91 protein-coding genes, 2 tRNA genes, 1 pseudogene and 1 riboswitch are annotated in these 114,781 nt (G+C 72.0%); of the genes and pseudogenes, 30 read left to right on the top strand and 64 right to left on the bottom strand.

The features are described from left to right. On the top strand, window positions 1-619 hold a 619-nt coding region (locus tag VFW79_RS02495), incomplete at its 5' end, for a beta-ketoacyl-[acyl-carrier-protein] synthase family protein (protein WP_329675731.1). 56 nt (window positions 620-675) lie between these two features. Here the strand turns inward: VFW79_RS02495 and VFW79_RS02490 are convergent. Together VFW79_RS02490 and def are read right to left on the bottom strand one after the other, a co-directional pair. Continuing rightward, a complete protein-coding gene (locus tag VFW79_RS02490) occupies window positions 676-1,176 on the bottom strand; it encodes a DUF3145 domain-containing protein (RefSeq protein WP_329675730.1) in 501 nt (166 codons plus the stop codon). A 153-nt stretch (window positions 1,177-1,329) separates the two neighbouring features. Then, window positions 1,330-1,815, bottom strand: coding sequence for a peptide deformylase (gene def / locus VFW79_RS02485; protein WP_329675729.1), 486 nt, complete (start codon window positions 1,813-1,815; stop codon window positions 1,330-1,332). Window positions 1,816-1,973: 158 nt separating this feature from the next. On the opposite strand from def, the gene VFW79_RS02480 reads away from it, so the two are divergent. The 3 genes from VFW79_RS02480 to VFW79_RS02470 all read left to right on the top strand — a co-directional run bounded on the left by VFW79_RS02480 (window position 1,974) and on the right by VFW79_RS02470 (window position 5,573). After that, window positions 1,974-2,735 (top strand): ATP-binding cassette domain-containing protein, encoded by a 762-nt coding sequence (locus VFW79_RS02480; RefSeq protein WP_329675728.1) that lies wholly within the window; start codon window positions 1,974-1,976, stop codon window positions 2,733-2,735. A gap of 72 nt (window positions 2,736-2,807) precedes the next feature. Further along, entirely contained in the window at window positions 2,808-4,943 is a 2,136-nt protein-coding gene (locus VFW79_RS02475; RefSeq protein ID WP_329675727.1) for a YhgE/Pip domain-containing protein, read from the top strand. 12 nt (window positions 4,944-4,955) lie between these two features. After that, a complete protein-coding gene (locus tag VFW79_RS02470) occupies window positions 4,956-5,573 on the top strand; it encodes a TetR/AcrR family transcriptional regulator (RefSeq protein WP_329675726.1) in 618 nt (205 codons plus the stop codon). A gap of 88 nt (window positions 5,574-5,661) precedes the next feature. Here the strand turns inward: VFW79_RS02470 and VFW79_RS02465 are convergent, their stop codons facing one another. After that, complete coding sequence (locus VFW79_RS02465; protein ID WP_329675725.1) at window positions 5,662-5,892, bottom strand: BldC family transcriptional regulator; 231 nt, start codon at window positions 5,890-5,892, stop codon at window positions 5,662-5,664. A 19-nt stretch (window positions 5,893-5,911) separates the two neighbouring features. After that, window positions 5,912-5,986, bottom strand: a riboswitch (cyclic di-GMP riboswitch). A 189-nt stretch (window positions 5,987-6,175) separates the two neighbouring features. Here VFW79_RS02465 and VFW79_RS02460 point away from each other — a divergent pair. Then, on the top strand, window positions 6,176-6,388 hold the full coding sequence (locus VFW79_RS02460) for a hypothetical protein (RefSeq protein ID WP_329675724.1): 213 nt from the start codon (window positions 6,176-6,178) through the stop codon (window positions 6,386-6,388). A 40-nt stretch (window positions 6,389-6,428) separates the two neighbouring features. Here VFW79_RS02460 and VFW79_RS02455 read toward each other — a convergent pair whose 3' ends face one another. Further along, window positions 6,429-6,917 carry an excalibur calcium-binding domain-containing protein gene (locus VFW79_RS02455; protein WP_329675723.1) on the bottom strand — a complete coding sequence of 163 codons (489 nt, stop codon included), beginning with the start codon at window positions 6,915-6,917 and terminating at the stop codon, window positions 6,429-6,431. A 188-nt stretch (window positions 6,918-7,105) separates the two neighbouring features. Then, window positions 7,106-7,179: transfer RNA gene (locus VFW79_RS02450), tRNA-Ile, on the bottom strand. Window positions 7,180-7,260: 81 nt separating this feature from the next. Between VFW79_RS02450 and VFW79_RS02445 the strand changes: the two genes are divergently transcribed. The 4 genes from VFW79_RS02445 to VFW79_RS02430 all read left to right on the top strand — a co-directional run bounded on the left by VFW79_RS02445 (window position 7,261) and on the right by VFW79_RS02430 (window position 9,408). Further along, window positions 7,261-7,773, top strand: a complete 513-nt coding sequence (locus tag VFW79_RS02445; RefSeq protein ID WP_329675722.1) for a hypothetical protein — start codon at window positions 7,261-7,263, stop codon at window positions 7,771-7,773. A gap of 48 nt (window positions 7,774-7,821) precedes the next feature. Beyond that, window positions 7,822-7,897 (top strand) — tRNA-Asn (locus tag VFW79_RS02440). Window positions 7,898-8,311: 414 nt separating this feature from the next. Beyond that, window positions 8,312-8,653 carry an S-adenosylmethionine decarboxylase gene (locus VFW79_RS02435; protein ID WP_329675721.1) on the top strand — a complete coding sequence of 114 codons (342 nt, stop codon included), beginning with the start codon at window positions 8,312-8,314 and terminating at the stop codon, window positions 8,651-8,653. Further along, on the top strand, window positions 8,653-9,408 hold the full coding sequence (locus VFW79_RS02430; protein ID WP_329675720.1) for a hypothetical protein: 756 nt from the start codon (window positions 8,653-8,655) through the stop codon (window positions 9,406-9,408). Before VFW79_RS02435 ends, VFW79_RS02430 begins: the two co-directional genes overlap by 1 nt. A gap of 17 nt (window positions 9,409-9,425) precedes the next feature. Here VFW79_RS02430 and VFW79_RS02425 read toward each other — a convergent pair whose 3' ends face one another. The 6 genes from VFW79_RS02425 to VFW79_RS02400 all read right to left on the bottom strand — a co-directional run bounded on the left by VFW79_RS02425 (window position 9,426) and on the right by VFW79_RS02400 (window position 17,792). Continuing rightward, window positions 9,426-11,711: a putative bifunctional diguanylate cyclase/phosphodiesterase gene (locus tag VFW79_RS02425; protein ID WP_329675719.1), complete on the bottom strand. Its 2,286-nt coding sequence runs from the start codon at window positions 11,709-11,711 to the stop codon at window positions 9,426-9,428. Between the two features lie 488 nt (window positions 11,712-12,199). Beyond that, window positions 12,200-13,687, bottom strand: a complete 1,488-nt coding sequence (gene gtfA / locus VFW79_RS02420; protein WP_329675718.1) for a sucrose phosphorylase — start codon at window positions 13,685-13,687, stop codon at window positions 12,200-12,202. Beyond that, window positions 13,684-14,709: an alpha/beta hydrolase gene (locus VFW79_RS02415; protein ID WP_329675717.1), complete on the bottom strand. Its 1,026-nt coding sequence runs from the start codon at window positions 14,707-14,709 to the stop codon at window positions 13,684-13,686. Before VFW79_RS02415 ends, gtfA begins: the two co-directional genes overlap by 4 nt. Continuing rightward, window positions 14,706-15,530, bottom strand: coding sequence for a carbohydrate ABC transporter permease (locus VFW79_RS02410; RefSeq protein WP_329675716.1), 825 nt, complete (start codon window positions 15,528-15,530; stop codon window positions 14,706-14,708). Before VFW79_RS02410 ends, VFW79_RS02415 begins: the two co-directional genes overlap by 4 nt. Then, a complete protein-coding gene (locus tag VFW79_RS02405; RefSeq protein ID WP_329675715.1) occupies window positions 15,527-16,489 on the bottom strand; it encodes a sugar ABC transporter permease in 963 nt (320 codons plus the stop codon). Before VFW79_RS02405 ends, VFW79_RS02410 begins: the two co-directional genes overlap by 4 nt. A gap of 1 nt (window position 16,490) precedes the next feature. After that, entirely contained in the window at window positions 16,491-17,792 is a 1,302-nt protein-coding gene (locus VFW79_RS02400; protein ID WP_329675714.1) for an ABC transporter substrate-binding protein, read from the bottom strand. Between the two features lie 323 nt (window positions 17,793-18,115). On the opposite strand from VFW79_RS02400, the gene VFW79_RS02395 reads away from it, so the two are divergent. Next, window positions 18,116-19,126 carry a LacI family DNA-binding transcriptional regulator gene (locus tag VFW79_RS02395; protein ID WP_414647842.1) on the top strand — a complete coding sequence of 337 codons (1,011 nt, stop codon included), beginning with the start codon at window positions 18,116-18,118 and terminating at the stop codon, window positions 19,124-19,126. Between the two features lie 40 nt (window positions 19,127-19,166). Next, the gene (locus VFW79_RS02390) at window positions 19,167-19,742 is read left to right on the top strand and encodes a GNAT family protein (protein ID WP_329675712.1); all 576 of its coding nucleotides are present in this window, start codon (window positions 19,167-19,169) and stop codon (window positions 19,740-19,742) included. Between the two features lie 439 nt (window positions 19,743-20,181). On the opposite strand, the gene VFW79_RS02385 is transcribed toward VFW79_RS02390, so the two are convergent. The 5 genes from VFW79_RS02385 to VFW79_RS02365 form a co-directional block, all read right to left on the bottom strand. After that, on the bottom strand, window positions 20,182-21,771 hold the full coding sequence (locus VFW79_RS02385) for a multicopper oxidase family protein (RefSeq protein ID WP_329675711.1): 1,590 nt from the start codon (window positions 21,769-21,771) through the stop codon (window positions 20,182-20,184). 288 nt (window positions 21,772-22,059) lie between these two features. Next, window positions 22,060-24,522: a heavy metal translocating P-type ATPase gene (locus VFW79_RS02380; RefSeq protein ID WP_329675710.1), complete on the bottom strand. Its 2,463-nt coding sequence runs from the start codon at window positions 24,520-24,522 to the stop codon at window positions 22,060-22,062. An 80-nt stretch (window positions 24,523-24,602) separates the two neighbouring features. Further along, entirely contained in the window at window positions 24,603-25,229 is a 627-nt protein-coding gene (locus VFW79_RS02375) for a peroxiredoxin family protein (protein WP_329675709.1), read from the bottom strand. Beyond that, on the bottom strand, window positions 25,226-26,212 hold the full coding sequence (locus tag VFW79_RS02370) for a cytochrome c biogenesis CcdA family protein (RefSeq protein WP_329675708.1): 987 nt from the start codon (window positions 26,210-26,212) through the stop codon (window positions 25,226-25,228). The genes VFW79_RS02375 and VFW79_RS02370 overlap by 4 nt, the downstream gene beginning before the upstream one ends. 3 nt (window positions 26,213-26,215) lie before the next feature. After that, complete coding sequence (locus tag VFW79_RS02365) at window positions 26,216-26,569, bottom strand: glutaredoxin (protein ID WP_329675707.1); 354 nt, start codon at window positions 26,567-26,569, stop codon at window positions 26,216-26,218. A gap of 176 nt (window positions 26,570-26,745) precedes the next feature. Between VFW79_RS02365 and VFW79_RS02360 the strand changes: the two genes are divergently transcribed. The 3 genes from VFW79_RS02360 (at window position 26,746) to VFW79_RS02350 (ending at window position 29,589) form a co-directional block, all read left to right on the top strand. Continuing rightward, on the top strand, window positions 26,746-27,495 hold the full coding sequence (locus VFW79_RS02360) for a response regulator (RefSeq protein ID WP_414647841.1): 750 nt from the start codon (window positions 26,746-26,748) through the stop codon (window positions 27,493-27,495). After that, the gene (locus VFW79_RS02355) at window positions 27,495-28,625 is read left to right on the top strand and encodes a sensor histidine kinase (protein ID WP_329675705.1); all 1,131 of its coding nucleotides are present in this window, start codon (window positions 27,495-27,497) and stop codon (window positions 28,623-28,625) included. Before VFW79_RS02360 ends, VFW79_RS02355 begins: the two co-directional genes overlap by 1 nt. A 151-nt stretch (window positions 28,626-28,776) precedes the next feature. After that, window positions 28,777-29,589 carry a transglutaminase family protein gene (locus tag VFW79_RS02350; protein ID WP_329675704.1) on the top strand — a complete coding sequence of 271 codons (813 nt, stop codon included), beginning with the start codon at window positions 28,777-28,779 and terminating at the stop codon, window positions 29,587-29,589. Window positions 29,590-29,615: 26 nt separating this feature from the next. Here the strand turns inward: VFW79_RS02350 and dnaG are convergent, their stop codons facing one another. The 6 genes from dnaG to VFW79_RS02320 form a co-directional block, all read right to left on the bottom strand. After that, window positions 29,616-31,601, bottom strand: a complete 1,986-nt coding sequence (gene dnaG, locus VFW79_RS02345) for a DNA primase (RefSeq protein WP_329675703.1) — start codon at window positions 31,599-31,601, stop codon at window positions 29,616-29,618. Between the two features lie 73 nt (window positions 31,602-31,674). Further along, window positions 31,675-32,949, bottom strand: a complete 1,275-nt coding sequence (locus VFW79_RS02340; protein WP_414647840.1) for a deoxyguanosinetriphosphate triphosphohydrolase — start codon at window positions 32,947-32,949, stop codon at window positions 31,675-31,677. A gap of 23 nt (window positions 32,950-32,972) precedes the next feature. Further along, entirely contained in the window at window positions 32,973-34,844 is a 1,872-nt protein-coding gene (locus tag VFW79_RS02335) for a glycoside hydrolase family 13 protein (RefSeq protein WP_329675702.1), read from the bottom strand. Next, window positions 34,841-35,722, bottom strand: coding sequence for a sugar ABC transporter permease (locus tag VFW79_RS02330; RefSeq protein ID WP_329675701.1), 882 nt, complete (start codon window positions 35,720-35,722; stop codon window positions 34,841-34,843). The genes VFW79_RS02335 and VFW79_RS02330 overlap by 4 nt, the downstream gene beginning before the upstream one ends. 1 nt (window position 35,723) lies before the next feature. Further along, window positions 35,724-37,337: an ABC transporter permease subunit gene (locus VFW79_RS02325; protein WP_329675700.1), complete on the bottom strand. Its 1,614-nt coding sequence runs from the start codon at window positions 37,335-37,337 to the stop codon at window positions 35,724-35,726. A gap of 114 nt (window positions 37,338-37,451) precedes the next feature. Continuing rightward, complete coding sequence (locus VFW79_RS02320; protein WP_329675699.1) at window positions 37,452-38,696, bottom strand: maltose ABC transporter substrate-binding protein; 1,245 nt, start codon at window positions 38,694-38,696, stop codon at window positions 37,452-37,454. Window positions 38,697-38,900: 204 nt separating this feature from the next. On the opposite strand from VFW79_RS02320, the gene VFW79_RS02315 reads away from it, so the two are divergent. Beyond that, a complete protein-coding gene (locus VFW79_RS02315; RefSeq protein ID WP_414647839.1) occupies window positions 38,901-39,917 on the top strand; it encodes a LacI family DNA-binding transcriptional regulator in 1,017 nt (338 codons plus the stop codon). 118 nt (window positions 39,918-40,035) lie between these two features. Next, window positions 40,036-41,784, top strand: coding sequence for an alpha-amylase family glycosyl hydrolase (locus VFW79_RS02310; RefSeq protein ID WP_329675697.1), 1,749 nt, complete (start codon window positions 40,036-40,038; stop codon window positions 41,782-41,784). 59 nt (window positions 41,785-41,843) lie between these two features. Here the strand turns inward: VFW79_RS02310 and VFW79_RS02305 are convergent, their stop codons facing one another. From VFW79_RS02305 to VFW79_RS02295, 3 genes and pseudogenes are all read right to left on the bottom strand, one after another. Then, a complete protein-coding gene (locus VFW79_RS02305; protein WP_329675696.1) occupies window positions 41,844-43,379 on the bottom strand; it encodes an alpha-amylase family protein in 1,536 nt (511 codons plus the stop codon). Between the two features lie 76 nt (window positions 43,380-43,455). Beyond that, complete coding sequence (gene dusB, locus VFW79_RS02300; RefSeq protein WP_329675734.1) at window positions 43,456-44,625, bottom strand: tRNA dihydrouridine synthase DusB; 1,170 nt, start codon at window positions 44,623-44,625, stop codon at window positions 43,456-43,458. A gap of 72 nt (window positions 44,626-44,697) precedes the next feature. After that, window positions 44,698-44,847: pseudogene (locus VFW79_RS02295) on the bottom strand (response regulator transcription factor); the annotation flags it as partial. A gap of 102 nt (window positions 44,848-44,949) precedes the next feature. Between VFW79_RS02295 and VFW79_RS02290 the strand changes: the two are divergent. Then, on the top strand, window positions 44,950-46,191 hold the full coding sequence (locus VFW79_RS02290; protein ID WP_329675695.1) for a YibE/F family protein: 1,242 nt from the start codon (window positions 44,950-44,952) through the stop codon (window positions 46,189-46,191). A 102-nt stretch (window positions 46,192-46,293) separates the two neighbouring features. Here the strand turns inward: VFW79_RS02290 and VFW79_RS02285 are convergent, their stop codons facing one another. After that, on the bottom strand, window positions 46,294-47,688 hold the full coding sequence (locus tag VFW79_RS02285; protein ID WP_329675694.1) for a glycine--tRNA ligase: 1,395 nt from the start codon (window positions 47,686-47,688) through the stop codon (window positions 46,294-46,296). 125 nt (window positions 47,689-47,813) lie between these two features. On the opposite strand from VFW79_RS02285, the gene VFW79_RS02280 reads away from it, so the two are divergent. From VFW79_RS02280 to VFW79_RS02270, 3 genes are read left to right on the top strand one after another with little or no spacing between them, the layout of a single operon-like run. Then, window positions 47,814-48,704 carry a metal ABC transporter substrate-binding protein gene (locus VFW79_RS02280; RefSeq protein ID WP_329675693.1) on the top strand — a complete coding sequence of 297 codons (891 nt, stop codon included), beginning with the start codon at window positions 47,814-47,816 and terminating at the stop codon, window positions 48,702-48,704. Then, on the top strand, window positions 48,701-49,477 hold the full coding sequence (locus tag VFW79_RS02275) for a metal ABC transporter ATP-binding protein (RefSeq protein ID WP_329675692.1): 777 nt from the start codon (window positions 48,701-48,703) through the stop codon (window positions 49,475-49,477). Before VFW79_RS02280 ends, VFW79_RS02275 begins: the two co-directional genes overlap by 4 nt. A gap of 23 nt (window positions 49,478-49,500) precedes the next feature. Continuing rightward, window positions 49,501-50,394 carry a metal ABC transporter permease gene (locus VFW79_RS02270; RefSeq protein WP_329675733.1) on the top strand — a complete coding sequence of 298 codons (894 nt, stop codon included), beginning with the start codon at window positions 49,501-49,503 and terminating at the stop codon, window positions 50,392-50,394. 9 nt (window positions 50,395-50,403) lie between these two features. Here VFW79_RS02270 and VFW79_RS02265 read toward each other — a convergent pair whose 3' ends face one another. The 17 genes from VFW79_RS02265 to VFW79_RS02185 form a co-directional block, all read right to left on the bottom strand. Beyond that, window positions 50,404-51,225, bottom strand: coding sequence for an isoprenyl transferase (locus VFW79_RS02265; RefSeq protein ID WP_329675691.1), 822 nt, complete (start codon window positions 51,223-51,225; stop codon window positions 50,404-50,406). After that, entirely contained in the window at window positions 51,225-51,956 is a 732-nt protein-coding gene (recO, locus tag VFW79_RS02260) for a DNA repair protein RecO (protein WP_329675690.1), read from the bottom strand. The genes VFW79_RS02265 and recO overlap by 1 nt, the downstream gene beginning before the upstream one ends. A gap of 81 nt (window positions 51,957-52,037) precedes the next feature. Then, window positions 52,038-53,783 (bottom strand): 2-isopropylmalate synthase, encoded by a 1,746-nt coding sequence (leuA, locus tag VFW79_RS02255; protein ID WP_329675689.1) that lies wholly within the window; start codon window positions 53,781-53,783, stop codon window positions 52,038-52,040. 224 nt (window positions 53,784-54,007) lie between these two features. Further along, a complete protein-coding gene (locus VFW79_RS02250; protein WP_329675688.1) occupies window positions 54,008-55,447 on the bottom strand; it encodes a PQQ-binding-like beta-propeller repeat protein in 1,440 nt (479 codons plus the stop codon). Between the two features lie 9 nt (window positions 55,448-55,456). After that, window positions 55,457-56,746 carry an RDD family protein gene (locus VFW79_RS02245; RefSeq protein WP_329675687.1) on the bottom strand — a complete coding sequence of 430 codons (1,290 nt, stop codon included), beginning with the start codon at window positions 56,744-56,746 and terminating at the stop codon, window positions 55,457-55,459. Next, entirely contained in the window at window positions 56,743-59,175 is a 2,433-nt protein-coding gene (locus VFW79_RS02240) for a transglutaminase-like domain-containing protein (protein ID WP_329675686.1), read from the bottom strand. The genes VFW79_RS02245 and VFW79_RS02240 overlap by 4 nt, the downstream gene beginning before the upstream one ends. Further along, entirely contained in the window at window positions 59,175-60,323 is a 1,149-nt protein-coding gene (locus VFW79_RS02235) for a DUF58 domain-containing protein (protein ID WP_329675685.1), read from the bottom strand. Before VFW79_RS02235 ends, VFW79_RS02240 begins: the two co-directional genes overlap by 1 nt. A 2-nt stretch (window positions 60,324-60,325) precedes the next feature. Next, the gene (locus VFW79_RS02230; protein ID WP_329675684.1) at window positions 60,326-61,282 is read right to left on the bottom strand and encodes a MoxR family ATPase; all 957 of its coding nucleotides are present in this window, start codon (window positions 61,280-61,282) and stop codon (window positions 60,326-60,328) included. Between the two features lie 101 nt (window positions 61,283-61,383). After that, window positions 61,384-67,536: an Ig-like domain-containing protein gene (locus VFW79_RS02225; protein ID WP_329675683.1), complete on the bottom strand. Its 6,153-nt coding sequence runs from the start codon at window positions 67,534-67,536 to the stop codon at window positions 61,384-61,386. Then, window positions 67,533-69,134 (bottom strand): serine/threonine-protein kinase, encoded by a 1,602-nt coding sequence (locus VFW79_RS02220; protein ID WP_329675682.1) that lies wholly within the window; start codon window positions 69,132-69,134, stop codon window positions 67,533-67,535. The genes VFW79_RS02225 and VFW79_RS02220 overlap by 4 nt, the downstream gene beginning before the upstream one ends. Continuing rightward, on the bottom strand, window positions 69,131-70,378 hold the full coding sequence (locus VFW79_RS02215) for an FHA domain-containing protein (protein WP_329675681.1): 1,248 nt from the start codon (window positions 70,376-70,378) through the stop codon (window positions 69,131-69,133). The genes VFW79_RS02220 and VFW79_RS02215 overlap by 4 nt, the downstream gene beginning before the upstream one ends. Next, complete coding sequence (locus VFW79_RS02210; RefSeq protein WP_329675680.1) at window positions 70,375-71,175, bottom strand: PP2C family protein-serine/threonine phosphatase; 801 nt, start codon at window positions 71,173-71,175, stop codon at window positions 70,375-70,377. The genes VFW79_RS02215 and VFW79_RS02210 overlap by 4 nt, the downstream gene beginning before the upstream one ends. Before the next feature lie 154 nt (window positions 71,176-71,329). Then, window positions 71,330-72,859 (bottom strand): alpha/beta hydrolase family protein, encoded by a 1,530-nt coding sequence (locus tag VFW79_RS02205; RefSeq protein ID WP_329675679.1) that lies wholly within the window; start codon window positions 72,857-72,859, stop codon window positions 71,330-71,332. Between the two features lie 18 nt (window positions 72,860-72,877). Continuing rightward, the gene (gene era / locus VFW79_RS02200; protein WP_329675678.1) at window positions 72,878-73,789 is read right to left on the bottom strand and encodes a GTPase Era; all 912 of its coding nucleotides are present in this window, start codon (window positions 73,787-73,789) and stop codon (window positions 72,878-72,880) included. Next, complete coding sequence (locus VFW79_RS02195; RefSeq protein WP_329675677.1) at window positions 73,786-75,090, bottom strand: hemolysin family protein; 1,305 nt, start codon at window positions 75,088-75,090, stop codon at window positions 73,786-73,788. The genes era and VFW79_RS02195 overlap by 4 nt, the downstream gene beginning before the upstream one ends. Further along, on the bottom strand, window positions 75,087-75,539 hold the full coding sequence (gene ybeY / locus VFW79_RS02190; RefSeq protein WP_329675676.1) for an rRNA maturation RNase YbeY: 453 nt from the start codon (window positions 75,537-75,539) through the stop codon (window positions 75,087-75,089). Before ybeY ends, VFW79_RS02195 begins: the two co-directional genes overlap by 4 nt. Beyond that, complete coding sequence (locus tag VFW79_RS02185; RefSeq protein ID WP_329675675.1) at window positions 75,536-76,537, bottom strand: PhoH family protein; 1,002 nt, start codon at window positions 76,535-76,537, stop codon at window positions 75,536-75,538. Before VFW79_RS02185 ends, ybeY begins: the two co-directional genes overlap by 4 nt. Before the next feature lie 201 nt (window positions 76,538-76,738). On the opposite strand from VFW79_RS02185, the gene VFW79_RS02180 reads away from it, so the two are divergent. After that, window positions 76,739-77,290: a Gmad2 immunoglobulin-like domain-containing protein gene (locus tag VFW79_RS02180; protein WP_329675674.1), complete on the top strand. Its 552-nt coding sequence runs from the start codon at window positions 76,739-76,741 to the stop codon at window positions 77,288-77,290. A 16-nt stretch (window positions 77,291-77,306) separates the two neighbouring features. Here the strand turns inward: VFW79_RS02180 and VFW79_RS02175 are convergent, their stop codons facing one another. Genes VFW79_RS02175 through hrcA form a run of 3 tightly spaced genes read right to left on the bottom strand, consistent with a single transcriptional unit; the run spans window position 77,307 to window position 80,332 of the window. Further along, window positions 77,307-78,131, bottom strand: a complete 825-nt coding sequence (locus VFW79_RS02175) for a 16S rRNA (uracil(1498)-N(3))-methyltransferase (protein WP_329675673.1) — start codon at window positions 78,129-78,131, stop codon at window positions 77,307-77,309. Window positions 78,132-78,135: 4 nt separating this feature from the next. Continuing rightward, complete coding sequence (gene dnaJ, locus VFW79_RS02170; RefSeq protein ID WP_329675672.1) at window positions 78,136-79,260, bottom strand: molecular chaperone DnaJ; 1,125 nt, start codon at window positions 79,258-79,260, stop codon at window positions 78,136-78,138. Between the two features lie 49 nt (window positions 79,261-79,309). After that, the gene (gene hrcA / locus VFW79_RS02165) at window positions 79,310-80,332 is read right to left on the bottom strand and encodes a heat-inducible transcriptional repressor HrcA (RefSeq protein WP_329675671.1); all 1,023 of its coding nucleotides are present in this window, start codon (window positions 80,330-80,332) and stop codon (window positions 79,310-79,312) included. Window positions 80,333-80,565: 233 nt separating this feature from the next. Between hrcA and VFW79_RS02160 the strand changes: the two genes are divergently transcribed. The 3 genes from VFW79_RS02160 to VFW79_RS02150 all read left to right on the top strand — a co-directional run bounded on the left by VFW79_RS02160 (window position 80,566) and on the right by VFW79_RS02150 (window position 82,521). After that, the gene (locus tag VFW79_RS02160) at window positions 80,566-81,450 is read left to right on the top strand and encodes a DUF3097 domain-containing protein (protein WP_329675670.1); all 885 of its coding nucleotides are present in this window, start codon (window positions 80,566-80,568) and stop codon (window positions 81,448-81,450) included. Between the two features lie 112 nt (window positions 81,451-81,562). After that, entirely contained in the window at window positions 81,563-81,949 is a 387-nt protein-coding gene (locus VFW79_RS02155; protein WP_329675669.1) for a DUF4870 domain-containing protein, read from the top strand. Continuing rightward, complete coding sequence (locus VFW79_RS02150) at window positions 81,946-82,521, top strand: DUF4870 domain-containing protein (protein ID WP_329675668.1); 576 nt, start codon at window positions 81,946-81,948, stop codon at window positions 82,519-82,521. The genes VFW79_RS02155 and VFW79_RS02150 overlap by 4 nt, the downstream gene beginning before the upstream one ends. 93 nt (window positions 82,522-82,614) lie before the next feature. Here VFW79_RS02150 and hemW read toward each other — a convergent pair whose 3' ends face one another. Then, complete coding sequence (gene hemW / locus VFW79_RS02145; RefSeq protein WP_329675667.1) at window positions 82,615-83,853, bottom strand: radical SAM family heme chaperone HemW; 1,239 nt, start codon at window positions 83,851-83,853, stop codon at window positions 82,615-82,617. A 9-nt stretch (window positions 83,854-83,862) separates the two neighbouring features. Further along, entirely contained in the window at window positions 83,863-85,728 is a 1,866-nt protein-coding gene (gene lepA, locus VFW79_RS02140) for a translation elongation factor 4 (RefSeq protein WP_329675666.1), read from the bottom strand. Window positions 85,729-86,039: 311 nt separating this feature from the next. Between lepA and VFW79_RS02135 the strand changes: the two genes are divergently transcribed. After that, a complete protein-coding gene (locus VFW79_RS02135; RefSeq protein ID WP_329675665.1) occupies window positions 86,040-88,178 on the top strand; it encodes a putative bifunctional diguanylate cyclase/phosphodiesterase in 2,139 nt (712 codons plus the stop codon). Between the two features lie 60 nt (window positions 88,179-88,238). Here the strand turns inward: VFW79_RS02135 and VFW79_RS02130 are convergent, their stop codons facing one another. Genes VFW79_RS02130 through VFW79_RS02120 form a run of 3 tightly spaced genes read right to left on the bottom strand, consistent with a single transcriptional unit; the run spans window position 88,239 to window position 91,608 of the window. Beyond that, a complete protein-coding gene (locus VFW79_RS02130; protein ID WP_329675664.1) occupies window positions 88,239-89,078 on the bottom strand; it encodes a transglutaminase family protein in 840 nt (279 codons plus the stop codon). Next, on the bottom strand, window positions 89,075-90,004 hold the full coding sequence (locus VFW79_RS02125; RefSeq protein ID WP_329675663.1) for an alpha-E domain-containing protein: 930 nt from the start codon (window positions 90,002-90,004) through the stop codon (window positions 89,075-89,077). Before VFW79_RS02125 ends, VFW79_RS02130 begins: the two co-directional genes overlap by 4 nt. After that, entirely contained in the window at window positions 89,998-91,608 is a 1,611-nt protein-coding gene (locus VFW79_RS02120) for a circularly permuted type 2 ATP-grasp protein (RefSeq protein WP_329675662.1), read from the bottom strand. The genes VFW79_RS02125 and VFW79_RS02120 overlap by 7 nt, the downstream gene beginning before the upstream one ends. A 128-nt stretch (window positions 91,609-91,736) precedes the next feature. Between VFW79_RS02120 and VFW79_RS02115 the strand changes: the two genes are divergently transcribed. Both VFW79_RS02115 and rpsT read left to right on the top strand, forming a co-directional pair. Then, a complete protein-coding gene (locus VFW79_RS02115; RefSeq protein ID WP_329675661.1) occupies window positions 91,737-92,297 on the top strand; it encodes a type II toxin-antitoxin system PemK/MazF family toxin in 561 nt (186 codons plus the stop codon). A gap of 239 nt (window positions 92,298-92,536) precedes the next feature. Next, window positions 92,537-92,797 carry a 30S ribosomal protein S20 gene (rpsT, locus tag VFW79_RS02110; RefSeq protein WP_109132103.1) on the top strand — a complete coding sequence of 87 codons (261 nt, stop codon included), beginning with the start codon at window positions 92,537-92,539 and terminating at the stop codon, window positions 92,795-92,797. Window positions 92,798-92,929: 132 nt separating this feature from the next. Here rpsT and VFW79_RS02105 read toward each other — a convergent pair whose 3' ends face one another. After that, complete coding sequence (locus tag VFW79_RS02105) at window positions 92,930-94,261, bottom strand: helix-turn-helix domain-containing protein (RefSeq protein WP_329675660.1); 1,332 nt, start codon at window positions 94,259-94,261, stop codon at window positions 92,930-92,932. 163 nt (window positions 94,262-94,424) lie between these two features. Continuing rightward, a complete protein-coding gene (locus VFW79_RS02100; protein ID WP_329675659.1) occupies window positions 94,425-94,562 on the bottom strand; it encodes a hypothetical protein in 138 nt (45 codons plus the stop codon). Between the two features lie 207 nt (window positions 94,563-94,769). Here VFW79_RS02100 and VFW79_RS02095 point away from each other — a divergent pair, with 207 nt between their 5' ends. Further along, window positions 94,770-95,504, top strand: coding sequence for an EAL domain-containing protein (locus tag VFW79_RS02095; protein WP_329675658.1), 735 nt, complete (start codon window positions 94,770-94,772; stop codon window positions 95,502-95,504). After that, a complete protein-coding gene (locus VFW79_RS02090; protein WP_329675657.1) occupies window positions 95,501-96,283 on the top strand; it encodes an EAL and HDOD domain-containing protein in 783 nt (260 codons plus the stop codon). Before VFW79_RS02095 ends, VFW79_RS02090 begins: the two co-directional genes overlap by 4 nt. Here the strand turns inward: VFW79_RS02090 and holA are convergent. From holA to VFW79_RS02060, 6 genes are all read right to left on the bottom strand, one after another. Beyond that, window positions 96,266-97,198, bottom strand: a complete 933-nt coding sequence (gene holA / locus VFW79_RS02085) for a DNA polymerase III subunit delta (protein ID WP_329675656.1) — start codon at window positions 97,196-97,198, stop codon at window positions 96,266-96,268. The two genes, VFW79_RS02090 and holA, sit on opposite strands and share 18 nt — an antisense overlap. After that, on the bottom strand, window positions 97,128-99,068 hold the full coding sequence (locus VFW79_RS02080; protein WP_329675655.1) for a ComEC/Rec2 family competence protein: 1,941 nt from the start codon (window positions 99,066-99,068) through the stop codon (window positions 97,128-97,130). The genes holA and VFW79_RS02080 overlap by 71 nt, the downstream gene beginning before the upstream one ends. 2 nt (window positions 99,069-99,070) lie before the next feature. Continuing rightward, window positions 99,071-100,099 carry a helix-hairpin-helix domain-containing protein gene (locus VFW79_RS02075; protein ID WP_329675654.1) on the bottom strand — a complete coding sequence of 343 codons (1,029 nt, stop codon included), beginning with the start codon at window positions 100,097-100,099 and terminating at the stop codon, window positions 99,071-99,073. A 99-nt stretch (window positions 100,100-100,198) separates the two neighbouring features. After that, window positions 100,199-101,233 carry a DegV family protein gene (locus tag VFW79_RS02070; protein ID WP_329675732.1) on the bottom strand — a complete coding sequence of 345 codons (1,035 nt, stop codon included), beginning with the start codon at window positions 101,231-101,233 and terminating at the stop codon, window positions 100,199-100,201. Next, window positions 101,230-104,202: a leucine--tRNA ligase gene (gene leuS, locus VFW79_RS02065; protein ID WP_329675653.1), complete on the bottom strand. Its 2,973-nt coding sequence runs from the start codon at window positions 104,200-104,202 to the stop codon at window positions 101,230-101,232. Before leuS ends, VFW79_RS02070 begins: the two co-directional genes overlap by 4 nt. A gap of 70 nt (window positions 104,203-104,272) precedes the next feature. Next, window positions 104,273-105,385 (bottom strand): fatty acid desaturase family protein, encoded by a 1,113-nt coding sequence (locus VFW79_RS02060; RefSeq protein WP_329675652.1) that lies wholly within the window; start codon window positions 105,383-105,385, stop codon window positions 104,273-104,275. A 281-nt stretch (window positions 105,386-105,666) separates the two neighbouring features. Here VFW79_RS02060 and VFW79_RS02055 point away from each other — a divergent pair, with 281 nt between their 5' ends. Further along, window positions 105,667-107,571, top strand: coding sequence for a helicase HerA-like domain-containing protein (locus VFW79_RS02055; protein ID WP_329675651.1), 1,905 nt, complete (start codon window positions 105,667-105,669; stop codon window positions 107,569-107,571). A 120-nt stretch (window positions 107,572-107,691) separates the two neighbouring features. Here VFW79_RS02055 and VFW79_RS02050 read toward each other — a convergent pair whose 3' ends face one another. The 5 genes from VFW79_RS02050 to VFW79_RS02030 form a co-directional block, all read right to left on the bottom strand. Then, entirely contained in the window at window positions 107,692-108,969 is a 1,278-nt protein-coding gene (locus VFW79_RS02050) for an MFS transporter (RefSeq protein WP_329675650.1), read from the bottom strand. A 107-nt stretch (window positions 108,970-109,076) separates the two neighbouring features. After that, the gene (locus tag VFW79_RS02045; RefSeq protein ID WP_329675649.1) at window positions 109,077-110,753 is read right to left on the bottom strand and encodes a metallophosphoesterase family protein; all 1,677 of its coding nucleotides are present in this window, start codon (window positions 110,751-110,753) and stop codon (window positions 109,077-109,079) included. A gap of 108 nt (window positions 110,754-110,861) precedes the next feature. Next, window positions 110,862-111,653, bottom strand: a complete 792-nt coding sequence (locus VFW79_RS02040; protein WP_329675648.1) for an LLM class F420-dependent oxidoreductase — start codon at window positions 111,651-111,653, stop codon at window positions 110,862-110,864. A 68-nt stretch (window positions 111,654-111,721) separates the two neighbouring features. Next, window positions 111,722-112,642, bottom strand: a complete 921-nt coding sequence (locus tag VFW79_RS02035) for a Gmad2 immunoglobulin-like domain-containing protein (protein WP_329675647.1) — start codon at window positions 112,640-112,642, stop codon at window positions 111,722-111,724. A gap of 98 nt (window positions 112,643-112,740) precedes the next feature. After that, window positions 112,741-114,594, bottom strand: coding sequence for a hypothetical protein (locus tag VFW79_RS02030; protein WP_329675646.1), 1,854 nt, complete (start codon window positions 114,592-114,594; stop codon window positions 112,741-112,743). Between the last annotated feature and the right edge of the window lie 187 nt (window positions 114,595-114,781).

The raw sequence follows: 114,781 nt of genomic DNA, 5'->3' as shown, positions 1-114,781 counted from the left end.
GTCGACGCGCAACGACGACCCGGCGCGCGCGTCGCGGCCCTACGACGTGCACCGGGACGGCTTCGTCCTCGGCGAGGGTGCCGGGATCGTGGTCCTCGAGTCCGCCGAGCACGCGGCTGCACGTGGCGCCCACGTGTACGCACGGCTGGCCGGTGTCGGGCTCAGCTCCGACGGCTACCACATCACGTCCCCCGACCCTGCCGGCCGCGGTCAGGTGGCGGCGATGCGCTCGGCCCTGACCGATGCCCGGCTGACGGCCTCGGACATCGTGCACGTCAACGCGCACGCGACCTCCACGGTCGTCGGCGACCTGATCGAGGCACGTGCGGTGCGCGAGGTGCTCGGGGCGGCCGCTGACCAGGTCGTGCTGTCGGCCACCAAGTCGATGACCGGCCACCTCCTCGGGGGCGCGGGTGCGCTCGAGACGATCTTCACGGTGCTCGCACTCGCCGACCGGTCGGCGCCGCCCACCATCAACGTGACCGATCCCGACCCGGAGCTCGTGCTGGACCTCGTGCGGGACACACCCCGCGCGCTGCGCACCGGTCCGATCGCGGCGATCAACAACTCGTTCGGGTTCGGGGGCCACAACGTGGCCCTGGTCGTCGCCAGCGCATGACGTGCCGGGTCGGCTGACCCCGACGGGTCAGCCGACGCGCCGTTCGCCGAGCTGGTTCAGCCGACGCGGTGCAGCCACCGGACCGGTGCGCCCGCGCCCGCGTACCGGAACGACTCGAGCTCGTCGTCCCAGGCCTGACCGAGGGCGAGGTCGAGTTCCGTCCTCAGCCGCGCCGGGTCGGCCGCGTGCTCGAGGGCAGCGCGGATACGGTCCTCGGGCACGACGATGTTGCCGTGCACGTCCGTCTGGGCGTGGAAGATGCCGAGCTCAGGAGTGTGGCTCCAACGCGAACCGTCGGTCCCGTGGCTGGCTTCCTCGGTGACCTCGTAGCGCAGGTGGGTCCAGCCGCGCAGCGACGATGCGAGGCGCGCACCTGTCCCCTGAGCGCCCTGCCACGAGTACTCCGCGCGGTACATGCCAGGCGCGGCCGGCTGCGCCGTCCAGTCCAGGGACACGCGCGCGCCCAGCACGTTGCCTGCCGCCCACTCGAGGTGGGGGCACAGCGCACGAGGCGCTGAGTGCACGAAAAGTACACCGCGGGTGATTGCACCAGCCATGTCGCCCTCCTTGACGGTTCGAGGTTCGTCTTCCCCAACGACCTCAGTCCGACTACGGGAGGATCACACGGTGTCGCGGCGTGCTGGGGACAGCATGCCCGACATCACACCCTCAGCGCCAGCGCCGACGCGCGCGCCTGGCTGATCAGGGCTTCAGAGCTGCTCACGGATCGCGCGCATGGCCTTCTTGCGAACCGAGCGCTCGAGGCGGTCGAGGTACAGGTGACCGTCCAGGTGGTCGACCTCGTGCTGCAGGCAGCGGGCCATGAGCTCGGTGCCCTCGACGACGACCTCCTTGCCGTCGAGGTCCTCACCGACCACTCGCGCGTACCAGGCGCGACGCGTGGGGTACCACAGGCCGGGGACCGACAGGCAGCCCTCGTCACCGTCCTGGTAGTCCTCGGAGAGCTCGACGATCGTCGGGTTGAGCACGTAGCCGACCTCGTCGTCGATGTTCCACGAGAAGGCCCGGAGCCCGACGCCGATCTGGTTCGCGGCGAGACCCGCGCGGCCGTCGTGGTCGACCGTCTCGATCAGGTCGGCGACGAGGGCGCGCACACGGTCGTCGATGGACGTGATCGGGTCGCACGGTGTCCGCAGGACCGGGTCGCCGACCGTACGGATCTCTCTCATCGCCATGGGCGGATTCTTTCATGCGCCGCGCCGCTGCGTTCCGAGGGCCACGCCGAGGCCCGCGGACGCGTGTGAGCGACGGAACACCCGTGCGGTTGGGGTTCAGCATCTCCGAGTCGTAGTCTTTGTACTGACCGGTCAGTTCAGCGACTATCGGAGGACTTGTGTCGCACCTCATCCCCACCCCGCACGTCGAGACGACGGACGAGCCGCAGGGACCCCCCGCGCGGGCGGCCGCTGTGAGCGCCCGCGGGCTCACGCTGCACACGCGTCGGGGCGCCGTCTACGGACCCGTCGACCTCGACGTCCCTGCCGGGGCGCTCGTCGTCGTGCAGGGACCCCAGGGCGGTGGTCGGTCGAGCCTCCTGCTGACGATCGCCGGCCGCATGGTGCCCGACCGCGGATCGATCCTCACCGTGCTGGGAGAGCCGCTGCCGCGCTGTCGTGGGGCCGTCCAGGCCCGCGCCGCCGTCGCCGGCTTCGCGGGCGTCGACGACCTCGACGAGTCGGTCACCGTCGCCGACACCGTCCGCGAGCGCCTCGCGTGGTTGTCGCCGTGGTACCGCCGGGTCGCCCGCGTCGACCAGCGCACCTTCGCCGCGCTTGCCGAGCCGGTCTTCGGCGAGCGACCCCTGCCGCGCGTCGACAGCCTCGTGTGGGACCTCGACGAGGTGGACGCGATGCTCCTGCGCCTCACGCTCGCGATGGCGCAGCACCCCGACCTGATCGTGGTCGACGACGTCGACCAGGTGCACGACTCCGTCCGGCGACAGACCGTCTGGTCCCGGCTCGAGGCGATCGCCGCGACCGGGACAACAGTGATCGCGTCGGTCGCATCGTTCGACGAGGTGGCTCGCATGCGCTGGGACCGTCGGCCCGAGCAGGTCATGCTCGCGACCGGTCCGCACGCTGTGCCCGCCACCTGACCGGCACCCGCCCACCCCCCGCAGCGCTCGGCCGTCCTCGGTCTGCGCACCGAACCGTCTCGAAGGATCACCATGCTCGCCCTCACCTCGACCGGCACCGAGCTGCGCCGGTTCCGCCGCGGACTGCTGCCGAAGCTCGCCGTCGGCGCGATGATCTTCATCCCGCTCCTGTACGGAGCGCTCTACCTGTGGGCGTTCTGGGACCCGACCGGCCACCTGGACCAGCTCCCGGTCGCCCTCGTCGACGCGGACCAGGGGTCGACCCTCGACGGTGTGCCGCTCCATGCCGGCGCCGACGTCTCGACCCGGCTGCTCGACTCGGGTGACCTCGACTGGCACCTGACCGACGCGAAGGACGCCGCCGACGGCGTCGCCAACGGCACGTACTACTTCGCGGTGACCGTGCCCGCAGAGTTCTCGGCCGACATCGTCTCCGCGGGCGGCGGTGACCCCACCAGTGCACAGCTGCTGGTCACGTACAACGACGCCAACTCGTTCCTCGCCTCGACGCTCGGCCGCTCGGCGATGACGCAGGTGCGGGACGCCGTCGCCGCGACCATCGGCGAGCAGGGGGTCGACAAGGTCCTGGTCGGCCTCGGCTCGGCGCGCGACGGCTTCGCCCAGGCGTCCGACGGCGCCCTGACCCTCCGCGCGGCCGGCGGTCAGCTCGCCGACGGTGCGCAGCAGGTGGCTGACGGCGCCACGAGCGCCGCCACCGGCGCCGCGGCGCTCGCCGACGGCTCGAAGCAGCTCGTCTCCGGGACGTCCGCCCTGACGGCAGGTGCCCAGAAGCTCGCAGACGGCGCCGGGGAGCTGTCCGCCGGCGCAGGCGCCACCGCGAGCGGTGCCGCCCAGGTGTCCACGGGGGCCGGGCGCCTCGCCGACGGTGCATCCAGCGCCGCGACCTCGTCCGCGACGCTCGCAGCCGGCGCCGCGCAGGTGGCGACCGGGGTGCACAGCGCGACGGGACAGGTCGACCAGCTCGCGTCCTCGCTGCCCGCGCTGCAGACCGGGCTCGCCTCGATCGGCGCCTACCTCGGTGCGCACGCGGCCGCTGGAGACACGACCGCTGCCCAGCTCCTGACCGGGCTGCAGTCCGCGTCGGCGTCCCTCCCGTCGACCACGACGGTCTCCGCGATGTCGAGCCAGCTCGCCCAGCTCGACACCGGCGCGAGCAAGGTCGCGGCGGGCGCCTCACAGCTGAGCAGCGGACTCGGCACGCTGTCCACCGGCGCGAACGACCTGCGCTCGGGCTCGGCCCAGCTCGCGGCCGGCACCCGATCCGTCGCCGACGGCGCGGGCACGCTGGCGACCGGCGCACAGGCGCTGGTCACCGGCACGTCGCAGCTCGCCCAGGGCACGACGAAGCTCGCCACGGGCGCCTCCGCCCTGGCGACCGGCACGAGCACGTTGGCCGACGGCGCGAGCCAGGTCGCCGACGGGACGGTCCAGCTCGAAGGCGGCGCACAGACGCTCGCCGACGGGCTCGCGACCGGCGCCGCGGCGATCCCCGACGACTCGACCGACCTGCGCACCCAGCGGGCGACGACGCTCTCCTCGCCCGTCGCGCTCACGTCCACGAGCGTGGCCGCCGCCCAAGGGTTCGGCGAGGGCTTCGCGCCGTTCTTCATCCCCCTCGCGCTGTTCGTCGGGTCGCTCATCACGTGGCTCCTGCTACGCCCGCTCCCCTCGCGGGCTCTCGCCACGCCGGCGTCGGGCCGACGTGCGACGCTCGCCGGGTTCCTGCCCGCGATGGTCATCGGCACCGGCCAGGTCGCGGTGATGCTCGCCGTCATCCACTTCGGAGTCGGGCTGCAGATGGCGACCACGGGCGGGACGATCGCGTTCACCCTGCTGATCGTCGCCGCGTTCCTGGCGCTGCAGCAGATGCTGACCGCCGTGATGGGCCCAGCCGCGGGCAAGGTGGCCATCCTCGCTCTGCTGATGCTCCAGCTCGCGTCCTCGGGCGGCACGTACCCGGTCGAGACGACCCCAGCGTTCTTCCAGGCGATCCACCCCCTGCTCCCCATGAGCTACGCGGTCACCGGGCTGCGCGAGGTCATCACCGGCGGGATGGACGCCCGGCTGTGGGGCGCCGTCGCGTACCTCGGTGCTGTGCTCATCGGGTCGCTCGCGATCACGTCGTGGCGCGCGGGCCGGCTGCGCACCTGGAGCCTCGAACGGCTCCACCCGGCGATCAGCATCTGACAGGCTGCCTCCATGACGACCCACGAGACTCCTGACCCGGCACCGGCTCCCCCGCCGGTGCCGGGTGCGCCCGAGTCGCCGCCGCGGCGCGCCACGCGCGGGAGCATCGTCGACGCGGCGGTCGCGCTCATCGCCGACCGCGGGTTCTCCGCGACGTCGGTGGACGACATCGCGGCCGCTGCGGGTGTGGCGAAGGGCAGCATCTACTACAACTTCGGCTCCAAGACAGCGCTGTTCGAGGCAGTCATCGTGGAAGGCGTCGAACGACTGACAGCCGCGCTGCGCGCATCCGTCGTCGGCCTGGACGGGCCCGCGGCCATCGAGGCGCTCGTGACGGAGCTGCTGGTCCAGGTGCAGGCCCACCCCGACTTCGCCAAGCTCGTCGTGGCCGAGGTGTTCCGCACCGGGCGCGACTGGCAGCACTCGATCCGGCAGGTGCGCGAGGAGTCGATGGCAGTCTTCGCCGACGTCGTCCGCGCGACCTGGCCGGATCGCGACCCGTCGCTCACCGCGGCCGCGATCTTCGGGGCGACGCTGGTGGCCGGCCTGGAGTGGCTCGCGTTCCAGCCCCAGCGTCCCGCGGCCGACGTGCGGGCAGCCGTGCTGGCCACGGTGCTGCCGCGCGGCTGACGCGCACGGTGCAGCGCTGCGTGCGAACCCCGGACATGACGACGGGCCCGGGGATCAATCCCCAGGCCCGATGTCATGCTTCAGAGGATCAGCTGTCGGCGCGCTGCTGCGGGACACCCGTGAGGAGCTCGCGCACCTCGGCCTCGTGAAAACGACGGTGCCCACCGAGGGTCCGGACGGCCGAGAGCTTGCCGGCCTGGGCCCAGCGCGTGACCGTCTTGGGGTCGACGCGGAACATCACCGCGACCTCGCCCGGGGTAAGAAGCTGACCCGTGATCGGAGCGGACAGACCGGCGCGGTGCGAAGTGGTGAGAGACATGATGGGATTTCTCCTGTCGTTCGGTAGCTCGGCTGGCCCTTGAGGCCCCGTGGCTTTGCGTCCCCGCCTTGCGGCGGGTTTGCCCTTGTTCGCTGACGTGGACGACTATGCCCGAATACGGACATCCATGCAAGAAACGACCGGGTGAAAACGCACGATTCGTCCGCCCAAACGGGTGAACGGTCAACGACCCCGTCTGGCTGGGGTGACGACGACGCCGCCCGGCGGGCACGGCTGCCCGCGAGCAGTGGCAGGCCTCGGTGCCCCCTGGGATGCTGTGGGTATGGCGAACTTCATGCTGGTGGCACGTGGCGGTGAGTGGGACGGCGAGACGATCGAGGTCGATCACGACCCGCAGCCGGGCGAGACGGTCGCCTTCCCGCAGAAGGACGACCCCAGGACGGGACCACCCGTCGAGGTCGAGTACGTCGTCACTGACGCGGTCGAGACGCTCCCTGGCGGCGAGACCGCGCACGTCATGACGCTGGCAGGGTGACAGAGACGCGGCGAGCGGACGCCGCGCTGGCCCCAGAAGGTCAATGCTCGCAGACGACCCCGTCGCCGTCGCGGTCGTTGTACCACTCGTACTCAGGATCCTTGTCGCGCACATAGTTGCCATAGCCGGCGGCGATCGCTGCTTTGCACGTCGCGAACTCCGGGTCGTTCGTCAACGCGGCAGGTGGCGCCTCGACAACCGCAGCCGGCGCAGGGACGACTGCCGGCGCGGGAGCAGCCGCTGGCACCGGTGTCGCCGCAGGCGATGGTGCGACCGCAGGTGGCGGAGGCTGGGCAGCTGGAAGGTCCGCCGCGGCGGGCGCCTCTGTCGGCGTCGCAACCGGGGCGACCGGGGACAGCGTAGGTGGCATCGGGGATGTGGTCGGCGCCAGCGTCGACGTCGATGTCACGTTGGTCGCGGGTGGGGATGGTTGGTCGGCACCCTGCTTTCCGCAGCCGGGAAGCAGGGTCACGGCGAACATCACCAGCAAGACGGTCACGACCGGACGACCACTGCGCCACGCGCTCATGCTCATGCATCGTCGCCGCGCCCTGCACTCTCGAGCCCGGCAGGCGTACCGCTGGTCGGCCACGCACAACTCCCCCACAGGGAAAGCGTCGAGCGTCAGCTGGAACCGGTGTCAAGCGTCAACCGGAACACGGTCAACCAGCACCGGCACCAACACGTCCAGCATCAGGCGGAGTCAGGCGCGCGCGGTGGGCCAGGTGGGGCTTGAACCCACGACCCACGGATTATGAGTCCGCTGCTCTGACCGACTGAGCTACTGGCCCGCGAGCGACCAGGCTACCGGCACACCCGTCACCGGACGTGCGGTGGCCGGTCCGGCTGCCGTGCCGCAGTACCGTGGAGACGTGCCTCTGTTCTCGCGTCGACCGTCCTTGCCCCCAGCGATCCGCACCCGGCTCGACCTGCCGTCGGGCGACCGCGTGCTGGTGGCGGCCGAGCTGACCGACGGACGGTGGGCTGCCGCGGCACGTCGGGCGCTGTATGTCGCCGGGCCCGATGGTGACGTCGTGCGACGCCCGTGGTCCGACGTCGACCGCGCGAGCCTGGCCCCTGAGACGTCCACCATCACCGTCAGCTGGGTGGACGGCGGCCGTGCCGAGCTCGCTCTCGCCGGGCCGGGCGCCGGCCCGTTCGCCCAGACGCTGCGGGAGCGGGTGCAGTCCTCGGTCGTCCACAGCGAGATCGTGGCGCTCCCGGGCGGGGCCGAAGCGCGGGTCGCCCTGCGCCGCGACGAGGACGGCGGGCTCGTGTCCCAGGTCATCGGCTCGGCAGGCCTCGACCTCGCTGACCCGGCGGTCGCAGCACGGGTCGACGCCGCGGAGGCGAGAGTGCGATCGGCGGCCGGACTGGCCGTCTGAGGCGATTCGGAGCACCTGCGGGCTCCTGCTACAGTTCTTTTCGCGCGATCCCTCGTAGCTCAATTGGCAGAGCATCCGACTGTTAATCGGACGGTTACTGGTTCGAGTCCAGTCGAGGGAGCCAGCATCGATGGCCCCTGACCTGCGGAGACGCCAGGCAGGGGCCTTCGTCTTGCCAGGTCGTGATTAGCCGCGCAATAGACAGGGCTGGGGCTCCACCATCATGGTCAGGCCCGCCGGGGCGGCAGCGCAGCACGGCCCACGCGCCGACGGCGACCATCGCCGCGCCGAGGACGTCGACCGTCGTCGAGTTCGGGCAGCGCGCCCGGGCGGGGGCTCCGACGGCACCGTGGAGCCGTCCTGCGTAGCCTCCTCGGACAGGGCCGCGACTGGTACCCCGTCCGGCCGCGCCGGCCCCGCAGGACGATTACGGTGGAACCCGACACATCCGATCAGGTCACGAACAATGCGGACGCTTCACGCGGGTCCGACATCGTGGCGCCCAGCCCTCGGACCGCGACACCCGACTGGAGACTCCGTGCAGGATCTTGCCCCGACCATCTGCCGACAACGCCTGGTCGTCGAAGGGCTGTGCCCGAAGCCGATCGACGCGGGCTCGATCGCGACCTACCTGTCGCGACTTTCCGCCGTCATCGACATGGTTGCCCTGATGGAACCGGTCACCCACCAGTCACCGCTGTACGGATGGGCCGGGTGGATCCATTGGGAGACCTCCGGTGCCCACTTCTACGCGTGGGACGAGCCCGCAAACTTCTTCAGCGTGGACGTCTACGCCTGCAAGCCCTTCTCGCCACGGGCCGTCGTCGAGCTGACCCGGACGTGGTTCGACGCCACCGAGGTCGTCTTCAAGGAGTTCTGATGCCGCCGATGATCTCGATGCGGTTCGATGTCGATGGTCCCCTGCTCGACTCGGCACGGGACTGCGAGGCCGAGGTGTTCAGGACCGTGTACGGGAACACCCGCGAGCAGCTCGAGAGCGAGTACGGACCGTATGAGGACAACTCCGTGTTCCTGGCGCTCGCGCTGGCCGACACCGTCGTGGGCGCCGTCCGGATGATCAGGCCCGGTGGCCAGGCGGGTCTCAAGACGCTAGCGGACATCGAGCAGGGCCCGTGGTCCGTGGATGGCAGCCGAAGCGCAGCCGCTGCAGGCATCGATCTGGAATCGACGTGGGAGATCGCCACCCTCGGGGTGCGCCGGGGCACGAGCGCCGCCGGCCAGCGCCTCTCCATGGCTCTCTACCACGGCCTCATCGCCGTGGCCCGGGCCAATGCGATGACATCGTTCGTGGCCATCCTCGATGAGCGGGTGCGCAGGATGCTCGCGTCCGTCGGGATCATCACCCGTCCGCTGCCTGGCACGAGCACGGCCCCGTACCTCGGCTCGGCCGCCAGCACGCCGGTATATGCGCACTGCGGCCCGCTTCTGGACCACCAGCGGCGGGAGTTCCCGGACGCCTACCGCCTTGTCACGCTCGGCGTCGGGCTCGACGGTGTCGCGGTGCCCGCACTCGACGCCTTCCGGGTGGGCAGCCGCGCACCGCGACGCACCCCGGCCGACTTCGTCCCGCTCGGCGCGATACCGCTGTCGGCAGCGGCACTCGTTCGACCCTGACCGACCCCGCCACCGACTCAGCGATCGCCGCCCAGTCGAGCCTGCGGCACGATGGCGGTGCGCAGCGCCCAGTCGCGGACCCAAGGATCCACCGCCTGCGCGGGCATGGGTCGACTGATGTGGTAACCCTGCAGGACGTCCACGCCGAGTGGCAGGAGCAGCGCGGCAGCTTGCTGATCCTCGACACCCTCCGCCACGAGGCGGAGCCCCAGCGCGCGGGCCATCTGGGTAGTCGTCCGGACGATCATCTGGCTGCGCTCGTCGGTGGCGATGTCGCTGATGAACGACCGGTCCATCTTCAGCTCTTGGACCGGAAGGTCGCGGAGGTAGGCAAGCGACGAGAATCCGGTCCCGTAGTCGTCGATGGACACCTGCAGCCCGTGGGCGCGCAGCTCGTGCAGCACCATCCGAGCCCGCTCGGGGTCCGAGAGGAACGAGTCCTCGGTGACCTCGACGACCAACCGGTCCGCGGGCAGGTCGGCTCGGTCCAGCATCTCGAACAGCTTGGGCAGGAGCTGGTCACTCATGAGCTCTGCCGGTGCCCAGTTCATTGCGACTCTGAACTCGAACCCAGCCGTGGCCCACCGTCGCGCGTCTGCGATGACCTGGAGCATGACCACCTCGGTCAGCGCCGGCATCAGGCCCGACCGGCGGGCATCCGTGAGGAAGGCGATCGGCGACAGGAGCCCCTCGGTCGGGTGAGACCAGCGGACCAGAGCCTCCATCGCGACGACCTGCCGCGTACGGGCGTCGATCTGTGGCTGGTACCACACGACGAGCTCGTCGGCCATGATGCCGCGACGCAGCTCATCCCCTCGCTGCAGCCGGCGCCGGGCGAAGCCGTCCTGGGACGAGTCGAACAGCAGCACGCCGACGCGGGACGCCTTGGCCTCGTACATGGCGATGTCCGCGCGGCGCAACAGGTCGGCGGACGTGGCCTGCTCGGTGTCGCACGCGGTGATCCCGATCGAGGCGTCCAGGGACAGGTCGATCCCCTCCACACGGAGGGGCGCGCGAACTGCCGAGCGGATCTCGCAGGCGGTCTCGAACAGGCCCAGCGCGTCGTCGTCCGACGAGAGGACCGCGAACTCGTCACCTCCGAGCCGGGCCACCATGGACTTCGCATCGAGCACGGCCCGTATGCGGCGGCCGATGGAGATGAGGACGTCGTCACCCACCGCATGCCCGAGGCTGTCGTTGACGTCCTTGAATCCGTCGATATCAAGCAGCATGATGCCGACCGGACGGCCCTGGCGGAGCTCCTCGTCGCTCGCCGTCATGAGCGCACGACGGTTGGGAAGTCCCGTGAGCTCGTCCGTGAGCGACAGTCGCATCGCCTCGGCCGCGCCGCGTGCCTCCTGCAGCGCCCGCACCAACAGCGCGCCGGCGGATAGCAGGGTCAGGAGCGCGAAGCCCTTGATGACCAGGCCGACGAACCCGGTCAGGTCGAGGACGAGCACGACGACGGCAAGGCCCACTCCGACCACCAGGACGACACCGTGCGGCCGCTGGATCGGGCCAACGGCATCCGAGGGCGGGCGGGCGCACGCCGCGCCGACGATCGCCGCGAAGCTGACACCCCAGATCGCGTCGAGCCCGATGCTCGACGAGTAACGCCCCCCAGACGAGCTGACGATGAAGTTCGAGTCGGCGACTGCGAGCCCGACGAAACCAACGACGAGAGCCGCCGCGGACCGCGAGGGCACGCGCACCCGAAGGGAGAGCTGAGCGAGCGTGATCCCCGCCAGGAGAAGGTTGATCAGCGGGAACAGGACGGCCAGAAGAAGGGCGACGCCACCCTCGGCGAACCTACCCGCGAGGGGGGTGAGCACGGCGAACGCGGCCAGGCACACCGCCGCACCGCACACCACCGCCGCCTCCAGCCAGATCGCCACCGTCGTCGCCGGCAACCTGCGGACATCGAGCAGGAGGAATGCTGCCATCCCGAGGTAGGAGGCGAGGCAGAGGATCTCACCGGGAGCCGGGAATGTGACGACGCCGACGGTCATGGCAGCGCTGACGCTCGCGCTGCCCAAGGCCCACAGCGCGACGGCGCCGGCCAGGAACAGGAGGGCGCCGCGACGGCGCGGGTCCCGCGGTGCGACCAGAACGAGGCGGCCGAGCAGCGAGGCGAAGAACACGGCGAGCGTGACGACCAACGCGGTGCGAACCGGCACGCCGTCGGGCGGTCCCGGCAGGGCCAGGGTCGTGACGGCGCCCACGGCGAGGATGAGCCACGAGCTCGCGGCGAGCCAGCTCGTGCGCGTGCTCAGCCTGCGGCGATTCCATGGCCCGTGGACCACTGCATGCCTCCCGGTGACGGCCAGCACGACATCCTGCCCCCAATCCCGTCCATCTACTCGAAGGTAGCCCCACAACTCAGATCGGACACCGAGTGTGGCCACTTGAGCCTCGATCCACCCGTGAATGTGGTGTTTTGTACGGTTTCTGACGCACGAATGTCCTCTTGAAACCGGGACGGCGGCGTTTCTTGAGCTCGGAGGGAAGCGAGCACACGATCGCCATCAACGACGACGGGGCCGAGATCCTCACGTTGCCGAGGCAGGGGCGATCGTGACCCACGGGATGGGCGTCACGGCAGGACACCGTCGCCGGCGGCACCTCGCCGTGACGTCGTCCCGTCGGCGTGAACGGCACCGGGCCAGGCTCCCTGCCGGCGACGGTCGGCGCGTGCTGCGGCCAGCCAGACCAGCACCACGACCCCGAGGGTCACGGCGATCGCTCGGAGCGCCACCTCCGTCGAGATGTCGTGAGGGCGCCGAGCGACGGCCTAGCCCATTCGGGCCGCGAGCGTGCCCGCCGAGACAACACAGTGGTCGCCGTCTGCAGCGGTGACTGTCATCGCGTAGGCCGCGCTGTCGACATCCAGGTGGAGCTCGGCTCGTTCGTCGCCCGAGATCCACGTGAGACGGGCCCGGGTGTCCTGGACGTCCCACGAGAACGAACCGTCGAACGCGGGGTGCGTGGCGCGCGCACGCAGGGCGTCCAGCTGGGCGCGCACCACCGGCCGATCGAGATCGGTGGCGATCTCACCCGCCGTGAAGTAGTGGCGGTTGACGTCTCGACCCACGCCGGTACGTTCCAGCAGCTCCATGTCGTTCGCTCCGGCGAGGAGCCCGACGTAATACACCTGGGGGACGCCAGGAACGAAGAGCTGGATCAAGCGCGCGAGGACGTATCGCCGGTCGTCGCGAGCGAGCGCGTCGTAGAACGTGCAGTTGACCTGGTAGAGGTCCAGGTTCGAGGCGGCGGCACCGGTGGCCAGGCGCGACGTTCCGCCGCTGTTGTCGTGGATCGTCTCGACCAGCGCGTCGATCTGGGCCGGCGAGAGCAGGCTCGGCTCCCCGGGTCGCAAGTCAGACGAGCCGACGTCGACGATGCCGATGCCGTCGTGCGTGTCGAGGACGGTGACCGCATTGGAGGGTCGGATCCGCATCCAGTGATCGAGCGGCGCGAGGTCACCCGTGGTCAGGGCGTGGAGGACGAGCGGGGGCAGCGCGAAGTCGTACACGTAGTCGACCTTGCGGGCGATCTCGATCTGCTGCGTGTGGTGCCCGTGCACCTCGACGAGCACGGAGGCCCCCCGTGCGTGGGCTCTCTCAATGATCCGGTCGGTGTACTCGTCTGTTGCCGGTGTCATGAAGCAGTCCGTGCCGGCCTGCTTGCCGGTGTAACCCACCGCGTCGAGCCGTAGCTGGCTCACTCCGCCGGCGGTCAGCGTGTCGACCACCGATTCCAGGTAGTCCCAGGCCTGGGTGCTTCGTAGGTCGATGTCGATCTGATCCCCCGTGAACGTCGTCCAGACCAGGCGACGCTCACCGCCCAGGGTCATCGCCGTGAACGGCAAGCCCGGGCGGGGGCGGTAGATGCGTGCCAGCTCCGCCTCCGTGGCACCGTCGGGGAACACGGATGAGAGCGTGAGGAACATCGGGGCCCACGGTGACTCCTCTCCGCGCTCCCGCACGTCGCGGAACTGCGCGGACTGAACCGAGACGTGGTTCACGATGACGTCGGCCATCACGATCCGTCGGTGCGCGAGGCGCTGCACGTCCGCCCAGGTCCCCAGTCGAGGGTCGACAGCCGTGTGGTCACGAGGGTCGAACCCCGCATCGACCCCGTCGTGCGGGGTGAAGAACGGCAGGACGTGCACTCCGGTGAAGGCGCCGTCGAGTGGCCCGTCGAGCAGGTCCGCGAGACCGGAGAGGTCTCCGGCCAGGCGGTCGGCATAGGTGACGAGCTGGGGGCCGCGGTCGTTCACGAGCAGGACTCCGTGAGGGTGAGCAACGAGGATGTCGGTCGAGCGAGGCCGGGGCGGCCTGCGCCTTCGTGAGTGCGGGACGTGAGTCGCTCGAGCCATCTGGCACGTGCGGCTCTCGCCGCGAGCGACATCTGAGCTGCTGGCGCGAGCCCGTCGAACCCGTGGCACCCGCCGGGCCAGACGTGCAGCTCGGCGTCACCACCCTCGTCCCAGATCCGCGCGGCGTACTGCACGCACTCGTCACGGAAGGTCTCGGCCGAGCCGACGTCGATGAATGCCGGCGGGAGACCACCCAGCGTCGCGGCGCGGGAAGCGGACGCGTAGGCAGGGGTATCCGGACCTCCCGCGCGGGTTCCGAGGTAGGCGGCCCAACCCGTGGCGTTGGCGTTCCGGTCCCATGACCCGACGCCGGCCATCTGGTGCCCGGAGCCGCTGTCGTTGCGGTCGTCGAGCATGGGATAGACGAGCAGCTGCCCGAGCAGGTCCGGACCGCCGCGATCACGCGCGAGCAAGGCGAGTGACGCCGCGATCCCGCCGCCTGCGCTCACACCGGCCACGACGACGCGCCCAGGATCGATGCCCAGACCAGCTGCTTCCGCTGTGAGCCAGGTCAACGCCGCGAACGCGTCCTCGACAGCTGCCGGGTACGGGTGCTCCGGCGCCAGGCGGTACTCCACCGATGCGATCGCCCATCCAGGTGCGACATCCAGCGCCATGTCGACGTTGTCGGAGACGTCGCCCACGATCAGGCCACCGCCATGAAGGTGGAGCAGAACGGGGACGGGCTCCGTGACATCGGTGGGCCGAACGAGCATCACACGCACGCCACCCGAAGGTCCCGGCGCGGAGTGCTCGCTCACCGCGCATCCCGCCTCCGCGGCGGCGGCCCGGACGTCCGACGGAACCGCGCGAGCCCGGAGTGCGGTGATCTCACCGGGGGCGAGCGCGGTGACGACGATCTCGGACTGGTCGACCAGCGCTACCGCGATCTCGGGGTCGAACGGGGGTCGACGAACACTCATCCCTTGACCGCCCCCTGGAGCAACGCGGAGACGAACTTCCGTTGGAACACCAAGAACACGATCAACGTGGGCGTGAGGATGAGCAGCGACCCCGCGCACAGCAGGGGGATGTCGGTGCCGTACTGGCCTTGGAACGCACCGAGGGCCCCGGCCATCGTTCTCATCGTCGCGTCGTCCACGAGCACCACCGCGAGGAGGAACTGGTTCCACGTCCACAGGAATAGCAGGATGGCGAGCGAGGAGAGCGCAGGCATCGACAGCGGCAGGTGGATGCTCGTGAACAGCTTCCACGTGTTGGCGCCGTCCATGCGCGCGGCCTCCGAGAGCTCCGTCGGCATGTTGACGAAGTGCGCGCGCATCCACATCACCGCGAACGGCATGTAGAGCCCGATGAGCGGAAGGATGATCGCCCAGCGGGTGTTCAGCAGTCCGAAGTCACGCATCTGGAAGTACAGCGGGACGATGACACCTTGGAACGGCAGCGTGAGCCCGAGCACGAAGACCACGAAGATGACGCGGCCTCCCGGTGGACGCAGGTGGCCGAGCGCGAAGCCCGCGAGGGTCGAGATGAAGATCGAGATGGGGACGACCCCGATCACGATGAGAACGCTCGACCACAGGAGCTTTCCCATCTTCGCGGACTGGAATGCGGTGACGAAGTTCTCCCAGTGCATGACCTTGGGCCACTCAAGGCCCGACGGATATGTGCCCGCCGGGTGCAGGGCGGTGACGAGGAGCGTGATGAAGGGGAGGATCGTCACGGCCATGAGCACGACGAGAAGGGTGTTGCCCACCCACTTCTCCCGGCGAGAGATGATCATGAGTCGACATCCTTGGTGAGTCGCTGGATGGGCAGGACGATCGCGAGCACGAGCACCATGAACGCCACGGCAAGAGCGGATGCCTGGCCTATCTCGCGGCTGAAGAACGCCAGGTAGTAGATCTCGAGGCCGGGAACGAGGGTGCTGTTGCCGGGTCCGCCCTGGGTCGAGATGTAGATGATGTCGAAGCTGGCCAGCGCGGCGATCACGGTGACGGTGACGCACACACCGATCTCCTGCCGCAGGCTCGGCAGCGTGATCGCGAAGAACTCACGGATCGCACCCGCGCCATCGATGCGCGCCGCCTCGTAGAGCGCGGGGTCGATCTTGGTCATGCCGGCGAGCAGCAGGAGCATGCACAGACCGAGTGCCACCCACGCACCGATGACACCGACGGCCGGCAGGGCAGAGTCGAAGTCTCCGAGCCACGGCCGTGCCAGGGCGCCCAGACCGATCGCGCGCAGGATCTGGTTGACGACCCCGTCGGACGCCATCAGCCAGGTCCACATGATTCCTGCCGCGACCAACGGGATGACCTGCGGAAGGAAGAGCACCGTACGAGACACGACTGCCAGTCGGCTCGCCGCGAACTTGCGGATCGTGGCCGCGGTGAACAGCCCGAGGATGACGGGGACGAAGGAGAAGTAGATGATGAGCTCGAGCGCGTTGAGGATCGAACCAAGCATCTCCTTGTCGTGCAGGAGTCGCGCGTAGTTCGCCCACCCGACCCACGTCGCCCCGGTCACGCCGTTCCAGTCGTAGAACGAGTACTGGAACGTCAGGGCGAGGGGCCGCAGGACGAACACGCCGTAGAACAGGGCTGCGGGAACCACGAGAGCGAGCGCGACCCATCCTCGGCGCAGGCGCCGCGCCTTGAGGGCGCGGCGCCTGTCCTGAAGGCTGGTCGTCGAGTGCTCGACCATCTCGCGGCGGCCGGTGATTCCGGTCGTCGCTGTCATGTCAGCCGCCGATCTTCGCTTCGTAGTCGGCCTGCACGGCGGAGAGGAGGCCCGCGGGCGTCTGCTGACCCCCCATGAGCTTCTGCAGGTTCGGCGTCCAGCTCTTCGCGTAGATCTCACCGGTCGCGTTGGCGATGAACTCCATCGATCCGTCGTCCGTGCCGATGGTCGATCCCGCGGCCAGCGTCTGGGCCGTCACCGAGCTCGCGTCGACCTTCGGCATGAACGCGTCTGTCGGACCCATGGGGTGCGAGCCTCCGACCTCGACCGCGATCGTGCGAGCTGTGTCGTTGGTCGCGATCCAGTCGAGGAAGAACGCCGCGCAGGCGGGGTGCTTGGCCTTTGCCGCGATCCCGTAGGTCAGCGGCGCGGACATCGCACCGACCTTGCCACCCGCGTCGACCGGCGGGAGCAGGAAGAAGCCGGCCTTCCCCGGCATCTGGGTGTCGAGGTTGCCGGACTCCCAGTCGCCGTTGAACATCAGCAGCGACTTGCCTCCGACGAACCGGCTCATCATGGTGGAGTAGTCGAGCGAGTTCACGTCGGCAGCGAAGTAGCCCGCCTTGATCCACTTGTCCAGATGCTCGGCCGCCTTCAGGTTGTCCGGCGTGTCGATCGTCGCGTCGGGCTGCTGGAACGTCCACGCGTTGATCTTGGACGGCTGGCCGTAGGAAGCCATGAGGGCCTGCAGCGGGAACGCGAGTCCACCCGTCGCTCCCCCGTTGAACTGCGCGATCGGCGTGATGCCCGCGTCCTTCGCCTTCTGCAGGTAGCCGTCAAGCTCGGCGAGGGTCTTCGGCGCCTCGGTCATGCCGATCTGCGCGGCGAGGTCCTTGTTGTAGAAGACCCCGGTCATCGAGTAGTTCAGGCCCATCGCATACAGCGGCCCGTTGCCGCGTCGCCCCTCGCCGTCGACTCGCATCTGCATGAGCTGCGACGCCGGCCACTTGTCCCACCCGAACGCGGTCGCGTAGGAGTCGAGGTTCAGCAGCAACCCGTCCTTCGCGAGATCGGACACCTGCGGGAGGCGCATCAGGTCGGGCGGGTCATCGGCGAGGACCCGGGGCGCGTTCTGGGTGATCACCGCGAACTGGTCCTCGCGGATGTCGAAGGTCACGTTCGGGTGCTGCTTCGTGAACTCCTCGGTCAGAGACTTGGGCAGCGCGAAGCCGGTCTCGATGTACGTACTGAGAACGACCGGGTCGGCGCCGCACGTCGGGGCGACACCGGTGGTGCTGCCGGTCGTGGCGGTCTGAGCGACGGCCTGCGTGGTACCCGGTGCACTGCACGCGGCGGCAGTCATGATGCTGGCGAGGCACAAGGAAGCCGCAATGGCGGTGCGGCGGTTCCTCTCACTGGCTCGAGACAACGGTGTCTCCTTCTTCGTCGAAGCACGTCCGACGGTCGTCGGACCGGTTGCTAAATCGGCTTAGCAAGCAAGATACTGACGATTGGAAAGGCCCGCTGTCAAGCGCGCGATGGTCACAGATCGGTCACGTCCGGATCTCGACCTTCCCTCGTGCGGCGCAGGGCACCCGCGCGACACGTCTAGGATTCCTAGGCGACGAGAGGAATCAGGTGGGTCGCAGTCGCGTGACCTTGGCCGACGTCGCACGCGCTGCCGGCGTGTCGTCGCCAACCGCTTCGCTGGTTCTCTCAGGGCGCGGCGATGAGCTGCGCATCTCTCATGCCGTCCAGGACCGCGTGCGTGGCGCCGCCGCCGACCTGTCGTATCGGCCGAACATCGTGTCGATCGGTCTGCGGAAGGGCAAGACGCGCACGCTCGGCCTGGTCTCCGACACGGTGGCCACGTCGCAGCTCGCAGGCGACATGATCAAGGGCGCCATCGAGGCTGCCCGCGACCACGGCTTCATGCTCTTCATCGGTGAGACCGAGGGCGACCCAGAGATCGAGAGCGCACTGCTTGAGGCGATGCAGGACCGCCAGGTCGACGGCATCATCCTGGCCTCGATGTTCACGCGCACGCGACACGTGCCCGCCCTGCTCGACCGGGTCCCGACGGTCCTTCTCAACACCCTCTCGACGGGCCCCACGAACGCGCCCGCAGTCATTCCCGACGAGATCGAGGCCGGACGAGCTGCCGCTCGCCTGCTGCTGGATGCCGGACATCGCGAGATCCACCTGATTGGCGCCGGCCCGGAGACGGACGACATGTCGCCGGGCACGGTCGCCGGCGTGGAGCGCCTCGCAGGCATCCGGGACGTGCTCGCCGCCGCTGGCCTCACGCCCGCCTCGGGGTATCTCTGCGACGACTGGTTGCCACCGCACGGCTGGCGCGCGACTCGAGCGCTGCTCGACAAGCACGCTCGACCGCGAGCGATCATCTGCTTCAACGACCGCCTCGCGTTCGGGAGCTATCAGGCCCTCCAGGAGGCGGGGCTCACGATCCCCGACGACGTGTCCATCGTGTCCTTCGACGACTACCCGCTGGCCGAGTGGCTTCGACCGGGCCTGTCATCATTTGCGATCCCGCACGAGCTGCTCGGTCGGCGGGCGGTCGAGCTCCTCATCCAGGTCGTCCAGGACGGGGTTGGCAGCGAGCCCGGCCAGGTCCACCGATATCCGCTGCCGCTGCACTCCCGCGGGTCTGTGGCGCCAGCGACGAAGGCAACCTGAGGCCTCGTCGGGGACGACGATGCGCGTGCCAAGATGTGCCATGGCCACCCCCCTCGACACCGTGGCATGGCCGGTGCGGACGGCTCGCCTGTCGCTGCGAGCGGCGGCAGCGACCGACGTGGAACCGACGTGGCGGTACCGCCGGCTTGCGAGCGTCAACCACTGGATCACTCGCGCGCCGACCACGGTGGACGAGTACCGAGCCGCGTTCAACCATCCGGTTCGGTTGCCGAAGACGCTGGTCATCGAGCACGACGGCGAGGTCATCGGCGACCTCATGCTCGCTGTGTCGGACGCCTGGGCCCAGGCCGAGGTCGTCGAGCACGCGCGCGGAGTGCAGGCGGAGCTCGGTTGGGCGCTGCACCCTGATCACGCCGGCCAGGGGTACGCCACCGAAGCGGTCCGAGAGCTGATCCGGATCTGCTTCGAGGACCTCGGCCTGCGTCGCGTGACGGCCAGCTGCTTCGCTGCCAACGAGTCGTCCTGGCGCCTGATGGAACGGGTCGGGATGCGCCGAGAGCAGCACACCGTCCGCGAGTCACTGCATCGCTCCGGCGTGTGGCTCGACGGTCTCTGCTACGCCCTGCTCGCCGACGAGTGGCGCAGTCGCCTGTAGATCGCGGCCCGTCCGCTGTGCCGATGACGGACGCAGGCTGCCGTGGTGCGCGGCTCGATGATGTGATCAGCCATTCGTCCTCAAGCCCCGATGCGCCCGCGCCCGCCGGGGCGGCATCACCGGCGATCGTGGCGGCAGCCCGGAACGTCCAGGCCGACGACGCCTTCGCGCGTCAGCTGGCGCCGACACGACCCGAGCACGCTGCGCCCGGCTCCGGCGCCTGGGGACCGTTCGCGTACTTCGCGACGAACGCCGGCAGGCGAGGGGCATGGCAGCCACCACGGCGCACGATCGGTTGCCTGCTTCTCGCGCTTGCTCACGTGGCTCCTCAGATTCCAGACGACCTGTCCAGGCAAGACTCGCTTCAGCCCTGCCCAGCCCCGACACACGCGCGGCATCCACCACCGGTCGCCAGCGGTCTCGGCCGCGCAAGGACGGCTCATGCGACGTAGGACAGGACCGTCATCATGCCGAGCTCGGCGTGGTAGGTGTTGTGGCAGTGCAGGGCCCACTGACCCGGGTTGTCGGCCTGCAGGTCGACGGCGACCGTTCCCATCGGCAGCACGTTGACGGTGTCCTTGCGGATCCCCGGGCGACCGTTCGGGCCCGCGAGTGCGAACGTGTGCCCGTGGAGGTGCATGGGGTGGAACATCATTGAGGCGTTGGTCATGACCAGCCGGACTCGCTCGTCGGCACGGATCTGGAGCGCGTCATGGTTGCCGAAGGCCGCGCCGTTGATGAGCCACTGCCGTCCGCCGTTGACCATCTGCAGGTCGAGCTCGAGCTCGCGGTCGGGTGCCCGCGGCTCGAGCGCTGCTGCCGCTGTCGGGGCGAGGTCGGCGTAGGCGAGGAGGCGGCCGTCGAGCTCCGCCGGCCGGGCGTCCACTGCGGGTGTGGCACCGGTCGCGGTGCGCAGGACGGCGACTGCTGGTGCGGCGGCTTTGCCCTCGGGGACCGCCACGACGGGGAAGGCGCCGTCGCCGGTCGTGATCACGACGTCGTAGCGCTCGCCCATGCCGATGATCAGCGTGTCGACGTCGAGGGGGTCCACGGGGAATCCGTCGGTGTGGGTCACGGTGAGGCGGTGACCTCCGACGGCGAACCGGTAGGCGGTGTCGCTGCCGGCGTTGATGATCCGCAGCCGAATCCGCCGACCCGGTGCGGCGCTGATGACGAAGGGATCTTGCGGGGGTCTGCCGTTGATGAGATGGACCGGATAGGCGACGTCGCCGGTGTCCGCGCCGAGTGGCCGATCTGCGGACGGCATGCTGTCCGACATGGACATCGAGCCGGGGTCCGCCCCGCCCATCGCCATGCCGTCCATCGCCATGCCCGACATCGACGAGCCCGCCATCGTCATGCCGTCTCGCTTCATCCGCGCCAGGATCTGGTCCGGGGAGTCGCCCCAGCCGTCGGTCCAGTCGTCCAGCACCAGGACGACCTCCTCGTCGTACCGTCCGGGCTCGTGCGGATCCTCGACGATGAGAGGCGCCTGGAGTCCGGTGTCGAGCTGGACGCCGACGTGCGGGTGGAACCAGTAGGTCCCTGGGTGCGGTGCGACGAACGTGTAGTCGAAGGTGCTGCCGGCCGCGACCGCGTCCTGGGTGATCCCCGGGACGCCGTCCATGTCGTTGCGCAGGGCGAGGCCGTGCCAGTGGACGCTGGTGGGAGCCGGCAGACCGTTGCTCAGGCGGATCCGGAGCTCGTCCCCGGCTTTCACCCGCAGCTCAGGACCGGGCACTGCGCCGTCGAAGGCCCACGTCTGCACGGTCCTGCCCGCCAGGTCGATCGTCGTCGGGGCAGCCCGAAGCTCACGCCGAACGATGTTCCCCGTCGAGTGCCGCGCTGCCTCGGTCGCCGCGACGATCGCGTTGGTAGGGCCGACGGGTTGCGGCCCGCCGAGGAGTCGCACACCAGCAAAGGCACCGGCTCCCACGACGACGACGCCAGCCGCTCCGAGCTGCAGGAATCGGCGGCGATCGAGCCCCTTGGCGGAGTCGATCACGGACGGGCGGGGCGTCGAGGCCAAGTCGGACTCCAGAGAACGGAAGGAAAGCTTCGGAACGTCGCACGCACCGTGAGGTGGCGCAGTGCGACTCGGCAGAACCTACGCAGCCGGGACTAAGGTCCTACGAAGCGTCTGTGAAGGTTCGCTGAAGCCTCAGCCTGCGAGTCGCAGATGGCCGCGACTGGCACGGGGCTCAGGCGCGTCCTGCGCGTGGCGGGCGAAACCCCACCACGACCATCCGCATCTCCGACACCGGCAGGTGCGGAATTCGCGGGACGGCCTGCGTCGTCCGACCGCCAGCCCGCGTCGTCATCGCTGGCGGGCGGCAGCAGAGGCGCCCGCCACCGAAGCGACAGGACCGCCCAGCCCGACCGGCGCGGGCAGGCGGAGCCGCTTGAGGAGCAGGGCGTTGACGGCGACGATCAGGCTGGACCCGGACATCGACAAGGCCGCGATCTCCGGGCGCAGGACGAGGCCGATCGACGGCTCGAACGCGCCGGCCGCGATGGGCAGGGCCAGGGCGTTGTACCCGATGGCCCAGCCCAGGTTCTGCCGCATCTTGTGCACGGTGCCCGTGCCGATCCGCAGCGCGATCGGTACGTCCAGCGGGTCCGAGCGCATCAGGACGACGTCCGCGGTCTCGATGGCGACGTCGGACCCTGCGCCGATCGCGATGCCCAGGTCGGCCTGCGCGAGTGCGGGCGCGTCGTTCACCCCGTCCCCGACCATGGCGACCCGCTTCCCGCCGGCCTGCAGCTCGGCGACCTTGGCGGCCTTGTCTCCGGGCAGCACCTCGGCGATCACCCGGTCGATCCCCAGCTGACCGGCGATGCGGTCGGCGGTGGCCTGGTTGTCGCCAGTCAGCATGACGACCTGCACCCCGGCCTCGTGCAGAGCCGCGACCGCCTGCGCTGCCGTCTCCCGAGCGGCGTCGGCCATGGCGATCACGCCGACTGCTGTGCCGTCGACGGCGACGAAGACCGCGGTGCGCCCGGCGGCCGCGAACCCGTCACGGGCCTGAGCGAGCTGGCCGAGCTCGATGTGCTCCGCGGCCATCAGCTTCCGGTTCCCCACCAGCACGCGGTGCCCCTCGACGTCCGCGCCGGCGCCGCGGCCCGCGACGTTGCGGAACTCGGTGGCCCGGACGGCCGCCGCGCCCCTCGTCCGCGCGTACCGGACGACCGCCGCAGCCAGCGGGTGCTCCGACTCCTGCTCGACGGCCGCGGCGAGCACGAGGACCCGGATCTCGTCCATCCCGTCGACGACGACGTCGGTGACCTCGGGGGTGCCCTTCGTCAGGGTCCCGGTCTTGTCCATCACGACTGTGTCGATCCGCGCCGAGGTCTCCAGCGCCGTGGCGTTCTTGAACAGGACCCCCCGCTCGGCGCCCAGGCCGGTGCCGACCATGATCGCTGTCGGGGTGGCCAGGCCGAGAGCATCCGGGCAGGTGATCACGACGACGGTGATGGCGAACAGCATCGCGGTCTGCACGCTCGCCCCGCTCGCGAGCCACACCAGGAACGTCGCGGTGCCCGCCACGAGCGCCACGAGGACCAGCCAGAAGGCGGCCCGGTCCGCCAGGCGCTGACCGGGGGCCTTGGAGTTCTGCGCCTCCTGGACGAGCGCCACGATCTGTGCAAGCGCGGTGTCGGCCCCGACCTTGACGGCCCGCACCCGCAGCGTCCCGGTGGTGTTGATCGACGCTCCGATCGTCGCCGAGCCGGGAGTCTTGGCGACCGGCAGGCTCTCCCCGGTCACCATCGACTCGTCGACCTCGGACTCCCCGCTCTCCACGACCCCGTCCACCGGAACCTTCGCGCCAGGTCGGACCAGCAGGAGATCTCCGACCTGCACGTCGGCGGTCGGGACCTCGACGGGCTCGTCGTCGCGCAGGACCAGGGCCATCGCCGGTGCAAGCTCGAGCAACGTCCGTACGGCGTCGTTGGCGCCGCCGCGCGCCCGCATCTCGAACCAGTGCCCGAGCAGGACGAACGAGGTCAGCACCGTCGCCGCCTCGTAGAAGACCTCGCCACCGCCCGTGAGCGTCACACCCAGGCTGTAGACCCAACCGGCACCGACGCCGACCGCGACGAGCACCATCATGTCGAGGGTCCGCGCGCGCACCGCCCGGTAGGCACCGTCGAAGAAGATCCACGCCGAGTAGAAGATCACCGGCAGCGACAACGCCAACGCCCACACGTCGTCACGCAGACCGAACGGCGCGGGCACCTCGAAGCCGAGAACCTTGCGTCCGATCGGCGACCACAGCAGCACCGGCACCGAGAGCGCGGCCGCGAGCAGGAACCGGTTGCGCATGGCGCGGACCATGCTGTCCATCGACATCTCGCCGTGGTGACCGCCGTGCCCCATCACCTCCTGGGCGCCCCGCATCCGCGGAGCTTCGAGGCCGGCATGCACCTCATGACCTGCTAGCGCCTCATGGCCGGCATGGGTCTCATGAGCTGTGGGCATGCCGGGTGCGGGGCGCGTTGCTGCCGCGCCGTGGGCGGTCGGCTCGTCCATCGGGTCGCACAGATGATCGGGGACGGACTGGCCGGCGCAGTGATATCCGCAGTCGCGCACCCACCCCGCCAGCTGCGCCACCGAGGTGCGTTCGGGGTCGTACGTCACCGTGGCGGTCTGGTCCACGGGGTTGGCCTCGACGCTGTGCACCCCGTCACGCCGGGAGAGCACGGCCTCCACGACCGCCGCCGACGACGCCCAGTACAGACCGGAGACCGACAGGACGGCGGACCGGCTCGTCGAGCTCATGACGACTCCCTTCGCCGACAGCGTCCGTCAGCAGTCCTCCATGGTGGACTCCGGCTCTGTCGTACGGCGCGTCGGGCGGCTCACAGGCGCGACTCGACCTCGCGGAGCAGGTCGGCGGGCGCGATCCACATCGAGGGGTAGTCGGCGGACCACTTCTGGACGCCCTGGGCGTCGATGAGGACGAAGCCGTGACCGGGCAGGCCCTCATGCATGCCCTTGCCGAGGGTGTCGTAGGCCTTCGACGTGGTGCCGTCGTCGAGCAGGAAGGGTGTCGTGACGCCGAGGCGGGTCATGTCGGGGGTGATCTGCGCGGCAGTGTTCATCACGATGGGCAGGACTCTGATACCGGTCGCGGTGAACGCCGGGTCGCTCTCGATCTTGGCCATCTGGACCAGGCAGGCGTCGCAGCCGGCCCCCTCGCTGAAGTACAGGAGCACGGGGGTGCCGCGCAGCGCCGCCAGGGACACGCTCGTGCCGTCAGTCGTCGGCAAGGTGAACGCCGGGGCCGTGCGCGCCTGGGAGGACTGCGTCGGTCGCGCCGACGCCAGCCCGGCCACGAGGAGGCCGACCACGACGAGCAATCCCGTCGTCCAGGCGATGGTCGCCAGCCGTCGACGCCGCAGCGCGGCGGCTCGATCCAGCGCGGTCACGCGGTCCAGTGCGGCCTGGCGCTCCTGCTCGCGTCGCATGGCGGTCCCGGAGGTCATCGACCGCTCCCTTGGCTTGTCGAGGTGTCGTGGCACGACGGGGCATCGTCGCCATCAGTCGGCCGGTCGCCGGTCGGCGGCAGGTCGCTGCCAGCGCTGCGGCTCGGCGGGGCCGGGTGCCGTCGTCGGCCGACTAGCGTCGCCCAGACGAACACGGCCGCGAGGGCCAGCAGGGCGAGTCCCAGCACCGGCTCGGGCACGGGCTGCGTCCACCGCTGGATCCTCATGAAGACGTCGGCCAGGGCCTGTCCCGCGGAGGCCTGGAATGCGGTCCCGCCCGTCATGTCGGCGCTGCCTGCCAGGGCGATGATGAAGCCGCCCATCACGACGAACGCGACGGCGACGCCCAGGTTGAGCGTGTTCGTCACCAAGAGTCTCCCGCCGCCCAGGCGGATGCGGACGAGCTTCGCCCGGAAGAGCCTGCGCTCGCCCAGCCGCGCCCGATCCCACAGCAGGGCCATGACGAACAGCGGGAAGACCATGCCGAACACGAACGCCAGGCCGAGCGCGAGGCCGCCGATCGCCGACCCGGACAGTGCGGACAACGTCATCACCCCGACGAGCACCGGGGCGCAACAGCTGGACGCGATCCCCGAGAAGACACCGAGGGCGAAGAAGCTCGCCGAGTCCCCCCGCGTCGTGTCCGGCGTGCGCATGAAGCTCGGCAACGACCACATCCTGCCCGACAGCGCCAGGAGCGCGAGGACGATCATCAACGTGCCGCCCGCGTAGTACAGCGGTGCGTGGTACCGGGCGATCGCACCGGCCAGCAGGCTCATCCCCATCGTCAACGGGACCAGGACGAGAGCCAGGCCGGCAGCGAAGATGAACGTCAGCGGCAGCAGTCTCCACAGCCGGTTCTTCACGGCGCCGGCCAGGTAGCTCGGCGCCAGGAACACGATGCAGCAGGGCGCGAACAGCGCCACCCCACCGGCGAAGAACGCCGCAATGATGCTGCCGGTCGTGAGCAGGTCAGCACCCACGGCTCAACGCCCCATCGACGCGGCACCGAGGCCCGCGCCGGGCGCTGACGCGGTGGCGCGAGCGGCGAGGAGCCGCGTGAGCTTCTTGCGCGGCAGGCGGCCGGAGCTGAAGTACGCCCCGTCGACCAGGACAAGAGGGTTCATGGCGGGGCGGTGGAGATCCACGAGGCCGCGGCCTTCCGCAGAGTCGAGCGGAACGACCTGCACCGCGAGCCGGAACTGCTCGGCCAGCCCGGCGAGCTCGCGCTCGGCCTCGTCGCAGAAGTGGCATGCCTCGGCGTGGACCACGGTCACCGGGATCGGTGACGTGTCGAGCTGAACCACGACGAGGGCCTCCTGGGCATGAGGGTCGGACACCTCACCTTCGACCCGTCGCCCTGCTCAACTGATCGACGTTCGATCAAGGTCCGATGAAGACTCCTCGTCGGGCCGTGCGACGACGTGACCCACGAACGATGAAGATCTGCTGAGAAAGTCCTCCCAGGGTCTCGGCTGCCGCGAGGCGACCGGGCGGGCGGATGCCGGCCTGCACAATGGGGTCCGTGACGTCGACAGCTGCCGCGGGAATCGCTGCCCATCGCGCTCTCGTCGTCGACGACGAGGAGCCGCTGGCCCGGCTGGTGGCCGGCTACCTGGAACGCGACGGTTTCGAGGTCCATGTGGCGTTCAACGGTCTCGATGCCCTGGAGTTGGCCAGGACCGTCGACCCCGACGTGGTCGTCCTGGACCTCGGGCTGCCGGGCATGGACGGGGTCGAGGTCTGCCGGGAGCTGCGGACGTTCTCCGACTGCTACGTGGTCATGCTCACCGCACGCGCGGACGAGGTCGACACCCTCATCGGGCTCGCGGTGGGCGCCGACGACTACGTGACCAAGCCGTTCAGCCCGCGTGAGCTGACGGCGCGGGTCGGCGTGATGCTGCGTCGGCCTCGGCGGTCGACGGCGGGCACCGCTGGCCCCGGTGTGAGCGCGTCGCCCGCACCGCCCCTGGTGTTCGGCACCCTGTCGATCGACATCGATGCGCGCGAGGTGCGCATCGACGGGACGGTCGCCGCCCTGACGCGCACGGAGTTCGACGTCCTTGTGGCCTTGGCGACCCGACCTCACATGGCCTTCAGTCGGCATGCGCTCATCGAGGCGGTCTGGGGCGACCACTGGGTCGGCGACGAGCACCTCGTCGACGTCCACGTGCTGCACGTCCGGCGCAAGCTCGGCGACACGGCCGAGGAGCAGCGCTTCGTGCGGACGGTGCGCGGGGTCGGCTACCGCATGGGCCAGGGCTGATGGTCGACCCGGGACCGCCGCGAAGCCGGTCCGGGCTGGCCTCCCGGCTCTTGGTGGCCATCGCGCTCGTGGTGGTCACCGCTGGCCTCACCGCCTGGTTGGTTGCCGGGGCGATCGGCCCCGCGACCTTCCACAGCCACATGCTCCAGGCCGGCGCAAGCAACGACCGGGTCGCGGTGCTGCATGCCGAGGAGGCGTTCCGGTCGTCCAGCGCCCTCTCCCTGTCCGTGGCCCTGGCGGCAGCAGTCCTGGCAGCGCTCGCCGTCAGCCTGTTCCTGACCCGGCGCATCGGGAGGTCCCTGGCCGCGCTGTCGACCGCCGCTGCGCGGGTGGCCGGCGGGCGGTTCGACGCCCACGTCACCAGCCCGCACCTGGGGGTCGAGTTCGACGAGCTCGCCGAGGCGTTCAATGCCATGTCGGCGCGCCTCCACGACTCCGAGTCGCTCCGACAGCGTCTGCTCGCGGACGTCGCACACGAGCTCCGCACCCCGGTGGCGACCCTCACGGCCTACCTGGAGGGACTGGAAGACGGTGTCGAGTCGCTGACTCCGGCGACGGTCGCGGTCCTGCGCGCGCAAGCCTCTCGCCTGACCCTGCTCGCCCACGATCTCGCAGCGGTCACTCAGGCCGAGAGCGGCGAGCTCGTGCTGCAGCGCGTGCGCGCGACCCCGCAGGAGATCGTCGCAGCGGCCACCTTGCCCGCCGGCGACCGGTTCGCGGCACGCGGTCTGGAGCTCGCCACCCGCATCAGCCCCCACCTGCCGCCGCTCTACGTCGACCGCGACCGGATGGGGCAGGTGCTCGGCAACCTCCTGGACAACGCACTGCGACACACCCCCGCCGGAGGGGTCGTGACTGTCAGAGCCGAGGCCGCCCACCACGGCGCGGTGCGGATCGTCGTCGAGGACACCGGGGAGGGCATCGAACCCCAGCACCTTCCCCACCTCTTCGAACGCTTCTACCGGGTCGACACCGCCCGCGACCGCACCCACGGCGGCTCGGGCATCGGGCTCGCGATCACCAAGGCGCTCGTCGAGGCCCAGGGCGGAACGATCACTGCCACCAGCGCCGGTCCCGGCCACGGCACGACCTTCGAGATCCTGCTTCCGGCAGCCGATGCCACGCTCTGAGGTGCGTGCCATCGGGGCACAGCGCGGCACGGTGACCGGTAGTGGCGCAAACGCCGACTGAGCCTCACACTTCACCTGCTGCACCACCGCACGGCCCCCTCCTCCTTCAGCTCGGCTGCTGCTTGCGACCCCGGAAAGGACACCGACGTCCGTGCTCCGCACCGTCTCGTCCCACCTCTCGTTCGACGTCACCTCGTCAACCGAGCTGTACCTGGCGATCGCCGTCGCCGACGGCGCGTACGACCGGTTCGAGCACCTGACGGTGACCCATCAGGACGCCCCCCTGGAGCCCCTGGAGATCAAGACCCACCACGGTGCGCGGATCCACCGGGTGCACGCTCCTGCGGGTCGTGTGGTCGTCGACTACCACGCGCAGGTGACCGGGTCCGCGGCGCTCCCGCCCGTCGAGGACGCGGACCTCATCGAGTACCGCCGGCCGAGCCGGTACGCGGACTCCGACAAGCTGCTCGCGTTCTCCCGGCAGCAGTTCGCCGGGCTCGAGGACGCCGCCCTGCTCGCAGCGGTCGTCGCCTGGGTGGGCGACCACCTGCGCTACTCGCCCGGGTCGAGCCTGCCGACCGACGCCGCGTCGGACACCCTGCTCAAGCGCCGCGGCGTCTGCCGTGACTTCGCCCACCTGGTCGTCGCCCTGCTGCGAGCCAAGGACCTGCCCGCACGGTTCGTGTCGGTCTATGCGCCCGGCCTGAGCCCCATGGACTTCCACGCCGTCGTCGAGGCCTACGTCGACGGAGCCTGGCACCTGGTCGACGCGACCGCGCTCGCACCGCTGGGGTCGCTGCTGCGCATCGCCACGGGTCGGGACGCGACGGACACGGCGTTCCTGTCGAACTACCACGGGTATCTCACGCTGCGGTCGATGACCGTGACCGCGACCGTGCAGCACACCACCTCGCCCGGCGACCTCGTTGCCGACGACGCCACGGGACTCGCCGTCCTGCGCTGAGCTCAGGCGCCGTCGCGCAGCGGCCGTCAGGCGCTGTCGCGCAGCGTCCGACGACGGTTCTCGAGCGCGATCAGCTCCGTGAACAGCGCTTGGTACCCGCCCGGGTCGGCGGCGCCATCCATGCGCTGCAGCCGGCCGCGCAGATCGGCGATGCGCCGTGTGAACCCGATCTCGAGGATCGCGAGGACGACGCCACGCACGTAGTCGGGCAGCACCTCGGCGCGGTCCTCGGGGAGCGGCGCGACGGCCAGCTCGGTGACCAGCCCGGCAACAGGGCTCGCGGCCTCCTCGTGGACGCGGGCGACCCAGGCGGCGCTCCCCCGGTCACCGGCCGCAGCCAGCTCCTCGCGCGCGCCCTGCAGGCCGCCGGCGGCGCGGATCGCCTCGTGCACGGCGCGGTAGGCGGGCGCGCTGAACGCGTCGTCCCCGAGGTCGTCGAACTCGGCAGGGACGAGCGCGGGGAGCTGGAGGACGACCTCGAGCGCGGTCCGTTCCGTGCGGGCGATCGGGTCGCGCGCGTCCGGCAGCGGCATCCGGTCGACGGGCACGGGCGTCGGGGCGCCCTGGCCGGGCCGCCGGGGGTCGCCGGGGCCGGGGTCGTTGCGGCGCGGCGCGCCCCCGCCGTCGTCCGGCCGGCGTGCGCCTGCGGTGCGACCTGCGACCGAGACCGCGCTGCGCACCGAGGCCTGGTCCATGCCGAGCCAGCCCGCGAGCAGCCGCGTGTACTCGGGGCGCAGCGCGGTGTCCCGGATCCCGGCCACGACCGGCGCTGCAGCCCGCAGCGCGCCCACGCGACCCTCGGCGGTCGCCAGGTCGTACGCCGCGAGCGTCGAGCGGATGACGAACTCGAACAGCGGCGTGCGTCCGGCCACGAGCGCCCGGACCGCGTCGGGCCCCTGCGCCTGCCGCAGCTCGCACGGGTCCAGGCCGCTGCGCTCGACCGCGACGAACGTCTGGGCGGAGAACGACTGGTCCTCGCCGAACGCGCGCAGCGCGGCCTTCTGCCCGGCCGCGTCGCCGTCGAACGTGAAGATGATCTCGCCGCCGACCGAGGCGCCGGACGCCAGCTGGACTCCGCCGCTCGAGCCGGCGTCCCCGACGAGCCGCCGCACGATGCGCGCATGGTCCGGGCCGAACGCGGTGCCGCACGTCGCGACCGCCGTCCCGACCCCGGACAGGTGCATCGCCATCACGTCGGTGTAGCCCTCGACGACCACGACCTGCTTCGCCCGGGCGATCTCGCGCTTCGCCAGGTCGATGCCGTACAGGACCTGGGACTTCTTGTAGAGGGCCGTCTCGGGGGTGTTGAGGTACTTGGGGCCCTGGTCCTCCTCGAACAGCTTGCGCGCTCCGAAGCCCACGGTGTCGCCCGTGACCTCGCGGATCGGCCACACGAGCCGTCCCCGGAACCTGTCGTACACGCCGCCGCCGGCCTTCTGGCTCAGCAGGCCGGTCGCGACGAGCTCCGCCTCGGTGAAGCCGCGCCCGCGCAGGTGGCGCAGGAGCGAGTCCCAGCCCTGCGGCGCGTAGCCGACGCCGAACTGCTCCGCGGCGCCCCGGTCGAAGCCACGCTCGGCCAGGAACGCGCGCGCGGTCGCGGCGCCCGGGGTCGCGAGCTGCTCGGCGAAGAACGCGGCCGCGGCGCGGTGCGCCTCGAGCAGCCGCTGGCGCCGGCCCGGCTCGTCGCCCGGGCGGGGCGCGCCGCCCTCCTCGTACCGCAGCTGGATGCCGACGCGGCCCGCGAGGTACTCGACGGCGTCGGAGAAGGGCAGGCCGTCGATCTTCTGCACGAACGAGATGACGTCGCCGCCCTCGCCGCACCCGAAGCAGTGCCACAGGCCGACCTGCGGACGCACGTGGAACGACGGTGAGTGCTCGTCGTGGAAGGGACAGAGGCCCTTCATCGAGCCGACGCCTGCGGACTTCAGGGTCACGTGCTCGCCGACGACGTCCTCGATGTGGGCACGTTCACGGACCGCCTGCACGTCTTCCCGCCGGATCCGTCCTGCCACGGCCTGAGTCTAGGCCGCGGCGGGACCGCCGCCGGCGCCGAGCCCGCTCGTCCGGACTGCCCGGACCTCCTGGTCAGCGCCTCGGTGGGTGGACGAGCCGCGCGTGCATCTCGGCGGCCGACACGTCGGTGAGTGACGCGACCTGGTCGATGACGACGCGCAGCCTCGCCGCGTCGTCGTCCGCGAGCACCCAGTCGGCGGCGAACGGCGGTTCGAGCGCGAGCGGGGCGCGCTCGCTCATGACCCGCACGAGGTCCACGAGGATCTCGCGCTGGCGGTGGTACAGCGGCTCGAGCTCGCGCGGCGCCATCACATACGCGACCGCGAGGCCCTTGAGGACCAGGATCTCGGCCTGGGTCTCGGCCGGGACGACGAGGTCGGCGGCGTAGCGCGTCAACGGCCCGGGGCCGTACCGAGCGCGCGTCGCGGCGTGCGCGTCGCCCGCGAACCGTCCGATGAGCTGGCTGGTGGCGTCCTTGAGCATCGCGAGCGCGCCGCGCGACCCGTCGAACCCCTGCGCCCAGAGGTCGGCCGCGTTGAGCCGGTCCATCGCGTCCTCGAGCTCCGGGCCCGAGACGAGGTCGCCGTACCAGGACTCGACCGCCGCGAGCACCCGCGCACGCTCGTCGTCGACCGTCAGGACCCGCAGGTCGAGCCGTCCGCCGACGACGGCGTCCTCGACGTCGTGCACCGAGTACGAGATGTCGTCGGCCAGGTCCATGACCTGCGCCTCGAGGCACTTGTGGTCGGTGGGCGCGCCCTCGCGCAGCCACGCGAAGACCGGCGCGTCGTCGGCGTAGACGCCGAACTTGTGCGTGGGCAGCCCGCTCGGGCTCAGCGGGCCCTCCCCGGCGAACCACGGGTACTTGACCGACGCGTCGAGGCTCGCGCGCGTCAGGTTGAGACCGACCGCACGACCGTCGGGGGCGACGACCTTGGGCTCGAGCCGCGTGAGCAGCCGCAGGGTCTGAGCGTTGCCCTCGAAGCCCCCGATGCCCTTGGCGAGCGAGGCGAGCGCACGTTCACCGTTGTGGCCGAACGGTGGATGGCCCAGGTCGTGCGCGAGACACGCCGTGTCGACGACGTCGGGGTCGCAGCCGAGCGCCTTGCCGATCTCGCGTCCGACCTGCGCGACCTCGAGCGAGTGCGTGAGACGGGTGCGCACGAAGTCGTCCGACGACGGTCCGAGCACCTGGGTCTTGGCTCCGAGGCGGCGCAGCGCCGACGAGTGCACGAGCCGAGCCCGGTCCCGTTCGAACGGGGTCCGGGCGCGCGACTTGGGCGCCTCGATGACCCACCGAGCCCGGTCGAGCTCGGCGTAGCCGTCGCTCCAGGTCTCCACGGTCACGCGCACACCCTAGTTCGCCGAGCTCAGGCCAGCCGCCAGACCTGCACCCCGGGACCGTCACCCGGCAGGTGCAGCGCGTCGCCACGGACCGGGAGGTGGGCGCCGCCGTAGAGGTTCTCGGGCTCGCACCCCGGTCCGAGCAGGTGCGCCGGGAGGCTCGCGCCTTCCCACGACGTCCGCGCGACGAGGACGAGGACGCACTCGTCGAGCGTCTCGCGCAGGTAGGCCACAGCGTCGGGCCCGACGACCGCCCAGCGCATGCCGCCCTCCCGCAGCGCCCTGCTGCCTCGGCGCACCGCGATGAGCGAGCGGTACACGTCGAACGTCCGGGCGTCCCAGCGCGGGTCGTCCGGACCGGACATGGCGGCCCACGGCATGGGCACGCGGGCATGCTCGCCCGTGACCCCGGTCAGCCCGCCCTCGTCGCCCGCGAACATCGCGGGCGTGCCGGGGTACGTGAACAGCAGTCCGGCGGCGACCTCGACGGCCTCGCGCGAGCCGACGACGGTCCGCAGCCGAGCGGTGTCGTGCGAGCCGAGCATGTTCCACTGGTGGGCCGTGACCGCCCACGGCACAGCCGAGTCGAAGTCCCGCATCGTCGCAACCATCGAGGCGCCGTCCCGCCGCGGGACAGGGACCGGCATACCGAGGAACCCCAGCGCGGAGCCCAGGGGCACGAGCCAGGTCCACACCGGCCGGGTGAAGCCCGAGTAGTTCATGTTCGCGTGCCAGCCGTCGCCCGTGAGGTCAGCGCCGGCGTCGTGGAAGTGCTCGCTGACGAGCACGGCATCCGGGTTGACCTGGGACATCGTGCGCCGGATCGTGCGGGCGACCTCGCGCGTGAAGTCGTCCGACGCGTACCGACCCGTCATGTTCGCCACGTCGATGCGCCAGCCGTCGAGTGACGTCGGCGCGTCGAGCCATCGCCCGATGACCGACTCGGGACCGTCGATCATCCGCCGCGCGAGCGAGCCGGCCGCGTAGTTGAGCTTGGGCAGCGACGCGTGCTCGAGCCAGCCGACGTAGCCCGGCGCGGCGTCGGACCAGTAGTAGTAGGACGCCTCCTCGCTCGTGGCGTCGGCCCGCGCACGGGCGAACCACTCGTGGCCGGCGCCCGTGTGGTTGGTCGTGAGGTCGCCGATGAGGTGCATACCACGCGTGTGCACGGCGGCGCTCAGGGACGCGAGCGCGCGGTCACCGCCGAGCAGCGGGTCGACGTGGTCGAACGTGCTCGCGTCGTACCGGTGGTTGGAGCGGCCGGGGAAGACGGGGGTCAGGTACAGGACGTCGACGCCGAGCCGCTCGAGGTGGTCGAGGTGCTGCTCGACCCCCGCGAGGTGCCCGCCGAAGTACTGCTGCGACGTGCCCGGTCCGGACGCGATCGGCTCGTCGTCCCAGCTGGCCGGCAGGGCCCAGTCCGGGAGCGGGCCGAGCGGCGGCCCCTCGTGCACCTGCGGCCCGGTGCCCGCGCGCGCGAACCGGTCCGGGAAGACCTGGTAGACGACCGCGCTGTCGAGCCACGGGGGTGCGGGCGGGTGCACGGTCAGCCGGAAGTCGTGCGCGTCGGGGACGTCGCGTGCGTGGACGCCGCTCGCGTTGAGCCAGCGGTAGCCGCCGGGCTCGTCGAGCAGCGCGCGGTAGCCCGTGACCGGGTTGTGCACGGGCACGTCCGCGACGTACCAGCGCTCGTGGGCGTCGCTGCGGTCCAGTCGCGCCGGCACGAACCGTGGCTCGCCGTCGCGCACGGTGCGGACCCACAGCGCACGCTCGGTCCCGGCCGCGGGCACCCTGAACCGGACGGGCACGACGTCGCCGAGCTGGGGGGTCGCGCGCGAGACGTAGACCTCGGAGCCGTCGTGGTGCGGGTCGCCGAGGAGGTGGTGCGTGCGGTTCACCCCTTGACCGAGCCCGCGATCAGACCGCCGACGATGTAGCGCTGGAGGAACTGGAAGAGCAGCACGACCGGGATGGCCGCCAGCACGGCCGCGGCGGCGAAGAGTCCCCACGGCGCGTTGCGCTCGTCGGACGCCCACACGTACAGACCCACGGCGAGCGTGTAGTGCTCGACGCGCTGCAGCACGACCTTCGCGACCACGAACTCGCCGTACGCCGAGACGAAGGACAGCAGACCGACGACGGCCAGGATCGGCGCGACGAGCCGCAGGATGATCGTGAAGAAGATCTGCGCATGGCTCGCACCGTCGATCTTCGCCGCCTCGTCGAGCTCCCGCGGGACCGTGTTGAAGAACCCGTACATGAGGAACGTGTTGACCCCGAGCGCGCCCCCGAGGTACACGGCGATCAGTCCTAGCGAGCTGTTGAGGCCGAGTGCGGGGAACACCTCACCGACGCTGAGGAGGAGCAGGAAGATCGCCACGAACGCGAGCATCTGCGGGAACATCTGGATGAGCAGCAGAGCCGTGAGGGACGCCCGACGGCCCGAGAAGCGGAACCGGGAGAACGCATAGGCGGCCGCAGCCCCCATGAAGACCGTCCCGAGGGCTGTCACGGTGCAGATGACGAGCGAGTTGACGCCCCACTTGGCGAAGTCGGTGCTCGCGAGCTCGGTGTAGTTGTTCAGGCTGAAGGTCCGGAAGAGCTTGTTGGAGCCCGTGAGGGTCCCGTTCGGGTTGAGCGACGCCGAGATGACGTACAGCAGCGGCAGGACGCAGACGGCGATCATCACGATCCCGACGACGTGCCGCCAGCCGACCTCACGCCACCAACGCAGACCGGTGACGGGTGCGTGCTGCTCGAGCGATGTGGTCGCCATGTCAGAGCTCCTCGAGGGTCTTGGTACGCCGGAAGCCGATCCAGGAGATCGTGCCGACGATGACGAAGATCAGGATCGAGACGGCGCTCGCGAGCCCGTACTGCTTGGTGCCGCTCTCGAACGCCACGGAGTAGACCATCGAGATCAGGATGTCCGTGTGCCCGACGAGGATCGGCGACCCCTCGAAGTTGGGGCCACCACCCGTGAGCATGTAGATCAGCGTGAAGTTGTTGAAGTTGAATGCGAACGACGCGATGAGCAGCGGCGCCACGGAGATCATGAGCAGCGGCAGCGTCATCGACCGCAGGATGCGCAGCGCGCCCGCACCGTCCATCCGGGCCGACTCGATCACGTCCCCGGGGATCGCCTGCAACGCTCCCGTGCAGATCAGGAACATGTAGGGGAAGCCCAGCCAGAGGTTGACGAGCAGGACGGACACCTTGGCGAGCCACGGGTCCGTGAGCCACGGCACATGGTGACCACCGAGCAGCACCTCGTTGATGAACCCGAACCGGGGGTTGAGCATCCCGCGCCAGACCAGCGCCGCGAGGAACCCCGGGAACGCGTAGGGAAGGATCAGCAGGGACCGGTAGAGCCGGCGGTAGCGCACCCGCGGGTCGTTGAACGTGATCGCGAGGAACAGCCCGAGGGCGAACGTGGTGGCGACCGAGAGGATCGCGAACGCGAACGTCCACGCGAGGATCTTGAAGAACGGACCCGAGATCCGGGAGTCGGTGAACATCGTGGTGAAGTTCTTCAGGCCGACGCCGGCGCGCCAGCCGGGGTTCAGCGTCGAGCCGTCGGCCGCCGTGAAGGTCCCCTCGGCGGACGGCGTGTAGACCGTGCCGGACTCGACGTCGGTGAAGGTGTCGCTCGCCGCGTCGTACACGGTGCTCGGCGTGTAGATGTACCCGGTCGAGGCGTCCTGCGTGCGCAGGCTGCCCTTCGAGCCGTCGGCGGCCACCGGCACGCGCAGGTTGGTGATCTCGTCCTGGCGCTGCGCGATCTGCGCGAAGGCCAGCGTGGTGTAGCCGGGGACCGCCGTGACCCGACCGGACTCGACGGTCGCGCCGTCCGCCGGCGCGAGTGCCTGGTCGGCGGTGCCGACCATCGCCTTGTCGTTCTCCACGATCGCGAGCGCGAGCGTGCCGCCCTTCTCCAGGACGGTCAGCGGGTAGCTGGGCGAGCCCTCGACCCGCCGCTCGGTCTGGACCTGGATCGCGGCGATCGCGTCGGCCTTGGTCGAGTTGTGGCCGTCGCCGTAGTTGGTGAACGCGACGTAGCCCGTGTACCCCATGACGAACAGCTGATAGACGAGCAGGAACAGCAGACCCGGGAGCAGGTACTTCATCGGCAGCATGCGCCGCGAGAAGTACACCCAGTCGACCAGGACGAGGGCGATCGCGAGGAATCCGACGATCCCCCACGACCCGACGGCGGCCGCGGCCAGGATGCCGTAGACACCCAGCGCGTTGACCACCGCGACCAGGACGAGCTTGACGAAGAAGCCCGGACCGAAGTCACGTGCGTGGGATGACGCCCCCTTGCCGCGCGTGACGATCTGCTCGTCGATGTCGGGACCGGCGGCCCGCGACCCCGTCTGCTGGGTGCTCATGACGCTCCTAGGGAACTACGCGCTCCATCGCGCGACCATCCGGTGGGCTCAGCCTGACCCGAGGGGGCACCGACGGCAATCGGGGCCCCCTCGGGCGTGCTGCTCGCGCTGGGCTCAGCCCTTGATCGCGGCCGTGATGTTGTCGACCATCGTGGCCCACGCCGCGGCGGGGTCAGCGGCCTGGCCGCCGATGATCTGAACCTCGGTCGTGCCCCAGAATCCCCAGACGGAACCCATCTCGGGGATGGACGGCATCGGGGCGCCGGTCGCGCCGGCCTCGTTGAAGCCGGCCAGGATCGGGTCGTCGATCTTCGCTGCGGACGCCTTGAGCGCGGGCACCCGACCACCGGTCGAGTAGAGGGCGTCCTGGACGGCCTCGGTCGTCAGGTAGTTCACGACGAACTCGTTGGCGAGGACCGCGTTCTTGGTCTTCGCGCTGATGAACGCACCCTGGACACCGACGAACGGCTTGGCCTCCTGGCCGCCGGCGCTCGGGATCGGCAGCACGGTGATGTCCATGCCGGCCTCCTTGAACGCCGTCGTGTTCCACGGTCCGGTCACGATGTACGGCGACTGCCCGTCGAGGAAGGCCTGCTTGGCCTTGTCGCCGTCGATGGCCGGGTCGAGGACCTTGTCCTGACCGAGCTTCTGCAGGTAGGCCGCGAACTTCGTGCCGGCGTCGCCGCCGAGGGCCAGCTCGTTCGTGTACGAGCCGTCGGACTCCTGCTTGAAGACCGGCGCACCGAACGACGTCTGAAGCGGGTACAGGTGGTAGGCGTCGCCCTGGTCACCCTGCTGGATGATGACGGGGAACGGTGTGCCGGCCGCCTTGCCCTGCGCGATGACCTCGTCGAACGTCTTCGGGGTGTCCTTGACGATCTTGTTGTTGCGCACGAGCGCGATGTTCTCGATCGCGTACGGGACGCCGTACTGCTTGCCGCCGTAGGCGAACGCGTCGACCGCGGACTTCGAGAACTGGGCGGCCTTGTCGCCGAGCTCGACGGGCGCGACGACGCCGTTCTTGACGAACTCCCCGGTCCAGTCGTGGGCGCCGATGATGACGTCGGGGCCCTCACCGGTCGGGACCTGCGCGACGAAGTCGGTCCGGATGTCGCCGGACGCCTTCTGGACGAGGTCGAGCACGACGCCGGTCTTCGCCTGGAACGACTCGGCGACTGGCTTGATGTCGTTGATCCGGGTCTCGTCGACCCAGACGGTGAGGGTGCCGGTGAGAGCTGCGGTGGTCGCAGTCTCGGAGGGGGTGGTCACGGCCGCCGGGGTGTTGGACGACCCGCTGCACGCCGCGAGCGTGAGCGCCACGCCCAGGGCAGTGGCAACAAGGGGGATGCTCCGTCGCATCTTCGTGTCTCCAAGGATCTGTGGGAGAAGCCGTGCGTCGACGGGTTGTCCCACCGACTCTGGCCTGATGACCACGACGCTAACCCGCTTGCTACGGAGTCTGCAACTCGTTACGGTAACTTTCAGGCAACATTTTCAGGGCAAGCGGGTGACCGCGAGCCTGCTCACGGACGAGGAGGTCCCGTGTCCCCTACGCTGCCGCACGTGCGCACTCGATTGACAGACCTGGCAGAACAGGCCGGCGTCAGCACGGCGACCGTCTCGCGCGTGCTCAACGGCAAGCATGGTGTCTCCACGCAGACGCGCCAGGCGGTGCTGGCGGCCCTCGACATGCTCGGCTACGAGCGCCCCGAGAAGCTGCACACCCGCTCGCGGGGCCTCGTCGGGCTGGTCGTCCCCGAGCTGACCAACCCGGTGTTCCCGGCGTTCGCCCAGGTCGTCGAGTCGATGCTCTCGGAGGCCGGCTACACGCCGCTGCTGTGCACGCAGTCACCCGGCGGCACGACCGAGGACCAGTACGTCGAGATGCTCCTCGAGCACTCCGTGGCCGGCATCGTCTTCATCTCGGGGCTGCACGCGGACACCACAGCCGGCCGTGACCGCTACCACCGGCTGCGCAGCCGCGGGATGCCGATCGTGCTCGTCAACGGCTTCGCCGAGGGCGTCGACGCACCTGCGGTCTCGAGCGACGACGCGGCCGCGATGGACCTCGCGTTCCGGCACCTCATCTCGCTCGGCCACCGGCGGATCGGGCTCGCGATCGGTCCCGAGCGCTTCGTCCCGGCCCAGCGCAAGGTCGCGGCATTCACCGACAACCTCGCGCGGCACCTGGACGACACGGACCCCGCCAGCCACATCGTGACCACCCTGTTCACGGTCGAGGGCGGCCAGGCCGCTGCCGGCGAGCTCATCGCGACAGGCCACACCGCGATCATCTGCGGCTCCGACCTGATGGCCCTCGGCGCCATCCGCGCAGCACGGGCGCGCGGGCTCGACGTGCCGGCCGACATCTCGGTCGTCGGCTATGACGACTCGCCGCTCATCGCCTTCACGGACCCGCCGCTCACCACCGTCCGCCAGCCCGTCCAGGCGATGGGGCACGCCGCCGTCAGCGCGCTCGTCGCCGAGATCAACGGGGTGCGCGGCACGCGGACCGAGCTGCTGTTCCACCCCGAGCTCATCGTGCGCGGGTCGACGGGCGTTGCTCCCGCCGTACGCTGAAACCGACACTCTCGTGCCGGGCCGCCCCCCGAGCCGGGCGCGGCCGGACCCACTGACCCACTGACCGACCGACCGACCGGGCGCATGCGCCCGCCCCGCCGAATCGAGGCACTTCCCTGTGAGCACCGACAGCACCCTCGGCCACATCACCACGACACTCGTCCACGCCGCGGAGTCACCGTCCTCCGAGTGGTGGCGTCACGCCGTCATCTACCAGGTGTACCCGCGGTCGTTCGCCGACGCGTCGGGCGACGGCATCGGCGACCTCCCCGGCATCACCTCGCGGCTGGACCACCTCGCACGCCTCGGGGTCGACGCGATCTGGCTCTCGCCGTTCTACCGCTCCCCGCAGGCCGACGCAGGCTACGACGTCGCCGACTACCGCGACGTCGACCCTCTGTTCGGGACGCTCGCGGACTGTGACGTCCTGCTCGAGCGAGCCCACCGGCTGGGTCTGCGCGTCATCATCGACCTCGTCCCGAACCACACGTCCGACGAGCACGTGTGGTTCCGCGCCGCGCTCGCCGCCAATCCCGGCAGCCCGGAGCGCGCGCGTTACCTGTTCCGCGAGGGCAAGGGCCCCGGCGGCGAGCTGCCGCCCAACAACTGGACGTCGATCTTCGGCGGGCCTGCCTGGACCCGCACGACCGACCCCGACGGCCGCCCCGGGCAGTGGTACCTGCACCTGTTCGACACGCGCCAGCCGGACCTCGACTGGACCAACCCCGAGGTGCGCGCCGAGTTCGAGAGCATCCTGCGGTTCTGGCTCGACCGGGGCGTCGACGGGTTCCGGATCGACGTCGCGCACGGCCTCGTCAAGGCGCCGGGCCTGCCCGACTGGGACGGCGAGGCCTCGATGATCGAGGGCAGCATCGAGGATGACGGCTCGGCCGGCGCGGGCGACTCGGGACCCATGTTCGACCAGGACGGCGTCCACGACGTCTACCGCTCGTGGCACCAGGTCCTCGCCGAGTACGACGGCGATCGCGCGCTGGTTGCCGAGGCGTGGGTCGAGCCCCTCGCGCGGCTCGTGCGCTACGTCCGACCTGACGAGATGCACCAGGCGTTCAACTTCTCGTTCCTCACGACCCACTGGGACGCCGCCGCGCTGCGGGACGTCGTGGCCGCCTCCCTCGCGGCGAGCGACGACGTCGGGGCCCCGACGACGTGGGTCCTCTCGAACCACGACGTCGTCCGCCACACCTCGCGCCTCGGACTCAGCGAGCCCGGTTCTCGGCCCAACGGCATCGGGGCGGAGGACGAGCAGCCCGACGAGCAGCTCGGCCTGCGCCGGGCGCGCGCCGCGACGCTCCTCATGCTCGCCCTGCCGGGATCGGCGTACCTGTACCAGGGCGAGGAGCTCGGGCTGCCCGAGCACACCGCGCTCGACGACGACCTCCGCCAGGACCCCGCCTGGTGGCGCTCGGGCTACACCGAGCGCGGCCGGGACGGCTGCCGGGTGCCGCTGCCCTGGGCTGCCGAGGCACCCGGCTTCGGGTTCTCGCCGACCGGCGCCTCCTGGCTCCCCCAGCCGGCCTCGTGGGCCGCCTACGCCCTCGACGCCCAGCGGGGCACCCGGGGCTCGACGTACGAGCTGTACCGCGAGGCGCTGCGGCTGCGGCGCGACTTCCACCTCGGCTCTGGGTCGCTCTGCTGGGTCGACGGACCCGACCCGGACGTCGCGTCCCGCGTCCTGGCCTTCGCGAACCGCGACGTCTACGTCGTCGCCAACCTCGGCGCCGAGCCGATCGCGCTGCCGCGGTCGGAGACGTTGCACGTCCTGCTCGCGAGCGGCGAGCTCCCGACAACCGACGACGGGACGGTCCTCGTCCCGAGCGACACGACGGTGTGGGGTCGGCTGGGCTGAGACCGGTCACGGCGGCCGTCGCCCGCAGGTCCGGCGCCAGCCGACCCGTCGCCCGCAGGTCAGGCGCCGGCCGGGGCTCCCACGTGGAGCGCCAGCGCGGTGCGCGGTGCCACGCGTACGTCCGCGAGCCCACCGCGCACCGTGACCGGGTCACCGAGGCACCGACCCTCGACCACCGGCCCAGCCACGACGTCGCAGTACGAACCGTCTGACAACGTCGTGGGGACCTGCGCCGCCACCTCGACGTCGCCGCCGTTGAGCACGACGAGCCCGCGCGTACCCCGGCTGAGCGCGAACGCGTCGCCGTGCTCCCAGCGGTCCCCCACCGGGTCGTCGCCCACGGCGTCGCGCCAGCCGACCATGCCCTCGATCGCGGTCCAGCGGTGCTGGCACACCCACTCGCCGTCGGTGTAGCTCACGTCCGGACCGACTGCCGCAGGGCACTGCGCATCCAGGACCTTGCCCGCCGCGTCCTGGACGGGTCCCGCGTCCCGGTCGCTGAACGCGTAGCCGGAGTAGACGATCGGCCGGCCGTAGTCGGTCGCCAGCATCAGCACGTTGGCGAGGACGTAGTCGGCCCCGTCGCGGTACCCGAGCGTCGCCCGGCCGCGCTCGGTGTCGTGGTTCTCGACGAAGATCCAGGCCTTGTCGGACGGCAGGTACGTGGCCCCGGAGCCGAGTCCCGCAGCGAGCCGCAGCGACCCGCCGCGCACCATGCCGGTCACGTCCTTGCCCCAGGCGAACTCGAGCACGTCGCCGATCGCCGCGTACTGCTCGGGCGTGACGGGCTCGCCGCTGCCGCGGATCACCTCCGACACGATGCGGGTCCCCGCGGGCAACCGACCGACGACGGCAGCGAGGTCCTCGGCGGGGACGTGCTTGGCGGCGTCGATGCGGAACCCGTCGACCCCGAGCGACAGCAGGTCCGTCAGGTAGGCGACAATCCCGTCCTGGACGTGCTGCGTGCCGGTCGCGAGGTCGGCGAGGTTGCTCAGCTCGCAGCTCTGCACCTGGTAGGCGTCCTTGTAGCTCGCGATGTCGTCGGAGGAGCCGACGCCGCAGTGGTGGAAGTCGCCTGCGGCGTCCGACCAGATGCCCGGGTAGTCGTAGTGCGAGTACGTCGAACCGGCCCAGCCCGTCCCAGGCGCGTCCTTCCCGGTCATGTGGTTGATCACGGCGTCGGCCAGGACCTCGACGCCCGCCGCGTGGCACGCGGCGACCATCGCGCCGAACTGCGTGCGCGAGCCGAGCCGGGACTCGATGCGATAGCTGACGGGCTGGTAGGCCGTCCACCACTGGCTCCCGAGGACGTGCTCCTGCGGCGGCGAGGTGAGGACCCAGCCGTAGCCCGCAGGCCCGAGGTGGTCGGTGCACTCGGTCGCGATCGCGTCCCACGTCCACTGGAAGAGCTGCACGCCGACGTCGCGGGCACCCGCGGGCGCGGGTGCCGATCCCGACCCGAGGGCCGTCGAGGTCGCGGCGGGGGCTGGGACACCGCTCGTGCAGGCGGCACTCAGGGCCACGACCGCCCCGGTGAGCAGCGCGAGGACCGCGTTCCGCGACCGTCGTGTCGTCCGTGCTGTGCAGCGCTGCACGCGTGCTCCCCCGTCGTCGTCGTCGAGCGTCGCAAGCGTACTGAAACTTGCGACAGCGCGTCGCCGACCCCCGCGGTCAGCCGCCCGAGATGCTCAGCTCGGCCTCGTGCAGCGCGCGGCGGAAGCTCTCCGACAGGTCGCGGGAGTCGAGCCAGCCCTCCGGGAGGGACGGCCGCTTGGGCGAGCCTGCGCGACCGCGCTGGCCCTCGGCGCCCGCACCCGGGTAGGGCTGGTCGAGGTCGAGGCCCGCGAGGCGGTCGTCGAGCTCGGCGAGCGTCGAGACCAGCCCGAGCTGGGCGCGCACCTCCCCGCCGACGACGTACCCCTTGAAGTACCAGGCCATGTGCTTGCGCATCTCACGCAGCGCCTTCGACTCGTCGCCGAAGGTCTCGACCATGAGGACGGCGTGCCGCCGGACGACCGCCGCGACCTCGCCGAGACCGGGCCGCCGACGCTCGTCCGAGCCCGCGAACGCGGCCGCGAGGTCCGCGAACAGCCAGGGGCGCCCCTGGCACCCACGCCCCACGACAACCCCGTCGCACCCGGTCTGCGCCACCATCGCGAGTGCGTCCTCGGCCGACCAGATGTCACCGTTGCCGAGCACCGGGATGTCGGTCACGGTCTCCTTGAGCAGCGCGATGGCTTCCCAGTCGGCCGAGCCCGAGTAGTAGTCCGCCGCGGTGCGCGCGTGCAGAGCGACCGCCGCGACCCCGACCTCCTGCGCGACGAGCCCGGCCTCCAGGTACGTGAGGTGGTCGTCGTCGATGCCCTTGCGCATCTTGACGGTGACCGGGACACCGTGCGGGCTCGCGGCATCGACCGCCGCGCTGACGATCGAGCGGAACAGGTCCCGCTTCCACGGGAGCGCCGCTCCCCCGCCGCGGCGGGTCACCTTGGGGACCGGGCAGCCGAAGTTGAGGTCGATGTGGTCCGCGCGGTCCTCCGACGCGATGAGCCGCACGGCCGCAGCCACCGTCACCGGGTCCACGCCGTACACCTGGACGGACCGCGGCTTCTCGTCCGGCTCGTGCGCGATGATCCGCATGGACTCCTCGCCGCGCTCGACCAGCGCGCGCGACGTGACCATCTCGGCGACGTACAGACCGGCGCCCGATTCGCGGCACAGCCGCCGGAACGCCGCGTTCGTGACCCCCGCCATCGGCGCGAGCACGACCGGTGTGTCGATCGTCAGCGGGCCGATGCGCAGCGGCGGGAGGACGCGCGTCGCGGTGCCGGCGAGGTGCACGTCGTCGACGAGGGCTGTCGCTGCGGCGTTCGGGAGGGTCACCGCATGATTGTCCCCCACGCGTCGGCCCGGTCAGCCGAGCAGCCAGCCGCTTTCCTCGGCGATCCGCACCGCCTCGGCACGCGTACGCGCGCCCGTCTTGCCGATCGCTGACGACAGGTAGTTGCGCACGGCGCCCTCGGACAGGAACAGCCCGCCGGCGATGTCGGCCACCGTGCCGCCCGGGCTCAGGCGCCGGTCAGCCGAGCCGCAGGGTGCGCCGCGACCTGGTCGAGTCGGTGTGGCCGTCGCCCGACGTGCCGAGCGTGCCGCAGACTTTCCCGCGTGAGCACCTCGAGCGCGCGTCGGCACGCCCCCCGACGAACCTCCGTGATCCTGGCGGCCGTCCTCGTGCCGGTGGCGCTCGCTGCGCTCGTCGGCATGTGGCTGACGTGGCCCGGCGAGCCCCGGTCGACAGTCGGCCAGATCGTCGACGTGGCCGCCGAGTACCCGAGCGCGAACGTCACGGCGACCAGCGTCCAGAGCTGCGAGGCGACCGCCGAGGACCGGCTTGCCGACGGCACGGTCCCCGACTCGGTGGAGTGCCTCAAGGTCAGTGCGACCGTCACGAGCGGGAGCGAGCGAGGCCGTGCGATCCAGGTCTGGGCGACCGCGACCCTGACGCCGTCCGACGTCCCTGTCGGCACCGACATCGTCGTCGAGCGCTATCCCGCGACGGACACCGACGGCGAGGTCTGGGCCTGGCACGACTTCCAGCGCACCGTGCCGCTGGGGACCCTCGCGCTCGCGTTCGCGATCATCACGGTGCTCGTCGCGGGGGCTCGGGGACTGCGCGCGCTCGTGGGCCTCGGGATCGCGTTCGCCATCATCGGCAAGTACATGCTGCCGGGTCTGCTCGCCGACCAGAATGCGTTGCTCATCGCGCTGTGCGGCTCGACGGTGATCATGGTCGTGGTCCTCTATCTCGCACACGGCTTCTCGCACCGCACCTCGACCGCGCTGCTCGGCACGCTCGTCGGGCTCGGGCTGACTGCTGGGCTCGGGGTCCTCGGCGCCGACGCGGCGCACCTGTCAGGCGTGACGTCCGAGGACAGCTTTCGGCTCGCGGGGCTGCTGGGTGCCACCGGCGGGACGGCCCTGCGGGGACTGTTCTTGTGCGGCGTCGTGATGGCCGGGCTCGGGGTCCTCAACGACGTCACGATCACCCAGGCGTCGGCGGTGTGGGAGCTGCGGGCGTCGTCTCCAGAGGCGTCCGTGCGCGAGCTGGTCTCCCGCGGGATGCGTATCGGGCGCGACCACATCGCGTCGACCATCTACACGATCGCGTTCGCCTATACGGGCGCCGCTCTTCCCGTGCTGCTGCTCGTGCAGGTGTACCAGCTCCCGATCGGGCTGACGCTCACGAGCGGCCAGTTCGCCGAGGAGATCGTGCGGACGCTCGTCGGGTCGATCGGCCTGGTCCTGGCCATCCCCCTGACGACGGTGATCGCCGCGGTCGTCGTCACGTCCTCACCCGTGGAGGGCCGCCACCGGACGACCGACCACGCGCGCGCGCACACCCACTGAGGTTCGCCGTACTGCACGGCCCCGCGCGCAGCGACCGGCACTGCGTGGATCCACCCGTGAACGAAGGGATCCACGCGGTGCCGGTCGTGACGGAGGAGCGGGTCAGGCGCCGATCAGTCGGGCCGCGAGGTACGCCGAGACCTGGTCGAGCCCGACCCGGACCTGCGACATGTCGTCGCGGTGGCGGATCGTCACGGCCTGGTCGTCGAGCGTCTCGAAGTCCACCGTGATGCAGAACGGCGTGCCGATCTCGTCCTGGCGACGGTACCGACGGCCTATCGCCCCCGCGTCGTCGAACTCGATGTTCCAGGACCTGCGCAGCTCGGCCGCGAGGTCACGGGCCTTGGGCGAGAGCGCCTCGTTGCGGGACAGCGGCAGCACCGCGGCCTTGACCGGCGAGAGGCGCGGGTCGAGCTTGAGGACCACCCGGGTGTCAACGCCGCCCTTGGTGTTCGGCGCCTCGTCCTCGGTGTAGGACTCGACGAGGAACGCCATGAGCGAGCGCGTCAGTCCTGCGGCGGGCTCGATGACGTAGGGAACCCAGCGCTCGTTCTTGGCCTGGTCGAAGTACGACAGGTCCTGGCCGGAGTGCTCGGTGTGCGTCTTGAGGTCGAAGTCGGTGCGGTTCGCGATGCCCTCGAGCTCGCCCCACTCGCTGCCCTGGAACCCGAAGCGGTACTCGATGTCGACAGTCCGCTTGGAGTAGTGCGACAGCTTTTCCTGCGGGTGCTCGTAGTGGCGCAGGTTCTCGCGGGCGATGCCGAGGTCGGTGTACCAGTCGGTGCGCGCGTCGATCCAGTACTGGTGCCACGTCTCGTCGGTCCCGGGCTCGACGAAGAACTCCATCTCCATCTGCTCGAACTCGCGCGTGCGGAAGATGAAGTTGCCGGGGGTGATCTCGTTGCGGAACGACTTGCCGATCTGGCCGATGCCGAACGGCGGCTTCTTGCGGCTCGTCGTGACGACGTTGGCGAAGTTCACGAAGATGCCCTGCGCGGTCTCGGGCCGCAGGTAGTGCAGACCGGACTCGTCCTCGACGGGGCCGAGGTACGTCTTGAGCATCATGTTGAAGTCGCGCGGCTCCGTCCACTGCCCCCGCGTCCCGCAGCTCGGGCAGGCGATGTCGGCGAGGCCGTTCTCGGGCGCGCGGCCCTTCTTCTCCTCGAACTCCTCGATCAGGTGGTCCTCGCGGAACCGCTTGTGGCAGCTCTGGCACTCGGTGAGCGGGTCGGTGAACACCCCGACGTGGCCGGACGCGACCCAGACCTGACGCGGCAGGATCACCGCGGAGTCCAGCCCGACGATGTCGTCGCGGCTCGTGACCATCGTCCGCCACCACTGCTTCTTGATGTTCTCCTTGAGCTCGACGCCCAAGGGCCCGTAGTCCCACGCGGACCGGGTCCCGCCGTAGATCTCACCGGACGGGAAGACGAACCCACGGCGCTTGGCCAGGGAGGTGACGGCGTCAAGACGGGACGGGGCCACGTGCACACTCATTTCCTCGGGCGACCCCACACCTGGCTGGCGGAGGCTACGCACCCGAGGTTACCGGGATCGCGCGCGCCCCCGTGCGCTCCTGACATCACTTTGACAACGATTCTCAACTGCCCGAGACTGAGCGCGTGCCTACCCGACTCCGCGCCGCCCGCCTGGCGCTCCCCGTCGCTGCCGCCGTGCTCGTCCTGGGCGCCTGCTCCCCCGGCAGCGCCGGCGACAGCCGACCGAGCGTCCTCGCGTCCTTCTACCCCCTGCAGCTGGTCGCCCAGCAGGTCGGCGGCGACCGCGTCGACGTGACCTCGCTGACGCCGCCCGGCGCCGAGCCGCACGACCTCGAGCTCTCGCCGGCCCAGGTCAGCCGCGTCGGCGACGCCGACCTCGTCGTCTACCTCTCCGACTTCCAGCCGGCCGTCGACGACGCGGTCGCCGCCGCTCCGCCGGCCCATGTGGTCGACGCGGCGACGCTCACGACCCTGGCGCCCCTCGCCGGCGCGTCGGGCACCCTCGACCCGCACTTCTGGCTCGACCCGAGCCGCATGCCGGCGGTCGCCCGCGCCGTGGCCGACCAGCTCAGCGTCATCGACCCTGCCGGCGCGGCCACGTACGCCGCGAACGCCACGACCCTCGCCGCACGGTTCGACGCGCTCGACGCCGAGTACGCGAGCGGACTCGCGACCTGCGCCGACCGAGCGTTCGTGACGTCCCACGCGGCGTTCGGCTACCTCGCCGCGCGCTACCACCTCGAGCAGGTCGCCATCTCGGGGCTCGACCCGGAGGCGGACCCGTCACCCGACCGCCTCGCCGAGATCGGTCGGCTCGTGAAGGACCGCGGCATCCGCACGATCTTCTTCGAGACGCTCGTGAGCCCGAAGGTCGCCCAGACGCTGGCCGCCGACCTGGGCGTCGAGGCCCAGGTGCTCGACCCGCTCGAAGGCGTGAGCGACCCGTCCCAGGACTACTTCAGCATCGCCGAAGCGAACCTTTCGGCCCTGAAGATGGCATTGTCCTGCTCGTGAGCGACAACGTGATCCAGGCCGAGGGGCTCAGCGTCCAGCTCGGTGGTCAGAAGATCCTCTCCGGCATCGACCTGTCGGTGGGCCGCGGCGAGGTCCTCGCGCTGCTCGGTGCCAACGGCTCCGGCAAGTCGACGCTCGTCCGCGCACTGCTGGGCATCGTCCCGATCTCCAGCGGCAGCGTTCGCCTCCTGGACAGCCCGCTGGGCCGGTCCGCACCGTGGGAGCGGATCGGGTACGTGCCCCAACGGCTCCCGGGCGGCGCGGGCGTCCCCGCGAGCGCGCTCGAGGTCGTCACCGCGGGCCTCCTCCACCGGCACCGGCTCCGCCCGCCGCGCGACGGCCGCGCCCGCGCACTCGCGGCGCTCGATGAGGTCGGGCTCGCCGACAAGGCGCGCCGACCCGTCCACGAGCTCTCCGGGGGGCAGCAGCAGCGGGTGCTCATCGCCCGCGCCCTGGTCCGCCGACCCGAGCTCCTCGTGCTCGACGAGCCGACGTCCGGCATCGACATCCCCACGCAGCAGACGTTCGTCGACGCGGTCCAGCGCCTGCACGGCGGCGGCGCCACGGTCGTCGTCATCCTCCACGAGCTCGGCCCCTTCGCCCCGCTCATCGAGCGCGCCGTGGTCCTGCGCCACGGCCGGATCGCGCACGACGGCGCCCCGCCGAGCGCACGTGGCGAGCACGGGATGCCCGACCACGACCACACCCACGCCCACCCGGGCCCGACACCTCCGCCGACCGCCCCGACGATCTCCGTGGAGGTGAACCTGTGAGCTGGATCGAGACGTTCACGACCATGCTGGGCTCGCCGCTCATGCAGCGCGCCTTCCTCGCCGCCATCCTCGTCGGCGCGGCGGCCCCCGTGGTCGGCACCTTCCTGGTCCAGCGCCGCATGTCGCTCATGGGAGACGGCATCGGGCATGTCGCGCTCACCGGTGTCGCGCTCGGCTGGCTCGTCGGCAACTGGGCGAGCCTCGCGCCGCACGACGCGCTGGCCGTCCCCGGCGCCGTGGTCGCGGCGATCATCGGCTCGGTCGTCATCGAGCTCGTGCGTGAGCGCGGGCAGACCAACGGCGACCTCGCGCTCGCGCTGATGTTCTACGGCGGGATCGCAGGCGGCGTCCTGCTCATCAAGGTCGCCGGCGGCACCAACGCCAACCTCATCAGCTACCTCTTCGGGTCGATCTCGACGGTGTCCGTCGCCGACCTCGCCTGGACGGTCGTGCTCGCGGCCCTCGTCCTGGTGGCCGGCGTCGGGCTGCGGGCGGCGCTGTTCGCCGTCAGCCACGACGAGGAGTTCGCGCGCGCCAGCGGGATCCCGGTCCGGCTGCTCAACATGCTCATCGCAACCATCGCCGCGCTCACCGTGACCGTCGCGATGCGCGTCGTCGGCCTGCTGCTCGTCAGCGCCCTCATGATCGTGCCGGTCGCGGTCGCGCAGCTGTACGCGCGCTCGTTCGGCCGCACGATGACGGTCGCGAGCGCGATCGGCGTCGCCGTGAGCATCGTCGGGCTCGCCATCACCTACTGGGAGGACTTCCCGCCCGGGGCGACGATCGTCGTCCTCGCCATCCTCGTGTACGGGGTGGCCTCGACCCTGCGGCCGTTCCTGCGGCGCTCGCAGCCCACGGGCGACCCGCACCCGGACGTCACCGACGACGTGCTCATCGCGGACAGCGCGGCGGACTGAGCGCCGCCGTCACCGGCCGGGGTCGAGTCCCTCTGCGGCCGCGCCTGCCGTGAGGTCCGCGCCCGCCGCCTTGTCGATCGCCCGGCCGAACCGTCGGTCACGGTGCGCGTAGTCCTCGACAGCGCGCCACAGGTGCCGACGGTCCACGTCGGGCCACGGCTCGTCGAGGAAGACCAGCTCGGCGTACGCGGACTGCCAGATCATGAAGTTCGAGATCCGCTGCTCGCCCGACGACCGCAGGAACAGGTCGACGTCGGGCAGCTCGGGCTCGTCGAGGTAGCGCGCGACGGTCTTCTCGGTCACCTTCTCGGGGTCGAGCCGCCCCGCGGCGACCTCGCGTGCGATCGCCTTCGCGGCGTCGGCGATCTCCGCCCGGCCGCCGTAGTTGACGCACATCGTCAGGGTGCAGGTGTCGTTGCCGGCCGTGACCCGCTCGGCCTCCTCCAGCTCGTCGATGACCGACTTCCAGAGCCGAGGACGTCGCCCGGCCCAGCGCACGCGCACCCCCCACGAGTTCATCAGGTCGCGTCGGCGCCGCAGCACGTCCCGGTTGAACCCCATGAGGAAGCGCACCTCCTCGGGCGAACGCTTCCAGTTCTCGGTCGAGAACGCGTACGCGGACACGTGCGTGACGCCGATCTCGATCGCCCCGGCGACGACGTCGAGCAGCGAGGCCTCGCCCGCGGCGTGACCGGCGGTGCGCGGGAGCCCGCGCGCGTTCGCCCAGCGCCCGTTGCCGTCCATGACGACGGCCACGTGCTTCGGGACGAGCGAGCGTGGGATCACGGGCGGGCGTGCTCCGCTCGGGTGCGGCGGGGGTGGGACCGGCATCAGACCCTCTCGACCATCGGGAGCGAGCGCAGCTGGCGCTCGAGGTAGAACTGGCTGAAGGCCGCGACGATCCCGCTGCCCTCGCGGCGGTGGCGCTCGGCGCTCGCGTCCGCGACCGCCCAGTCGCCCGAGAGCAGCGCGGCGAGCAGGTCGAACGTCTCGCGGGCCGGCGCCGTGGCTCCCGGCGGTCGGCACCCGCTGCACATCGCGCCACCCTGGGCGACCGCGAACGCGGTGTGCGGGCCGGGCCTGCCGCACCGCGCGCAGTCGGTGAAGCTCGGGGCCCACCCGGCGATCGCGAGCGCCCGCATGAGGTAGGAGTCCAGGACCAGGCCCGGGGCGTGCTCGCGCACCGCGAGGGACCGCACGGCCCCCACGAGCAGCCAGTACTGCTGCAGCGCCGGCTCGTGCTCGGCCTCGACGAGCCTGTCGGCCGTCTCGAGCATCACGGTCCCGGCCGTGTACAGCGCGTAGTCCTCGCACAGCGGTCGACCGAACGCGCTCAGCGTCTCGACCTGCGTGACGATGTCGAGGGACCGGCCCGTGCTCAGCTGCACGTCGATGTGCATGAACGGTTCGAGCCGCGAGCCGAAGCGCGACGACGTCCGACGCACGCCCTTGCCGACGGCGCGCACCTTGCCGTGCGACCGGGACAGGAGGGTGACGATGCGGTCGGCCTCCCCCAGCTTCTGGGTGCGCAGCACGATCGCCTCGTCGCGGTAGAGGCTCACCGGTCCATTCTCCCCCGCAGCACCGACGCGGGCGGCCGTCCCGCGCCGGTCATGGGTGACCGGCGCGAAACGGTCCACAGCTCAGCGCAGCGCGCGGTTGACCGCCGAGATGATGGCCTTGAGCGACGCGGTGGTGATCGACGGGTCGAGACCGACGCCCCACAGCGTCTGGTCGCCCACCGCGCACTCGACGTACGCGGCCGCCGTCGCGTCACCGCCCGACGACAGGGCGTGCTCGGCGTAGTCGAGCACCTGGACGTGCACGCCGATCCCATCGAGGGCGTCGATGAACGCGGCGATGGGCCCGTTCCCTGAGCCCTCGATCGTGCGCGGCTCGCCGTTGTCGACGAGGTCCACCGAGATCGTGTCGGGACCGTCCTCGATGCTCGCGGAGCGCGTCCCGTGCAGCGACAGCCGTCCCCACGGGGAGAGCGGACCACCCGGCTCGGCGGGAAGGTACTCGTCGTTGAAGATCCGCCACAGGTCGTCCGCCGTGACCTCCGAGCCGAGCTCGTCGGTGACGCCCTGCACGACCCGCGAGAACTCGATCTGCAGGCGGCGCGGCAGGTCGAGGTCGCGCTCGGACTTGAGGAGGTAGGAGATCCCGCCCTTCCCCGACTGGGAGTTCACGCGGATGATCGCCTCGTAGCTGCGACCCACGTCCTTCGGGTCGATCGGCAGGTACGGGACGGCCCATACGACGTCCTCGACCGAGGTGCCGGCCGCTGCCGCCTGGACCCCGAGCGCGTCGAGGCCCTTCTTGATGGCGTCCTGGTGCGAGCCGGAGAACGCCGTGAACACCAGGTCGCCGCCGTACGGGTGGCGCTCGCCGACGGGCAGCTGGGTGCACGCCTCGACCGTGCGACGGATGTGGCCGATGTCGGAGAAGTCGAGCTCCGGGTCGACGCCCTGGCTGAACAGGTTCAGGCCGAGGGTCACCAGGCACACGTTGCCGGTCCGCTCGCCGTTGCCGAACAGGCAGCCCTCGATGCGGTCGGCGCCGGCGAGGTAGCCGAGCTCGGCGGCGGCGACGCCCGTCCCGCGGTCGTTGTGCGGGTGCAGCGAGATGATGACGTTCTCGCGGTGGTGCAGGTGGCGGCCCATCCACTCGATCGAGTCGGCGTAGACGTTGGGGGTCGCCATCTCGACCGTCGCCGGCAGGTTGATGATGACCTTGCGCTCAGGCGTCGGCTCGAGCACGTCGAGGACCGCGTTGCAGACACGTGCGGCGAACTCGAGCTCGGTGCCGGTGTACGACTCGGGCGAGTACTCGTAGTAGACCTCGGTCCCGGGGACCGTCTCCTCGTACTTCTTGCACAGGTGAGCGCCCGACGTCGCGATGTCGACGACGCCGTCCTCGTCGGTGCGGAACACCACCTCGCGCTGGAGCGTCGAGGTGGAGTTGTACAGGTGGACGATGACGCGCTTGGCGCCCTCGATCGCCTCGTAGGTGCGCTCGATCAGGTGCTCGCGCGACTGCGTGAGGACCTGGATCACGACGTCGTCGGGGATGCGGTTCTCCTCGATGAGCATCCGGACGAAGTCGAAGTCGGTCTGCGACGCCGACGGGAAGCCGACCTCGATCTCCTTGAAGCCCATCTGCACGAGCAGCTCGAACATCTGCAGCTTGCGCGCGGGGTTCATCGGTTCGATCAGGGCCTGGTTGCCGTCGCGCAGGTCGACCGCACACCAGCGCGGGGCTTTCGTGGCGCGCTTGGCGGGCCACGTGCGGTCCGGGAGATCGACCGTGAACTGCTTGGCGTACGGGACGTAGCGGTTCACCCGCATGCCGGAGGGCTGCTGGGGTGTGACGGTGTCGTAGCTCATGAGGGGATCCTTCGCGGGGGGCTGTGGGGCGAGCGTCAGCCGGCACACCGAACACCGCGACGAGGATCCGGCCTAGAAGGCCTCGCCGCGGCGACGAAGGAGGAGGCGCGTACGCGTGAGCACCTCGACACTGTACCCCGCGGGCCCCGGGGTGCGGCACCCGTGTCTCAGCGAGGACGGTTTCGCCGGAGCCGCCTCGGCACGGACGCCTCAGCACGGGCAGCTCAACCCAGCGCGACGAGGCCACCCGCGGTGCGGACGAGCAGGTGGCCGCCCTGCGCCGACATGCTGCGCACGACGTCGGGCAGCGCGAGGGACCAGTACGGGACACCGTCGTGCAGGCCGAACGCCTCGAGCTGCGCCGAGCCGTCGAGCGTCGTGGCCATCGCGACCACGAGCGCGCCATCGCTGAGCGGACGCCCGACGAGGGACTCGCCCACCTCGCGGCTCCACGCGACCGCCCCGGTGCGCAGATCGAGCACCCCGACCCGCGCACCGCCTGCGAGGACGAGCTGGTGGTCGACCGTGAGCACGGGGTCGAGCGCCGTGTCGGCGCTCCACAGCTGACGACCCGTCGTCGCCTCCTCGCCCACGATCCACCGGCCCTGGTCGATCACCAGCACGTCCGGGGCCGAGCCGTCGTTCGCCAGCTGCTCGGCCGGGAAGCCGGGAACCGCGAACTCGGGGGCACCGGTCGCGTCGTGCAGCATGCCGCCGTGCGCGATCGACCACGTCACGAACTCGTCCCCGACCGCCGACGTGAGCACGTAGTTGAGCGACGGCTGCCAGAAGACCACCGTGCCGGTCGCGGCGTCGAGCACCGCCGACGTCGCACCGGTCAGCAGGACGAGCCGCGGACCGACCTCGACGCGCGCGGTGCCGGCGGTGGTCTCCGCCTCGCCGCTGCGGTGCCGCCACGCGACGTCCCCGGTGACCGCCGCCCGGCGCGCGATCTCCACGAACAGGTCGGCATCCGTCGCCGCGACCACGACGTCGTCGCCCGCGCGTGCGAGGGCGATCGAGGTACCGGTGAAGGTCCACTGACCGAGCACTGCGCCGTCCTGAGCGCCGAGCGCCACGACCTGGTGCGTCACCGTGCGGGTGCCCCGCGGAGCCCCGTTGCCGTCGGTGTAGACGGGCCGCGGGTTGGTGACGACGCACACGACGACCGAACCGACGTCGGCGTCCGAGTGCGGGCACTCCACCCCGCCGCCCTCGGTGCCGGCGAGCGCCACCGGCGCAAGAACTGTCGACCAGCGCGCGGCTCCCGTCGCAGGCTCGAGCGACGTCACGCGCCACAGGTCCTGGCGCGGGCCGACGACGACGAGGGCACCGCCCGCCGCGAGGACGTCGTCCGCCGCGGTCGCGGTCGCCCGCCACAGGACCGACGGCGCGGCGGTGAGCGGGCGGATCATGCCCGCCTCGGCGGCGATCCGGTCGGACCGCGCGGCGTCCCGGCGGTCGATCGCGACGGACGACGCAGCGACGGCGAGCGCGACGAGCACCGCGACCGGCCACCAGCGCCGCAGGGCCGTCCACAGGCCGATCGACTGCCCCTCGGGACTGTTCGACCCGGGTCCTGAGCGTGCACCCGGCGAGGCGCCGGCTCCGTCCTCGGCGAGCTCGACGTCCTGCATCGCACGGGTGGACCACGCTGGCCCCATGCAGCGACTCTAGGCCCGGGAGACCGCCCCCGGGGCGCGAACGACGCGCAGACCGCAGTCGCCGAACGACACCGTCGCACCGGCCGGGAGCCGCACCCGCTGGCCGGGACCGCAGACGACCTGCGCACCGTTCGCGAGCGTGACGAGCGTGCCGTTGGTCGAACCCCGGTCCGCGACCCAGACCCCGGACGAGTCCAGCCCGACCTGCAGGTGCGTCTTGGAGACCGATCGACCCGGGTCGTCGACACGGATCACCTGCGAGTCGTCGTCGCCGCCGGGGTTGCGGCCGACGAGCAGGCTGCGCGTCACCGTCACGACACGGCCGTCGCTCAGCTCGAGGTCGGCCGTCGCGGGGTCGACGCCCGACGGCGCCGGGCGCTCCTCGGGGCGCAGCGGCGCGTAGCGGGTCTGCTCGAGCTCGGGGTCGAGCCCGAAGGTCGCCGGCCGCAGCACGGCGAGCGCGCGCGTGTCCACGTCCGGCGCGACGCCCGGTTCCGCGAGCGGCGGCATCACCAGCGCCGGTCCCCCCGTGCGCCGGTCGGACAGGAGCGCGTCGAGGCGACGCGCGGCGGCGTCGCGGGCGGCCTCGGTGGCGGCGGACGGGTCCGCGCGAGCGTCGCGTCGGAGCGCCTCGCGACGCGGCGCCGTGCGCGCGGGCTCGTCGCGGGGCCACTCGTCGCGTGGCGTCTCGTCGGTGCCGGGCGGCACGGCCCAGGTCGGCACGACGGTCACGGTTGCGGTGGCGGGCCCGGCGACGGTCCCCCGCCGCTGCGCGGCCGAGCTGGGAGCACGGCGGGCCTGCGGCCGCGGCGACGGCAGCGTTCCCGTGCGCAGGTCGACGACCTCGTCACCGGCCGACCGGTCGTGCCACCCGCGGTTGCGGCCGGACCGGTCCCACAGCGGCGAGGCCAGCACGACCAGCTGGCCGACCCCGAGCACGAGCGTGCCGGCGGCGACCACGAGCCCGCGGACGAAGATGCGCCCCATCCCGACGGGCCGACCGGATCTCACGTCGACGGTGCGCAGACCCAGGAGGTACTTGCCGACGGTCCAGCCCCGCTCGCCCTGGGCCCACCACTGGAAGATCGCGAGCGCGCCGAGCATCGCCCAGCCGATCAGGAGCGTCGTCGGGTCGGCAACCGGCTTCTCGGTGCCTGGCGATGCACCGGCAGCCGACGCACGCACGACCGGGAGCAGCGCACCGATCAGCAGGCCGCCGCCGCACGCGACGACCGCGACCTGGTCGACGAGGTAGGCGAGCACGCGCCGCCCCATGGGAGCGGGTGCGGGGTGCGTCATGGGGTCGATCCCTCCTGGTGGTCGCGCTGGTGGCCGCTCTGCGGGTTCGAGGTCGAGGCCGGTCGGGGAGCCGTTGCGGGGGCCGGTCTCGGTGCCTGTCTCGCGGCCGGTCTCGGTGCCGGTCTCTGTGCCGTCCGGTCCGACCGACGCGCGTCGAGCCGGCTCTCGCGCCGCCGATGACGCAGCGAGGCCAGCGAGACCCGGCTCCGGAACCGCCGAGCCCACGGAACCGTGCCACGCATCGCCGCGGCCGTGACCTCGACACGCCGCCAGTAGGCAGCGGCCTGAGCGTCCGACGGCAGTCCCGGACCGAAGACCGTGGCGTCGGCCTCGGTGGCGAGGGTCAGGACGGCCGACGCGGCGCGTGCGCCCGGCACGGCAGCTCCGGCGAACGAGCCCGCGAGCGCTCGCGCGCTCTCGCCGCGCGTCGCGAGGGGCGGCGCGGGGGTGCGCAGGTCGCGCGCCACGTCGAGCAGCTCGTCCCAGCCGCCCACGACCCGCGCCACGACGTCAGCGTCCCGACGGCGTCGCCGCCGACGCCGCGCCTTGAGGGCGACGACGAGGACCAGCGGCCCGGCGAGGACGGCGATCGGCACCGCGGCGGCCCCGGCGACGAGCGCGACCTGCCGCCAGGCCGACCCGCTCGCCACCGGCTTCTTGGAGTCCTGGGCCTGCGGCTGCTCGGTGTCGTCGTTCGGCGCCGCGACGGGCTCCGGCGGTGCGGGCGGCGGCTGGACGACCTGCGGCTGAGGGTCGGCCGCTGTGGTCGTCGAGTCCTGCTGGGGTGTCTGGGTGCGCGGCGGGGTCGGGTCGAAGGGAACCCAGCCGTACCCGCTGAACGCGATCTCGACCCAGGCCTCGACGTCGCCGGCGGTCACCGTGACGACGTCGCCCGTGCGCTGGTCGTCGGTGGGGACGAAGCCGAGCACGACTCGTGCCGGCAGGCCCATCTGGCGCGCCATGAGCGCCATCGCCGACGCGTACTGCTCACCGTCACCGACCATGAGGTCCGACCCGAGCAGCGCCGCCACCCGGTCGGCTCCGTGCCCCGAGACGGAGGGGTAGTCCCCGGACTCGGTGAGCCCATGACTGAAGTAGCCGCCCTCGGCCAGCGCCTTCTGCAGGCTGCGGGCGATCTGCACCGGCGTCCCCGCGTTCCGGGCGACGTCGGCGGCCTTCGCATCGACGGCGTCCGGCACGCCGGACAGGGCCGGCAGGGTCACGGGAGCGGCACCCGCCCCGCCGATCGTCGCGTCGTCGGGCACAGCCGGGACGACGACGTCCAGGGTGTACGTGAGTCCCGGCGTGAGCCCCCGGGTCAGGACCCCGCCGCCGGTCGCGTCGTTGAAGCGCAGGTCGCCTGCGACGGCGTCGTCCGCGAACGTGACAGCGGTCGCCTGACCGACGGTCGGTAGCCACACGCCGGTGAGCCTGTCGACCTCGATCCCGATCCGCGCCCGCGCGCCGCGGACGTCGGTCGGGATGGTCGCTCCCACGCGCCGGAACTCGCCGGACCCCTCTGCCGAGCCGTCACCCGCGACGTTCCACACGACGCCGTCGAACTGGTCCAGTGTGGCGAGCCGCAGCCGTGCACCCGCGGGCAGGCCCGTGACCGTCAGCAGCGTCGTGTCGTCCTCCTTGACGAACTTGCGGAACGCCGACAGCGGGCTCGGGTAGTCGCGCGGGTCGAACGGGGGGACGAGAACGTCACGCACGACGTAGCGGTCGGTCGCGCCCACGACGACGGGTGCACCGAGCACGCCACCCGCGACGGCGACGCCGGCGAGCACGACCAGGGCGACCACCCTGCGCGGACGCAGCATCCGGGCCCGCCAGGCGGCCCACACGAGCAGCACCAGGGTGAGCGAGAGCCCCCCGGCGACGGGGACCACGGTCTGCCGCGTCCCCAGGACGATCGCGCCGACGAGCCCGGCGGCCGGCACGGTGGCCGCGAGGGCCGCGCGCGCCGGGGTGCGGACGCGCAGGGTCGTGGCAGTGGCCGCAGCCGCTCCGACGAGGGCGAGCAGGAACGGGGCCGCGAGCAGCGTCCCCGTCGCACCGAGCGGGGGCTGCAGGGTCAGGACCTGCTTCCAGGAGGTCGCGGCCCCGGTCGCCAGGTCGCCGAGCGTGCCCATCGTCGGGACGAACCCGGCCACCGTCGTCCCGGGAGCGACGAGAGCGCCACCGACAAGGAAGTACGCGACCACGACCACGGCCACGACGCTCAGCGCGGACCAGCGGCGCCACGCACCCAGCGCGGCCGCGCCCGTGCCCAGCACGAGGCCGCCGACGACCGCAGGGGCCAGCGCACGCAGTCCGAACGCAGGCACGAGCGGCGCGAGGGCGCAACCGAGCGCACCCACGAGCACGACGAGGTCGACGCCGGCTCGTACGCCGCTCCGTGGAGCGCCCGGGGCGCCGCGTGCCATCAGCCGACCACCCTGCGCAGCACGCGCGGCAGGTCGTCGAGCTCGCCGACGGTCCCGATGCTGAGCGAGCCCTGCGTGCGGACGCTGATCTCGGCGCCTGGGCAGCAGGTGAGCACGAGGATCCGCGTCCCCACCGGGACGTGCCGGGCGGCCGCGCGCAGGTCGGCGGGCGTCGGCACGGATCCGGTGACGAGCACGGCGACCGACGCCGAGGGCGCCTCGCGAGCGATCCGTCGGCCCAGCCCCGAGACCCCTGTCCCCCCGACCTCGACCGAGACCGCCGAGCAGTCGTCGAGCAGCCGCGGGGGCGACGAGACCCGCAGGCGGCCCGGGCCGGCGAGCACCACGAGGTCGCGCTGCTCACGCAGGGTCTGCACCCCGATCGAGGCGATCGTCGAGACGGCCAGCTCGATCTCGTCGTCGTCCTCGAAGTCGCGGGGGTCGGTCGACAGGGCGAGGACGGTCTGCGTGCGACGTGTGTCCTCGAACTGCTTGACCATGAGCACGCCACGGCGCGCGGTGGTGCGCCAGTGGATGTAGCGGCGGTCGTCACCGGCGACGTAGTCGCGCAGTGCATGGAACGACAGGTCGCTGTCCGACAGGTCACGGGTCGCCTGCCCTTCGAGGTCGCGCAGCACGCCCGCGCTCGACCCCGTCAACGCGACGAGCGCCGGGTGCACGAACAGCTCGACCGGATCGGTCCAGCGCAGCGTGCGGCGCGCGATGCCGAGCGGGTCACCGCGCACCGAGCGCACCGGGCCGACGACGACGACCGCCCGGTGGGACGTCGGGATCGCGAACAGGTCGTCGTGCTCGGCCCCGCCCGCGAGCGACGGCAGAGCGAGGTCAGCTCCGCCCGCGCCCACGGGCAGCTCGATGCGCGCCGGCAGCGACCGTCGACGCGACGCGTTGCGCACGGTCAGGCGACCCACCGCGCGCTCCCCGACCCGCACCCGGCGATCAGCCAGGTCGAGCTCCACCTCGTACCGCTCGCGACCGACGGTCATGAGCAGCGCGAGCACAAGCACCACCGTGAGCGCCGCCCCCGCGGCCGCGAGCTCGAGCCAGCCGAGGGCGCGACCGAGCGCGACGCCTCCCAGGGCAGCGCCGAGCGCACCCCAGCCGATCGGGGACAGGCGGGGAGCCACCGTCAGGCCACCCGCTGCGCCGGCGGACGGACGGCGGCGGCGATCCGCTCGACGACGTGCACGGCCGTGACACCGGCGAACTCGGCCTCGGTGTCGAGCACCAGCCGGTGCGCGAGCACGGGGACGGCAAGGCCCTTGACGTCGTCGGGCAGCACGAAGGCCCTGCCCTGCGAGGCCGCCCAGACCTTCGCGCACCGCACGAGCGCGAGGCCGCCGCGCATGCTCGCACCGAGCGCCGTCTGGGAGTCCTCGCGAGTCGCCTCGGTGAGCCGCGCGACGTAGTCGAGCACCGACGGGTCGATGTGCACGGACATGGCCAGGTCCGCCATCTCGCCGACGGCCTTCGTCGTGATCTTCGGCAGCAGGCCCGTCGTGCGGTCCTTGGCACCCGCCAGGATCTCGACCGTCGAGGCGCGGTCCGGGTAGCCGAGCGAGGTCTTCATGAGGAACCGGTCGAGCTGGGCCTCGGGCAACCGATAGGTGCCCGCCTGCTCGATGGGGTTCTGCGTCGCGATGACCATGAACGGACGACCCACCGGGTGCGTGACCCCGTCGACGGTGATCTGCCCCTCCTCCATGACCTCGAGCAGGGCCGACTGCGTCTTGGGCGAGGCACGGTTGATCTCGTCGGCGAGCAGCACCGACGTGAACACCGGGCCCGGGTGGAAGTCGAACTTGCCCGTGCCCTGGTCGTAGATCGTCACTCCTGTCACGTCGCTCGGCAGGAGGTCAGGCGTGAACTGGATGCGCTGGTGGGAGCCCTGCACGGTCGCCGCGATCGCCTTCGCGAGCGAGGTCTTCCCCGTGCCGGGCGCGTCCTCCAGCAGGAGGTGCCCCTCGGCGAGCATCGCGGTCACGGCCAGCCGGACCGTGTGCTCGGTGCCCAGGACCGCGCGGCACACGTTGGCCACGAGCGTGTCGAAGGTCTCGGCGAACCACGTCGTCTGGTCAGGGGTCATCGGGGTGCTCTCTCCTGGGGATTCCGGTCGCGCTCGGTGCGCGGTCGGGACGAGGTCGTGCCGGGTCGCGGCTGGTCGGGCCGCGCCGGGCAGGTCGAGGGTCATGGCGCCGGCACCAGCATCGTCGCGGTCGCGGTGGGCCCTGTGCCGACGGCGTCGGACGCCCGGACCTCGACGGCCACCTGGGTGCCCCCCGTGGGGACCGGGGCGAGCGCCATCCAGGCCGACGTGCCGGAGCACGTCACGACGGAGGTGGCGGGCGAGGGGCATGTGGTCCAACCGGTCCAGCCGTTCGGGTCCTGGAACCGGACCTCGTAGCTCACAGCCAGGCCACCGTTCTCGCTCGGGGACAGCTCGTCCCACGTGGCGGTCACGCGGTTCGACCCCGCTGGTGAGGTCAGGGTGAGGTTGGCCACGAGTCCCGGTTCACGGGCACGCGAGAAGTTCCGGCTCGTCTGTGCGACGGGGCCCTGCGCGTCACCGTTCGACGTGACCACCTCGATGCGCACCTCGGTCGTGCCCGACCCGACAGCGGCGAACCAGCCGCCGTTCAGGTCGCTCGTCGCGGACGTGTCCGACGTCGACTTCCAGTCCGTGAGGTAGCCCTGACCCTCGACGTAGAACCGGTACTGGTACAGCGTCGCCGGTCCCCCGCCCCAGTCGGTCGGCGCGGCCCACGACGCCGAGATGGACTTCGGGCGGTTCTGCGCGTCCAGCACCGGGTCGGCGAGCGTGACGCCGATCGCGGCCCCCGGCGCGGTCGTCACGGTGGCCGACGCGGACGGGCTCCACACTCCGCTGCAGCCCGCCACGTTGCACGCCTGCACGGCGAACGCGTAGGTCGTGCCGCCGGTCAGGCCGGTGATCGTCGTCGTCGTCGGGTCGCTCGGGACGTCGACCTGCGCGCCCCCGACGGTCTGCACGAGGTAGTGGGTCACGGGCGACCCGCCGTCGTTGGCGGGCGCCACCCAGGCGACCCGGACGGAGCCCTGACCGGGGTCTGGGGTCGCGGTCGGTGCGCCGACGGCGCCCGGGACGCCGAACGTCGAGCTCACTGCTGTCCCGGCGGCGCCCGTCCCCGCCTTGTTCGTCGCCCGGACCGCGAACGTGTAGGCGACACCGTTCGCCGCCCCGCGGAACGCGTACGACGTCGCCGCGGGGTCGGTGAGGACGGCCGTGCCGGCGCCCGGTCCGCCCGAGATCACGAGCCCGTACGTGAGGCCGTCGTCGCCGTTGCCGGACGGCACGGTCCACGAGACCGTCAGCTGACCGCCGAGCGGGTCCTCCACGCGCTGCGCGCTGACCACCGGAGCTCCGGGGACGCCCGCGGGGCGCATCGCAGCCGACGACGCACTCCAGGGGCCCGCCGTCGTCAACCGGTTGTACGCGCGCACCCGCACGGTGTACGCGGTGCCGTTGTCGAGAGCGCCGAACGTCGCGCTGGTGCTGGAGGTCGAGATGGTCGCCGGGCCGGTGCGCGGCGCCGGCGTGATCTCGACGTCGTAGCGCTGCACGGCCGAGCCCGCGCTGGCCGGGGTCGACCACGCGGCGGTGATCGCCTGGTCACCGAACGTCAACGACGGCGCGTCGGGTGCGTCGGGGACGGCGTCGGGCCGGGCGGGCGCGGACGCGGGGCTCGGGTCGGACCAGTCGACCGCGTTCTGCGCGGCCACCGTGAACGTGTACTCGGTGTCGTTGGTGAGGTTGTCGATGGTGCAGGTCGTGCTCGCGCAGGCCCGCACAATCTGGCCCGCGGCCGAGATGGCCGTCACCCGGTAGCCGGTGATGGGCTCGCCGCGGTTGTCGGGCGCATCCCACGCGAGCACCACGGTGCTGTCGCGTGACTCGACCACGCGCGGGGCCTTCGGGGTGTCGGGCCGCCCGCGCACCACGACCGTGACCCGCCCCTCGACCTCGCGGGCGGGGTCCCCGGTCGCGTCCGCCACCCGGAAGCGCGTCACCATCTGCCCGACGAACGCGGCGTCAGGGCGCACCGTCACGGTGGTCGACGTCGACGTCGCGACTCCCGCGCCAGGGGTCTCGACGGTCGCGCTCACCACCGTCAGCGGCGAGTCGGGGAACGGGTTGAACGCACCAGCGAGCACGTCGACGACGACGTCACGCCCCTGCACGCCGTCGGGCACCGCGCGATCGACGACGCGCGCCGTGGGGCGCGTGCTTGCGATGACGTGCAGGTCCACCTCGGCATCCATCGAGCCGGCGAGACCGTAGCCGAGCGTGAGCTGGAGGGTCCCGACGGTGCCCTTGGCGGTCGTGCGTGCGGCGCTGACCACGAGCACGCTGCCCGTGAGCGTCGCCGTGAACCCGGCCGGGACCGCCGACGTGAGCCGGTAGCTGTAGTACTCCGTGCTCGCGGTGGCGCCCTGCGGCCCCGTGGTGAACGCATGCAGGTCGACTGTGACGGCGGCCTCTCCCGGCGCGAGGTCGACGATCGCGGGGCCGAACGTCGGCGGGTGGTCGTCGACCGCGTAGACGGTGATCGGCAGGGTGAGCAGCGACGTCCGTCCCGTCGTGTCGCCGCTCCCCGTCCGGTCCGTGACGGGCACCGTGATCGAGGCCGGGCCGGCGTACCCGGGCGCGGACGTGAACGTGAGTGTCGACGCGTCCCGCACGAGCGCTGAGCCGTCGGCCTTCGTCGCCGTGACGGCGGTCGGGTCGGCGACGGTTGCGGTGCGACCGGGCGCGACCTGGACCTGCTCGTCGAGCCGGATCAGCAGCGGCTGACCTGACGCGACGCGCAGCTCGGGTGCCTTGGGACGTTTGGTCGGCGGGAAGAAGCCGAGCGCAGGCACGCTGATGAACGCGTACGTGCTGACGCCGTTCGCGCGCGGTTCGGTGTTGGTGAGCAGGTACGGCACGGTCTGGGCGTGGTCGACGAGCGTCACGACGACCCGACCCGTCGCGGTCACGGTCGCCACGTCGGCCGCGAACGACGGCACCGACACCGCGAGGTCGCTGAGCGGGCCGCTCGGGTTCTGTGCGACGGCGAGCACGTCGACCTCGACGCTCTGCCGACCCAGCGTGTCGATCGGCGGCACGACGACGTCCCTCGCGACCGGCGCCAGGACCTTCGCGTCGTCCGCCACCGTCACCGTGAGGATCCCGGTGTCCCGTCCCCCGCGTTCGTTCGTCACGGTGTAGGCGATCTGCAGGACACCCGGAGCCGCCGGGGCCTGCACGATGATCCGCCGGCCGTCGACATGGGCGTCGGTGCCGGCCGCCATCTCGAGCGCGTCCGCCAGGGTGAGCGCGCCGCCGCTCGAGTCCACGTCGTTCGCGAGCACGCGGACCTCGACCAGCTGCCCGGGCCGGACCGTCACGTCGTCGTTGCGCGCGACGACCTGCGCGACGGCCGTCGGCTGCGGGCTGATGCCGACCCGGACGGTCGCGACCGCCCGCTGACCGACCCAGTCCTCGACCGCGTACGTGAACGTGTCGGTGCCCGTCTCGCCGGGCAGCGCCTGGTACTCGAGGTAGTCGGCGCCCACGTCGACGATCCGACCCTTCTTCGGCGCGGCGGCGGCGCCGAGCAGCGTGATGCCGTCGCCGTCGTCGTCGATGCCGACGACGGGCACGGGGATCCGGATGGTGTCGCCCTCGAACGCGCGCGCCGTGAGGTCGTGCGGGCGCGGCGGGGCCTTGGTCGCCGCGTCCGACGTGTGCACGCGCACCGTCACGGTGGCCGCGGTGGCGTTGCCCGCCGAGTCGCGGACGTTGAACGTCGCATGCGCGGTGAGCGTCGTCGCCGGCGCCTGGTACCGCAGGACGTCGCCCGACACGAAGAGCAGGCCCTCGCCCGGGCCGAGCGGCTCGGCGAGCTGCGGGTCGAGCGTGAGGTGGTCGCCTTCGGGGTCGTACGCGGTGTCGAGCACGGGGATCGTGACGACCCCGCCGGTGCGGACGCTGACCTCGACGTTCGCCACGACCGGCGGCTGCTGCGTGGCCGACGGCGGCACCGGGTAGACGGCGATCTCCCCCACCGTCTCCGCCGTGCCGTTCGAGACGACGTACCGGACGGTGACGGGGCCCGTCAGCGTGCGGACCGACGTGATCTGGACGAGCTGGTGCCCCAGCACCGCGAGCCGCAGGCCAGCGTCGGCCGGTGCCTCGACGGACTGCAGGACGAGCACGCCGCCCGCCAGGTCGACGTCGTTGGCCAGGGGGTCGATCGTGACCTCGCCGCCCGCCGGCAGGTAGGCGCGGTCGCGCACAGCCACCGGCGCCTGGACCTCCGCGGGCCACTCGCGGACGTCGATCCGAGCGAGCCCGCTCGCCTGCTGGGGCGGCGCCGCGACGGTGAACGGCACGTAGTAGGTGCCCGGGCGGCTTGCGCTGAACGTGAACGTGCCCGTCGTGAGGTCGGGGGTGATCGTCGTGCCCGCGACCTCGTCGACCCCGGCGAGCCGGACCGGCTCGTCCGACGAGCTGCGCACCGCCAGGAGCGGCTGCACGAGCACCGACAGGCCGACGTAGGTCACGGCATGCACCGGGTCGATGCGGGGCGCGAGCGAGCCGACGGCCCGCACGTCGACCTCGATCACGCCCTCGGTGGTCTGCGTGCCGTCCGAGACGACGAGGTGCACCGTGGTCCGGCCCAGAGCGCCGTCGTCCGCGAGGTACGTCACCGTGCCGTCCTGCCGGAACCGGACCGTCCCCGTCTCGGCGCTCGCCCCGACGAGCACGAGGTCGTCACCGTCGGGATCGACGAAGTCGGCCAGCGCGCTGTACTCGGCCCGGCCACCGAGCTCGACCTTCAGCGAACCGGTCCGGACCTGCACGGGTGCGGCGTTCGACGCCGGGTCGTGAACCGTCAGCTGCACACGCGCGGTCGACGGCGCACTGGTGCCTCGACCGTCGGAGATCGTGTACACGAAGCTCGCGGTGCCCGTGGCGCCGTCCGCCACGGTGAGCTGGAGGGCACGCCCGCCGTAGATCGACTCCAGGTGACCGAACTGCGCGGGCACCTGGTCGAACTCGGAGATGGCGAGGATGCCGCAGTCGGACGACGAGTCGTTGTCGATGACCGGCAGGATCGTCGTGCGCCCGCGGCGGACCCCGAACGCGTCGTCGGTCGCAGTCGGGCTGGCCGCCTGGCTGCTGCACTCCGTGACGAGGTCCTGCGTCGTCGTCGAGCCGCTCGCATCGTTCGGCTGGTCGGTGGGCTGCGGGTCCGGGACGAAGTCCGACCAGTTGGGCTTGCGGAGCGCCGAGTCCTGCTGCGGCATCCACATCCGGCCGCGCAGCGTGTCGTTGAGCACGACGACGTGCCGGTTCACCCGGAACGTCAGCGCGTCAGCCGTCGTCATGCCCTCGAGGTCGAGGACCTGGGGCGCCGCGCCGTCGCACACCCGCAGGTAGCTGCCTGTGCCGGTGGCCCACGCCGCGTGGACGCAGCCGTCGAGCGCGACCGGGGCCGCCGGCTTCCCCGCGCCCGCCATCCTGTGCACGACGACCGGACCGCCGTCGAGCGGGACCTCGAGCAGTGCCGTCGTGCTCGCCACGACCACGCGGTCGGCGCGCGGACCGGGCTGCTGCAGCACGAGGTCCGCGCCGTCGAGCTCGACGCTCCCGCGCAGCGTCCGCAGCGTGCTGCCCACCAGACCGACAGGCTCGTCGCCGACGGTCGTGAGCTGGTCGACGCCCGCACCGAGCGTCCCGAGCTTCTCCAGGCGAGGCCGCCCGTCCACGAGGTCCACCCGAGTGGCGTCGCCGCTGCCACCCGCGACGCCGACGGCGACGCCGCTCCGGCTGACCGCGACCGTGCCGCCGTCACCCAGGGCGAGCTCGGGCACGTCGGACCCCGTCCGCAGGGCACCGAGGTCGCCGACCGTGCGGACCCAGGCCGACCCGTCAGGGCCGAGGACCGCGACGGTGCCCGCCCCCATGCGCGTCACCGCGCCCGTCGGAACCGTCGCCCGCGTCGTCAGCGTCACGCTCGCCGGGTCGACGACCGAGACCGTGCCTGGCTCCACGAGCAGCACCTCACCCGCGTCCTGGAGCACGTCGAAGGTCGTGCCCGCAGCGACGAGGCCGGCGTTGAGCTCCTCGACCTGCGCGTTGAAGCGACCCAGCTGGAGCGAGCTCGTGGCCGTGAGCCACACCCCGCCGTCGTTGAGGTCGACGCGCGCGAGCGGGAAGCCCGGGTTGACGAGCGCGAGCACGGCGACGACTGCCGGCACCGTCACGACGGCAGCCGCGGACGCCGAGCGACGGCGGAACGTGGAGAGGTTCACCCGACGCAGACCTCCGCAGGCCGCGCCGACACGCTGCGGTCGGCGCGCACGATGGACACCTCGATGCACACCTGCCCGCCGGCGCCTCCAGGCACCGTCACGGTCGGCTCGGTGAGGAGGGCGAGGGTCGGCTCGCCGGTCGCGGACCGGACGCCCCAGAGGTAGTGGTCGCCGGCGGCAGGCTCGGGGTTCACCCAGGTGAAGCTGACCGACCCGTCGGCCTGCCGCACGCCCGTGAGCCCCGTCGGCGCCGGCACGACGGCGACCACGCCACCCACGTCCTGCGCACCGAACCCGGAGGTCGCCGCGCCGGTCGGCAACCCCTCCGGCGCGCCGCGCAGGTTCGCCACCAGCGCGACGACGGTCACCGTCAGGACGAGCGCGGACGCGACGACGGCGACCACCCGGCGGCTGCGCGAGCTGATCGACGGCGATCTGGTCTCCCGGGCGTGCGCACCCCCCGCCGTCCCGGCCCGCACCTCCGGCGCCGCTCGGCTCGCGCCGGGCGCGGGCACCTCCCCCGGTCCGGGGTCGACGGTCACGATCGGACGCAGCCGCGGGCCCTCGTCGCGCGTGAGGTCGCGCCGTTCGGGCGGGTCGACCGGCTCGCGCGGGTCGATGCTGACGACCGGGCGCAGGCGCGTCGCGTCGTCGTCGACCGCTGCGCCCGTGCCGGACCCGACCGACCCGAACGCGCGCCAGCCGTGGGACGCCCCCGTCTGGGCGTCGTCGTTCAGGTCCAGAGGCGTCACCGGGAGCCCCAGCTCGGCCTCGACCTGCTGGAGCGCGCGCGCGAACCCGGCCGCGTTCGGGTACCGGCGGTCCGGCGCCTTCTCCATGGCGCACGCGAGGGCCGCGTGGAGCGAGGGCGGCACGTCGCCGCGCCCGGTCACGGGCAGCGGCTCACGCTCGATCCGCCCGACGAGGTCGGCGGCACCGTTGCGCGCGCCCGGCACCTCGAACGGCGTGCGCCCCGCAAGCAACGAGTAGACGGTGGCCGCAAGGGAGTACACGTCCGATCGCGCGTCGCCGGTCGGGTGCGGAGCGAGCAGCTCGGGCGGCGACCACGGGATCGACATCCCGACCGCGGCGCCCTCGCCCGAGCCGGGCGTCGTCGCGATCCCGAAGTCCGTCAGCGCGGGCCAGCCGAAGTCCGTCGTCAGGACGTTCGCGGGCTTGATGTCGCGGTGCAGGACGCCCGCACGGTGGGCGGTCTCGACCGCCGAGCCCAGGCGGACGCCGATGCGCAGCGCCTCCTCGACCGAGATGCGCTCGCGACGGTACCGCTCGGCCAGGCCGGCTCCCGAGCAGTACTCCATGACGATGTACGGGCGGCCGTCGTCCGCGATCTCGGCCTGGTGGATCGTGACGATCGACGGGTGGTGCGAGAGGCGCGCCATGACGTTCGCCTCGGTCTGGAACCGGGTCCGCGCATCGCCGTGCAACGAGCCGGCGAGCAGCACCTTGACGGCGACGGCGCGTCGCGGCATGTCCTGCTCGTACAGGAAGACGTCAGCGAACCCGCCGAGCCCGAGCACCCGGACGAACCGGTGCCCGGCGATCCGGGGTGGCGCCGATGCCTCACGTCGTGCTGTCACGCACCCCGCTCCACCGTGAAGGTCACGCCGTCGCCGAGGTCGACGACCTCGCCGTGCTCGATGACTGTCGCCTCACCCGGCGCCAGCTGGCGCGCGCTGTCACCCGGTCGCGTCACGAGGGTGCCGTTGGTCGAGTGCAGGTCGGTGACGAGCACGGCGTCCCCGTCCGCGCGCACCTCGGCGTGCGTCCGTGAGATGTCTTGCTGCGGGCTCGGCAGCGTGACAAGGCGCGGGAGGTCGCGGTTGGTCACGCGCGACACCTGGGGCGCGCGGCCGAGCAGGACGGAGCGGTCGACGGAGACGACCTGGCCGGTCGACAGGACGAGCTTCGCGGGGGGTGCGAGCTGCGGCGCGGTGACGCGGAACGGTCCCGGGACCTCGTCGCCCGCCCACGACGGCAGCTGGTGGCGGATCGTCTGGAGGTCGCTCGAGAGGATGGTCATGCCGTCGTGGTCGTCCGGGATCACCGTGTCCTCGACCGGGCCGAGCGAGCCGGAGTCGAGCGCGGGCTCGGTCTGGGCGACGACCTCGTCGCTCCTCGAGAGGTTCCATGCGGCGTCGAGCTCGCGGCGCAACGACTCGGCCGGGTCGACCGCGGCGGGGACGTGGTCGATGAGGTCGCGCGCGGCGGGCACCGGGAGAGCGGTCGGGAGACTCTCGGTGTCGAGGACGGCGAGCGCGTCGTCCGGTGCCTCGTCGCCCGCCTCGACCGGCGCCTCATCGGGCGCGTCGTCGATCTCGTCGTCGACACCGTCGTCCACCACGCCGGGCTCCGCGACCGGCACCATGACGGCATCCGCCTCGCGCGCGCCGAGCGGAACCCGCACGACGGACGCGCGCACGACGCCGCTGACCACGGGCAGGGCGAGGTCGGACGTCCACGGCGTGCCGACCACGCGGATCGTGACCTCATCGGCCCCCTCGGCGACGCGCTCGGACCAGGTCGTGACCTCACCTGCGCTCAGCACCCGCGTGCCGTCGGTACCGCTGACCTCGATCTCGACACCGCCGCGGAGCGCGGCGTGCACGCGTCCGCCCGCCAGGTCCACGAGCGCGAAGGGCTGCAGTCGCGCGATCCCGCCCGTGAGGAGCGCCTCGAGCTGGTCGGCGAGACCGCCCTGCGCGGGAACGGCCGCCCACACGGCCCGAACCACGTCGGACGACGTCGACGGCGCGAGGAGGGCGACGACGCCGCCAGCGACCACCGCGTGCCAGTCCCCCGGCATGTACTCGGGCACGATCACAGCTCGACCTCCGTCGTCGTCGCCCGCGGCACGGTCGCGCCGTCGAGCATCTCGTCCCAGTTCCGGGGGGTGGTGCCCGCGGCCGACTGCTCCGCCGGGCGCGGCACGGTCGTGTACGCGTCGGACGCACCGGCGCTCGTCGTCGCGACGTCCACGACCACGGTGCTCACGTTGTCCCGACCGCCCGCCTCGATCGCGCGCTGCACGAGCGTCTGCGCCGCATCCTGGGGGTCGCTGCACCGGCCCAGCACCTCGGCGATGACGTCGTCGGTCACCTCGCGGGTCAGACCGTCGGAGCACACCAGGATGCGGTCGTGCGGACCGGCCGGGATGAGCCAGTAGTCCGGTTCGAGCGTCGAGCCGGTCGCGATCGCGCGCGTGAGGACGTGGCGCTCGGGGTGCGTGCCGGCGAGCTCGGGCGCGAGGTCCCCGTGGTCGACGAGCTCCTGGACGACCGAGTGGTCGACGCTGATCTGCGTGAGCGTGCCCGACACCCAGCGGTACACGCGGGAGTCGCCGACGTTGAACACCAGCCAGTAGGACCCGTCCGCGTCCTCCGCGACCGCGACTCCTGCGACCGTCGTGCCGCCCGCCCGGCCCTCGAACGACTCATGGACCCGCGCGGCGGTGCGCTCGAAGCACGCATGCACGTCGTCAGCGGACGCGGAGGTCCGGCCGGCGAGCTGCGCGAACTCCTCGACGGCGAGGCGGCTCGCGACGTCGCCCGCGTCGTGACCGCCCATGCCGTCAGCGACGAGGAACACCGGGGGGTACGCGAGGAGGGCGTCCTCGTTCACGGCGCGGACGAGGCCTCGGTCCGTGGCCGACCCCCACGACGTCCGCACAGCCTCACCCCCCACCCCTGCGGGCACAGCCTTGCGCCCTCGATGACTATCGGCGCACATGGTGCCCTAGATGAGGCCACCGATGTGCCGGAACTCCCCAGCTCGGTCAGATGCCGAGCTGGAACACCCCCCAGTACGCGGTGACGACCAGCAGGATCACGGCACCGGCGAGCACCGACCATACGACGACGTGCCCCCAGACACCGGTCGCGATGCCCGGCCCGTCCTGATGCGAGTTCCGTGCGAGGTCCAGGAGCCGCACGCACGCCACGACGGCGGCGATCCCCAGGATGCGCACGCCCACCCAGCCGCCCTGCACGATCACCGAGTTGCGCTCGTAGTCCAGCGCCAGCCGGACGACGGCCACGAGGTACCAGACGAGGCCCACGACAGTGGCGACCGCGAGCCCGCCCACCCAGCCGAGCCGGCCGACGACACCGGGAGCAAGCCGGTGCTGCACCGGTCGTCCGCGCACGCGCCGCCATGCGGCGACGCCGAGCCCGACCAGAGGTCCTAGGACGAGCAACGCCGCCGCCGCCCCCACCACCGCGATGACCGCATCGCCGTCGCCGAACCAGCGCGGCATCGGGGAGGGTGCGGCCCAGTAGGTCTGGTGCGGGCTCGCCCCGGCGATCTGCGGCATCGACTGTGCTGTCTCAGGCAGCCCTCGGATCCATCCGGACAGGTCGCGGAGGAAGTCGGGCGAGACCTCGCCGTCGACCTTCAGGCCGTGGTCGGCGCCCGCGTAGTACCGCACCTGGTACTGGCCGTTGCCGGCGATCGCGAGGTCGCGGATGATCTGCTCGGCCCCCTGGACCATCGGCATCGAGGCGTCGTGCGCGCCGTAGGCCACGAACACCGGCTGGTGCATGCGGCGCTGGTACGGGGCGACGTCGAAGTCGAAGTACTCGAAGCCTCCGCCGGGCAGCGACATCCCGACGGCCCGTGGGATCGCACGGAACACGCTGTTCGGCACCCCGGTGTTGCGCAGGTAGGAGTCCATCGCGAACGCGGCCTGCTGCCGGGGCGGGACGACCGGCGCGGAGGCGAACACGACGAAGGCGAGGCCCGGGTCGTCGGCCGCCATGACCGGGGCGATCCAGGAGCCCTCGCTCTCGGAGTACACGCCGACCTTCGTCGGGGCGACGCCGGGCCAGTGCCGCAGGAACTGCACGGACGCGGCATAGTCGGCCGCCATCTGGACGTAGTCGCGGTGCCGGGCCGAGTACGTGTCGAGCCGCTTGTTCGGGACCATCGTGACCACGCCCGACGCGGCGAGCGCGGACGCCTGCGCCTTGAAGGCCCGGGAGTACTCCCCCGTGCCGGCGCCGTGCACGAACACCACGGCCGGGAGCGGCCCGCTGGCCCCGACGGGCTCGGTGATCCTGGCGTCGATCGTGGTGCCGTCGAGCTGCACGGTGACGACCGACTCGCGCACCGGGTAGGTCGGCGCGAGCGGCGCGTACGTGACGGCGGTCGACGAGCTCGACACGACGAGCGGGTCGTTGAGCGGCACCGGGTCCCACTGCGGGCCGAGGAACGCCCCGACCACGGCCAGCACGATGACACCCACGACGCTGCTGGTGGCGATGCGGTACGGCACCAGGAGAGTATCCCGCACGGTGGACCGGGCCATGAGCGTCGCTGTGTCAGGTCAGAAGCCCATCCTGCCGAGCTGCTTCGGGTCCCGCTGCCAGTCCTTGGCGACCTTGACGTGCAGGTCGAGGAACACGCGCGTGCCGAGCAGCGCCTCGATCTCGCGGCGCGCCGTCGTGCCGACCTCGCGCAGCCGCGAGCCGCCCTTGCCGATGATGATGGCCTTCTGGCTGTCGCGCTCGACGAAGAGCTGGACGCGCACGTCGAGCATGGGGGTCGCGTCGTCGTCGCCCTCGCGCGGCACCATCTCGTCGACGACGACGGCGAGCGAGTGCGGCAGCTCGTCGCGCACGCCCTCCAGCGCTGCCTCGCGCACGAGCTCGGCGACCATGACGGCGACGGGCTCGTCGGTGAGCTCGCCGTCGGGGTACAGCGCCGGGCCCTCGGGCAGGTGGCCGATGAGGATCTTCTCGAGCACGTCGACCTGGTAGCCCGTCTCCGCCGAGACCGGCACGATGTCGGCCCAGTCCCCGAGCTGCGAGATCGCGAGCAGGTGCTCCGCGAGGCGCGCCTTGCCGACGAGGTCCGCCTTGGTCGCGATCGCGACGACGGGAGTGCCCCGGCCGTCGCGTGCGGCGTCGGCGAGCTGCTCGGCGATGAACCGGTCGCCCGGACCCACCTTCTGGTCCGACGGCATGCAGAAGCCGACGACGTCGACCTCGGTGAGCGTGCCCTTGACGAGGTCGTTGAGACGCTCCCCGAGCAGGGTCCGCGGACGGTGCAGCCCGGGGGTGTCCACGAGGACGAGCTGCGCGTCCGGGCGGTGCACGATGCCGCGGATCGTGTGCCGCGTGGTCTGCGGACGGGCCGACATGATCGCGACCTTCTGCCCGACGAGCGCGTTCGTCAGCGTCGACTTGCCAGCGTTGGGCCGGCCGATGAAGCAGGCGAAACCTGAGTGGAAGGTCATGAGTGTGCTCCGTGGTTCGGGTCGGCGGGGGTGGTGGCCCCCTGGTCGTCCCCCGGCTCGTCGTCGGGCGTGGTCCGCCGCACGACGAGCGTCGAGATCTGCTTGCGGCGTCCGTCGGCGCGTTCCGCGACGAGGTGGAGGCCATGGATGTCGCCGGCTGAGCCGACGAGCGGGACCTTGCCGAGGGCCTTGGCAAGGAGACCCCCCGCGCTGTCGACGTCGTCGTCGTCCACGTCGAGGTCGAAGAGCTCACCGAGCTCGTCCTTCGCGAGCCGTGCCGGGACACGGTACGACCCGTCGCCGAGGTCCTCGACCCCGGGGGCCGAGGGGTCGTGCTCGTCGGTGAGCTCGCCCACGATCTCCTCGAGCGCGTCCTCGATCGTGACGAGCCCGGCGATGCCCCCGTACTCGTCGACGACCATCGCCATGTGCGACGAGCCTGCCTGGAGCTCGCGCAGGAGGTCGTCGACCGGCTTCGACTCGGGGACGTACACGGCAGTCCTGGCGATCGAGGCCGCCGGGGAGTCCTGGGCCTCCGGGTCGTCGGACAGGCGACGCACGAGGTCCTTGAGGTAGAGCACGCCGCGCAGGTCGTCGACCGACTCGCCGACGACGGGGAGCCGCGAGAAGCCCGAGCGCAGCAGCAGCGCGAGGGCCTTGCGCAGCGGCGTGTCCGCCCCGGTCACGATCATGTCGGTGCGCGGCACCATGACCTCGCGCGTGAGCGTCTGGCCGAGCTCGAGGACGGACCGGAACATGTCGCGCTCCTCGTCCTCGATCACGTCCGACTCGCTCGCGCGCTCGACCATGTCGCGCAGCTCGTCCTCCCCGAAGTCGGGGTGCGCGGTCGAGCTCGGCACCGCGCGCGCGAACCCGCCGACCGCACGCGAGACCCCGAGCAGCAGGCGCGACAGGACCGTCAGCACGGCCAGGGGGTGCTGGCGCCCGACCGTCCGCGGGCTGACCCGCACCAAGAGGTAGGCGACGGCGGCGCACACGGTACCGGCCACGAGCAGGACCCAGCCCCAGGCGAGCCCGGTCGACGCGACGACCAGAGTGATGCAGACCGTGGCCGTCATCTCCCCGAGCAGCCGGACGAACGCGGCCGACGACGACACCCGCCGCCGCCGCTCGACGAGCCGCCGCACCCGCTCGGCCGCGGGGTGCCGCTCAGCCAGCAGCTCGGTGACCGCGGCGAGGGTGACGCGACCGACGGCGACCTCGCCCGCGCTCAGTGCCGCCGCGAGCGCGATGCCGAGCACCGCGACGACGACGAGCAGCCCGAGGGGGACGTGCGTCATCGGCTCGCGAGGAACGTCAGGAGCAGCTGGCGCTGGAGCGCGAACATCTCCCGCTCCTCCTCGGGCTCGGCGTGGTCGTAGCCGAGCAGGTGCAGGATCCCGTGCGTCGTGAGCAGCAGGAGCTCCTCGGCGGTCGAGTGGCCCGCGACCCTGGCCTGCTGCGCCGCGACCTCGGGGCAGAGCACGACGTCGCCGAGCAGGCCGGCCGGAGTCTGCTCACCCTCGCGGCCGGGCCGCAGCTCGTCCATGGGGAACGAGAGCACGTCCGTGGGGCCCGGCTCGTCCATCCACTGCACGTGCAGCTGCGACATGACGTCGACACCCACCAGCAGGATCGACAGGTCGGTCTGCGGGTGCACGTGCATGGCATCGAGCACGTAGCGCGCGAGCGCCGCGAACTCCGCCTCGTCGACCTCGACACCCGACTCGTTGTTGACCTCGATGCTCATGTCCTGTCCCAGCGTGCGTAGGCGTCGATGATGTCGCCGACCAGGCGGTGGCGGACCACGTCCGACGAGGTCAACCGGCAGAAGGCCACGTCGTCGATGTCGGCGAGGATCTGCTCGACGACGCGCAGCCCGGACGTCGTGGCCGTCGGGAGGTCGACCTGCGTGACGTCGCCCGTGACCACGATCTTCGACCCGAACCCGAGGCGCGTGAGGAACATCTTCATCTGCTCGGTCGAGGTGTTCTGCGCCTCGTCGAGGATGATGAACGAGTCGTTGAGCGTGCGCCCGCGCATGTAGGCCAGTGGCGCGACCTCGATGGTCCCCGCCTCCATGAGCCGCGGGATCGAGTCGGGGTCGACCATGTCGTGCAGGGCGTCGTACAGCGGACGCAGGTACGGGTCGATCTTGTCGCTGAGGGAACCGGGCAGGAACCCGAGGCGCTCGCCCGCCTCGACGGCCGGTCGGGTCAGCACGATCCGGCTGACCTGGCGCACCTGCAGCGCCTGGACCGCCTTGGCCATCGCCAGGTACGTCTTGCCGGTACCCGCGGGGCCGATGCCGAACGTCACCGTGTTGCGGTCGATCGCGTCGACGTAGTCCTTCTGCCCCTCGGTCTTGGGCCGGATGGTGCGCCCTCGCGAGGTCAGGATGTTCTGGGTCAGGACGTCCACGGGGCGCGGCGCGGCGCTGGTCGCGAGCATCGTGACCGACCGCGCGACCACGTCCGGGGTCAACGGGGTCCCGGTCGCGGCGACCTCGATGAGCTCGTCGACCAGCTCGGCGACGAGCGCGACGTCCCCGGCCGGGCCTGCGAGCGAGATCTCGTTGCCGCGCGCGTGGATGTCGACGGCCCGGAAGCCGGCTTCGATGGCCAGCAGGACCTCGTCACCGCGTCCCAGCAGCTCGACCATCGAGACGTCCGCACCGACCGTGATGCGGTGCTCGACGCGGGCCGTGACACCGGTGGTGGGACGACGTGCGGGTGTGCTCTCGGCCATGTGCTCGGCTTGCGCCTCCGCGCTCCTTCGGTCCGCCCTGCCGTTGGACCGGCAGGTGCTGCACCCGAGTCTACCGAGCACGCACCGTCCCCGGCCCGGCGCAGCCCGCCGACCGGTCGCACACGGTACCTTCCGAGCAGACGGTGGTCGCACGGATCTGGGTGCGCCGCCGAGCGAGGCAGCCGACGTGAGGACGAGACCATGCGAGCACGACGAACCCGACCCCTTCATCTCCTGGCCGCCGGGGCGTGTGCGGTCCTGACAGCCGCGTCGCTGGCCGGCTGTGCGTCCGGGACCGTCGAGTCCGGCGCGTCGACGACGGCCGCGCCCACGACCCCCACGGCGACGGCCTCGGCCATGGCGTCGGCGTCGGCAACCACCCCGGCTCCCGAGCCCACGGCGACGAGCACACCCGCGGACGCCGTCCCGACCGACCAGCCGACCAACGGCCCCAACACGCTCACGTCGCCGGCAGCCGGGGCGACGGTCGACGGTCCCGACGTGACGGTGACCGGCACCGGCACCGCCTTCGAGGCGACGCTGAACTGGGAGGCCGTGCCCGTCGGGGGTTCCACCCCGGTTGCGCAGGGGTTCACGACGGCCGGTGCCAACGGTGAGGTCGGCCCGTTCACCTTCACGGCGACCCTGCCGACCGGCACGGTCACGCTGTCGGTCTGGGAGCCCGACATGTCCGACGGCGCGGCCGGCACCACGCGCCACAACCTCGTGTCGGTGACCTTCACCGTCCGCTGACGGCGGATCCGGCTGGTCAGCCCCAGCGCCCGAGCCGTTGGGCGAGCAGCGCCAGGGCGATCGGACCGGCCGTCGAGGTCCGCAGCACGTGCGGCCCGAGGCGCACCGCGGTCGCACCGGCCCCCACGAGCGCCTCGAGCTCACGCGCCGAGATCCCGCCCTCGGGGCCGACGACGACGAGGACCTCGCTCCGCTGTCCGACACCCGCAGGGCCGTCCGCGGGCGACGACTCGTCGTCGGCCACCGCGCCGGTGCTGAGGGCTGCGAGATCGACCTGCGCGAGCGGCTCAGCCGCTTCCTCGTGCAGGACGAGCGCGACGCCGCCGGCGTCGACTGTCCGGCGGACCCGCTCGACGAGCCCGCGCCCGTCGACCGCGAGCTCGACCTCGGGGACCCACGCCCGGCGCGACTGCTTCGCCGCGGCCCGCACGGTCCCGAGCCACCGCGAGCGGCTCTTCGCTGCTCGGTCCCCGCGCCACACGACGACCGAGCGCTCGGCCTGCCACGGCACGACCGCATCGGCCCCGACCTCGGTCGCCGCCTCGATCGCCAGCTCGTCGCGGTCGCCCTTCGCGAGCGCCTGCACGAGCACGAGCGCCACGTCCGGCGCCGGCTCGTCGATGCGGGCCACGACCTGCAGCGTCACGCCGTCGCCGCCAACCGATCCGACGACGCACTCCAGCCGGACACCCGCGCCGTCGACGACGTCCACGCGCTCGCCCGGTGAACGGCGCTGCACGACCCCGGCATGCCGCCCCTCGGCACCGTCGAGCAGGTAGGCGCCGCCGGGCCGGACCGCCGCGAGCGCGCCCGGCTCCGCCAGGAAGACCGGAGCACTCACCGCCTCAGCGACCCGACAGCTTGTCGCGGAGCTTGGCGAACACCCCAGGGTTGGCGGCGGAGAACCGGGCCTCGGGCCGCTCTTCGCCGCGCAGCGTCGCCAGCTGATTCAGGAGCGCTGCCTGCTCCTCGTCCAGCCCGGTGGGGACGTGGACGTCGACGTGGATGTGCAGGTCGCCGCGCCCACCGACGTGCAGGTGCCCGACGCCGAGCCCGCGCAACGTGATCACCTGCGCCGGCTGGGTGCCCGGGCGCAGGTCGATCTCCTGCGGGCCGTCGAGCGTGTCGAGCGTCAGGACCGTACCGAGCGCGGCTGCCGTCATCGGGACGGGGAGCGTGCAGTGCAGGTCGTCGCCCTGCCGCACGAAGGTCTCGTGCTTGCGCTCCCTGACCTCGAGGTAGACGTCGCCCGCAGGACCGCCCGCCGGCCCGACCTCGCCCTGGCCGGTCAGCTTGATGCGCGTCCCGGTGTCCACCCCGGCGGGCACGTCCACCGTCAGGGTCCGCCGCGAGCGGACCCGGCCCTCGCCCGAGCACTCGGTGCAGGGCTCCGGGATGACCGTCCCGAACCCCTGGCACGCGGCGCACGGCTGGGACGTCATGACCTGCCCGAGGAACGAGCGCGCGATGCGCTGCACGCTGCCCCGACCGCCGCAGACCTCGCACGTGCGCGGTGACGTCCCGGGGCGGCAGCACGTGCCAGAGCACGTCGGGCACACCACGGCCGTGTCGACCTGCACCTCGCGGTGGGACCCGAACGTGGTCTCCGCCAGGTCGAGGTCGAGGCGCACCAGCGCGTCCTGCCCGCGGCGCGCGCGGGGGATCGGCCCACGCTGGGCGCTCGCGCCGGACCCTGCACCGAAGAAGGTCTCGAAGATGTCCTGGAACCCGAAGCCGCCACCCATGCCGCCACCGGCGGACGGGTCGCCCCCGAGGTCGTACGCGCGACGCTTCTCCGGGTTCGACAGCACGTCGTACGCCCGCGAGACGTCCTTGAACATCTCGTCCGAGCCGCCGTCCTCACCGGTCACGTCCGGGTGGTGCTGACGGGCGAGGCGGCGGTAGGCCTTCTTGATCTGCTCGGGGCTCGCGTCGCGAGTGACCCCGAGGATCTCGTAGTAGTCGGTCACAGATCACTTCCTGGTCGGACGGTGAGGCGAAGGGCCGGGTTCGGCCGGGTCATCCGGCGAGGATCCGCGTGAGGTACCGCGCGACGGCGCGGACGGAGGCCATCGTGCCGGGGTAGTCCATGCGGAGCGGTCCGATCGAACCGATCCGGGCGAGGGCGTCCCCGTCACCGCCGTAGCCGGTCGTCACGAAGCTCGTCTCGAGCAGTCCCTCGTGCTGGGTCTCGCGGCCGATCCGGGCCGACACCGCCGTGGCGTCCTCGGCCATCTCGGTCAACAGCCGCAGGAGGACCACCTGTTCCTCGAGCGCCTCGAGCACGGGCCCGAGCGTGTGCGTGAAGTCCGATCCACTCGCGCGGGCGAGGTTCGCGGTGCCGGCCAGCACGACGCGCTCCTCGCTCTCCTGCGCGAGGGTCTCCTCGACGACGGAGACGACCGAACGGACGAGCGGAGCGTGCACCGGGGCGAACGAGTCGGTCAGGGCGGCGAGCACGGTGTCGAGCTCCGCGAGCCGCCGGCCGACGGCTGCGACGTTGAGGCGGGCGCGCAGCACCGCGACGATGTCGAGATCGGGCTCGGTCGACAGCTCGACCGTGCGCTGCTCGACGCGACCGTTGTCCGTGATGATCACGACGAGCAGCCGCCGGTCACCGAGCGGGACGAGCTCGACGTGGCGCAGCACCGAGCGCCGCAGCGACGGGTACTGCACGACCGCGACCTGCTGCGTCAGCTGGGCGAGCAGACGGACGGCCCGGTCCACCACGTCGTCCAGGTCGACGGCGCGCGCGAGGAAGTCCTCGATCGCGCGCGACTCCGCGCCGGACAGCGGCTTGACCGACGAGAGCCGGTCGACGAACAGGCGGTACCCCTTGTCCGTGGGCACGCGGCCCGCCGACGTGTGCGGCTGCACGATGAAGCCGCCCTCCTCGAGGGCCGCCATGTCGTTGCGGATCGTCGCAGGAGAGACCCCGAGCCCGTGCCGCTCGACCAGCGCGCGGGAGCCGACGGGCTCGCGGGTCGCCACGTAGTCCTCGACGATCGCCCGCAGCACGTCGAGCTTGCGATCCTCGCTCATCGCACCTCCTCCGCGTCGTCCTGGACCTCATCGGCTGCCCGATGGGCCGCCTCGCTGGCGGGGTAGCACTCGGCCACCCGGAGTGCCAATTCTACGCGGTCGCGCGGCGGGGCGACGAAGGGCTCGCACGTCGCGCACCCGCCCGCTCGCACCACCTGGCCGGACGACCCGCGAGCACCCCCACGCCTGCGCCGGTTCCGGTGCGGCCGCCGCGCGCCCGCTAGGGTGCCCGGGTGAGCCACGACCGCTACGGGAACGACGTCCTCGCGACCCCGGGCCGCGGCGGCGACGACCGGCCCGGTTCCGCGCACCACCGGCCGCGCACGCAGTCCCGCCCGCAGCCTGCCGAGACCGGACTGGTCGTCGAGGAGGTCATGACCGGCTGGGTCGGTGCCGTCCGACGCGTCGAGAAGTCCGGTGGGCAGCACGTCGTCGTGCTCGAGGACCGCAAGGGCAAGACACGGACGTTCCCGCTCGGACCCGGCTTCTGGGTCGACGGTGAGCCCGTCGTGCTGCTCGCGCCCGTCGGCCGGTCCGCGCCGGCCCGCCCGACGCGCACCGCGTCCGGCTCGGTCGCGGTGCACGGCGCCACGGCCCGCGTGGCGCGCGGCAGCCGGATCTGGGTCGAGGGCAAGCACGACGCCGAGCTCGTCGAGAAGGTGTGGGGCGACGACCTGCGGCTCGAGGGCGTGGTGGTCGAGCTGCTCGACGGCGTCGACAACCTCGCCGACGCGCTCCGGGGGTTCGCCCCGACGCGCGAGCGGCGTGTGGGGGTGCTCGTCGACCACCTCGTGCCCGGTTCGAAGGAGACGCGGATCGCCGCCGACGCGACCCGCGGCACACCCGCCGGGAGCGTCCTCGTCCTCGGTCATCCCTACATCGACGTCTGGCAGGCCGTGCGCCCCGAGCGGATCGGCCTCGCGGCATGGCCGACGATCGCGCGCGGCACCGAGTGGAAGCTCGGCATCCTGCGCGAGCTCGGCTGGCCGGCGGTCGATCAGGCCGACGTCGCGCACGCGTGGCAGCGGATCCTCGCGTCGGTGCGTTCGTACGCCGATCTTGAGCCGTCGCTGCTCGGCCGGGTCGAGGAGCTCATCGACTTCGTCACGGTGTCGTGACCTCGACCACCTGAACTGGGGCGAAACGGCGCGCGCGCGACGCGCCGGACGACTAGTGTGCGGCGCAACGGCCACGCATGCCGCGCCGTTCCCTGACGCGAGAGGCATTGAGATGAGCCAGACCCCACCGCCGCCATGGGCCGGTCAGCCCTCCGCAGGCGCACCCCTGGACGACGCGCAGACCCGCCAGTGGGCCGGTCTGGCGCACCTCGGCGGAATCCTGTGGATCGTGCCCGGCCTCATCATCTGGCTGGTGTTCCGCCAGCGCAGCGGATTCGTGGACCAGGAGGGCAAGAAGGCGGTGAACTTCCAGATCACGCTGCTGATCGGGTGGGTCATCGTGTGGATCGCCGACGCGATCTTCCTGCCGTGGTTCCTGGCCAACGTGCTCCAGCTCGCGCTGTGGATCGTCTCCCTGATCTTCTCGATCCAGGGCTACCAGGCCGTCCAGCGTGGCCAGGCCTACCGCTACCCCTTCTCCTTGGAGCTGATCAAATGACCGCCGAGACCCCGGGAACGCCCGAGGAGCCCACGGGCGCCGTCCCGCCGCCGCCCGCACCGCAGTTCGAGACACCGCAGCACGAGGCACCCCAGGGTGGTGAGTACCCGCCGCCGCCCCCGGCGCCCGGGTACGGCGCGCCGCAGGGCGCCTATCCGCCGCCGCCGCCCGCACCCGGGTACGGCGCACCGGGGTACGGCTCGCCGCAGGGCGCCTACCCCCCACCGGCGTACGGGGTCCAGCCGCCGCTCACCGACTCCGACCAGCGCATGTGGTCGGTCTTCGCCCACATCGGCGGGGTGTTCGTCTCGTTCCTCGTCCCGCTCGTCATCCTGCTCGTCTTCAAGGGCCGGGGAGCGTTCGTCGAGGACCAGGCGAAGGAGGCGCTCAACTTCCAGATCACCCTGGCGATCGCCTATGTGGTCGGGGGTCTGACGGCCATCCTCATCGTCGGCCTGTTCATCCTGCTCGCCGCCGTGATCTGCTCGTTCGTCTTCGCGATCATGGCCGCTGTCGCGAGCAACCGCGGTGAGCTGTACCGCTACCCGCTGACGCTCCGGCTCGTCAGCTGAGCTGACGCCGCCGTACGAGGTGAGGCCCCGTCGACCGTCAGGTCAGCGGGGCCTCACCTCGTCGGGGCACACTGCTCAGCCGAGACACACGGGTCAGTCGGTCAGGTCGCGGACCACCGCATCGGCGAGCAGGCGCCCGCGACGGGTCAGCAGCACGCGTCGGTCACCGTCGGCACCGATCGCGGCCCGGCCGTCCAGGAGCCCGTCTGCGACGAGCCCGGCCACCTTCGTCCGCGCGGCAGGCGTCAGGTCGTCGAGCGCGAGACCGTCCGCGAGCCGCACCCCGAGCATCACGCGCTCGAGCTGGGCCGACTCCGGCCCCACGAGCTCGCGCCCGGCCGCCGGGCTCAGCCCGTCGGCGAGCCGCGTCGCATACGCGCGAGGGTGCTTGACGTTCCACCAGCGCATCCCGCCCACGTGGCTGTGCGCGCCGGGGCCGACGCCCCACCAGTCGTCGCCCCGCCAGTACGCGAGGTTGTGCCGGCAGCGGTCGGCGTCCGTCCGGGCCCAGTTGCTGACCTCGTACCAGTGCAGACCGGCCTCGGCGAGCAGGTCGTCGGCTCGCTCGTACTTCGCGGCCTGGTCGTCACCGCTCGGCAGCTCGAGCTCGCCGCGGCGTACCTGGACCGCCATGCGGGTCCCCTGCTCGACGACGAGCGCGTACGCGGACACGTGGTCGACGCCGGTTGCGAGCGCTGCCTCGACGCTTGCGCGCCAGTCGTCCGCCGACTCCCCCGGCGTGCCGTAGATCAGGTCGAGCGAGACCTGCAGCCCAGCGTCCCGGGCCCAGCGCACGACGTCGGGGATGCGTGCCGCGTCGTGCGTCCGCTCGAGCGTCGCGAGGACGTGCGGGACCGCGGACTGCATCCCGAACGACACGCGGGTGAAGCCCGCCGCGGCCAGGGCCTCGAGCGACGACGGCGTCACCGAGTCGGGGTTCGCCTCCGTGGTGACCTCGGCGTCGTCGACCAGACCCCAGACCGAGCGCACGCCGTCGAGCATGCGCGCGAGGTCCCCGGTGGGCAGGACCGTGGGTGTTCCGCCGCCGACGAACACGGTCTGCACCGGCCGCGCAGGCAGTCCCGTGCGGGCCAGCACGCGTGCGGCGAGGTCGATCTCCCGCAGGGCCGTGTCGGCGTAGGCGACCTGGCTGGCGCCGCCGCCGAGCTCGGTCGCTGTGTACGTGTTGAAGTCGCAGTACCCGCAGCGCACCGTGCAGAACGGCACGTGCAGGTACACGCCGAACGCGCGCGAGCCCGCGCCAGCGACGACCGACGGGGGCAGGGCGCCGTCGTCGGGCGCAGGATCGCCGTCGGGGAGGGCCGGGCTCATCGGTGGGCGCTACTTCTTCTTGGCATCCTTGGCGTCCTTGCCGCCCGCGTCGGAGGACAGCGCGGCGATGAAGGCCTCCTGCGGCACCTCGACCCGTCCGATCGTCTTCATGCGCTTCTTGCCCTCCTTCTGCTTCTCCAGCAGCTTGCGCTTGCGGGTGATGTCACCGCCGTAGCACTTGGCCAGGACGTCCTTGCGCATCGCCCGGATCGTCTCGCGCGCGATGATCCGCGCCCCGATCGCCGCCTGGATGGGCACCTCGAACTGCTGGCGCGGGATGAGCTCGCGCAGCTTGCCGACCATCATCAGGCCGTATGCGTACGCCTTGTCCTTGTGCACGATCGAGCTGAACGCGTCGACCTGCTCGCCCTGCAGCAGGATGTCGACCTTGACCAGGTCGCCCGCCTGCTCACCGGCGGCCTCGTAGTCCAGGCTCGCGTACCCGCGTGTCTTGGACTTGAGCTGGTCGAAGAAGTCGAAGACGATCTCGGCGAGCGGCAGCGTGTAGCGCAGCTCGACGCGGTCCGCCGACAGGTAGTCCATGCCCCCCAGCTCGCCGCGGCGGGTCTGGCACAGCTCCATGACGGCACCGATGAACTCGCTCGGCGCGAGGATCGTGGCCTTGACGATGGGCTCGCGGACCTCGACGATCTTGCCGCCCGGGAACTCGCTCGGGTTGGTGACCCGCACGACCTTCTTGTCCTCGAGCGTCACGTCGTACACGACGTTGGGTGCCGTCGAGATGAGGTCGAGGTCGAACTCACGCTCGAGCCGCTCACGCACGATCTCGAGGTGCAGCAGGCCGAGGAAGCCCACTCGGAAGCCAAAGCCCAGCGCCACGGACGTCTCGGGCTCGTAGACGAGCGCCGCGTCGTTGAGCTTGAGCCGGTCCAGGGCGTCCCGCAGCAGCGGGTAGTCGGTGCCGTCGATCGGGTAGAGGCCCGAGAAGACCATCGGTTTGGGGTCGCGGTAGCCGCCCAGGTCGTGGCTCGCGGGCTTGCTCGCGTTCGTCACCGTGTCGCCGACGCGCGACTGCCGGACGTCCTTGACGCCCGTGATCAGGTACCCGACCTCGCCGACGCCGAGCCCCTTGGTGACGACCGGCTCCGGGGAGATGACGCCGATCTCGAGCAGCTCGTGCGTCGCGCGCGTCGACATCATGACGATCTTCTCGCGCGGGTTGAGGTTGCCGTCGACCACGCGGACGTACGTCACGACGCCGCGGTAGGTGTCGTAGACCGAGTCGAAGATCATCGCCCGGGCGGGCGCGTCGGCGTCGCCGGTCGGGTGCGGGACGAGCTGCACGATGCGGTCGAGCAGCGGCCCGACGCCCGCGCCGGTCTTGCCGGAGACCAGCAGGACGTCCTCGGGCTCGCCGCCGACGAGCCGCGCGAGCTCCTCGGCGTACTTCTCGGGCTGCGCGGCCGGCAGGTCGATCTTGTTGAGCACCGGGATGACCTGCAGGTCCTTCTCGAGCGCGAGGTACAGGTTCGCGAGCGTCTGTGCCTCGATACCCTGCGCCGCGTCGACGAGCAGCACCGCTCCCTCGGAGGCCGCGAGCGACCGCGACACCTCGTAGGTGAAGTCGACGTGACCCGGCGTGTCGATCATGTTCAGCGCGTAGGGCACGAGGACACCGTCGGCGTCCTCGACGGCCCACGGCATGCGGACGGCCTGCGACTTGATCGTGATCCCACGCTCGCGCTCGATGTCCATCCGGTCGAGGTACTGCGCGCGCATCGCGCGCGCGTCCACCACGCCCGTGAGCTGGAGCATGCGGTCCGCGAGGGTCGACTTGCCGTGGTCGATGTGGGCGATGATGCAGAAGTTCCGCAGCAGCTCGGGCGGCGTGGCCGCCGGCTGGATGCGGCTCATGCCCGCGGCGCTCGGGATCGGGGACAACTCGGGGGTGCTCCGGCTTCGCTTCGGGAGGTGGGGGGACGGCACCCCCATGGTCCCACGGCAACGGATGCGATCGGCCACCGGACGTGGGCGGCGTAGCGGGGACCAGGCGCACTTCGCCCGGCAAGCGGGCGACATCTAGCCGCCAAGAGGGCGATCTCTGGTTCGAGCGATGGCCGCTGGACGTCCGTTCGTGCATGCTCGGAGTGAACGCGCGCCTGCCGACCATGCTCCCCCAGACCCGGTGAGCCTGGCACAGCGCCGACGCTCACGAGGGAGGGGCGGTGGGCACCGCAGTTCCGCGCCCAGCGACGAGCAGCCTGAGCGCGTCCAGGGTGCTGATCGACGCACTGCAAGAGGGTGTCCTGATCGCCGACCCCGACGGACGTGTCCTCGAGGCCAACGCAGCGGCGACCGCCATCCTCGGTGTGCCCCGCGACCAGCTCATCGGCGGTCACCTCGACGCGGCTCTCCGGGGCGCCACGACGATCGACGGCACGCTGCTCCTCCCGGATGACCGACCACCCGTGGTCGCTGCACGCACCGGTGAGACCGCGAGCGCCGTCGTCGGGCTGCGACCGGGAACGTCCGACCCGCTCTGGCTCCGCCTCTCCGCGAGCCCCCTCTCACCGGCCGACGGCGATGGCGACGAGCCCGGCCGGCCAGCTCTCATCGTGACGATGGTCGACGTGACGACCGAGCGGCTGCGCACGGACGAGCTGCGCCGTAGCGAGGAGCGGTTCCGGCTCACCTTCGAGGACGCCGCGATCGGCATGGCGATCGTGTCGCTCGACGGCCGGTTCCTCCAGGTGAACCAGGCGCTCGTCCAGAGCCTCGGGATACCGCGCGCCGAGCTCCTGGCCCTCACCTTCCAGCAGATCACGCATCCCGACGACATCGACGCCGACCTCGAGCAGCTCGCCCTGCTGCTCGACGGCGCCATCCCCGGATACCAGGTCGACAAGCGGTACGTGACGCCATCGGGATCCGTCATCCGGGCCCGTCTGACGGTCTCGCTCGCGCACGACGCCGCGGGACGACCGCTGCACTTCATCACCCAGGTCGAGGACGTGACGGCGATGCGACGCGCGCAGGACGTCCTCGAGCACCGCGCGCTGTACGACCACCTGACCGGGCTGGCCAACCGCTCGCTGCTGCTCGACCGGCTCAATCACGCCCTCGCCATGCACGCGCGCAACGACAAGCTCGTCGCGGTGGTCTTCGCCGACCTCGACCACTTCAAGCGGATCAACGACTCGCTCGGCCACGACGCAGGCGATCGCATGCTGCGTATCGTCGCCGACCGCATGCGGACGTCCGTGCGCCCCGGTGACACCGTCGCGCGGATCGGCGGCGACGAGTTCGTCGTCGTCCTTGAGCAGATCGACTCGGCCGAGCAGGCCGGCGAGCTGCTCCAACGGATCCAGACCTCCGTCGAGCTGCCGCTGCAGCTCGACGGGCACCTGCTCCTGCCCCTCATGAGCGCGGGGTTGACCGTCGACGACGGCAGCGGCGACGCGCTGCGCGTCCTGCGCGACGCCGACACCGCGATGTACGTCGCGAAGAACACCGGGCGGGGCCGATGGGTCATGTTCGGCGAGGAGCACCGTCGTGCGGCCCTCGACCGGCTGTCCGTCGAGGGAGACCTCCGTGCCGCGATCGAGAACGGCGACTTCGAGCTGCACTACCAGCCGATCGTCGACCTCGCCTCGCGCGACGTGTCCGGATACGAGGCGCTCGTGCGCTGGCGGCACCCGGAGCGCGGCCTGGTGCTGCCCGAGTCGTTCATCGAGATCGCCGACGACGCCGACCTCACCCCCGAGCTCGGATCCTGGGTGCTCCGTGAGGCAGTCGCCTTCCTCGCCCGGCACCCCGAGCTACCCGGCAGGCTCTACATCAACGTGTCACCTCGTGAGCTCGGCCGCGTGAGCCTCGCGCCCGGCGACGGTCCCGACCGCCTGCCCGGCGGTCTCGCCCGGCTGATCGCGCAGACGCTCGAGACTCACGGGGTCGCCCCGAGCCGGCTCGGGATCGAGATCGCCGAGGCCGCCGTGCTCGAGGCGACGGAGCACACGCGGGCCGAGCTCGGGAACATCGCCCGGCTGGGCGTCGCGGTGCTCCTGGACGACTTCGGCACCGGGTACTCCGCGCTGCTGTCGGCGCTGGCGGCGCCCGTCACCGGCGTCAAGCTCGACAGGTCGTTCACGACGCGGCTCGGGGAGGGCGGTTCAGCCGACCGCGTGAGCTCCGCCGTCGCGGCGATGGTCGCGTCGCTCGGGAGCTACGGGATCGCGTCGGGCCTCGAGACCGAGGAGCAGGCGATCACCGCGCTCTCGCACGGCTGGCAGCACGGGCAGGGCTGGCTCTTCGGCCGACCCCTGCCCGAAGCGCTCATGGGCCCACCCCGCGCGCCTCGCGGGTGATCAGCGCGTCGCCGGCTGGCCGCTCCGCGAGCGTCCGGCGTGCCGCGAGCGGGCGGCCGGTCACGACTCGCGCGTGATCCGCACCTGGACGTCGAGGTCCTGGGTCCCGGGGCCCGCGAAGATCCCGCGCAGCGGTGCCACGTCGTCGTACGACCGTCCCCTCGCCAGCACGACGTGCTGCGGGCCCGCCGGCACCCGGTTCGTCGGGTCGTACGGATGCCACTCGCCCGCCCACCACTCGATCCAGGCGTGCGACTGCCCCACGAGCACCTCGCCGACCTCACCGTCGCTGCTGGGGTACAGGTAGCCCGAGACGTAGCGGACCGGGATCCCGATGCTACGCAGGGCGCCTGCGGCGAGGTGGGCCATGTCCTGGCACACGCCCTTGCGGGCGGCCCACGCCTCTGCCGCCGGCGTGTGGACCGCGGTCACGCCCGGGACGTACTCGAGCTCGTCGCGCAGTGCGCTGCAGATCGCGATCGCCGCCTCGTGCGGGTCGCGGCCCTCGGCGTGCTGGGCGGCGAGCAGGACGACCTCGTCGGGAGCCAGCGTCGTCGGCGTGTCCGCGAGGAACTCCGCGAGCCGGTCACGCAGCTCCGGACCACGCACGGTGTCCCATCCGGTCGTCGTCTTGGCCGGGGTCCGCTCGTGGATGTCGATCCGGTGCTCGGCGACCACGACGAGCAGCTCGTGGGGCGCGAGGACCTCGAAGGCCGTGACGGCGCTGCCCCAGTAGTCGCGGTACTCGTACGACCACGTGAGCGGCTGGATGTCGAGGCGCGTCTCGAGGACGGTCTGGCCCGGCTGCGCGACCGGTGTCATGCGCGCCTCGTTGTACGACGCCGTGACGGGGCCCGCGTAGCGGATCGACGTCGTGTGCACCACGTGCAGACGGCTCATAGCGCCTCTCCGACCCAGTTGGTGAGATGACCGGACGGGAAGTACCGCATGCGGATGGCGTCGCTCGCGGCCGAGCACGCGCGCTGCACGCTCTCCATCTCGTCGGGCAGCGAGTCCAGGACCTCGAGGAGCGGACGGTACTCGAGCCGGGTGCGGGCGAGCCCGAGGTGCCGGCGCGCCTCGTCGAGCCCGGTGCGGTCGCTGACGGGGTCGAGCGCCGTCAGGCATGCCTCGGCCTGCCCGAGCGCGAACACGATCGAGCGGGGGAACAGCCGGTCGAGCAGCAGGAACCCGGCGGCCCGCTCGTCCGAGGCCGACCCTCGATGGGTCCGCAGGTAGGCCTCGTGCGCGCCGCAGGAGCGCAGCAGGGTGGTCCATCCCGGACCCGTCGTGCCTGCGAGCGCGCGCGTCGTCAGGAGTCGCGCGGTCATGTCGGCACGCTCGATCGACCGGCCGAGCACCATGAACTGCCATGTCTCGTCGCGCGAGGTCACCGAGTCCATGAGCCCCGCGACGACGGCGGCCCGCTCGCGCACCCAGGTGAAGTAGTCGTGCGGCCGCGCTGGGTGGACCTCCGCGGGGAGCCTGTTCCACGATGCGTTCAGGCACTCCCAGAGGTCGGTCGAGATGATCTCGCGCGCCCGGCGCGCGTTCTCCCGCGCCGCGACGAGAGACCCGGCGATGGCCGACGACGACACACGGTCGTACGCCAGCATGTCGAGGACCTCCTCGCGGCCGACCTGCACCTCGGGCGGCGGAGCAGTCCGGTCCATGACGGACAGCAGCAGCCGGCACGCCGTGTCCTCCTCCGCCCAGGGGTCCTCGAGCAGGCTCTGGACGTGGACGTCCAGCAGGCGGGCCGTGTCGTCGGCCCGCTCGACGTAGCGACCGATCCAGAACAGCGACTCGGCGATGCGGCTCAGCACGTCGATGCCTCCTGCGCGGTCGTCGCGGCCCCGGGACCAGGTGCGCGGCGGGACTGCTGCTGCTGCCTGACCTGGACCCGCAGGCCGTGGGGGTTCGGGTCGGTGTTCCCCGCCGTCGTCTGCGGAACGCTCGCGGGGAGCTCCGCCGCCACGACCGGAGGCCGGCGGGGAACGCCCGCCCCGAGCACCCACGTGTCCTTCGACCCGCCGCCCTGCGAGCTGTTGACCACGAGCTCGCCCTCGGGCAGCGCGACCCGTGTGAGGCCGCCCGGCAGGACCCAGATCGACTCGCCGTCGTTCACGGCGAACGGCCGGAGGTCGACGTGCCGCGGTCGCAGGGAGTCGCCGATCAGCGTCGGCACGGTCGACAGCTGCACGACCGGCTGCGCGACCCAGCCGCGCGGGTCCTCGACCAGGCGAGCCCGCAACGCAGCGAGCTCCGCGCGGCTCGCGCGGGGGCCGACCACGAGGCCCTTGCCGCCCGAGCCGTCGACCGGCTTCACGACGAGCTCGTCGAGGCGGTCGAGGACCTCCTCGAGCGCACCCGGGTCCTCCAGGCGCCACGTGTCGACGTTGTCGAGCAACGGCTCCTCGCTGAGGTAGTACCGGATCAGGTCGGGGACGTAGGTGTAGACGAGCTTGTCGTCGGCGACGCCGTTGCCGACCGCGTTGGCGATCGTCACGGTGCCCGCCCGAGCGCAGGTCATGAGGCCCGGGCTGCCGAGCAGCGAGTCGGAACGGAACGCGACGGGGTCCAGGAACTCGTCGTCGACCCGGCGGTAGATGACGTCGACGCGCCTGCGACCCTGCGTCGTGCGCATCCAGACGCGACCGCTCGCGCAGAACAGGTCACGCCCCTCGACGAGCTCGACGCCCATCGACCGTGCCAGCAGCGAGTGCTCGAAGTAGGCACTGTTGAAGACACCCGGGGTCAGGACCACGACCGTCGGCTCGTCGACGCCGGACGGGGCCGCCGCGACGAGGGCCGCGAGCAGCCGGCGCGGGTAGTCCTGCACCGGGCGGATCCGCAGCGCGGCGAACAGCTCCGGGAAGGTCTGCGCCATCGCGCGCCGGTTGGACAGCACGTAGCTGACCCCGCTCGGCACCCTGACGTTGTCCTCGAGGACACGGAAGTGGCCGACCTCGTCGCGGATGACGTCGATCCCGGACACGTGCACCCGGACACCGTTGGGCGGCTGGATCCCCCGCGCGGCCCGGTGGAAGTGCGTCGAGGACACGATGAGGTGCCGCGGGACAACCCCGTCGGCGACGGCCTTCTGCGGGCCGTACACGTCGGCCAGGAATGCCTCCAGCGCCCGCACACGCTGGGCGACACCGGGGGCGACGTGGTCCCACTCCTCACCTGTGAGGACGCGCGGGGCGACGTCGAGCGGGAAGGGGCGCTCCTCGCCCGCGAAGTCGAACGTCACCCCCTGGGCGAGGTACGACCGCGCGAGGGTGTCGGCCCTGGCCCGGAGGTCCGCCGCCGACAGACCGGAGAGCGCCGCGTGGACCTGCTTGTACGCCGGACGTGGTCCGGTCGCGCGGTCGAACATCTCGTCCCACGCTGCGCCTGCCGGGTAGTCGTCGAACACGTCCTCCATACGCCGGAACCTAGTACCCGTTTGTCACCAGCATGTGTCGGACTCCCCGGTGGCTGCGGCCGGGCTCGTCCGGCGCTGCGACTGCCGTGCCGGTCGCGTCGTGCGGTCGTGGTCGTTAGGGTTCCGACGTGGCCGCATCGACGTGGAACCGAGTCCTCCGTGCGGGTGCGGAGATCCTGCGATCCGTGGTGACGTCCGCCGGGCGCCCGGCTCGCAAGAGCGCACCGCGGTCCACGCCACGGTCCACGCCCGCGGGCCGCACGACCCCACCTGCCCCGCACCCGGGCCCCGGCCGTGCGCCGTATCCCGGCGACTTCACGGGGGTCGTCCATCCGCGATACGCACCCCGACTGGACGGTGACGCCGACCCCGGCGAGGTCGTCTGGACATGGGTCCCGTTCGAGGACGACCCGACGCAGGGCAAGGACCGGCCGGTGCTCGTCGTCGGGCAGGACGCGCGGTGGCTGCTCGGGCTCATGCTGACGAGCAAGGACCACGACCGGGACGCCGCCGACGAGGCCCGCTGGGGACGCCGCTGGTACGACGTCGGCGCGGGACCGTGGGACGCCCAGCGCCGTCCGAGCGAGGTCCGGCTCGACCGGGTGCTGCGCATCGATCCGGGCGCGATCCGCCGGGAGGGCGCGATCATGGACGAGGCGACGTTCGACCGCGTCGTCCGGCAGCTGTAGCGACGATCGGGGTGCGACGGTCGGAGCGCGCGGCCCGGCCCGGCCGCTGCTTCCGCCCGGCACCGCGAAGTGGGCCTTCGCGGCCCGTGCTGCTATTCTTGACGCTCGCGTGTCCGCCCAGGTCGGCGGGCACAGATCCAGTTCTTCACCGCGGGTGTCCCCACGCCCAAGTCCCGGGGCTGGACAAGCCCTCTACGACCTCATCGATCGCCCCGGCGAACACACAAGGAAGTCCATACGTGGCCAACATCAAGTCTCAGATCAAGCGGATCGGCACCAACGAGAAGGCGCGCCTGCGCAACAAGGCCGTCAAGTCGGAGCTCAAGACGCACGTGCGCCGCGTGCGCGAAGCTGTCGCCGGTGGCGACAAGGACGCCGCAACGGTCGCCCTCGTCTCGGCGTCGCGCAAGCTCGACAAGGCGGCGTCCAAGGGCGTCATCCACGCCAACCAGGCAGCGAACAAGAAGTCGGCTCTCGCGAAGGCCGTCGGCAGTCTCTGAGTCCGCCGTCGGTCTCTGACCGACGCAGTCCCGGACACACGAAGGCGTCACCCCCCCTGCGGGGTGACGCCTTCGTGGTTGTCCGGCCTTCGTGCCGTGCCACCCGCCCCGACCGGCGGGCGCCCCGGGCGATCAGCTCGCCGAGGACGCGCTCCACAGCTCCTGGAGAGCGGCTGGCACAGAAGGTCGGAATCCTGCTTCCCGAAGGGCCCGGTCAAACGCCTCCGCCGCGCCGGCGATGTCGCGGTTGCCGAGGAGCCTGTCCCCCAGCTCGCGCCACGCTGCCGCCGACTGACGACTCGCAGACATCATCCCGAGCATGTCGGCCGCCCACTTGTAGGCCTCGGCCGACGCGGTGATGTCGCCCTTCGTGTGCAGCGCGTCACCCAGCGCGAGCTGAGCGACCGCCTTCTCCAGACGTGGCTGGTCACCCAGACGGGCGATGGCCGCCCGCGCGCAGCGCTCAGCGTCGTCGGCATCACCCAGGATGAGGTGCGCCCGTGAACGCTCGACGTCGACCCGTGCGAGCTCGACCTCCGAGCCCGCCGCCACGAGGTCGGGACCGGCCAGGTCGAGCTGGCGGAGCGCCTCGATCGGCTCGGCCGGCTCGCTCCGCAGCAGGAGCCACGCGTAGTTGAGTCGCAGCCGCGGCACATCCCGGCTGACCTCGCCACCGTCGAGCAGCGCGAGCGCCCGCTCGGTGTAGCGCTGCGCGAGGTCGTAGTCCCGACGCTGCTCGGCGACGAGCGCCGCGTTCCAGTAGACGCTTCCCCGGCCACGCGGCGTGCCCTGCTCGTCGGCCTGGCGCACCAGCTCGGACGCGCGGTGCGTGGCGTACAGGAGGTCGCCGCGCTCGACGTAGGCCCACAACAGTGTCGAGGCAAGCCGCAGATGCTCGTCCGTGCCGGACAGGCCCGCCTTCTCGAGGTCGGCGACCACCCGCTCGCCCACCTCGATGCTCCGGTGCAGGTCGCCCGCCTCGAGGTAGGAGGCGACCAGGCCCGTCGCAACACCCGCGGCGTCGAGATGGTGGCCGCGCGCCTGGGCGTCGACCAGCATGGGCTCAAGGATCGCGACCGCCGACTCGAGATCGCCGAGACCCTCATGGGCTCGGGCGAGAGTCAGCAGCGCCTCCACCTTGAGCGCGTGCGTGACACGGTCCAGGTCGAGGCGCGAGATCCGCTCGCGAGCTGACGCGGCCGCGCCGGACCTCACGTCGAGCTTGGCGAAGTCGACCTCGAGCCGGGTGCGAGCCTCGTTCGGGCCGTCGGCGCCGAACTTGAGGAACTCCACCGTGGAACCCATCCGCGCGGCGAGGACCGCGAGCGCCGCGTCCGTCGGCTCGCGCCGGCCGGCCTCGATCAACGAGATGTAGCTCGGTGAGAATGCCCCTCCGGCAAGCGCCGTCTGGGAGAGGCCTGCATCGATCCGCCCCTGGCGGACTCGGTCAGCAATGGTCGTCATGTTGGGTCACTGTACCTGTGACAGTTGGGAATGTCTGCACCTTGGTCGCGATTCACTGCAGGTCAACCATCTCACGGGCCAGCGGGGTGTGGTGACGAGTACGAACCCCGCCCGCCACCACACCGAGCCAGCCCTGCCGCGGACGCGGCGGTCACACCCTGCTTCACCTCAGGATGTCGCGGCAGCACCCGGTCGCGCCGCCGAGCGGCGTGTAGTCGGTGGCCTGGGAGGTGCTGGCAGCGCTGATCGAGATGAGCACGGCGACGACGACGGCGGTTGCGGACTTCAGGGTGGTGCGCACGGTGGTTCTCCTGTCACAGTCGACTGACTCGATGTCAGTCATATTGTGACGCCTCTGTGCGGTGTTGTCGCGCACTCGGCGGGTGAGTTCGTCGCGGCGTACGACCCCCAGTCACGCGGCACTTGGCGCACGATATGGCCGCCTTCACCCGGTGTTCACACAGATGGGTGAGTGTCATGTTCCGCAGTATGTGGTGTCATTGTTGACATGACTGACGAGTCCTGGTGGGAGCCCGAGCGGCAGCTCGGCGCTGCCGTCGATGCGGCCATCCCCGAGAGCGCACGCCGCGAGTGGGACCAGCGCGTCGTTGACGAGCCCGTGCTGATCGGCCGCCAGGGCATCTTCACCCACCGGATGCGGCCGTTCGCGTACCAGCTCTCCTACCGTTCCCCGGACCTCGAGCCGCTCGGCCCGGGCGCGTGGACCGAGTTCCAGCACGAGCGAGCCACAGCTCACGTGCTGCGATCGACCTTCGGACGGACGAACCTCGAGGAGGTCTCGCACGGTCGATGGCTCTTCGTCCGGTTCCCGCGCGCCTACCTCCTGGGCGACCTCCCGATCCCTGAGCGTCCTGACCGGCTCGTCATCGAGATCGCCGAGCACGTCGAGATCGACCACCGGGTCCTTGCCGCCGTCCGGGCCCTGCGCGACCGCGGCTTCCGCATCGCGGTGCCGGGGTTCGTCAACCGGCCCGCGCAGCGCCTCCTGCTCCCCCACGCCGACTTCGTCAAGATCGACGTCCGCGACCTGGACGTCGAAGGACGACCTGTCGTCGAGCTCGCCCGCTCGTACGGCGCGCTGCTCATCGCGGAGTTCGTCGAGCACAGCTGGCTTCTCGAGCACAGCCGTGACCTGGGCTTCGACCTCCTCCAAGGCAACCTGCTCGAGCCGGCGACCGTCCTGGACAGGTCCGCGGCCAGGATCGCGAGACGTGTCGCATGAGCAGCCTTCCGGTCGAGCGGCACGTAGCAGCTCCCCGTGACCCCTGGACGATCCGCAGCGTGCCGGTCCGCCCGACGGGCGCGGCTCCCTCGTCCGTCGTGTGGATCAACGCCGACACCGGCCGGCGTGCGCCGCACGCGGCAGCACCCTGGCGCGCGCGGCTCGGTCGCCAGCCGATCGTCACGCCCGACGGTCGAACCATCGGCTACGAGTTCCTCTACCGTGCACCGTCCCGGCGACCGGTGCGGGTCGACCGCTGGACGCCCGCACGTCAGGACGGAGCGACCGAGGCGGTCCTCGACTGCGTGTTCGGCGGATCGGGCGTCGCGAGCGTCGCCGCCGACCACCTGGCGTTCGTCAACGTGACGCGCTCGTACCTGGTCGGCGAGCTGCCCCTCCCGCTCGACCCGGCACGGCTCGTCCTGGAGATCGTCGAGTCCGTCCCCGCCGACCCTGCGGTCCTCGCGGGCGTCAGGGCGCTGCGTGCTCGCGGCTACCGGATCGCGATCGACGACTTCGTCGGGCTCGACGACCAGGTGGCGCTGCTGCCCCACGCCGACTACGTGAAGCTCGACATCCGCGACCTCACGCTGCAAGGGACCGCACTGATCAAGCTCGCCGCACGGTTCGGGGCCGTCCTCGTGGCTGAACGCGTCGAGGACCTCTCGACACTCAAGAAGTGCGCCGCCGCCGGGTTCACGCTGTTCCAGGGCAACGTGGTCCAGCCGACGATCGTGCTCGAGCGCGCCGCGGCCGTCCCCTCACCGCGCGCTGGCTGACGCGACCCGCAGCACGGCCCGCTCCACCGCGAACTCAGGGTCGCGACTCGCGCCCTTGACCTCGGCATCCGCCTGCGCGACAGCTGTGATCGCCGCCGCGAGCGACTCGGGCGTCCAGCGCGTCAGGTCTCTCAGGGCCCGGTCGACCTGCCACGGCGCGAGCCCCAGGTCGCGGACTGCCGCCGAGCCGCGCCCCCGGGTCGCGGCGACCTTGGCAAGGATGCGGAGCTTGGCGGCGAGCGCCGCCACGACCGGAACAGGGTCGACGCCGGTTGCCAGGGCGTGCCTCAGCAGCGCGACCGCCTGCCCGGCGTCCCCCTCGACGGCGGCGTCTGCTACGCGGAAACCCGTCGCCTCGATGCGCCCGCCGTAGTACCGCTCGACGACGTCGACACCGATCGCGCCGGTGGTGTCGGCCGCCAGCTGGGCGCACGCCGACGCAAGCTCACGCAGGTCGCTGCCCACCGCGTCGACCAGAGCGCGCACCGCAGCAGCGTTCGCGCGGCGTCCGGCGCGTCGGAGCTCCGCCGTCACGAACGCCGTCTTGTCGCCGTCCTTCTTCACCGGCTCGCACGAGACGACGACGCTCTCGCCGGCGCGCAGCGTGTCGAGCAGCTTCTTGCCGCGCTGCCCGCCCGCGTGGCGCAGGACGAGGGTCACGTCCTCCTGAGGGGCCTCGAGATAGGCGAGCGCGTCCGCGATCAGCTCGTCCGTCGCACGTTCCACGTCCGCCACGACCACGACCCGGTCCTCCGCGAAGAGCGAGGGGCTCGTCACGACCCCGAGCGTGCCGCCCGCGTACTCGCTCGCGTCGATCCGGGTGACCTCGACGCCTGCATCGCGTTCACGGGCCAGCCCGATGAGACGGTCGACCGCCCGGTCGGCGAGGAGCTCCTCCGGGCCGGACACGAGCACGACGGGCGCGAGCTGTGCCTCGTCCCACGCGAGACCGGCAACGGCCCCGCCGGTCGAGGGTCGGCCGGTCGTCCGGGGGGTTCGCGTCGCGGGTGGCACGCACCAAGAGTGCCATGACCGACTGACGGGTACGTTCGCGCCCTGAATGCCCCGCTCTCGTGCTCGACCCCGACGCGATGAGGTCGAGCTCGAACCTCGGGTCGGGTGCAGAGGCCGGTTCGAGCGCAGGCGTCGACGCGCGGTCCGCGTGGGACGTGCTCGGGCGTCCGTGCAGGACGAGCGCGAGCAACGCAGCCGTTGCGAGAGCGAGCAACGCGGCCCCGGGTGGTCCGGCCAACCACGGCACCTGAGCCCCCGGCAGCGAGACCGCGGTCCGTGCGACCGCGCCGATCCACCAGCACGCCGCGCCCGCGACGGACGCCAGCACCGAGGCGCCTGCCGGCCACCACGGCGCGACGAGTGCCGCAAGCAGACCGATGACGGTCGCGGGAGCGACAGCCAGGTCTGCCAGGAGGTTCGCCGGCACCGCGTACGTCGAGACGGCGGGACTGAGCAGGATGACCACCGGTGCGCAGACGGACTGCGCCGCGACAGGGACCGCGAGCGCGTAGGCGATCGGTGTCCCGACCACACTCGACCAGCGGGCCGCCAACGGCTTGGCGAGGAGCACGAGGCCGGCGGTCGCGAGCACTGACAGGACGAACCCGATCTCGCGTGCCAACCACGGGTCGGCGACGAGCAGGACTACGACCCCCGCGCTCAACGCCGGCATCGCCCGCGCCGGCCGCCCGACCACGAGCCCGGCGACGCCGAGCGCACCCATCGCCGCGGCGCGCAGGACGCTGGCACCGGGGTGGACCAGCACGACGAAGCCAGCCAGCGCCGCGACGAGCACGACCACCCGAGCCCGTCGGTGCATCCGCATGGCGCCCGCACACGCCAGCACCGCAGCGCCGACGAGGGCGAAGTGCGCTCCCGACACCGCGGTCAGGTGGGTCAGGCCGGCGCCTCGCATCGCGTCGGCAAGATCGGTCGGCAGGGCCGAGGTGTCCCCGACGGCGACACCCGGCAGGAGGGCGCCCGCGTCTCCTGGGAGCGTCGATGCGACACCGGCGAGTGCCGACCGCACGCGCGCCGCCCAGCCGAGCCACGGGCCGGGGTCGGCCAGCACGCTCGGCGACCCCGACGTGACGAGGACAGCCACGGCACGCGAACCCGGCTCGGCAGCCGACAGCCGACCGGACGCGGCGACCTCGCTCCCGTAGACCGCGTCGGACCAGCCGCTGCCTCCGAGGACGACGACCGGCGCCGCCGAGGCGCTCTCGACTCCGCCGGCCCCGACACTGTGGGTCGAGAGCTCCACCCGAAACCTCGCCGGTGCCCCCGGCCACGAGCTCGCGACGGGCACGGCATCGCTCTCGACGGTTCCGGTCACACGGACCACGGCCCGCTCCGCGGCCAGCGCTCCGATACCGCCCGCCTGGCGCGCTCGGAGCTGCGCTGCGCCGGCCCCGAGCACCACCGTGAGCACGGCCAGCACGAGGACAACCTGACCTGCCGTGCCGACAGCCACGACGCGGCCGCCGCTACCTTCGCGCCCGACGCTCCCGGCGCCCCCACAGTCCGGGACTGCCCGCACGTCACCGGCGTCACCGGCACGCTCCCTCGTCGGCGGCCGCGGTACCTGCACGCCGTCCACAGCCGCGACCCGGCTGCGCCGTCGGGCGAGGTCGACGGTCGCCACGCCCAGGACGGCGGCCACGGCGGCGAGCCCAGCCGCAAGCTGCGGCGACATCACCACGACCGCGACCGCGGCCACCCAGGCTGTGCACGCCGACGGCACGAGGCGCAGGTCCAGCCCCTCGCCCACGATCAGACCCGCACGAGCGGCCGGAGCTTGGCGAGCAGCGTCGGGCCGATCCCGTCGACCTCGCCGAGCTGGTCGACGGACGCGAGGGGCCCGTTCGCCGTGCGCCAGTCGACGATCCGACCCGCGAGCACCGGACCGATGCCGGGGAGCGCGTCGAGTGCCGCAGCATCGGCGTCGTTGAGGTCGAGCGTCGCCGGCCCCGATCCGGCCGCACCGGTGGCGGTCGTCCGACCAGCCGGCCCGGCGCGTCCCTGCCCCGAGGGGGCGTCACCTGGCGCGGGCACGACGACCTGCTCCCCGTCGAGGACGACGCGCGCGAGGTTGAGGGCCGCCAGGTCCGCGCGCGTCGTCGCACCGCCTGCGGCTCTGATCGCGTCGTCCACGCGGGAGCCTGCCGGCAGCTGGACGATCCCAGGGCTCACGACCTGACCGACGACGTGCACGACGACGGTGCCGCCGCTGACCGAGGATGCAGCGCCCGCGGCGTCGGCCGCCGCACCCGCGGTGGCTTGTCCGCCGGCTGGGGCCGCTCCGGCAGCGTCATCGGTGCCAGGCTCGGGAGACGACAGGGACCCGCCCACCGGCGGCAGCTCGATCGGAGCGAGCGCCGCGGACGCCACCGAGGCGGACCTCAGCGCGACAGCGCCACCGACGAGGCCGACCGCCAGCGCTGCAGTCAGGGCCAGCCGGACCGGCACTGCCCACCTGCGAGGCGCGCCCCGGGGCGGCCCCTCCCCTGCGCCCGGACGCGTCAACGGATGACCGTGGGCGTCGGCATAGGCCTTGCTCGCAGCCGCGAGCGCGGAGGTGCGACGAGCGGCGACGTCCGCAGCGTCTCTCGCGGACGTCTCGGGATCGCGCGCGCACGTGTCGGCCACCTGCGCGGATTGGTCGGGGCGGCGCGTCTGCTGGTCCGCTGCGCGCGCGGGAACCCAGCCGTCGGCGTCGCCGGCTGACGCCATCGAGGAGAGGACGGGCTGGGTCAGCCCCCACAACCGGTCGCGTTCGGGAACCTGCGGTCGGACGGCCATTCCCGGGACGGTAGGGGCGGCACGCGGCGACCCGCGTGTCGCCGTGCCACGCGCGCGGAGCACGTCCCCTCGGTCGGGGCTGCGGGTGGGCGGGCGACCTCAGGCGTCAGCGACGACGATCGCGAGCAGCCCCGGGCCCACGTGCGCGCCGATGACCGCGCTGACCTCGCACACCTCGACATGCGGGACCAGCTCGCCCAGCCATGCCTCGAGCTGGCGAGCGACGCCGTCGGCCACGTCCGGCTGCCCGAGGTGGTGCACCGCGACACGGGACGGGCCCCGCCGGCGCACGTCCGCGACGACGATCGCCTCGAGCCTGTCGCGGGCGGCGCGGCGCGTGCGGACCTTCTCGGCGACCTCGATGCGGCCACCACGCAGCGCAAGGATCGGCCGCAGCCCGAGGACCGTGCCGAGCGCTGCCGCCGTCGCGCTCAGGCGTCCGCCGCGGCGCAGGTGGTCGAGCGAGTCGACGAGGAACCAGGCGCAGGCCGAGGCCGCCACCGACCGGGCGCGTTCGGCGACGGCGGCACCGTCGACCGCCGGCTCTGCCGCGGCCGTCGCCGCGGGGTCCTCGTGCCGGACCCGGCTCAGCAGACCGCGGATCAGCCCGCGCGAGTCGGGCCGCTCGCCGCCGCCGTGGCGGCGGCGCTGCGAGGAGTCCGGGGCGTCGTCCTCCACCGGCAGCCCGCCGCGGGCGAGCCGAGCCGCCGACAGCACCGCGAACCCGAGACCCATGACGACGGAGCGCGAGTCGACGACGTGCACCGGCACGGGCGCGGCGAGCGCCGCGAGCTGAGCGGCCCGCACGGTCCCTGACAGCTCGCCGGACAGGTGCACCGACACGATCTCGCGGGCCCCCGACGCCGCTGCGCGGGCATAGGCCTCGGCGAAGGCCGCGGGCGCAGGCTGCGACGTCGTGACACGCACCCCACGAGTCAGCGCCGCCGTCAGCTCGGCCGGCAGGAGGTCTCGACCCTCGAGGTGATGCGCACCACCGACGACCACCTCGAGCGGTACGACCACGACGCCCCAACGCTCGGCCTCGCCGGGCGGCAGCGACGCGGTCGAGTCCGTGACGACCGCGACCCGCGAGGGCCGCGAGGCCGATCGCGAGCGCGCGCGGTCGGTGCTCAGACCGGCACCACGTTGACGAGCCGCGGCGCGCGCACGATGACCTTCGCGACCTCGCGTCCGGCGACCGCACGCTGGACTCCGGGGTCGGCGAGCGCGAGCTCCCTCAGCGCGTCCTCGGTGACGTCCAGGCTCACCTCGGCACGCCCACGGACCTTGCCCTGCACCTGGAAGATGCACGTGACGGTGTCCTCGACGAGCTGCACCGGGTCGGCGACCGGGAACGGTTCGTGCGCGAGCGACACCGGGTGCCCGAGGCGCTCCCACAGCTCTTCCGCGAGGTGCGGCGCGACCGGCGCCGTCATGAGGATGAGCGGCTCGACGGCCTCGCGAGGCACCGTGTCCAGCGACGTGAGGTGGTTGTTGAGCACGATCAGCTTGGCGATCGCGGTGTTGATGCGCATCGCGTCGTAGTCGGCCGTGACGTCGGCGATCGTGCGGTGCAGCACCCGGAGCGTCGCGGCGTCCGGCGCGTCGTCCACCACCCGCAGAGCGCCGGTCGTCTCGTCGATCGTGTTGCGCCACAGCCTCTGCAGGAACCGCTGCGCGCCGACGACGGCGCGCGTCTCCCACGGGCGCGACAGGTCCAGGGGGCCCATCGCCATCTCGTACACGCGCAGCGTGTCGGCTCCGTACTCCGCGTACATGTCGTCGGGCGTCACCATGTTCTTGAGCGACTTGCCCATCTTCCCGTACTCGCGGACGACCTCCTCGCCCTGCCAGGTGAAGCCGCTGGCGACCGATGGGTCCTCGACGACCTCGCTCGCCTCGACGTGCACGCCGCGCGCGTCGGTGTAGGCGTAGGCCTGGATGTAGCCCTGGTTGAAGAGCTTGCGGAACGGCTCGACGCTCGTGACGTGACCCAGGTCGTACAGGACCTTGTGCCAGAACCGCGCGTACAGGAGGTGGAGCACGGCGTGCTCGACGCCACCGACGTACAGGTCGACGCCCCCGGAGCGATGCGTGTCGGCCGGGTTGTGGCCCGGTCCCATCCAGTACCGCTCGAGCTCGGGGTCGACGAGCGCCCCGGTGTGCTCGGGGTCCAGGTAGTGCAGGTAGTACCAGCACGACCCGGCCCAGTTGGGCATCGTGTTGGTGTCGCGTCGGTAGGTGCGGGGTCCGTCGCCGAGGTCGAGCGTGACGTTGACCCAGTCCTCGTTGCGTCCCAGCGGCGCCTCGGGGGACGACTGCGAGTCGAGGGGGTCGAACGTGCGCGGGGAGTAGTCCGGCACCTCGGGCAGGTCGACCGGGAGGGCCGAGTCCGGCAGCGCGATCGGCAGGTCGTGCTCGTCGTAGACGATGGGGAAGGGCTCGCCCCAGTAGCGCTGGCGGCTGAACAGCCAGTCCCGCAGCCGGTACGTGACGGTGCTGGTGCCCAGTCCCTTGCCCTCGAGCCACGCGACGATGACGCGCTTGGCGGCGCCGACATCGAGGCCGTCGAGGCTCACCTCGTCGTTGCTCGAGCTGATGATCGCGCCGTCGCCCGTCCACGCGCCGCCCTCGAACGAGTCGGGCGGCGCCACGGTCCGCACGACCGGCAGGCCGAACGCCTCAGCGAACGCGTGGTCGCGCGTGTCCCCACCCGGGACCGCCATGATCGCGCCCGTGCCGTAGCCCATGAGGACGTAGTCGGCGGTGAAGACCGGGACGTGCGTGCCGTTGACCGGGTTGGTCGCGTAGACACCGGTGAACACGCCCGTCTTGCGGCCGGCGTCCGCCTGACGCTCGACCGCGGTCTTGGCCGCTGCCTCCCGGCGGTACGTGGCCACGGCCTCGGTCGGGTCCGGGTGCCCGCCGGTCCACGCCTCCGTGGTGCCCGCCGGCCAGGCCGTCGGCACCTCGTCGAGCAGCGGGTGCTCCGGAGAGACCACCATGAAGGTCGCACCGAACAGCGTGTCGGGGCGGGTCGTGAAGACCTCGACCCAGCGACGCGCCTCTGCCGCGTCCGACGACGGCGATCCGTCCGCACCGTCGTCGACCACCGCGAACCGGACGGTGGCGCCCTCGGAGCGTCCGATCCAGTTGCGCTGCATCGCGACGACCTTCTCGGGCCAGTCGATGAGGTCGAGGTCGTCGGCGAGCCTGTCGGCATACGCCGTGATCCGCATCTTCCACTGGCGCAGCGTGCGCTGGAAGACGGGGAAGTTGCCGCGTTCCGAGCGACCGTCCGACGTGACCTCCTCGTTCGCGAGGACTGTGCCGAGTCCCGGGCACCAGTTCACAGGTGTCTCGGACATGTAGGCCAGGCGCTCGGAGTCCACGACGCGGCGGCGCGCGGTGTCGTCGAGGTCGAACCACTGCGCGGCGTCGGGCACGCCGGGGATGCCGGTCGGCACGTCGCGCGTGCCGGCCGCATAAGCCTCGACGAGCTCGGCGATGGGCCGGGCCCGGCCCGTGCCGCCGTCGGGGCGCACCGCGTCGGCGTCGTACCAGGACTCGAAGATCTGCAGGAAGATCCACTGCGTCCAGCGCACATACCCGGGGTCGATCGTCGCAAACGTCCGCCGGGGATCGTGGCCCGTACCCAGCCGGCGCAGCTGCCGGGCCATGATCTCGATGTTGGCCTCGGTCGTGACGCGCGGGTGCTGACCCGTCTGAACCGCGTACTGCTCGGCCGGCAGGCCGAACGCGTCGTACCCGAGCGCGTGCAGCACGTTGTCGCCCTGCATCCGGCGGAACCGCGCGACGACGTCGGTGGCGATGTAGCCGAGCGGGTGCCCGATGTGCAGGCCCGCGCCCGACGGGTACGGGAACATGTCCATCACGAAGTACGGGGTCGACCCCGGCGCGGCGTGGTGCCCCTCGGCGTCCGTGAGGTGACCGCTCGGGTTCGGCGCCGAGAACGTCCCGCGCCGCTCCCACTCGTCCTGCCAGCGTCGCTCGAGGGAGTCCGCGAGCGCAGCGGTGTAGCGGAAGGGGACGTCGTTCGGTCCGGCGTCGGGGACGGGGTGTGCGGCAGCCTGCGAGGTCACGACGGCGAGTTTACCGGCGCGCGACGAGGCCCGGGCCAGCAGCTCCGCCGCGCGACACCGGTCCTGCGACTCAGCGGGCCGCGCGGAACTCCGCGACGAGCGGGCACTGGAACGGGTCACGGGCCGCGAGGCCGACCTCGTTGAGGTACTCCACCACGATCCGGTAGGAGTGCAGCAACGTCGTCTCGGTGTAGGAGATGCCCCGGTCGGCGCAGAACTGCCGCACCATCGGCTGCACCTTCTTGAGCGACGGGCTCGCCATGCTCGGGAACAGGTGGTGCTCGATCTGGTAGTTCAGCCCGCCCATGAAGAGGTCCACGAACCGGCCCCCGCGGATGTTGCGGCTCAGCAGGACCTGACGGTGCAGGAAGCTGATCTTCATCGACGCCGGCACGATCGGCATGCCCTTGTGGTTGGGGGCGAAGCTCGCACCCATGTAGAGACCGAACAGGCCGAGCTGGACGCCCAGGAAGGCGAAGGCCATGCCGACCGGCAGGAACCAGAACACGATCGCGAGGTAGCCGCCGAGCCGCAGCGTCACGAACGCCATCTCGACGGGGCGACGCTTGACCGCGCCGCGACCGAAGATGGTCTTCACGCCGGAGATGTGGAGGTTGAGGCCTTCGAGGAGCAGCAGCGGGAAGAAGAACCACCCCTGGCGCTGGGTGAACCAGCCGGCCAGCCCCGTGCGCTCGCGCTTGAGGTTCTCGGTGGTGAACACGATCGCCCCGGCGTCGATGTCACCATCGGCACCGAGCGTGTTCGGCTTGGCGTGGTGACGGCTGTGCTTGTGGTTCCACCAGCCGTAGCTCATCCCGGCCAGCAGGTTGGCGACGACGAGGCTCGCCCAGTCGTTCCACCGGCCCGAGACGAAGATCTGTCGGTGCGCGGCGTCGTGGCCCAGGAACATGACCTGTCCGAGGACGAGCGCGAGGACCGCCGCGACGACCAGCTGCCACCATGAGGGCCCGATGGCGACGAAGGCGAACGCCGTGCCGGCGAGCAGGAGCAGGATGACCGCGAAGCGCGTCCAGTAGTACGCGTAGCGGCGGCGCAGGAGCCCGGCGTTCTGGACCATCTTGGTCAGCTCGGTGAACTCGCTGACCTGCCGTTCGCGCGCGGTGCCAGGTACCGCGCGGCCGCTGTCGGGCTGCTCGATGCTGTCGATCGTGGTGCTGCTCATGGGGCCTGCCTCGGGGTCGTCGTCGGGGTCGTCATCAGGGTGACGCGATGCCGCGGGGCAACACATCCGAACGGGGTCTGTTTCGAGGGTAACGGCACCTCCTGTCGATCGGCAGGAGGTGGGACACGATTCTCGCGCCCCCATCGGCGCGTCCCGCCGCGGCGCGCCGGGAACCGTACAGTGCCGCCGTTGCGCGGTGTACGTGACGGCGCCCGCGTACGGCACCCTTGGGCCCCGATGTCCCCGGGACACCTGAGTCCCTCAGCCCTAGACTCGCAGCCATGTCGGACGCGCACAGTCGCTCTGTCCCATCGGTCCCCGGTGCAGCGGAGATCGCCGCCCTCAAGGCCGCCGCAGCGCAGGCCGCCGCCGAGGCCGCCGAGGCACGAGCTGCCGCCGCGGTCGCCGCCGCTGAGGCCGCTCAGGCCGCTGCCGACGCGGCAACGGACGTCCCGGCCGTCGCCGCAGCCGCGTCGCCGGCTCCCCCAGCCGCGTCGCCCTCCGCCGCAGCTTCGTCCACCCCCGCTGCTCCCCCCAGCCAGGCTCCGACAGCCGGTCCCGGTCCGTCCGAGTGGGCCGCCAAGGTCACCGCCGGCTACACGTTCGCGGGCGAGATGCTCCGCCTCGGAGCCCTCGTCGAGGGTGACACCCCCACGACGTCCGCACAGGTCGGGCTCCCGCTCGCGATGATGAACCGCCACGGTCTCGTCGCCGGCGCGACCGGCACCGGCAAGACGAAGACGCTCCAGGTCATGACCGAGGCGCTCTCGGCCGCGGGCGTCCCCGTGTTCGTCGCCGACATCAAGGGCGACCTCTCGGGTCTGGCACAGGCGGGACAGCCGAACGACAAGCTGCTGGCCCGCACGGCGAGCGTCGGGCAGGACTGGCACGCGACGGCCCACCCGGTCGAGTTCTACTCCCTCGGGGGGCTCGGTCACGGCACCCCGATCCGAACCACCGTGACCGACTTCGGGCCGCTCCTGCTGTCCAAGGTCCTCGGCCTCAACGAGACCCAGGAGTCGAGCCTCGGCCTCATCTTCCACTGGGCCGACACCCAGGGGCTCGCGCTGCTCGACCTCAAGGACCTCCAGGCGACGATCGCGTACCTGATCGGTGACGAGGGCAAGGCGTCGCTCAAGGGCATCGGCGGCCTGTCAGCGGCGACCGCGGGCGTGATCCTGCGGGAGATCGTCACGTTGCAGGCCCAGGGCGCCGACGTGTTCTTCGGGGAGCCGGCGTTCGACGTCACCGAGCTCCTGCGGACCGCGAGCGACGGGCGGGGCATCATCTCCGCGCTCGAGCTGCCGTCCGTGCAGGACCGGCCCGCGCTCTTCTCGACGTTCCTCATGTGGCTGCTGGCCGACCTGTTCCAGGTGCTGCCCGAGGTCGGCGACCCCGTGAAGCCCAAGCTCGTGTTCTTCTTCGACGAGGCCCACCTGCTGTTCACCGGCGCCTCGGGCGACTTCCTCACGCAGGTGACCCAGACGGTCCGGCTCATCCGGTCGAAGGGTGTGGGCGTCTTCTTCGTGACGCAGAGCCCCAAGGACGTGCCGGGCGACGTGCTCGCGCAGCTCGGCAACCGCGTGCAGCACGCACTGCGCGCCTACACGCCCGACGACGCGAAGGCCCTGCGGGCGGCCGCGAGCACGTTCCCGAACTCGCCCTACGACCTCGAAGAGGTCCTGACGACGCTCGGGACCGGCGAGGCCATCGTCACGGTCCTGTCCGAGAAGGGCGCACCGACACCGGTGGCCTGGACGCGACTGCGTGCACCGCAGTCGTCGATGGATCCGCTGCCGGAGGCCGCGCTCACGGCGGCAGTGGCGGCCTCACCCGTCTCCGCCCGGTACGCGACCGCGATCGACCGCGAGTCGGCGTACGAGCTGCTCGCGGCCCGGACCGCGAGCGCCGCCGCGGAGTCGGCTGCGGCCGCAGCCGCGGAGCAGCAGGCCAAGGCGGCGGACGTCGCGGCGAAGCAGGCCGCCAAGGACGCCGCCGCACGGGCCAAGGAGCTCGATCGCATCAGCCGCGAGATGGAGCGCGAGGCGGCCAGCGCCTCCCGGCGCACCACGACGGCGCAGAGCCGCAGCCGGGCATCGAGCCCGCTGGACTCGTTCCTGCGATCGGCCGGGACCCAGCTCGGTCGCGAGATCACCCGCTCGCTGTTCGGGACGCGTCGACGCTGAACCACGGCCTTCCTTGCTGGCGTCGTCCCTGGTCGCGCATCGTCCTGAGGCAGCGACGACCACCAGCTGCCGGCGGGGTCCCGCCCGCGGCACGTCCGAGGCTCGCAGGGCGCCAGGCCGTCAGCGGACGACGGCGAGTCGCGCGTCGGTGTCGTCGTCGTCGAGCAGGCCGTCCACCTGCGACTGTGCGCCCGGCGCTCCGGCAACGAACGCGTGCGGTGCGCTGCGCCCCACGGTAGCCACGACCAGGAGCCCGACGGCGGTGAGCACGGCACCCACCCACGCGGGCGCGAGGTAGCCGTACCCGGCGGCGATGACGAGCCCGCCGAGCCATGCGCCGGTCGCGTTGCCGAGGTTGAGCGCCGAGTGGCACAGCGCCGCACCGAGCGACGGAGCTGTCGGCGAGAGGTCCATGAGCCGGGTCTGGAGCGCGAGGCCGAGGATCTGCGAGGAGACGCCGAGCGCGACGATCGACGTGACCGCGAGCACGGCGTTGCCACCGGTCAGCGCGATCACCACGAGGACCGCGATCGTGCTCGCGAACCCCAGGTAGACAGTCCTCAGGACGGAACGGTCGGCGAGCCGGCCGCCAAGCAGGGTGCCGATCGTCATGCCGACGCCGAACAGCGCGAGCACGAGCGGCACCGTCGTGATCGCCAGGCCCGTGACGTCGGTGAGCAGCGGCGAGACATAGGAGTAGACGGCGAACATGCCACCGAACCCGACGGCGCCGCCCGCGAACGCGACCCACAGCCGCCGGTTGCGGAGCGCCTCGAGCTCGGAGCGGACGCTCGTGCCGGCGTCGACGGCGAGCGCCGGGGTCCAGCGCAGCAGCGCGACCACCGTCAGGATGCCGAGCACGCCGACGCCCACGAACGCGGCCCGCCACCCGAGCCGTTGACCGAGCACCGTCGAGATCGGGACCCCGACGATGTTCGCGACCGTGAGCCCGGCCATCATCATCGCGACGGCCTGCCCGCGCCGACCCGGCCCGGCGACGTGCGCACCGAGGACGGCGCCGACGCCGAAGAACGCACCGTGCGGCAGCCCGGCGACGAACCGGGCGACGACCAGCCAGCCCGCCGACGGCGCGAACGCGGTCAGGACGTTCGCCGCAGCGAACGCGGTCATGAGCCAGAGCAGCAGGACGCGCCGATCGACCCGCGCCGCGAGCGTCGTGAGCAGCGGGGCACCCACGACGACGCCGAGCGCGTACGCCGTGATGACGTGGCCGGCCGTCGGGATCGAGACGCCGAGGTCTCCCGCGACCAGCGGGAGCAGCCCCATCGTGGCGAACTCGGTCGTGCCGATGGTGAACCCGCCCAGGGCGAGCGCGAGCAGGGCGAGGGCGCTGCGGTGCGCGCTCCGCGCGGACGTGCCGGTCGGCTCGACGGTCACATCTACCTCGAATCGATTCGATCTCGGTCCGGGGGCACGCCGTCGTTCACTCCGGGGGGTACGAGGATCCTACCGGGCCGACAGCGTGATCCCCTCGCACGACCAGGTCAGCGGATGCCGTTCGGCAGCAGCGCCGGAAGCGTGAGTGGCCACGAGATCCGCGGCCCGACGCTCGCGGACGCGTTCGTCCGAACCTGGATCAGCTGGTAGTCGAGGATCCTGCGGTTGACGGGGTCGAAGCGGAGCACGGTCATCTCGGCGGTGTTGCGCAGCGGGCCCACGGTCGGCTCCCCCAGCAGCGCACCCGCCGTGCTCGCGTTCACGTAGCGCACCCCGCTGCCGGTCCGCAGCGGCCCGACGCGTATGTGCAGGTGCCCCGACAGCTGGGTGGGCGCGCACCCGCGGTTGAGAGTCTCGTCGCCGACGCGGGGGTTGTGGATCAGCAGGAGGTCGACGCCGTCCGGGTCGCCGCACGCGACGTCGGCCAGGCGGCTCGCCTCCTCGCGAGCCGTCTCCTTGCCCACGAGCGTCGTGCCGGCGCCGATGCGCGTGGCGTTGGGGTCGCTGTCGCCGAGGATCCGGATGCCCTCGACCGTGACCACCTCGCCGGCCAGGACCGTCGCACCCGCGCGGCGGTACATCGCCGAGGTCTCCTTCGAGTCGTGGTTGCCCGGCGACGTGACGATCGGCACCCCTGAGGGCGCCGCCTCCGCGAACGTCGTCACGCAGTACTGCTCGACCGCCGTGCCGTCGATCGTCGTGTCGCCGGCGTCGAGGATGACCTTCGCGCCCGAGAGCTTGGCTGCCGACCGGACGAGCGGCGCCATGCCGACGTTGCAGTGCAGGTCCGAGACGAGCAGGAGGACGATCGGCTGCTCGTCCTTCGGCACGGAGTCGGCGGCCTCGTCGGCAGACGGTGACGGCGACGTCGACGTCGTCGGAGTCAGCGCCGGGGCCTGGATCGCGGCGTCGATGCGGCTCTGGCGGTCCTTCCAGGCCGCGACGAACGCGTCGTCGGCAGCCGCGTAGAACGCCTGGTTCGTGCGGTACGCGTTGAGCACGTACGTGCCGTAGGTGTTGATGACGCCGGCCAGTCGCCCGGTGACCCTGGCCCCCTCGAGCGCCGTGCCGTCGAAGACCGGCGACCCCGCGCTCATGGTCGACGCGCGGTCACGCTCCCCCACGCTCGACGTCAGCACCGTGAGCGCGAGAACGACGACGAGCGACCCCGCGGCCAGCTGGTAGGCGTGCGGCGCCAGCGGCGCTGCCAGCTCGGCGCGACGCCGCGCGCCGAGGAGGAGTCGCCCACCGAACCAGAGCCCGACGAGCACCGCCAGCGCCGTCAGCGAGCGTTGCACAGCACTCGCGAGCAGCGCCCGGGTGACGTCGTGGATCGTCGCCTGCGGCCCCGAGAAGAACTGCAGATAGCCCTGCAGGTCGCCGCTGAGCGACTGGAGCGTCGACGACGCGTCGACCGACGTCACGGACGCAGGGATCTCCTGGACCGTCACCCGGACACCCAGCGCGAGCGGCAACGGCGAGCTCATGACGAGGGTGCCCAACGGGCCGACGTCGACGGTGATCCCGCCGTCCGTCGTGATGTCGTACCGGGCCTCGTGCGGACCCAGGCTGAGCTCGGCGGTCGCCGTCGTGACGCCGATGACGAGCGACACCGCGAGGGCGAGGACACCCGGCACGACGACGCGCAGCCAGAACGGCAGCCGTCCACGCGCGGGCGCCTCGATTGCGGGGTCCCCGGCGGGGACGTCGGATGCGGCCGTCACCCTTGCAGCCTAGGTCGCGCGTTCACGTCGTTCGACTGCAGTCCAGGACGCTCCGACCTCGACCGGACAGCCCGCACGATGCCGCGGCGTCGAACCCGCTCCCGCAGGTCAGCCCCGCGCGTCCCGCCAGGCGACCCAGTCACGCACGAGACCAAGGTCGTAGTCGGGCCCGCTCACACCGACCGTGAGCAGCGTCGCGCCGGCCGCGACCAGGTCCTCCCCCACGGTCGCCGGTGGACGGTGGACGGCGACCGACCGCTCGACCAGCGCCGTGTCGCGACCGACCGCAACCCCGTGCTCGGCGAGGATCGCGCTCTTGCGCGTCAGCACCTCGAGGTCGCCGAACGAGTGCCACACGTCCGCGTGCTCCGCGACGACGCGCAGCGTCTTCCGCTCGCCGCCTCCCCCGATGAGGATGGGGATCTCGCGCGTCGGTGCCGGGTTGGACGCGGCCCACCGTGCCTTGATCCGCGGCAACGCCTCGCCGAGGGCCGCGATCCTCGATCCGGGCGTGCCGAACTCGTAGCCGAGCTCGTCGTAGTCCTTCTCGAACCAGCCCGCGCCGATCCCGAGGATGAGACGCCCGCCGGAGATGTGGTCGACCGTGCGGGCCATGTCCGCCAAGAGCTCAGGGTTCCTGTACGAGTTGCACGTCACGAGCGCGCCGATCTGCACGCGACTCGTCTGCTCCGCCCACGCGCCGAGCATCGTCCAGCACTCGAAGTGCTTGCCACCGGGGTCACCGCTCAGCGGAAAGAAGTGGTCCCAGTTGAAGACCACGTCCACGCCGGCGTCCTCGGCACGGGCGACAGCGTCGCGGATCTGCGCGTACTCGGCGTGCTGCGGCTGCAGCTGGACGCCGATGCGGACGGGATGCTGCGCGGGAGATGTCGTCGTCATGCGCTCAGCCTGACACGGCCTGTCGGGTCGCACCACGGCGGTCCGACCACCCGTTCGACCGCCCGCGGTCAGGTCACCGTCACCGTACGCGAGTCGCTCATCGGGGTCCCGCCCGCGCCGTCCGACGGGTCGTCCTCGGTGATCACGACCGTGTAGGTGCCGGGGGTCAGCTCGACCTGGAACTCGTACGGGGCGAACGTCTGCCCCTCGGCGGTCATCGTGACGCCCGAGGAGACCTCGACTCCAGCCGCGTCACGCACGGCCCAGTGCAGCACCGCCTCGAACACCGCGGCCTCACCGGTGACGCGCAGCGGCGACGTCGTGGTGGCACCCTGCGCCGGCGAGTCGATCTGGACGAGGAGCCGGACCGAGATCGGGTCCTCGCGCGCGACCGGCGCATCCCACGACACGACGCCCCACAGCTCGCCCGCCGTCTTCCCGTCGATCCGCATCAGCACCGGCGTCCCGGGCTCGCCCGCTGCACCGGTCGCCGTGTACACGAGCTGCTGGATCATCAGTGCCGCACCCGCGGACCCCACGTTCGCGGTACGCGCGTCGGCCGAGACGTCCACGACGATCGCACCGTCGACGCGGCTCGTGCCGAGCACCCTCGTCGCATGGTTCCAGGTCGTCGTGTAGTCGGGGTCGGTCGGTCCCGCGATCATGGCCTCGACCGCTGCCCGGATCGGGTCGGATCCCGTGACCGGGCGCTGCTCACGCGCGAGCCGCAGCCCCGTGCGGGTGTCGATCATGAAGTACACGGGCACGACGACCGAGGCACCGGTCGGTGTGGCGGTCGGTGACGGGCTTGGCGTGACCGACGCAGTCACGCTCGGCGTGGCGCTCGGGCTCGTGCTCGGGGTCGGCGTCGGCTCGCCGCCGGTCCCCGTGGTGCACCCGGCGAGGATCAGGGCGACGGCTGCGAGGCACGTCACGGCGGCTGATCGGGCCCTGCGCTCCTGGACGTGCAGATCCGGCTGCCCGGCCATGGCGGCCTCCTCGGGGCGGACCGAGGTCACTCACCCTGGGCGACGTCCCGCCCTCGTTTCCATCGTGGCACCAGCCGACAGCACCGGCGCGCGGAGGGCTACTGGTACGTGATCAGGTCCGGTACCGGCTGCACGGCCATCGTCTGGACCGGGTCGAGCATCGGGGTGTCCTCGTCGTAGAAGTTCTTCCAGCCCCAACGGACGCCGGCCGGAGCCCCGTCGTGCAGGAGCGCCCACGTCCCCGTCTTGGCCGGCTGCCCGCCCTGCCCGTCGACGTGCAGCACGACGGCGAGCTCGTCATGGCCGAGGTCGAGCCGCTCGCGCCCGACGATCATGCGTGGGGCGAACTGGTGCAGCACGAACAGCTTCTGGGGCAGCGCGCGCTCGCGCGTGAAGTCGGCGAGCCACGCGGCCGTCGCGTTGACCTCGTCGATCCCCACGCTCCCGATCTGCCGCAGGTGCACGTGATCCGGCGCGAGCCGCCACTCGGGGTCGAGCGCCAGGCCGACGTGTGGCAGAGCGAGCAGCTCGGCGTACTGCTGGGCCTGCGTGAGGAAGTCGGTACGCCCGGGCTGCAGGTCGAGAACGACGGTCATGCCCGCCGCCCCCGCGGCGTCGATCAGTGGTCGCAGCTCGGCCGGCGGACGCTCGGCGGAGTAGTTGCCGTCCGCGCCCGGACCCGCCGAGGCGACCGTCGCGATGATCTCGAGCGTCGGGACGACCGCGTCAGGCGTCAGCGGGCGGTACTCGGCCGCTGTGGCCTCGGCGCGGGCCACGGTCGCGGCGTCGTCCTGCTCGCCGAGCACCCCCAGCCCCGGCGTCCCGGGCGTCCCGTACAGCGCGACGTACCGCTTGCCGAGCACGCCCGGCGCGGTCGGGAATACCAGCTGCCCGCCGCCCGGCAGCTGGACCCCGGTGGAGGCGGCCGCGACGCGCGCCGCGAGCAGCTCGGGCGTCCCGAACACCGATCCCAGGGCCAGCACGGCACTCGGCTTGACCGCTCCGAGCGTGTCGACGGCTGTCGCGAACAGACGCGGGTCCCCGCCAGGCACCACCAGGACGGAGACTCCCGCGGCCCTGGCCGTCGCGAGCGCCGCGAGCTGGACCGGCGCGCCGTCGGTCAGGACGAACGCCCCTGCCGGTGCCGCCGCCGGAGCGAACGTGGGGACGACCGGCGGGGCGGGCGGGCGCGGCGGGCGCGGCGACTCGTGGGGCAGCCACGGCGGGCCGTTGCGGGGTGCGGGGACGATGGGGTCCGCGGTGAGGGGGGCCACGGCAGCGCCATCCGGGCCCTGGACGACGAGGGTCGCCACGGCCGGCCGCGCGAGCCCGGCCACCGCGGCGACCTCCTGACCGGGCGCCACGACCTGGGCCGCCGACCAGGACGCGATCGGGGTCACCGTCGGCGGGGTCGGGACGCTCGGGACCGCCCCCACGGCGAGCCTGACGGCTGCCACGCCCGCGGGCACCACGGCAGCACCCACAGCCACGACGACGTCCGCACCGAGGCGGTCGAGCTCGATCGCGACGTCGGCCCCGACCACGGTCCCACCCGTGAGCAGCAGCGGGACCCCGAGACCCACGGCGGTCGACGCCCCGGTCAGCTGCGCGGCGATGTCGTCGACGGGTGCCAGCACGACCGTCGGCGCATGCACGTACAGCGCCCGGCTCGCTGCCAGTGCGGTCGTCCCGGGATCGGCGTCGGGCACGAGCGTGACAGGTCCACCGGGCGCGCGCGTCTCCGCCGGGACGACGACGGGAGCCGGAGCAGCCGTTGCCGGCGCCTCAGTCGGGGCCGCCGTCGCGCTGTGCGTCGCCGTCGGGCGCACCGCCGGCACGTCCTCGGTCCCGGTCGTGCACGCGCCCACGCCCAGAGCCACGAGCACTGACAAGCCGACCGCTGCTTGACGCCGACCGCGCACGGTGCGGCGGGCGCGGAGGTGGTGCGGCACGGGGCTCCTGGGGTCGACGGCGATGGCCGGTCAACTGTAGGCGGCGGGTCGTCGGGGGCGTGGCCGGTGTCGCCGCGCGGCGGGACCGGTTTCGACGCCCGTCCACAGGGAGGTGAGATCGGCTGACCGGGTTGGGTGGTTATCGGTAGGTTCTCGGGCATGCCTCGCACCCTGCCCCTGCCCGACG

Source organism: Cellulomonas sp. (assembly GCF_036279715.1).
Lineage (GTDB): Bacteria > Actinomycetota > Actinomycetes > Actinomycetales > Cellulomonadaceae > Cellulomonas_A.
This window is presented reverse-complemented; position numbering and strand designations above follow the sequence as displayed.

Excerpts from the sequence above, each read along its gene's own strand:
- VFW79_RS02430 (WP_329675720.1), top strand. The coding sequence starts at position 8,653 with ATGCCGCCGATGATCTCGATGCGGTTCGATGTCGATGGTCCCCTGCTC.
- VFW79_RS02205 (WP_329675679.1), bottom strand. The coding sequence starts at position 72,859 with ATGGCCCGGTCCACCGTGCGGGATACTCTCCTGGTGCCGTACCGCATC.
- VFW79_RS02095 (WP_329675658.1), top strand. The coding sequence starts at position 94,770 with ATGACTGACGAGTCCTGGTGGGAGCCCGAGCGGCAGCTCGGCGCTGCC.
- VFW79_RS02155 (WP_329675669.1), top strand. The coding sequence starts at position 81,563 with ATGAGCCAGACCCCACCGCCGCCATGGGCCGGTCAGCCCTCCGCAGGC.
- VFW79_RS02285 (WP_329675694.1), bottom strand. The coding sequence starts at position 47,688 with ATGAGTGTGCACGTGGCCCCGTCCCGTCTTGACGCCGTCACCTCCCTG.
- VFW79_RS02040 (WP_329675648.1), bottom strand. The coding sequence starts at position 111,653 with ATGACGACGACATCTCCCGCGCAGCATCCCGTCCGCATCGGCGTCCAG.
- VFW79_RS02390 (WP_329675712.1), top strand. The coding sequence starts at position 19,167 with ATGGCCACCCCCCTCGACACCGTGGCATGGCCGGTGCGGACGGCTCGC.
- VFW79_RS02060 (WP_329675652.1), bottom strand. The coding sequence starts at position 105,385 with ATGAGCAGCACCACGATCGACAGCATCGAGCAGCCCGACAGCGGCCGC.
- VFW79_RS02265 (WP_329675691.1), bottom strand. The coding sequence starts at position 51,225 with ATGCCGGTCCCACCCCCGCCGCACCCGAGCGGAGCACGCCCGCCCGTG.
- VFW79_RS02375 (WP_329675709.1), bottom strand. The coding sequence starts at position 25,229 with ATGACCTCCGGGACCGCCATGCGACGCGAGCAGGAGCGCCAGGCCGCA.
- lepA (WP_329675666.1), bottom strand. The coding sequence starts at position 85,728 with ATGAGCCGCATCCAGCCGGCGGCCACGCCGCCCGAGCTGCTGCGGAAC.
- VFW79_RS02475 (WP_329675727.1), top strand. The coding sequence starts at position 2,808 with ATGCTCGCCCTCACCTCGACCGGCACCGAGCTGCGCCGGTTCCGCCGC.
- VFW79_RS02120 (WP_329675662.1), bottom strand. The coding sequence starts at position 91,608 with ATGGAGGACGTGTTCGACGACTACCCGGCAGGCGCAGCGTGGGACGAG.
- VFW79_RS02355 (WP_329675705.1), top strand. The coding sequence starts at position 27,495 with ATGGTCGACCCGGGACCGCCGCGAAGCCGGTCCGGGCTGGCCTCCCGG.
- VFW79_RS02380 (WP_329675710.1), bottom strand. The coding sequence starts at position 24,522 with ATGAGCTCGACGAGCCGGTCCGCCGTCCTGTCGGTCTCCGGTCTGTAC.
- VFW79_RS02330 (WP_329675701.1), bottom strand. The coding sequence starts at position 35,722 with ATGGCGACCACATCGCTCGAGCAGCACGCACCCGTCACCGGTCTGCGT.
- VFW79_RS02090 (WP_329675657.1), top strand. The coding sequence starts at position 95,501 with ATGAGCAGCCTTCCGGTCGAGCGGCACGTAGCAGCTCCCCGTGACCCC.
- VFW79_RS02490 (WP_329675730.1), bottom strand. The coding sequence starts at position 1,176 with ATGGCTGGTGCAATCACCCGCGGTGTACTTTTCGTGCACTCAGCGCCT.
- VFW79_RS02405 (WP_329675715.1), bottom strand. The coding sequence starts at position 16,489 with ATGACAGCGACGACCGGAATCACCGGCCGCCGCGAGATGGTCGAGCAC.
- VFW79_RS02230 (WP_329675684.1), bottom strand. The coding sequence starts at position 61,282 with ATGACCCCTGACCAGACGACGTGGTTCGCCGAGACCTTCGACACGCTC.
- VFW79_RS02055 (WP_329675651.1), top strand. The coding sequence starts at position 105,667 with ATGTCGGACGCGCACAGTCGCTCTGTCCCATCGGTCCCCGGTGCAGCG.
- VFW79_RS02325 (WP_329675700.1), bottom strand. The coding sequence starts at position 37,337 with ATGAGCACCCAGCAGACGGGGTCGCGGGCCGCCGGTCCCGACATCGAC.
- VFW79_RS02470 (WP_329675726.1), top strand. The coding sequence starts at position 4,956 with ATGACGACCCACGAGACTCCTGACCCGGCACCGGCTCCCCCGCCGGTG.
- leuA (WP_329675689.1), bottom strand. The coding sequence starts at position 53,783 with ATGAGCTACGACACCGTCACACCCCAGCAGCCCTCCGGCATGCGGGTG.
- VFW79_RS02240 (WP_329675686.1), bottom strand. The coding sequence starts at position 59,175 with ATGGCACGCGGCGCCCCGGGCGCTCCACGGAGCGGCGTACGAGCCGGC.
- era (WP_329675678.1), bottom strand. The coding sequence starts at position 73,789 with ATGACCTTCCACTCAGGTTTCGCCTGCTTCATCGGCCGGCCCAACGCT.
- VFW79_RS02460 (WP_329675724.1), top strand. The coding sequence starts at position 6,176 with ATGGCGAACTTCATGCTGGTGGCACGTGGCGGTGAGTGGGACGGCGAG.
- VFW79_RS02400 (WP_329675714.1), bottom strand. The coding sequence starts at position 17,792 with ATGACTGCCGCCGCGTGCAGTGCACCGGGTACCACGCAGGCCGTCGCT.
- VFW79_RS02075 (WP_329675654.1), bottom strand. The coding sequence starts at position 100,099 with ATGGCCGTCCGACCGCAGGTTCCCGAACGCGACCGGTTGTGGGGGCTG.
- VFW79_RS02455 (WP_329675723.1), bottom strand. The coding sequence starts at position 6,917 with ATGAGCGCGTGGCGCAGTGGTCGTCCGGTCGTGACCGTCTTGCTGGTG.
- VFW79_RS02270 (WP_329675733.1), top strand. The coding sequence starts at position 49,501 with ATGCTGGGCTCGCCGCTCATGCAGCGCGCCTTCCTCGCCGCCATCCTC.
- VFW79_RS02185 (WP_329675675.1), bottom strand. The coding sequence starts at position 76,537 with ATGGCCGAGAGCACACCCGCACGTCGTCCCACCACCGGTGTCACGGCC.
- hemW (WP_329675667.1), bottom strand. The coding sequence starts at position 83,853 with ATGAGCCCGGCCCTCCCCGACGGCGATCCTGCGCCCGACGACGGCGCC.
- hrcA (WP_329675671.1), bottom strand. The coding sequence starts at position 80,332 with ATGAGCGAGGATCGCAAGCTCGACGTGCTGCGGGCGATCGTCGAGGAC.
- ybeY (WP_329675676.1), bottom strand. The coding sequence starts at position 75,539 with ATGAGCATCGAGGTCAACAACGAGTCGGGTGTCGAGGTCGACGAGGCG.
- VFW79_RS02150 (WP_329675668.1), top strand. The coding sequence starts at position 81,946 with ATGACCGCCGAGACCCCGGGAACGCCCGAGGAGCCCACGGGCGCCGTC.
- VFW79_RS02250 (WP_329675688.1), bottom strand. The coding sequence starts at position 55,447 with ATGGGGCCAGCGTGGTCCACCCGTGCGATGCAGGACGTCGAGCTCGCC.
- VFW79_RS02105 (WP_329675660.1), bottom strand. The coding sequence starts at position 94,261 with ATGACGACCATTGCTGACCGAGTCCGCCAGGGGCGGATCGATGCAGGC.
- VFW79_RS02360 (WP_414647841.1), top strand. The coding sequence starts at position 26,746 with ATGGGGTCCGTGACGTCGACAGCTGCCGCGGGAATCGCTGCCCATCGC.
- VFW79_RS02245 (WP_329675687.1), bottom strand. The coding sequence starts at position 56,746 with ATGACGCACCCCGCACCCGCTCCCATGGGGCGGCGCGTGCTCGCCTAC.
- VFW79_RS02035 (WP_329675647.1), bottom strand. The coding sequence starts at position 112,642 with ATGGCCGGGCAGCCGGATCTGCACGTCCAGGAGCGCAGGGCCCGATCA.
- VFW79_RS02465 (WP_329675725.1), bottom strand. The coding sequence starts at position 5,892 with ATGTCTCTCACCACTTCGCACCGCGCCGGTCTGTCCGCTCCGATCACG.
- VFW79_RS02320 (WP_329675699.1), bottom strand. The coding sequence starts at position 38,696 with ATGCGACGGAGCATCCCCCTTGTTGCCACTGCCCTGGGCGTGGCGCTC.
- VFW79_RS02130 (WP_329675664.1), bottom strand. The coding sequence starts at position 89,078 with ATGAGCCGTCTGCACGTGGTGCACACGACGTCGATCCGCTACGCGGGC.
- VFW79_RS02415 (WP_329675717.1), bottom strand. The coding sequence starts at position 14,709 with ATGAGTGTTCGTCGACCCCCGTTCGACCCCGAGATCGCGGTAGCGCTG.
- VFW79_RS02195 (WP_329675677.1), bottom strand. The coding sequence starts at position 75,090 with ATGACGCACGTCCCCCTCGGGCTGCTCGTCGTCGTCGCGGTGCTCGGC.
- VFW79_RS02180 (WP_329675674.1), top strand. The coding sequence starts at position 76,739 with ATGCGAGCACGACGAACCCGACCCCTTCATCTCCTGGCCGCCGGGGCG.
- def (WP_329675729.1), bottom strand. The coding sequence starts at position 1,815 with ATGGCGATGAGAGAGATCCGTACGGTCGGCGACCCGGTCCTGCGGACA.
- VFW79_RS02410 (WP_329675716.1), bottom strand. The coding sequence starts at position 15,530 with ATGATCATCTCTCGCCGGGAGAAGTGGGTGGGCAACACCCTTCTCGTC.